Origin of the sequence: Pseudomonas subflava, from assembly GCF_023823685.1 — a bacterium.
Classification (GTDB): Bacteria; Pseudomonadota; Gammaproteobacteria; order Pseudomonadales; family Pseudomonadaceae; genus Aquipseudomonas; species Aquipseudomonas subflava.
Genome location: NZ_JAMXBF010000014.1, coordinates 107,408 through 220,344 on the forward strand (window position 1 = coordinate 107,408; position 112,937 = coordinate 220,344).

Genomic DNA, 112,937 nt, shown 5'->3' on the forward strand with positions numbered 1-112,937 from the left:
ATGAAGTCCGCGCTGACCAAGCGCGTGCTGGACATGCTGGAGAAGCTGGCGAAGAACGAGCCCGAGCAGTACAAGCAGTTCTGGAAGGCCTTCGGCCAGGTGCTCAAGGAAGGCCCGGCGGAAGACTTCGCCAACAAGGAGAAGATCGCCGGCCTGCTGCGCTTCGCCTCCACCCAGGGCGATGAAGGCGAGCAGAACGTGGGCCTGGCCGACTACATCGGCCGCATGAAGGAAGGTCAGGACAAGGTCTACTTCCTCACCGGCGAGACCTTCGCGCAGATCAAGAACAGCCCGCACCTGGAAGTCTTCCGCAAAAAGGGCATCGAAGTGCTGCTGCTCACCGACCGCATCGATGAGTGGCTGATGAGCTACCTGACCGAGTTCGACGGCAAGCAGTTCGTCGACGTCGCCCGCGGCGACCTGGACCTGGGCAAGCTGGACTCGGAAGAGGACAAGAAGGCCCAGGAAGAAGTCGCCAAGGCCAAGGAAGGGCTGCTGGAGCGCCTCAAGGGTGCGCTGGGCGAGCAGGTCGCCGAGGTGCGTGTATCGCATCGCCTGACCGACTCGCCGGCGATCCTCGCCATCGGCGAGCAGGACCTGGGCCTGCAGATGCGCCAGATCCTCGAGGCCAGCGGGCAGAAGGTGCCGGATGCCAAGCCGATCTTCGAGATCAACCCGCAGCACCCGCTGATCGAGAAGCTGGATGCCGAGCCGGACGAAGACCGCTTCGCCGACCTGTCGCACATCCTCTTCGACCAGGCCGCGCTGGCCGCCGGCGACAGCCTGAAGGACCCGGCCAGCTACGTTCGTCGCCTCAACAAGCTGCTGGTCGAGCTGTCCGCCTGACCATCGCGCTGGGAAAGAGCCCGCTTCGGCGGGCTTTTTCATACCTGCGGTTCGGTGTCCCGGCGAATGGTGCTGGAGTTTCCCAGGTGATGGCTATTTAATGTCAGCCTAAAGCGCGGAGACGGACCTGCCGATAGCTTCCTGCACCCCCAGTGTCCCGTGTCTTCCAGCAGTAGACGCCCGCCATGTCGTACCTGACCAGCCTGTTTCTCGACAACGATCCCAGCCTCCTGCTGCAGGGCACCTATAGCCCCTGGCTGGTGCTGCTGTCCCTGGCGATCGCCATGTTCACCTCGGGCATGGCCCTGCAGGTGGCCGGCATGGCCCGCCTCAGCCGCAACACCTTTCACCGGCAAACGGCGCTGCTCACCGGCTCCCTGGCCCTGGGCGGCGGCGTCTGGGCCATGCATTTCATCGGCATGCTGGCGTTCCAGCTGTGCGCGCCGGTCAGCTACTCGCCCGGCCTGACCCTGCTGTCGCTGCTGCCCAGCCTGGCGGCGTCCTGGGTGGCCCTGCAGCTGCTGGCGCGGCGCCAGGTGACGCGCATGCAGCTGATCGGCAGCGGCGTGCTGGTGGGCGCCGGCATCGGCGCCATGCATTACAGCGGCATGGCGGCAATGCGCATGGCGCCGCTGCTGCGTTACGACCCCTGGTGGTTCGCACTGTCGATCCTGGTGGCGGTGGCGCTGGCCATCCTCGCCTTGTGGGTGCGCTTCGGCCTGCGCGGCAAGCTGTCGTCGGGCAAGGCGATCATGGTCAGCGGCGTGGTCATGGGCCTGGCCATCAGTGGCATGCACTACACCGGCATGGCCGCCGCGCGTTTCGTCGGCGCGGCCGATCCGGTCGGTGCGCAAAGCGACTTCAGCCTGTTCCTCGCGCTGGCGGTGGCCTTGATCACCGTCTCGCTGACCATCTTCGTCGCCGGGGTCAACGGCCTGCTGCGTTATCGCCAGCTGTTCCAGCAGGTTCAGGCCAGCGAGGCGCGGGTACGCGCGATCCTGGATACCGCGGTGGATGGCGTGGTGACCATCGACGACCGCGGCATCATCGAGGGCATGAACGCCGCGGCCGCCAAACTCTACGGCTGGAATCGCGAGGAGCTGATCGGCAAGTCCATCGATACGGTGATTCCCGAGAGCTACCGCAACGGCATGGCCGACTACCTGCCGCAGCTGCTGAACGCCGGGGAGACGCAGATCATCGGCGGCAGCCGCGAGGTGGAAGTGCTGCGCAAGGACGGCAGCGAGTTGCCGATCCGCCTGGCCATCGGCCGCGCCACCTTGCCTGACCGCACTTTGTACGTCGGCTTCATCAGCGATATCAGCGAGCGCAAGGCGATGGAGAAGGCCCTGCGCGAGAGCGAGCAGCAGTACCGCTCGCTGATCGGCAACATCCCCGGCGTGGCGTTCCGCTGCCTGCTCGACGAGAGCTGGAGCATGCTGTTCATCAGCGACGCGGTGGAGACGCTGACCGGCTGGACGGCGGAAGACTTCACCAGCCGGCGCAAGTCGATCAGCGAGCTGTATCACCCGGACGATTTCCAGCGGGTGGCCGAAGAGGTGCTCATGGATATCGCCCTGAAGCGCAGCTACACCACGGAATACCGCATCTTCGATCGCGAGGGCCGGGAGCACTGGATCTGGGAGAGCGGCAGCGCGGTGCTCGGTGACAACGGCGCGCCCAACTGGATCGACGGGGTGCTGCTGGACATCACCGAGAGCAAGCTGCGCAACGCCGAGTTCGAGGGCACGGTCAAGGCCATCAGCCGCGCCCTGTCGGTGATCGAGTTCGATCTGCAGGGCCGGGTCCTCAGCGCCAACTACAACTTCCTCGAGCTCATGGGTTACGAGGAGGACGAGATCATCGGCCAGCACCACCGCATGTTCTGCGAGCAGGGCTGGGTGGACAGCGGCGCCTACGACGAATTCTGGACGAGCCTGGCGAGCGGCGAGCTGCACGCCGGCGAATACATGCGCCTGGGCAAGTGCGGTCGCGAGGTGTGGATCCAGGCCTCCTACAACCCGATCTTCGATGCCGACGGCAAGCCGTTCAAGGTGATCAAGTTCGCCACCGACCTCAGCCAGCGGCGTGAGATGGAGGAGGCGCTGCGTCACGCCAAGGAACATGCCGAGATGGCCGCCGCGGCCAAGACCACCTTTCTGGCCAACATGAGCCACGAGATCCGCACGCCGATGAACGCCATCATCGGCTTCACCGAGCTGCTGCTCGACGGCGTGCTCAGCGAGCAGCAGCGCCGCCACCTGTGCACCGTGCGCCAGGCCGCGCGCTCGCTGCTCGGCCTGCTCAACGACATCCTCGACACCGCCAAGCTGGAGCGCGGCGCGGTGGAGCTCGAGGACATGGACTTCTCCCTGCGCGAACTCTGCGGGCAGGTCTGCGATGCCCTGCGCCTGGGCGCCGAGGGCAAGGGGCTGAGCCTGTGCCTGGACTATCAGGAAGGGCTGGGCGACTTCTTCAAGGGCGATCCGCTGCGCATCCAGCAGGTGCTCACCAACCTGGTGGGCAACGCGGTGAAGTTCACCGAGAGCGGCTGGGTGCGGCTCGAGGTGAGTGGCGAGCCGGGCAGGGTGCAGCTGGCGGTGCGCGACAGCGGCATCGGTATCGCCGAGGATCGCCTGCAGCACATCTTCGATCCCTTCGCCCAGGCGGATGCCTCCATGAGCCGGCGCTTCGGCGGCACCGGCCTCGGCACCACCATCGCCCGCCAGCTCACCGAGCTGATGGGCGGCAGCATTCGCGTGGAGAGCCGCCTGGGCGCCGGCAGCCTGTTCCTGGTGGAACTGCCGCTGCGGGCCGGCGAGGCGAGTGGCATCGACCGTGGCGTGGTGGTGCAGCAGCTGCCGGAGCTGAACATCCTGGCCGCCGACGACGTGGCGCAGAACATCGAGCTGCTCGGCCTGACGCTGGGCGCCATGGGCCACCGGGTGACCACCGCCAGCGACGGCGAGCAGGCCCTGGCGGCGTTCGTCGGCGGGCGCTACGACGTGTTGCTGATGGATGTGCAGATGCCGCGCATGGACGGCCTCGAGGCGACCCGGCGCATCCGTACCCACGAGGAGGCCCACGGCCTGCAGCGCACGCCGGTGATCGCCCTGACCGCCAGCGTGCTGGAGCAGGACCGCCGCGCCGCGCGCGAGGCCGGCATGGATGGTTTCGCTTCCAAGCCGCTGGAGATGAACAAGCTGCTGGCCGAAATCGCGCGGGTGATCGGCCTGACACCGACGCCGGCGGATCAACCGGCGGCGACCGGCGAGGCGGCGGAGGACCTGTCCATCGACTGGCCGCGCGGCATCCAGCTGTGGGGCAGCGAGCAGACGATGGCCGCGGCGATCCGGCGCTTCCTCGCCGAACATGCCGACAGTTGCGCCGAGATCGAGGCGCTGTTGCAGGAAGGCTGGCGCATCGAGGCCATCGAGCTGGTCCATCGCCTGCGGGGCGCCGCCGCCAACCTGGCGCTGGTGCGCGCCAGCCGCCTCGCCGGGCAGCTGGAGCATGCGCTGAAAGGCGCTATACCGGCCTCGGTGGACGAGCTGCTGGCCAGCCTGGTCGAGGTTCTGGCCTCGCTGCCGGAGGAATTGCCGCCACCAGTGGCTACAGTGGAAGAGGGCGTGACGCTGTTGAGCCCCTCCGAACTGGCCGAGCTGATCGAACAGGCGCGCGGAGCCCTGCAGCACGGCGAGCTGCCGGAGGACGCGTTGCGCCGTCTGAACGCCGCATTGCCGGCACGCCAGGCTCAGGCGCTGGAAAGCGCCATCAACGATTTCGACTTCGAGCGCGCCGACGCGCTGCTGGCCGAGCTGCTTGGCACAGGAGACATGCCGCAATGATCAGACCCGCCGATGCCCGCCCCAAGCTGCTGCTGGTGGACGACGAGCCGACCAACCTGCAGGTGCTGCGGCAGATCCTGCAGGACGACTACCGCCTGCTCTTCGCCAAGGACGGCGACAAGGCCCTGGAACTGGCCGAGCGCGAGAGCCCGGCGCTGATCCTGCTCGACGTGATGATGCCGGGCATGACCGGCTACGAGGTGTGCGCGCGGCTCAAGGCGCAGCCGGCCACGGCGGCCATCCCGGTGATCTTCGTCACCGCGCTGGCCGACGTGGAGGACGAGGCGCAGGGGTTCGAGGCGGGCGCGGTGGACTACATCACCAAGCCGGTCAGCGCGCCCATCGTGCGTGCGCGCGTGCGCACCCATCTGTCGCTGGTGCGCGCCGACGAGCTGCGTCAGACCCGCCTGCAGATCGTCCAGCGTCTGGGCCTGGCCTCGGAATACAAGGACAACGAGACCGGTCTGCACGTGATCCGCATGAGCCACTACACCTACATCCTGGCCAAGGCCGCCGGATACAGCGAGCTGGAGGCGGACGACCTGCTGAACGCCGCCCCCATGCACGATGTCGGCAAGATCGGCATACCCGACGCCATCCTGCAGAAGAACGGCAAGCTCGACGAGGCCGAGTGGGCGGTGATGCGTCAGCATGCGCAGATCGGCGCGGAGATCATCGGCGAGCATGATTCGGGGCTGCTGAAGACGGCGCGGATCATCGCCCTGACCCATCACGAGAAATGGGACGGCAGCGGTTATCCCAACGGTCTAAAGGGCGAGGAGATACCGCTGGCCGGGCGTATCGTCGCGATCGCCGACGTGTTCGACGCTCTCACCAGCGTGCGCCCGTACAAGCCGGCCTGGTCGCTGGACGACGCGCTCGATCTGCTCCGCCGCGAGAGCGGTCGCCACTTCGATCCGGAGCTGGTGGAGCTGTTCATCGGCCAGTTGCCTGCGATTCTCGAGGTCAAGGAGCGCTGGGCGGAAGCGGGCTAGCGCCTCGCCCCGGCCCGATGCCCTCAGGCGCGGCGGCGGGCGCCGGGATGACGAACCGGCAGAATTGGCTAGTCTTCTGCGTTCGATGTCCCGACCGGAAAGGAGAAAACATGAGCCAGATCGTCAACCGTACCGTGCGATACGAGATCGGTGGCCAGCTGTTCGAGGGCCAACTGCTGTACGACGATTCCCGCTCTGCGCTGCGCCCCGGGCTGCTGCTGACCCCCAACTGGATGGGGGTGGCCGCAGGCGTGATCGAGATGGCCGCACGGGTGGCTCAGCGCGGTTACGTGGTGTTCGTTGCCGATGTCTATGGCGTGGGCGTGCGCCCGCAGAACCACGATGAAGCCGCCGCGGCGATGATGTCGGTGAAGGGCACACCGGCCCTGCGCCAGCGCCTGCAGGCATCGCTCGACACCCTCAAGGCCCAGCCCGGCGTGCCGCTGGACACCAGCCGCATGGCCGTCTTCGGCTTCTGCTTCGGCGGCCATTGCGCCCTCGAGCTGGCCCGCCACGGTGCGCCACTCCAGGCCGTGATTTCCTTCCACGGCACCCTGGATACCGCCGACCCGGCGGACGCCAAGAACATCCGTGGCGCGGTGCTGGTGCTGGACGGCGCCGAGGACCCGCTGGTGCCCCGCGAGCAGTTGGTGGGCTTCGCCGCGGAGATGAGTGCCGCCGGGGTCGACTGGCAGCTGACCAGCTACGGCGGCGCCGCGCATTCCTTCACCGATCCGCAGGCCAACGTGCCGGGCAAGATGCAGTACGACGCCAAGGTGTCGCAACGCGCTTTTGCCGCGATGTACGCGCTGCTCGACGAGGTCTTCGCCTAGTCGGCATCAGGGCGTGTCGGTGTTCTCGGCGATCGCGGGCGGATAGTCCAGCGTCACTTCCTCGGCCGTGTACAGCGGCGCCGCCAGGGCCGGATCGGTGAGCGCCACGCGCACCCGGTAGCGGCCTGGCGTCAGCTCGGGGAAGAAGGGCACGTACGCGTCCTGCTGCTGTTCGTCCGGGTGGTAGATGACCAGGCGGCCGTCGCGCCGCTCGATGTAGTTGTCATCCAGCAGATGACTGCCGCCGGCTGCCAGTTCGATGCGGTGGTTGGCTGCGTACAAGCGGTGGCTGCGCCGAGTGCCGTCCGCGGTGGCGAACAGCAGGTGCACTTCGGCGTGCTCCAGGGCCAGCGGCCGTTCCGCGCTCAGGCCAAGGCTGAACAGCGGCGAGGCCGGGTCGGAAAAGTCGCTGACGCTCAGGCTCAGCCCGTCCGGATGCGGCCCCGCGCGGTAGCGCTCATGCAGGTCGTATGCGCGGTCCAGGGAGATCCAGCGCTCCAGCGGGCCCTTGCGCGAGGCGTAGCGAATCTGCAGCCATTGCCCCTGGCGTGCCAGCACCTCGCAGACATCGCCCTCGATCAGGTACGCCTTGCTGCGGCTGGCCTCGTTGGGTTCGTGGTGCAGATACAGGCGGGGCGCCGGCACCGTCCAGGTCTGTGACTCGCCGTCATCGTCGATGGCGCGGCTGGCCACCACCTCGCCCTGCGGGTCGAAGGTCTTTTCGAACAGCGGGAAGAACAGGTAGGGATAATCCGGGCTGTAGTCATCCTGCACCTGCAGGGTCTTGTACAGCCAGGGCCGGCCGTGGTCGAAGCGGAAGGCGTCGTGATACCAGCGCGGGCCGCTGCGGCAGCTGCTGTACAGGGCACGCTCCTCGACCTTGCGCTCCAGACCCCAGAAGCCCGAGCAGCTGAGACGGTCGATCAGCGTCTCCGGGATCTTCAGGAACTCGAAGCGGCGCTGGGCGGGACGGTAGAGGTACAGGTGATAGACCTGGTTGACCATGCCGGCGGACATGCTCACACCCAGGTCGTCGTAGCCATCGAAGTCGTAGTCCGCGACCTCGAAGCGCGGCTCCGCCTCGTTCGCCTCGGGAATCTCCAGCTCGATCCGGCTGCCGTCCGGCTGCAGCAGCAGGTATAGCTCGCCGTCCCGTTCCACCCGGGCCGTTGTGCCGGGCTCGGGTTCGAGTGTCGGCAGGTTCGCGTAGGCGACCAGCGGCGTGAGTAACAGCGAGGCGGCGAGCAGGCGACGAATGAGGGACACGGCGGCAATCCTTTGCAAACGGAGGTCGGCAGTTTACTGCCTGATGGGCAGACCAACCCGTGACCGAGCTGGCAATCAGCTGCCGGGCAGGCGGATGCGCTCGCTTTCGCCGGGCACCCGTGGCCAGTTCCAGGCCGTCCAGTTCTGTTTGGCCTGCTCCAGCAGCGCCGCGTCGCTGGCCACGAAGTTCCAGTACATGCGCCGCGGCCCCAGCGGCTCGCCGCCGATCAACGCCAGGTGGCATTCGCCGCAGGCGCTGAGCAGCAGTTCCTCGCCCTCCGGCAGCACGGCCAGGCTACGCAGCGGCAGTTCGGCGCCGTCCAGCTGCGCTTCGCCCTCGATCAGATACAGGGCGCGCTCGCGGTGTTCTGCGGGAATCAGCAGGCTGGCACCAGCGGCCAATTTCAGCTCCGCGTAGAGGGTGGGCGAGGGTACCGGCACCGGCGACTCCAGGCAGAAGCCGGAGCCGGCGATCAGGGTGATCCGTACGCCCATGGCCTCGCTGCGCGGCAGGCTGGCGGCGGGATGGTGGCTGTAGCTCGGCTCGCCTTGCTCCAGGTGTTGCGGCAGGGCCAGCCATACCTGCAGACCGTGCAGGCGCGAGCCGCTCTGCCACAGGGATTCCGGAGTGCGCTCGACATGCGCGACGGCGCGCCCGGCGGTCATCCAGCTGACGTCGCCGGGCTGTACCCGTTGGTCCGAGCCGAGGCTGTCCTTGTGCTGCAGCTCGCCCTCGAACAGGTAGGTGAGGGTCGACAGGCCGATGTGCGGGTGCTGGTCGATGTTCATGCCGCTGCCGGCCGGGTAGACCTTCTCCAGCATGTGATCGAAGAACACAAAAGGCCCGACGCTGCGGCACTTGGCCGAGGGCAGCGGGCGCAGGATCGGCTGGCCGGCGATGTCCTCGGCCTTGGGCGTGATCAGCAGCGGCTCGCTCATGCGCCGTCGCCCAGGCGGGTTTCCACCTGCACCTCGATGCTGGTCATCAGTTTGTGGATCGGGCACTTGTCGGCGATGCGCAGCAGTTGCTGGCGCTGCTCGTCATCCAGGGCGCCGCGCAGGCCCAGCTCCACGGCCAGGCGGTAGGTGCCCTGGCGTTCCTGGCTGTCATCGCGGGCCACACGTACGTCCAGGCTCTCCAGCGGCAGGCCGCGCTGCTTGGCATAGAGCATCAGGGTCAGGGCCTTGCAGGCGCCCAGGGCGGCATCGAACAGGTCGTGCGGCTCGGGGCCGGAGGCCGTGCCGCCGAATGATGCGGGCACATCGGTGTGCAGCAGGTGTTCGCCGATCTCGATGCTGTGGCGCAGGCCGGACTCGGTGCTGATACGGATCATGATGGTTCCCTGGCTAGGTTGGATGCGCCAGCCTAGCCCAGGCGGCGATCTTCAGACCAGCACGGAAAGGCGCACGTCGGCGCCAAGCACGCGCAGCAGACGGCCATCGGTACCGAGGATGGGCACCGATACGGTGAAACAGAAATCGTCGGTGGCCGAGGAGCGATAGACCGGCGTGATGTGGCTGCGCAGGTCGTCCGCCACGCTGCGGAACCAGGGGCGAGTGCTCCAGTCGCGACCACGGCAGCTCGGCGCGGACTGATGTGGCACACCTTCGGCGAAGATGTTCTCCGAGACCTGCACGCCACGGGCATCGACCAGGTAGAACAGCTCGAAGCGGCCGTCGCGCTGCAGCGTTTCGGCCAGCAGGCGCTCGGCACCGACGGCGTCGCCAGCCAGGCGTGCGTCGGCCGCGAGCGCCTCGACGCCGCTCTGCACCGAGCGGTGCAGCTCCAGGCGAAAATCACCCAGGCCTTGCAGCAGACGGTCGCCATCCTCGCGCACGGCCTGGCTGTGGCGCAGTACCTGGCCGGCCTTGCCGAGCAGATCGCCAGCGACCTGGGCGATCTGCTGCACGTCGCCATTGATCGAGCGCACCGCCTGGCCGATCTGCTCGGTGCCGGTGGCGATATGGCCGACGCGTTCGTCCAGGCGGTCCATGGCCTGGCGCGTGCTATCCAGGCCGTTGCCGACCTGCAGCATGCCGATGCGGCCATCCTCGACGGCCTGGTGCATGCGCTCGCCGGCCGCGCCGAGCTGACCCATGCCGTCGCGAAAGCGCTCGATGATCTGCCCGACCTGGCCGGTGGCCTCCGTGGTATGGCCGGCCAGACGACGCACTTCCTCGGCGACCACGGCAAAGCCGCGGCCATGCTCGCCGGCCCGGGCGGCCTCGATGGCGGCGTTCAGAGCCAGCAGATTGGTCTGCTGGGAGATGCTGGCGATCACGCCGATGACCTTGCTGACTTCTTCCAGCTGCGCCGTGAGGTTGCCGATCACCTCGCCCAGCTGCGTCTCGCAGGCGCCGATGGCGTCCACCTGGCCGAGCACGGCCAGGCCGCTTTGCTGGCATTGCCGCAGGGTCGCGGCGACTTCGCCGGACAGCCGCGCCACCTCGGCGGCGCCGGGCACCAGTTCGGCGTCCAGGGTGGTGGTGACCTGCTCGCTGGCGCTGGCGATCAGCTCCGAGGACTGCGCCAGGCTCTGTCCGCTGGCCTGGTTGGCGCTGGCGATGCTGGCCAGCTGCGGCGCGTGTGCGGCAATGCCGACAGCGGCGCCGAGGCTGGTGCGGATGCGCTGGTGCAGGCCGTCGCTGAAACGGTTGAGCCGGCCCATCCACGGCTGCTGCTCGGGCAGGCGGGTGGTCAGGTCGTGGCGGGTGAAGAGGGCGGCGAAGGCTTCTTCGTCCAGCTCGCGTCGCGAGGGTTTGCGCAGCAACTGCAGCATGGTGCATCTCCCTGAGAGTCCTGACGGGAGCGGTGCAAGCACAGTGCCATTATGCGTTGCAGGCGATATCGATGGGCATATGTCGATCACGCGTGCTCAATGCTGCGCCAACAGAGTTCGTCCGGCGCTATTGCGGTGCGCCCGGCCGGTACCAGAACTCCTGGCGCTTGAAGGGCGTCTGCGCCGGCAGATCGAGGTTCTCCAGCTCGATGATCTGGCGTTTGCCGAGCCCGGCGCGCTTCAGGGTCTCGCCGTGGTACTGCTGGAACAGGGCCTCGAAACTGCCATCGGCGATCATCGCTTCCAGACCATGCTCGATGGCCGCGGCCAGGTCGGCGCGGGCGCGCGAGGTGAAGAAGTAGAAGGCGCTCGGGTAGTGCAGGGCGATGTGCTCGTCGACCTCCAGGGCCAGGCCCTCCTGGGCGACACGGGCCTGCTCGTTCCAGGCCACCACGACCTCGCGAGGAAAGAGGTCGAAGCGGCCGGCGTCGAGCATGCGGAACAGGCTGACGTAGCTCTGGCTGGTGATCACCTGCAGGCCGTTATCGCGCAGGATGCGGGTGTCGGGCCAGTCGGCGCGCTGGCCGAAGCGCATCGGTTTGAGGTCTTTCAGCGTCTTCACCTTGGCCAGCCAGCGGTTGTCCTCACGTCGTATCAACGGCACGCGCCAGCCGATCAGGCCCTTGTAAATGGGGATGCGGACCGGCAGCAGGCTCTCTTCGCGGGCGCGGGTGGTCATGGTCCACATCAGCTGCACGGCGCCGTCGTTGCGCTCCAGGGAATGCTCTGCGCGGCTTTGGGTCATGGCGCGGTGCGAAGGGCGCGGCTGGTAGTCGCCGCCGCTTTTGGCCAGGGCCTGGCGCAGCAGCTCGACGACATAGGCCTCCGGATCGGGCCCCTCGGAGTGCAGCGGATAGACCACCGGCTCGGCGTTCAGCGAAGCCGAACAGAGCAGGGCGAGCAGGGCGGTGAAGCGCAGCTTGGACATACGTGGAAGTTCGCGGCGGCAGATGATGGATGATGGCCCCTGGTCGGGCCACTTGCCAGTGAACGCCAGCGAGGCGGTAGCGGTCTACCCTTGCTCGAAAGCCAGGGAGTGACTCCATTGTCGATCCGCCGCTCATTGTTTGCCGCTTTGCTCGGCCTGTTGGTCGTGCAGGCCGAGGCCCGCGACTACCGCTTCAGCGATGCCCATCTGCATTACGTGGACTTCTTCCAGGAGAGCGAGGGCATGAAGCCGCTGCTGGACGCCATGGCCGCGGGGAACATCGACCACGTGATGATCAGCGGCATCCCGGTGGCCAAGAAATGGCATGAGGACGAGCCCAAGCGGCCGCGCTACTACGCAGGCGACGATGCCGGTGCCTACTGGTACAGCGCCACCGACGTGCTGGTGGCCGCGGCGGTGAAACGCGTGCCGGCCGAGCAGCGCAAGCGCTTCCATCCGTTTCTCAGCGGCTTCAACCCCGCCGACAAGAATTCCGACGCGCACATCCGCCGCATGCTCGAACTCGACCCGGGGCTATGGCAGGGCATCGGCGAGGTCTTCACTCGCCACGATGACCTCACCGCGCTGACCTACGGTGACACCCCGCGCGCCAACAACGAGGCGATGACGCGCATCTATCACCTGGCGGCGGAATACGACCTGCCGGTGCTGGTGCACAGCAACATCACCTCCAAGCGCGAGCGCAACCCACTGTACCTGGAGGAGATCGAGGAGCCGCTGCGCAACCACCCGCACGTGCGCTTCATCTGGGCCCATGCCGGCACCAGCATGGAAATCCACCGCCATCAGGAGAAGCTGGATTTCCTGCTCTCGACGCTGGAGCGGATGCTGGGCGACTACCCCAACCTGTACATCGACCTGTCGTGGACGGTACTGCAACCCTACCTGCTAGATGCCGAGGGCCGACCCGACCCGCGCTGGGTGAAGCTGGTCAGCCAGCATCCGGAGCGCTTCATGCTCGGCTCAGACGTGGTCGGCCGCTTCGAAGGTTTGGGCGACTACCTGCTGGCATTCCGCCCGTTCCTCGACGCATTGCCCGAGGACGTGGCGCACAAGGTGGCGCGCGACAACTTCCTCGCCGTGTTGCCGCGCAAACGCCAGGCGGAGCTACGCGACTGATTGTCATCAGCCTGTAACCGCGGCGTCATAGCCTCGCGCCAACTTTCCTCAAGGAGCGCGAGATGAAGCACCTGTTCAGCCTGTCCGTCCTGGCCCTGGGCCTGTCCACCAACCTGGCCCTGGCCGAAGTGCGTGTCGACGGGCCCATCGAGTACGGCGTGTTCGCCAGCGCACCGATCAAGGACCCGCAGCCGGGCGAACGCATCCTCAGCCGCGCGAATCAGCCGATGGAGCAGACCGAGGTGGTCCCGGCGCGCCTGGGCACCAAGTTCGGTGTGCGCTACCGCCTTCTCGGCAAGAGCGAGGGCGAGCAACCGCTGACGTTGCTGTATTTCACCCCTGGCCTGGTGGGCCCCGATGGCAAGCGCCAGGACAAGATCGAGCTGCAGCAGAAGCTGGTGGTCGGCGCTCCGACGGACGTGATGGCCTTCGAGTTCACCGAACACTATGAGGTGGTGCCGGGCGAATGGCAGTTCATGGTCTTCCAGGGCGACCGCAAGCTGCTGGAGCAGCGCTTCACCGTGCAGTAAGCCGGTGCGGAAAAGAAAACGGCGCCCGAAGGCGCCGTTTTTCATGGAGCGGGCGATCAGGCCTGGTAGCGCTGCAGCACCAGGGTGGCGTTGGTGCCACCGAAGCCGAAGCTGTTGCTCATCACGGTGTTCAGCTGCACGTCGCGGGTCTCGCGCTGGATCGGCAGGTCCGCCACTTCAGGGTCGATTTCCTCGATGTTGGCCGAACCGGCAACGAAGCCGCCCTGCATCATCAGCAGGCAGTAGATCGCCTCGTGCACGCCGGCGGCGCCCAGCGAGTGGCCGGACAGGCTCTTGGTGGAGCTGATGACCGGAGCCTTGGCGCCGAACACTTCGCGCACCGCGCGGGCCTCGGCAGTATCGCCGACCGGGGTGGAGGTGCCGTGGGTGTTGAGGTAGTCGATCGGCGCGCTGACGGTGGCCAGCGCCTGCTGCATGCAGCGCACGGCGCCTTCGCCGCTCGGGGCGACCATGTCGTAGCCGTCGCTGGTGGCTCCATAGCCGACGATCTCGGCGTAGATCTTGGCGCCGCGCTTGAGCGCGTGCTCCAGTTCCTCGACCACCACCATGCCGCCGCCGCCGGCGATGACGAAGCCGTCACGCTTGGCGTCGTAGGCGCGGGAGGCCTTCTCCGGGGTTTCGTTGTACTGGGTGGAGAGGGCGCCCATGGCGTCGAACAGGCAGCTCTGGCTCCAGTGCTCTTCTTCGCCGCCGCCGGCGAACACCACGTCCTGCTTGCCCATCTGGATCTGCTCCATGGCGTGGCCGATGCAGTGAGCACTGGTGGCGCAGGCGGAGGAGATGGAGTAGTTCACGCCCTTGATCTGGAACGGCGTGGCCAGGCAGGCCGACACGGTGCTGCCCATGGTACGCGGCACACGGTATGGGCCGATGCGCTTGACGCCCTTTTCGCGCAGTGTGTCGATGGCTTCCATCTGGTTCAGGGTGGAGGCACCGCCGGAGCCGGCGATCAGGCCGACGCGCGGGTTGGAAATGTCCTCCAGGCTCAGGCCCGAGTCCTTGATCGCCTGCTCCATGGCCAGGTAGGCGTAGGCGGCGGCGTCACCCATGAAGCGCAGCACCTTGCGGTCGATCAGCTCTTCCAGGTTCAGGTCGACAGAGCCGGATACCTGGCTGCGCAGGCCCTTCTCGGCGTATTCCGGGTTGAAGCGGATACCCGCCTTGCCGGCGCGCAGGTTGGCGGAAACGGTGTCCTTGTCATTGCCCAGGCAGGAAACGATGCCCAGGCCAGTGATCACGACGCGACGCATGCGGAAATGTCCTTCAGAAGCTGTCGGTAGAGGTGAACAGGCCGACGCGGAGGCCTTCGGCGCTGTAGATTTCGCGACCGTCGACGGCCACGTTGCCGTCGGCGATGCCGAGGATCAACGAGCGGTTGATGGTACGTTTGATATGGATGTTGTAGGTGAGTTTCTTCGCAGTCGGCAGCACCTGACCGAAGAATTTCACCTCGCCCGAGCCCAGGGCGCGGCCGCGGCCCGGGTTGCCCTGCCAGCCGAGGTAGAAGCCGACCAGCTGCCACATGGCGTCGAGGCCCAGGCAGCCTGGCATTACCGGATCACCCTCGAAGTGGCAGGCGAAGAACCAGAGGTCCGGGTTGATGTCGAGTTCGGCGACGATCTCGCCCTTGCCGTATTTACCGCCGGTTTCGCTGATGTGCACGATGCGGTCGATCATCAGCATGTTGGGGGCGGGCAATTGCGCATTACCAGGGCCAAACAGTTCGCCGCGGCTGCAGGCGAGCAAGTCTTCCCGGGTATAGGCGTTTTGCTTGGTCATGCGAACTCCTCAATGGTCCCCGCTCGACGGGGCTAAGCTGTGCCGCTGATGTTCTTGTGTAGCGGCAGACTAGTCATAGACTGTTGCGTCATGGTGAAAGTCACAGCCCAGTGTGAACATCTGTATACCGGAAGTTGTTGCCGCAGATCATCGCCGGGCCTCGCCATCATCCGGTGATGATGGCTCCGCCGCGTTGCGCTTGGCCACCCAGCGCAGCAGCACACGCTCCAGATCGGCACGTTTGAACGGCTTGGCCAGGTAATCGTTCATCCCCGCCTGCAGGCAGGCCTCGCGATCGCCCTGCAGGGCATTGGCGGTCAGGGCGATGATCGGTGTGCCGCTTTCCGGAGCGATGCGACGGATCTGCCGGGTCGCCTCGTAGCCGTCCATGACCGGCAGGCGGCAGTCCATCAGCACGGCGACGAAGCGGCGCGCGTCGAAGGCCTGCACCGCCTGCGCGCCGTCGCCCACCAGCGCTACCTGATAGCCAAGGCTGCGCAGCATCGCCTCGATCACCGTCTGGTTGACTGGGTTGTCCTCCACCAGCATTACTTCCTGGCCCTCGCCGGCAGGCGTCTCGTCTCGTGCGGTGGCCGGGCTGGTGAGAGTGCGCGGGCTGAAGGGCAGCGGGATCTCCAGGGTGAACACCGAGCCGCTGCCTTCCGTGCTGGCGGCGTGCAGGGTGCCGCCCATGCGCTCGGCCAGGGTGCGGGCGATGGACAGGCCCAGGCCGGTGCCGCCGTAGCGCCGGGAAATCGAGGTGTCCGCCTGCTGGAACGCATCGAACATGTGCTCCAGGCGCTGCGGGGCGATGCCGATGCCGCTGTCGTGCACCGCGCAGGTGAACCACAGCACCTCGTTGTCCAGCGGCTGCCAGCGGGTCTCGATGCGGATGCCGCCTTCCTCGGTGAATTTCAGCGCGTTGCCCAGCAGGTTGACCAGGATCTGGCGGATGCGGGTCGGGTCGCCCTGCACCTCGAAATCCTCGAGCCCCGCCTGGTTGTCCAGGCGCAGGTACAGGCCGCGCTGCTGGGCGCTGTGCTGGAACACCTGGATGGAGCCGAGCAGCAGGTCCAGCAAACTGAAGGGGATGCGCTCCAGCTCCAGGGCGCCGCGCTCGATACGCGAGAAGTCGAGGATGTCGTTGATCACCTTGAGCAGGTGTTCGGTCGACTCGGTGGCCAGGGCCGCGTATTCCGCCTGCTCCTGGGTCATCTCGGTGGTTTCCAGCAGCTGCAGCATGCCCAGCACGCCGTTCATGGGCGTGCGCAGCTCGTGGCTCATCATCGCCAGGAAATCGGATTTGGCGCGACTGGCCTGCTCGGCCTCCTCGCGGGTCTGGATTAGCTGCTGCATAGCCTCGCGCTGCTCGCGGCCGGCGCGTTCCAGTTCGGCGGCCAGGGCGTTGATGTGGCGTGCCAGATCGCCCAGCTCGCCGCTGTCGGTTTCCGCTAGGCTGGTGCGGTAATCGCCGGCCTTGATCGACTCGAGCGCCTGGCCCATGGCGCTCAGCGGCTGCGCCAGACGCCGCGCCAGCTGGCGTGCGAGGAAGAAGGTCAGCACCAGGGCGATTAGCGCCAGCAGCGTGGCCTTGAGCAGGATGCCCTGCTGGCGGCTGGTGAAGGCCTCGTCGGACATGCCCACCACGACGCGCCCCAGATAGTCGTCGGTAGTGCCATGCTCGCGGCGGATCGGCGCATGGAAGATGTCCACCCGGGATGCGGGCTGGTCGACCCTACGCTCGACGTAGACCAGGATGTTCTCGGCCCGGTCGCGCACTTCCAGGAAGCGCACGTTGGGCGTCTGCAGGGTGGCGCGCAGGAGCGTCTCCAGCACCTGGACATCGCCGATGGCCACGCCGTGGGCCGTGGCCGGCGCCAGCTGGTTGGCCATCAGTTGGCCGGCCTGGTTGATCTCGTAGCGCAGGTCCTGCAGCCGCGTATGGGTGAAAAAACCGGTCAGCAGCAGGGTCAGCAGCAGGGCTGGGCCGACGCTGATCAGCTGGGTGCGGGTGTGGATGTCCCACTTGCGGCCGAACATCAAACGCCGCCCCAAACGCTGCGGAGAGGGTGGACGGGGACGGGCGGGGAGGAGGGATGAACGCGCACGGAACGGCCTTGTTCTCTCTGGCATGACAGGCGCATGTTAACCGAGAAGCCCGGCTTTGCCAGTGCGCGGGTCACGCGCAGGACTGGCCGGTCGGCCGAGCCTTCGTGATAATGCGGCATCCGCCTTCGATGGCCCGTTTGGATTTCCTATGACCGAGCAACTACCCGTTGCAGTACTGGGCGGCGGCAGCTTCGGCACCGCTCTTGCCAATCTCCTGGCCGCCAACGGCCAGCGTGTCCTGCAATGGATGCGTGATCCCGAGCAGGCCGAGGCCATGCGCACGCGGCGCGAGAACCCGCGCTACCTCAAGGGCATCAAGCTGCTGCCCGGCATCGAACCGGTCACCGACCTGCCGGCCACGCTGGCCGCCTGTGAGCTGGTGTTTGTCGCGCTGCCGTCGTCGGCGCTGCGCCAGGCGCTGCAACCGGTGGCCGCAGGTCTCGCCGGCAAGCTGGTGGTGAGCACCACCAAGGGCATCGAGGCCGAGAGCTTCAAGCTGATGAGCCAGATCCTCGCCGAGGTGGCGCCGCAGGCGCGCATCGGTGTGCTGTCCGGACCCAACCTGGCGCGCGAGATCGCCGAACACGCGCTGACCGCCACGGTCATCGCCAGCGAGGACGAAGCGCTCTGCGAGCGGGTGCAGTCCGCGCTGCACGGCCGCACCTTCCGCGTCTACGCCAGCCGCGACAGCTTCGGCGTCGAGCTGGGCGGCGCGCTGAAGAACGTCTACGCCATCATCGCCGGTATGGCCGCCGCACTGGGCATGGGCGAGAACACCAAGAGCATGCTGATTACCCGTGCCCTGGCCGAGATGACCCGCTTCGCCGTCACGCTCGGCGCCAATCCCATGACCTTCCTCGGCCTGGCCGGGGTGGGCGACCTGATCGTCACCTGTTCGTCGCCGAAGAGCCGCAACTACCAGGTCGGCTACGCCCTGGGCGAAGGCCTGTCGCTGGAGGACGCGGTGGCGCGCCTGGGCGAGGTGGCGGAAGGCGTCAACACCCTCAAGGTGCTGAAGAACAAGGCCGAGGAGCTGCAGGTCTACATGCCCCTGGTGGCCGGCCTGCATGCCATCCTGTTCGAGGGGCGCACGCTGGATCAGGTGATCCAGGCGCTGATGCGTGGCGAGCCCAAGACCGACGTAGACTTCATTTCCCCTAGCGGCTTCTGAGAAGGAGAGCGGCATGAGCAACGAAACCAAGGAACTGGAACACGAATCCATCGCCCTGCGCATTCTGTGGATGGTGATCTTCGCCATCGTCTGGCAACTGGCCGAGATCGTCCTCGGCTGCGTGGTCCTGCTGCAGCTGGGCTACCGCCTGTTCTACGGTGCGCCCAGCGGCTCCCTGCAGGGCTTCGGCGACAGCCTCAGCCAGTACCTGCAGCAGATCGGCCGCTTCGGCACCTTCAATACCGAAGAGAAGCCCTGGCCGTTCGCCGACTGGCCGACCCCGCGCGCGCCGGAAGACAACGAGCCGCACGTCGTGCCGCCGGCGCCGCACCCGGTGCGCGACGAAGAACCCAAGCTGTGACCCTCTGGCTGCTCCGCCACGGCGAGGCCGAGCCGCGCGCGCGTAGCGATGCGGAGCGCGCCCTCACCGAGCGTGGCCGCAAGGAAGTGCGGTGCAGCGCCGAGCACCTGCGCGGCCGGCCGCTGACGCACATCCTGGTCAGCCCCTATCTGCGCGCCCAGCAGACCGCCGAGATCGTCCGCGAGGTGCTGGGCCTGAAACTGCCGCTGACCACGGTGAACTGGGCGACGCCGGACGATTCCGTGCGCGAGGCGGCCGGCCACCTGGACGGCTTTCCGGGGGAGTCCCTGCTGGTCAGCCACAACCCGCTGCTGGGCAATCTCTCCGGCCTGCTGATCGACGGTCATCTGCAGCAGCCGCTGGGTCTGCACACCGCCAGCCTGGTGGAACTGGACGGCGAGCCCGTGCCCGGCCTGATGCATCTCGTCGGCCTTCATCACCCGCAGTAGAGCGGCTCCGCGCTCTGTAACATTTCTTCACTTGCCGCACCTCCTGACGCATGGAATATTCAACCAAGCAAGTGCTTGGTTGCTCCCTGTGACAAAAACAATAAACAAGGAGGCCCCGTGGCCAGTGCAGTCCGTTTGCCGCTCGAAGCGTTCTTCGAACGCGAATCGCGTCACCCGAACAAGACCTACCTGATCCAGCCCTTGGCCGGCGGGCAGGTGGAGCAGCTGACCTGGGCCGAGGTCGGCGAGCAGGCGCGGCGTGCCGCGGCCTGGCTGCGCAGCCTGGAGTTGGAGCAGGGCAGCAAGATCGCGATCATTTCGAAGAACTGCGCCCACTGGATCGTCACCGACCTCGCCATCTGGATGGCCGGCTACGTCTCGGTGCCGCTGTATCCCAACCTCACCGCCGAATCGGTGCGTCAGGTACTGGAGCATGCCGAGGCGAAAGTGGCATTCATCGGCAAGCTGGACGACTGGCCGGCCATGGCGCCCGGCGTACCGGAGAGCGTGACCACCGTGGCCCTGCCGCTGCACGCTGAGGGGACCTTCGACCGCCTGTGGAGCGACCTGCAGGCCTGCGCGCCGATTCAGGACAAGCCGCGCAACCAGCCGGACCAGCTGGCCACCATCATCTACACCTCCGGCACCACCGGCATGCCCAAGGGCGTGATGCACAACTTCGGCAATTTCGGCTTCACCGCCAGCCAGGCCACCGAGCTGTTCGGCGTGAGCGAGCAGGACCGGGGGCTGTCCTACCTGCCGCTGTGTCACGTGGCCGAGCGCATGTTCATCGAACTCAACTCGCTGTACAGCGGCATGACCGTGTACTTCGCCGAGAGTCTCGACACCTTCCTCGAAGACCTGCGGCGTGCCCGGCCGACGATCTTCTTCGGCGTGCCGCGGATCTGGACCAAGTTCCAGATGGGTGTGTATTCGAAGATGCCGGCGCAGAAGCTCGACCGCCTGCTGTCGATCCCGCTGATCGGGCGGCTGGTCGGGCGCAAGGTGTTGCGCGGCCTGGGCCTCGACGCCGTGCGTTTCGCCCTGTCCGGCGCCGCTCCGGTGCCCGATGCTCTGCTGGCCTGGTATCGCCGCCTGGGCCTGGAGTTGCAGGAGGTCTATGGCATGACCGAGAACTGCGGCTATTCCCACGTGTGCCGCCCCGGCCGTTTCAAGAAGGGTTGGATCGGCCAGAACAACCCGGGTGTCGAGGTGCGCATCAGCGAAGTGGGCGAGGTGCTGGTGCGCAGCGGCTCGACCATGCAGGGCTATTACAAGGAGCCGGGCAAGACCGCCGAGGCGATGACCGAGGACGGCTTCCTGCGCACCGGCGACAAGGGCGAGCAGGACGCGGACGGCAACCTGCGCCTGACCGGGCGGATCAAGGAAATCTTCAAGACCAGCAAGGGCAAGTATGTGGCCCCGGCACCGATCGAGAACCGCCTGGCCGTGCACAGCCATATCGAGCAGGTCTGCGTGGTGGGCGACGGCCTGCCACAACCGCTGGCCCTGTGTGTGCTGTCCGAGGCGGGGCGCAAGGAGCCGCGTGAGCATCTGGAGGGCAGTCTCAGGCGTCTGCTGGATGAGACCAATCAGGTGCTGGACAAGCACGAGCAGCTCAACGGGCTGGTGCTGGTATCCGAGGTCTGGGCGGTGGACAACGGCTTCCTGACGCCGACGCTGAAGATCAAGCGCGCTTCGGTGGAGAGTGTCTACGGCGCGCACTTCGGGGCCTGGGGCGAGCGGCGTGAAGGGGTGGTTTGGCACCAGCAGGCCAGTTGAGCATCTTGGAATGGGGAGCTCTGATACCGCGCTGGCAAGATTGTGTGAGCTTGGAGGGGATTTGCTTTCAAGCCGATTATCGAGCCTACCGATACTTCCCGTTTCGCCCTTCCCGGGCGACCTACTTTTCCAGTCGCGGAAAAGTAGGCAAAACGCTTGCCCCTGCATACGGCCCTGCGCTTCGCTCCGGGTTCGTTCGCTCCATCGCCGCTCCAGGGGCACGTCGCGAAGGGCCATCCCTGGCCCATCGCGCCTCTCGCGGCTTCCATGCCGCTCAACCCCTTACGCAGCGATTCCACTCACCCTCCTGAAGGGGCGTTTGGTGCTGCCTGATGGTTCGCATGAGAAATCCAAGAGCGAAAGAAAACACCCAAGCAACTCGGAGTCCGAGTCCCCGTCAGGAGGCCGAGTGGAGGTGTTGCGTAGGGGAGCGAGCCGCAGGGACGCGGCGAGAGGCATAGCGGGACAGGGATGGCCCGTGTATGCCGGCCCCCGGAGCGGCACCGGAAGGAGGGACCCCCGCCGCAGGCGGGGCCGGATGTCGGGGGCGCTTTCTTTTGCTTACTTTTCTTTGCGCAAACAAAGAAAAGTGAGTCGCCCGAAAGGGGCGAAACAGGAAGTATCTACATGCTCGGCAATCGGCTTGAAATCAAATCCCCTCAGCCTCACACAGCCTTGCCAGTCCGGAGTCCAGGCCTCACTCCTTCTTGAACCAAAAAAAAGCCCGGCCAAACCGGCCGGGCTAAGCACTACTCCGCAGGAGCGAAGGGGATCAGGCAATTTCTGCCAAAGCTTGAATCTGTTGCTGCGACGCCACTTCGCCGATCACCAGGATCGCCGGACTCTTCAGCGCAAAATCGATGGCGGCCTGCTGCATGGCGGCCAGGGTGCTGCGGCACTCGCGCTGCTGCGGCAGCGAGGCGTTCTCGATCATCGCCACCGGCATGTCCGCGCGCATGCCGCCGGCCAGCAGGCTTTCACGGATTTCTGGAAGCTTGGCCACGCCCATGTACACCACCAGAGTGGTGCCGCCCTGGGCCAGGGCCTGCCAGTTGAGGCTGCTGTCGTCCTGGGTGTGGGCGGTGACCAGGGTCACGCCGCGGGCCACGCCGCGCAGGGTCAGGGGGATGCCGCAGTGGGTGGCACCGGCGAGACCTGCGGTGATGCCGTTGACCATCTCCACGTCCACGCCGTGTGTGGTGAGCCAGTCGGCTTCCTCGCTGCCGCGGCCGAAGATGCACGGGTCGCCGCCTTTCAGGCGCACCACGCACTTGCCCTGGCGCGCATAGCGCAGCATCAGGCGATGGATGAAGGCCTGCGGAGTGGAGCGGCAGCCGCCGCGCTTGCCCACCGGCACGACACGGGCATCCGGGCAGTGCTCCAGCACGGCGGAGTTGACCAGGTCGTCGATCATCACGATATCGGCCTGTTGCAGGGCCTTCACCGCCTTGAGGGTCAGCAATTCCGGATCGCCAGGGCCTGCGCCTACCAGCCAGACTTTTGCATTCATGGTTCTACTCCTCAGGCTTCCACGGCGACGGCGGCCACATGGGTGACCAGCAGTCGTTTGATTTCCGGCACGCACGAGCCGCAGCTGGTGCCGCACTTCAGCTCGCGCTTGAGCCCGTCCAGGTCCAGGCCGCGCTCGATACCGGCGCACACCGCGTCCTGGCTGACGTTCATGCAGTTGCACAGCACCTTGCTGGCCTTCATGCCGCCACCCGGCGGGGTGGCCAGCGGGGCGAGCAGCCAGCGGCGCAGGTCGGCATCGGTGCTGCCCTGTTCCCACAGGCCCTTGAGCCAGTCGCGGGCGGCGGTTTCGCCGGCCAGGCGCACGGCGACGATGCGCCCGCCCTCGATGCGCACGCGCTTGCCCACGCGGCGCTTGGCGTCGTCATAGGCCAGCACCGGGCCCTGGTCGACGCCGAGCAGGCTGTCGATCTCGGCCAGCAGGTCGGCGTCCGGCGCCGCCTCGGCAGCAGCCTTGATCAGCAGGGCCGGGCGCTGCTCGCGGCCGGTTGGCGTCAGGCTGGCGTAGGCGAAGCGTTCGAACAGTGGGCGCAGGGCCTCGAAGCGGCTCTGCACATCGCCTTCGATCAGGGCGAAGAACTGCCAGGGCAGCTCGGCGCGCTCCACCTGCACGGCGCTGATCTTCAGCTCCGGCTGCTTGGACAGCGGGTCGAACGCCGGCTGGGTCAGCACGTTGGTGCCCAGGCCCTTGAGGAAGCGGTCGCCCCAGTGCATCGGCAGGTAGGCCTGGCCCGACTGCAGGGCGTCGTCGGCCTGCACCGGCAGGATCAGGCCGCCACGGCGGCTGCGCAGGTGGATCAGCTCGCCGGGCTGCAGGCCGCGCTGGCGCAGCTCGTCCGGGTGCAGGCTCAGCACCGCCTCGGGGGCGTGGCCGAACAGCCGTGCCGCGGTGCCGGTGCGGCTCATGCCGTGCCATTGATCGCGCAGACGCCCGGTGTTGAGCAGCAGCGGGAAGTCGCTCTCCTGGCGTTCCCTGGCCGGTACGAACGGATCGGCGACGAAGCGCGCGCGGCCGCTGGCGGTGGGGAAGATGCCGTTCCCGTACAATCGTGCGGTGCCCTGCTGGGCGCCGGCCGGGAACGGCCATTGTTGCGGACCTTGGTCGTCCAGGATCGCGTAGCTGAGACCGGAGAGGTCCAGGTCGCGGCCCTGAGTCAGGTGCTTGTATTCCTCGAACAGCATTTCTGCGCGGTCGAAGTCGAACAGGCTGGGCAGGCCGGGGCGGAGCTGTTGTTCCAGGCGACGGGCGAAGTCGCAGACGATCGCCCAATCCGGCCGCGCCTCTGCGGGCGCTGGCACGGCGCGGCGCACGTGGGTCACGCGCCGCTCGGAGTTGGTCACGCTGCCTTCTTTTTCTCCCCAGCTGGCGGCTGGGAGCAGAAGGTCGGCGTAGTGGCAGGTTTCGGTGGTGAAGAAGGCTTCCTGCACCACCACGAAGGGGCAGGCGGCCAGGGCCTCGTGGACTTTCTGCTGGTCCGGCAGGGACTGGGCCGGGTTGGTGCAGGCGATCCACAGGGCCTTGATCTTGCCTTCGCGCACCGCCTCGAACAGTTCGATGGCGGACAGCCCGGTGCTCTCCGGCAGGCCGTCCACGCCCCAGTAGTGGGCGACTTCGGCGCGGTGCTCGGCATTGCTGGCCTCGCGGTGGCCGGGCAGCAGGTTGCTCAGGCTGCCGGTCTCGCGGCCGCCCATGGCGTTGGGCTGGCCGGTGAGGGAGAAGGGGCCGGCGCCGACCTTGCCGATCTGCCCGGTGGCCAGGTGCAGGTTGATCAGCGCGCTGTTCTTGGCACTGCCGGCGGTGGACTGGTTGAGGCCCATGCACCACAGCGACAAGAACGCAGCCGACTTGCCGATCATCTCGGCGGCGCGGCGCAGGTCGGCCTCGTCGATGCCGCACAGACGCGTCACTTCGCTCGGCGGGTAGTCGGCGGCCAGCTCGCGCAGGGCTTCGAAGCCCTCGGTGTGGGCGTCGATATAGGCCGGGTCGTAATCGCCGTTCGCCAGCAGCAGGTGCAGCAGGCCGTGGAACAGGGCGACGTCGGTGCCCGGGGCGATGGCCAGGTGCAGGTCGGCCAGCTCACAGGTGTCTGTGCGGCGCGGGTCGACCACGATGATCTGCATCTCCGGCCGCGCGGCCTTGGCCGCTTCCAGGCGACGGAACAGGATCGGGTGGGCGTAGGCCATGTTGCTGCCGGCGATCAGCAGGCAGTCGGCCTGTTCGATGTCCTCGTAGCTGCAGGGCGGAGCGTCGGCGCCCAAGCTGCGTTTGTAGCCGACCACCGCCGAGCTCATGCACAGGCGCGAGTTGCTGTCGATGTTGTTGGTGCCGACCAAGGCGCGCGCCAACTTGTTGAAGGCGTAATAGTCCTCGGTCAGCAACTGCCCGGAGATGTAGAAGGCCACGCTGTCCGGGCCATGCTCGCGGATGGTCTCGGCGAAGACATTGGCGGCGTGGTCGAGGGCGCTGTCCCAGTCGGCGCGGGTGCGTGCCAGGCCCTTGCCCAGGCGCAGCTCGGGATACAGGGCGCGGGCGTCCAGGTCGCCGGTCAGGTGCAGGGTCGAGCCCTTGCTGCACAGCTTTCCGTGATTCGCCGGATGGCGGGGATCACCCTGAACGCCGAGAATCTTCTCGCCGTCGTGCTCGATCAGCACGCCGCAGCCGACGCCGCAGTAGCAGCAGGTGGCGACGGTGATCCGGTTCGCCGGCAGCGCGACCTCAGGCATGGGCGGCTTCCCTGATCAGGCCGGCCGCATCGATGCTGGCCTGGCCGAACATCAAATGGTCACGCACGCCGCTGATGTCGGCGCCGCCGCAGATCTGCTGGAAGTACCAGGCGCCGTCCAGGGTGTCGCCGTACAGGCAGCCGCCGACCAGCACGTCATCCTTGATCACCAGCTTCTTGTACACGCTGCCGATGGGGTCGGAGAGGATGATGCTCTCGGTGCCGTCGCCGCCCATGAAGTCGCCGGCGGAGAACAGGTCGATACCGGTGACCTTGAGCTTGGTCGAGGTCACCGAGCCCTGGTAGCGGGCGGTACCGAGCATGGCCAGGTGGTTGGCGCAGACCTTGGCCTGTTCGTACAGCGGCGCGACCAGCCCATAGGCGATGCCGCGGTGGTTGGCGCATTCGCCGACCGCGTAGATGCGCGGGTCGTAGGTCTGCAGGCAGTCGTCGACCTGGATGCCGCGGTTGCAGGGCAAGCCGGCCTTCTCCGCCAGTTCGGTATTGGGGCGCACGCCGGCGGCCATCACCACCAGGTCGGCGGGAATGGTGTCGCCGCTCTTGAACTGTACGGCGCAGACGCGGCCGGTGCCGTAGTCGAGCAGCTCCTCGGTCTGTTCGCGCAGGCGGAAGCGGATGCCGCGGGCCTCCAGCGCCTGTTTCAGCAGTTCGCCCGCAGTACGGTCCAGCTGGCGCTCCAGCAGCCAATCGGCCAGGTGGACCACGGTCACGTCCATGCCGCGCTGGCGCAGGCCGTTGGCCGCCTCCAGGCCGAGCAGGCCGCCGCCGATCACCACGGCGTGGCTGTGGGTGCGGGCGGTCTGCATCATCGTCTCGGTGTCGGCGATGTCGCGGTAGGCGATCACGCCGTCCAGGCGGTTGCCCGGCACGGGCAGGATGAAGGGATTGGACCCGGTGGCCAGAATCAGCCGGTCGTACTGGGCGGTACTGCCGTCATCGGCGATCACCTGGCGCTTCTTGCGGTCGATGGCGACCACCTTGCGGCCCAGGCGCAGGTCGATGCCGTGGCGCTCGTACCAGTCGACGCCGTTGAGCACGATCTCGTCGAAGGTCTGTTCGCCGGCCAGCACGGGGGAGAGCAGGATGCGGTTGTAGTTGGGATGCGGCTCGGCGCCGAACACGGTGATCTCGTACAGATCGGGGGCGAGCCGGAGCAGCTCCTCCAGGGTCCTGACCCCGGCCATGCCGTTGCCTACCATCACCAGCTTGAGCTTGTTCATGCCGGCCATCTCCTGCGTAAAAATCGTGAGCAACAAAAAAGGCGTCCCGCTAGCTGCCTAGCGAGGACGCCTTTGTCCTGGTCCCGATCTGTCGGGAGGCAGCACCTTCAACGTTGAGGGCACTGCCGTTATGTAGTCTCGAGGTCTGTTTTGCAGGTGCCGTGCCAAGTCATTAAAGCCGCGGCTGACGGGGCCTGGGTCCATGTTTCTGGCGCTTTTCAGCCTCGAGAATCGCACCCGTTTAAGGCGGCTCGCGCCCTTGTGGTGCACCGCTGCGCTAGTTCAGCGACAGCACCAGCAACACCAGATTGGCGAGCAGCGAGGCAAGGGCCACGCCGCGCCAGACCTTCAGCGGCTCACGCTCGAGCAGCGGCCGCGGTCGTACGCTGAGCGCCTGGCGCTCGCCGTGCTCCAGGGCCAGCAGCCATTCCTCGGCGGTCTCGAAGCGCTCGTCGGGGCTGGCGGCGACGGCGTGCAGCAGACAGTCGTCGAGCCAGGCCGGCAGATCGGGGCGGTAACGGCTGGGCGCCGCCGGGCTGCCGAAGCGCGGATGCTGGAACGCCTCGATCTCGCCGTAGGGGTAGTGGCCGGTGAGCAGCCGGTAGAGCGTGACGCCGGCGGCGTAGAGGTCCTGCTGGCGGTCCGGGGCGGCGCCGGCGAAGGACTCCGGGGCGATGTAGCTGGGCGTGCCGGGCAGGGCGTGCTGCTCGTCGCGGGACAGGCCGGGGCAGTAGGCCAGGCCGAAGTCGAGCAGGCGCAGCTCGCCGTCGTCGCACCAGAGCAGGTTCTCCGGCTTGATGTCGCGGTGCAGGATGTTGCGCCGGTGCAGCAGGCCGAGGGCCTTGAGCAGGCGCGGCGCCAGGTCCAGCCACTCCGGCAGGCCCAGCGGGCCGCTCAGGCGCAGGTGCTCGGCCAGGGTCTGGCCGGCGTATTCGCGCTGCACGTAGTACAGGTGCTGGCGCTGCGGCAGCGGGTGTGCCTCGGGAAAGTGGCGCCCGGCGACGCGGCGCAGGAACCATTCCTCCAGCAGCAATGCCGGGCCGGCCTGGGCCTCGTCGTGGCGGCTGGCCGGCAGGGTCTTGAGCAGCCAGCGCCGTGCCTGGCCATCGCGCACCCGATAGACCATCGATTGCCGCGATTCCGCCAGTACGCGCTCGATCTGCCAGCCCTCGAACTCCTGGCCTTCGCGCAGCCGCGGCGGCAGCGGCCACTGTTGCAGCTGGGCGAGCGTATCGGCCAAGTCGTTGTCCGGCAGCTCGTCGACCTGCACCAGCACGGCGCTGGCATTGTCCTGGCTGCCGGCCAGGTGAGCGGCGGCGACCAGTGCGTTACAGGCCGCAGCCGGGTCGCTCTCGTCCTGCAGCAGGCTGCGGATGCCGGCGTCGCCCAGGGTCGACCAGACGCCATCACTGACCAGCAGATAGCGCTCGCCCTCGCGCAGCTCGCCCTCCAGGTAGTCGACCACCAGATGCTGGTCCAGGCCCAGGGCGCGTTTGAGCACGTGCTGCATGCCCGGCTGCTCCCACACATGGTCCTCGCTGAGGCGTTCCAGCTGGCCCTGGTGCAAGCGGTAGGCACGGCAATCGCCGACATGCGCCAGGGTGAAGCGGCGGCCGCGCAGGATCAGGGCGGAGAGGGTGGTCAGCAGCGGCTGGCCGCCGCCGTTGGCCTGCAGCCAGCGGTTGTGGGCGACCAGCAGGCGGTCCAGCGACTGGGCCACGGCCCAGGTCTCGGGCGTCGAGTAGTAGTCCAGCGCCAGGGCCTGCAAGGTGGCACGGGCGGCCAGGCCGCCGTCGGCGCACTGGCTGACGCCATCGGCCAGGGCGAACAGGAAGCCCTTGCTGGCCGCGAGGCTCGGCGCCGGGGTGACCACGCGGATGGCATCCTGGTTTTCCGCGCGCGGGCCGGTGGCGGTGGCTTCGCCGAAGCTCAGTTGCAAGGCCATGAGGGCTCTCTCGTGCGAAGGGCGCCACCGAGGCGCCCGAGGTATTCAAGTCGGTTGAGACAAAGGCCGAGCCGCCCGGCTCCCAGGAGTGTTGCCACTCCACCTTTCCTGACCAGTGCGAGGGAGTCCGTGACCGCCCCGCCTTTGTCGCAACCGTCCTGCGGCGAACGCCGGGCGCACGAGGCGCCCGGCGGGTGGATCAGACGCGGGCGGCAGTGACCGCGGCGCTGCCCCAGGTGGTGCGCCAGCGCAGCTTGACGCCGTGCAGGCCGAACCAGGCCAGCACGCCCAGGCTGGCGAACAGCCACAGGCCCAGCTGGTAATCGCCGGTGGACTGCTTGATGGCCCCCAGACCTGCGGTCAGACAGAAGCCACCGATGCCGCCGGCCATGCCGATCAGCCCGGTCATCACGCCGATCTCCTTGCGAAAACGCTGCGGCACCAGCTGGAACACCGCACCGTTGCCGGCGCCCAGGCTGAGCATGGCGACCACGAACAGGCCGAGCGCGGCGTAGGCGCTGGGCAGGTTGAAGCCCACCGCGGCGATGCAGATCGAGGCGCAGGTGTACATCATCAGCAGCGAACGGATGCCGCCGATGCGGTCGGCCAGGGCGCCGCCCAGCGGGCGCATCATGCTGCCGGCAAACACGCAGGCCGCGGTGTAGTAGCCGGCCTTGATCGGGTCGAAGCCGTACTGATCGTGGAAGTAGCCGGGCAGGGTGCTGGCCAGGCCGAGGAATCCGCCGAAGGTGATGCTGTAGAAGAACATGAACCACCAGCTGTCACGGTCACCGAGGGCCTTGAGGTAGTCGCCGAGGGACTTCGGCGCCGGGCGTTCGGGGGCGTTCCTGGCCACGCTGGCGAAGATGATCAGGGTCAGCACCAGCGGGATCAGCGCCAGGCCGAACACGTTGCCCCAGCCGAAGGCGGCGGCCAGCCCCGGGGCGAACAGGGCGGTCAGCACGGTGCCGGAGTTGCCGGCGCCGGCGATGCCCATGGCCTTGCCCTGGTGCTGCGGTGGGTACCACTGCGAGGCCAGCGGCAGGGCTACCGCGAACGAGGCGCCGGCGAAGCCGAGGAACAGGCCCAGCAGCAGCGCCTGCTCATAGTTGTGAATGCCGTGATGCCAGGCCACCGCCAGGGCGGAGATGACGATCACCTGGCCGATCAGCCCGGCGGTCTTGGGCGAAGTGCGGTCGGCCAGCAGGCCCATCACCAGGCGCAGCACGGCGCCGGCCAGGATCGGCGTGGCGACCATCATCGCGCGCTGCTGGGTGGTCAGGCCCAGGTCGGTGGCGATTTGCACGCCCAGCGGGCCGAGCACGTACCAGATCATGAAGCTCAGGTCGAAGTAGAGAAACGCGGCGAACAGCGTCGGTGCGTGGCCGGCTTTCCAGAAACTCGTATTCATCCAACACCTCGTCATTGAGAAGAGTCCCGCCAGCGGCGAGGTGACGCGATCGTGGGCACGTCGCCTCGCCGGGGCGGGAGAGCCCGGCGCTTGTGGCACCAGGCCCGTGGCCGAAGCCACAGCCAGGTTGCGAGCCGGCTCGCGAGATCGAGAGCCGGCTCTTCGAGAGTTACCGGCCGGGCCCGGATCACGGGCGCCGACCGCCCCAGTCACTGGGGCTGAAACGCAAAAGGCGCCGCACCACTGGCCGCCAGAGCGGAGTAGGTGCGACGCCTTTGTCGTTTCGGTGGCAACCGCCGTTGGATGCCCTGTCAGCGCTTGAGCAATAGTCGGGCCAAGGCAGGATTGATTGGCAAATCAGTGGCTTACAGCGAAGGGTGGCAATGTCGCTGGTTCAATACCGTGCGCACGGTGGGTGGTGCGCACTGAGTTGAGGCGGTGAGCGGCGGCAACGACCGATGCGACGCCGCTATTCGACGACGGTCAATTGCGTTGCCTGAGGCGACGGTCCAGCGCATATCCCGCCGCGCCGCCGGCGAGAATGGGCAACAGCGCGTAGATTGGGATGAAGATGATGCCGAGGGCGGCCTGGGCATCCGCGGCGAGATCGAGGGAGTAGTGCGCCCAGGCCAGGTAGCCGAAGCCGAGCACCGATGGCAGCAACAGGGGCTGCGGGCAGTGATACAGCAGGCTGATGCCGAGGATGCTGCCCCAGGCGATGGCGTTGAAGGCGCCGAGGAAGATCCAGCCACCGACGCTCGTGTCGGTGTACTGCCCGAGCCAGTCCGGGCCACCGGGAAGCCGCGCCAGATAGGGAAGGGCCACGCCCAGCAGAATCACCATCAGGCGTGCCTGGAACAGGGTCATCGATGTGCCTCGTTTGGGTCCGTCAACAGGGTGAGTGTCCCAGAACCAGATGATTGATCAAACTGACGCCATCGACCGCCTGGGCTGGCGGTTACGCGAGAGTGCCCGTGGCAGCTGAGTCCGCCAGGCTTCTTCTTTCAGTCCAGCCAGTTCACATCCGGAAAGGTCGCGCGAAACTCTTCCGGCATCGGCACCACCTTGTTCTGCACGTAGTCGAAGAACACGAAGCCGGACTTGGCCAGGGCGATGAGCGTGCCGTCCGCCGGGCGGGTGATGCGGAAGATGATGTCGCCGCCATAGCGGTTGAAGTCCATGACGCCGACCTCGAACAGCAACTGGTCACGCGAGTGCGACTCGGCGCGGTACATGGTGGCCAGGTCGGTGACGATGATGCCGTGCTGCTGGTCCGCCTCCTTGATGCCGAACTCGAAGAGGAAGCGCGCCCGGGCCTCGGAGATCATCGAGATCATGGCGTCGTTGCCCAGGTGGTTGCTGGCGTTGATGTCGGTGCTGCGCACGGTCATGTGGGTGCTGTAGCAGAATTGCTGGCGGGAGAAATCGAGCTGGAGACGGGCCATGACTGCTGCCTGGTCGGAAAGGGGGCGACAGTCTACCCTCGGCGCTCCGTTGCGAAAGCATTGTCATGGTGAATGGGGGAACGCATGACCTGGAACACGACCCTGCAGGTCGGCCTGTGGGGCTGGTTGGCGGCGAGCAGTCTGTTGCTGGGTGCGGCGATCGGGCTGCTGGTCAGGCTGCCGCGCAAGGCCGTGGCCTCGATCATGGCCTACGGCAGCGGCGTGCTGATCGCCGCCGTCTGCTTCGAGCAGTTGCCGGACGCCCTGCGCATGGGCGGGCACCTGGCGACGCTGGGCGGGATGTTCTGCGGCGGGCTGGTGTTCGTCCTCGCCAGTCGCGGGCTGGAGCACCTGCAGAGCGGCGGCCAGGGCGCCATGCTGGGCCTGCTGATCGCCGCCGGGGCCTTTCTGGACGGCATTCCCGAGTCCCTGGGCCTGGGGCTCGGCCTGCTCGACGGCGGCTCGGTCAGCCTGGTGATGCTGGTGGCGATCTTCCTTTCCAATCTGCCAGAGGGCCTGGCCAGCGCCGCCAGCCTGCGAGAAGAGGGCCGCAGCCGGGCCTGGGTGTTCGGCCTGTGGGGCGTGATCGTGTTGCTTTCGGGCCTGGCGGCCATGGCCGGACCGAGGCTGTTCGCCGGGCTGCCGGATGTCTGGCTGGCCTTCGTCCTCGGCTTCTCCGCCGGCGCCGTGCTGTGCATGCTGGTGGACAGCATGATTCCCGAGGCCTTCGCCGAGACCCATGCGCTGACCGGGCTGATCACCCTGAGCGGCTTCATGACCGCGCTGGCACTGGACAAGGTGTTCTGACCACGGCCGCGGCTTCCGCTACAATGCGCGGCGTTTTCAGCCCGCCGTGAGCCCCTCATGTCCTGCCAGACCCCGATCATCGTTGCCCTCGATTTCCCGTCCCGTGATGCCGCCCTGGCGCTGGCCGACCAGCTCGACCCGAAGCTGTGCCGGGTCAAGGTGGGCAAGGAGCTGTTCACCCGCAGCGGCCCGGCGGTGGTCGAGGCCCTGCAGGCCAGGGGCTTCGAGGTGTTCCTCGACCTGAAATTCCACGACATCCCCAACACCACCGCCATGGCGGTGAAGGCGGCCGCCGAGATGGGCGTATGGATGGTCAATGTGCATTGCTCCGGCGGCCTACGCATGATGGCGGCCTGCCGCGAGACGCTGGACCAGTTCAACGGCCCGAAGCCGCTGCTGATCGGCGTGACCGTGCTGACCAGCATGGAACAACCCGACCTAGCCGGCATCGGCCTGGACGTGGCGCCTCAGGAGCAGGTGCTGCGTCTGGCCGCGTTGGCCGCTGAAGCCAAGCTGGATGGCTTGGTCTGCTCCGCCCAGGAAGCCCCGGCGTTGAAGATCGCCCAGCCAGGGCTGCAGCTTGTCACCCCCGGCATCCGTCCGGCCGGCAGCGCCAGCGATGACCAGCGCCGCATTCTCACCCCGGCTCAGGCCTTGCAGGCCGGCTCCGACTACCTGGTGATCGGCCGTCCGATCAGCCAGGCCGCCGACCCGGCCAAGGCGCTGGACGATATCGTCGCGCAGCTGGGCTGACCCCGCCCGCATCCAGAAGAGTGATGAAGCGCCGGTAGGCTTCATCATTCCTTTGGATGATCCGGCACATCGCACTCTGATAGTGCTGCTTGCCCGCGGCCGCGCTGGCTAGACTTCCGCTCATTTCCACTCCTGCGAGGATGCAGACATGAGCATGACTTTCTCGGGCAAGGTCGCCCTGGTCACCGGCGGCGGCGCCGGCATCGGCCGTACCACCGCACTGGCATTCGCTGCCGAAGGCCTGCAGGTGGTGGTGTCGGACGTCGATGTGGCGGGCGGCGAAGGTACCGTCCAGGCGATTCGCGACGTCGGCGGCGAAGCGCTCTTCGTGCCATGCGACGTGACCCGCGACGCCGAGGTCAAGGCGCTGATGGAGCAGGTGGTGGCGGCCTTCGGGCGGCTGGACTACGCCTTCAACAACGCTGGCATCGAGATCGAGAAAGGCAAGCTGGCCGACGGCGACGAGGCCGTGTTCGACGCCATCATGGGCGTCAACGTCAAGGGCGTGTGGCTGTGCATGAAGCACCAGCTGCCGCTGCTGCTGGCCCAGGGCGGTGGCGCCATCGTCAACACCGCCTCCATCGCCGGCCTCGGCGCGGCGCCGAAGATGAGCATCTACGCCGCCTCCAAGCACGCGGTCATCGGCCTGACCAAGTCCGCCGCGGTCGAGTACGCGAAGAAGAAGATCCGCGTCAACGCCGTATGCCCGGCGGTGATCGACACCGACATGTTCCGCCGTGCCTACGAGGCCGACCCGAAGAAGGCCGAGTTCGTCGCCGCCATGCACCCGGTCGGCCGCATCGGCAAGCCGGAGGAAATCGCCGCCGCGGTGCTGTACCTCTGCAGCGATGCGGCCGCCTTCACCACCGGCCACAGCCTGGCCGTGGACGGCGGGGCCACTGCGATCTGAAGAGACAAGGGCGCCGCGAGGCGCTCTTTTTCGTTGGCGCCCAGGTAATCATTTGGCACACAAAGCCAGTTACATGGGCTAGCCGACTCGTCAAGAATCGCCGCTGGATCGTTCCGGAGAACAATAACAATGACCGCAAGTGCCTTGACCACCACGTTCCTTCCCATCGCCCTGGGCATCATCATGCTCGGCCTGGGCCTGTCGCTGACCCTGGCGGACTTCGCCCGGGTGGTGAAATTTCCCAAGCCGGTGCTGATCGGCCTGGGTTGCCAGCTGCTCCTGCTGCCGCTGGTGTGCTTCCTCATCGCCAAGGGCTTCGGCCTGGCGCCGGCCCTGGCGGTCGGTCTCATGCTGCTGGCCGCCTCGCCCGGCGGCACCTCGGCCAATCTCTACAGCCACCTGGCCCACGGCGACGTGGCGCTGAACGTGACCCTGACCGCGGTCAACTCGGTGGTGGCCATCCTCACCATGCCCTTCATCGTCAACCTGTCGCTGGCCCACTTCATGGAGGGCGACCAGGCCATTCCGTTGCAGTTCGCCAAGGTGGTGCAGGTGTTCGCCATCGTCCTCGGTCCGGTGGCCATCGGCATGATCATCCGCAAGCTGGCCCCGGGGTTCGCTCAGGCGATGGAGAAGCCGGTGAAGATCATCTCCGCGCTGTTCCTGGTGCTGGTCATCGTCCTGGCCTTCGTCAAGGATTGGCAGACCGTGCTGGATTACGCCCCGGTGGTGGGCCTGGCCGCGCTGCTGTTCAACCTGATCAGCCTCGCCGTCGGCTACGGCGTGCCGCGCCTGATGAAGCTGCCGCGGCGCCAGGCGATCGCCATCGGCATGGAGATCGGCATTCACAATGGCACCCTGGCCATCGCCCTGGCGCTCAGCCCGATGCTGCTGAACAACGCCACAATGGCGGTGCCGGCGGCGATCTACAGCTTCATCATGTTCTTCACCGCCGCGGCCTTCGGCTGGTGGGTCAACTTCGCTCACGGCAAGGAATTGGCGGCCGAGGAGACCCAGGCCGCCTGAACCCAGCCGCAAATAAGAAAGCCCGGGACCTGCCCGGGCTTTTCATTTGCGGCGGATCAGCGTCTGCGCCCGTTGAGGATCAGCAGAGTTACGGCACCGCCGATCAGGCCCCAGAAGGCCGAGCCGATGCCCAGCAGGGTCATGCCCGAGGCGGTGATCATGAAGGTGATCAGCGCCGCGTCGCGCTCGGCCGGCGCGCTCATCGCCTGGGCCAGGCCGTTGCCGATGGAGCCGAGCAGGGCGAGCGCCGCGATGGACAGGATCAGGGCGCTGGGCAGGGCGACGAACAGAGCAGCCAGGGTGGCGGCGAAGATCCCGGCTATGCCGCAGAACACGCCGTTCCACAGGGCTGCGGTGTAGCGCTTGCGTTTGTCCTCGTGGGCCTCGGCACCGGTACAGATGGCCGCGCTGATGGCCGCCAAGTTGATGCCGTGGGAGCCGAAGGGCGCCAGCAGCAGCGAGGCGATGCCGGTGGTGGCGATCATCGGCGAGGGCGGCACGTCGTAGCCATCCGCGCGCAGCACAGCGAGGCCGGGGATGTTCTGCGAGGCCATCGCCACCACGAACAGCGGGATGCCGATGCTGATCGCGGCGCTGAGGGAGAAGCTCGGCGTGGTCCACACCGGCACCGCCACCTCCAGTTCGAAACGGCTGAAGTCGAGCATGCCCTGCGCGCCGGCCACGGCTGCGCCGACGATCAGCGCGACCATCACCGCATAGCGCGGCACCAGGCGCTTGCACAGCAGGAAGCTGAAGAACATGGCCAGCACCAGCAGCGTGCTGGTCTGCGCAGCGACGAAGATCTCGCTGCCGATGCGGAACAGGATGCCGGCCAGCAGCGCCGCCGCCAGAGAGGCCGGCAGGTGGCGCATCACCCGCTCGAACGCACCGGAAAGGCCGAGGAGGGCGAGCAGCACCGCACAGAGCACGAAGGCACCGACCGCCTCCGGGTAGCTCACTCCCGGCATGCTGGTGATCAGCAGCGCCGCGCCGGGGGTCGACCAGGCCACCACGATGGGCGCGCGGTAGCGCAGCGACAGACCGATGGTGCAGATGGCCATGCCGATCGACAGCGCCCACAGCCAGGAGGCAATCTGCGCGGCGCTCAATCCCGCGGCCTGGCCGGCCTGGAACATCAGCACCAGCGAGCTGGTGTAGCCGGTGAGGGCGGAGACGAAACCGGCCACCACGGCCGAGGGCGAGGAGTCGGCGAGCGGGCGCAGGCGGCGGGAGTCGTCCATGGTCGAGTCGGTCATCAGAAGCTGTCCTTGAGAATAGGGTAGAGCGAGGCCACCAGCAGCAGGGCCATGCCGATGTTGAAGGCGCGCAGCACGCGCGGGCGGTTGAGCCAGCGGCGCAGCAGGCTGCCGGCCACCGTCCACAGGCCGACGCTGGGGCAGTTGACCAGGGCGAACAGCGCGGCGATCAGCAGCACGTTGACCAGGAAGCCGTCCTGCGGCGTGTAGGTGGTGATGGCGCCGATGGCCATGATCCAGGCCTTGGGATTGACCCACTGGAAGGCCGCCGCCTGCAGGAAGGTGAAGGGTTTGCCGGTGGCCTTGCCGTCGGCGTCCGGGGCGCCTGCGCCTGCGATCTTCCAGGCCAGGTACAGCAGGTACGCGGCGCCGCCGTAGCGCAGCGCCGTGTACAGCGGCGGGAACCGCTCGAACAGCTGGCCCAGGCCAAGGCCCACGGCGGCCACCAGCACCATGAAGCCCAGGCTGATGCCGAGCATGTGCGGCACGCTGCGGCGCACGCCGAAGTTCACTCCGGACGCCAGCAGCATCATGTTGTTCGGGCCGGGCGTCACCGAGGTGACGAAGGCGAAGAGGACGAAGGCGATCAGCAATTCCGAGGTCATGGCGGTTCTCCGTGGATGCTGGCAGCCTATGCGCAGCCTGCTCGGGCGTCGCGGTACAGCGATTCGGTCAAACGGCCGTACAGTTTCATAGCCTGACGGGGCCGGCGGCGACTGTTCCCATTACACAAGGAGAAATGCTCGATGGATCAGAACAATCCCTATGCCGCGCCGCGGGTGGAGTTGGTCGACGCCCAGGCACCGCGCCCGCTGTCCGGCTGGAATCCGGGGCAGCTCAGGGGGCTCGGCTGGCTCAACCTGGCCTATGTAGTGGTCACGCTGGCGGTGATCGGCCTGGCGTTCGCTCCCGAGCTGACCCTGGTCGGCGATTGGCTGAGCCTGGCGGGCACGCTGCTGGGCTGCTATCTGGCACTGCGCCTGAAGGCGTTCCTCGAGGCGCGCTTCGATGCCCGTGGCCTGACCTGGCCGGTGTGGCTGAGCGTGGCACTGAGCCTGCTGCTGGAGCTCGCCCAGCTGTATTGGGGCGAAGCGTCGCTGAGCAACCTCGGCGCGCCTTCGATCACCTATTTCGCGCTGCTCGCACTGCTTGGGCTGGTGATGTTGTGGACGGGCATCGTGCTGCTCAAGGTGGTAAACGCCTATCCCTCCGTGCGTGTCCTGGCCTGGCTGAATGTCGCCGCAGGCGTGCTGGTGGCCTCGGTGATCCTGATGATGATCGGCGTATTGCCGTTGCTCGCGGCCATGGTGGCCTCGGCGCTGGTGTTCTTCGGTGGCGCCAAGGAGCTCGAGGGCAGCCAGGCGGCCTGATCAGTCCTCGCCGGCGGCCTGGCGGGCCTTGCCCAGGGCCTGGTTGATCGCCAGCCAGGCGCGCACGGCCGGTTCGCCGGCGTCCTTGAAGACCTTCTCCAGCAGCCGCGCCTGCTCGCGGCGCAGCGCCTGTTCGAGCCTGGCGCCCTCGGTGGTGAGACCGAGCTGGCGTTTGCGCTTGTCGTCGCTGGCGGCGACGCTCTCGACCATGGACATTTCCTGCAGCTGGCGCAGCGGGATGTTCAGCGCCTGCTTGGTCACGCCGAGGTAGCCGAGCAGTTCCTTCACGCTCAGGCCTGGATAGCGGGCGATGAAGAACAGGATGCGATGGTGCACGCGGGACAGACCACGGCGTGCCAGCATCTCGTCGGGCTTGGCGGTGAAGGCCTGGTAGCCGAAGAAAAAGGCTTCCATGGCGGCCTGCTGCGAGCTCGGCTTTTTCAGGTCAAGCATATTGACGTATCCATTCCCGGCGTCGTAGTTTCGGTCAAACAGTTTGACCCAATTTATCCTGCCCGTGCTACCGGTGACTCTCCCATGGCCTTCTCCGAACGCGTTGCCCGCCTGAAAAGCTCCCTGATCCGCGAAATCCTCGCCGCGGCGCAACGTCCGGAGGTGATGTCCTTCGCCGGCGGCCTGCCGGCCGAACCGATGCTGCCGAAGGTGGACTGGAGCGAGATGCCGGCCTCCATCGGCCAGTACGGCATGAGCGAGGGCGAGCCAGCGCTGCGCGAGGCAGTGGCCGCCGAGGCGCGCAAGCTGGGCGTGCCCTGCGACGCGAGTCAGGTGCTGATCACCTGCGGTTCGCAGCAGACCCTGGACCTGGCCAGCAAGCTGTTTATCGATCCGGGTACGGAAATTCTCGTTGAGGCGCCGACCTACCTGGCCGCGCTGCAGTCGTTCCAGCTGTTCGGCGCCGACTGCATCACCGTGCCGCAGGAGGCCGACGGCCCCGAGCTGGAGGCCCTGCGCGAGCGCCTACAGAACCATAAGCCGGCCTTCGCCTACCTGATTCCGACCTTCCAGAACCCCTCCGCCGTGCGCTACAGCGAGGCCAAGCGCGACGCCGTGGCGGCGCTGCTCGACGAGTTCGACGTCACCCTGATCGAGGACGAACCGTACCGCGAGCTGGTGTTCGACGCCGGTAGCGCCACGCCGATCGTCAGCCGCCTCAAGCGCACCAGCTGGATCTACACCGGCACCGTGTCGAAGACCCTGCTGCCGGGCCTGCGCGTGGGCTTCCTGATCGCCAGCCCGGATCTGTTCCCGCACCTGCTGCGCCTGAAACAGGCCGCCGACCTGCACACCAACCGCATCGGTCAGTGGCAGGCGCTGCAGTGGTTCGGCACCGAGAAGTACAGCGCTCACCTGGCCGAGCTGCGCCACTTCTATCGCGTACGCCGCGACGCCATGCAGGTGGCCCTGGAGGAGCACTTCGGTGATCTGGCCAGTTGGCAGGTGCCGCAGGGTGGTCTGTTCTTCTGGCTGACCCTGAACGACAAGCTGGACACCCGCACCCTGCTGCAGCCGGCCATGGCGCAGAACGTGGCGTTCATGCCCGGCGAGCCGTTCTTCGTCGATCCGGATGCCAACCCCGGTCATCTGCGGTTGAATTTCAGCCATGTGCCGCCGGAGAAGCTGGGCGAAGGCCTGCGTCGCCTGGCGGCGGTCATCCGTGAAGCGCAAGGAGGGCAATAGCGATGTTCAAGGTCTACGGCGATTACCGTTCCGGCAACTGCTACAAGGTCAAGCTGATGCTTCATCTGCTGGGTCACGAGTACCAGTGGCTGCCGATCGACATCCTCAAGGGCGAGACGCAGACCGCCGAGTTTCTGGCGAAGAATCCCAACGGCAAGATTCCGGTGCTGGAGCTGGAAGATGGCACCTTCCTTTGGGAATCCAATGCCATCCTCAACTTCCTCGCCGATGGCAGCGAGTTCCTCCCGGCCGAGCCGCGCCTGCGCACGCAGATGCTGCAGTGGCAATTCTTCGAGCAGTACAGCCACGAACCCTACGTGGCGGTGGCGCGCTTCATCCAGCTGTACCAGGGCCTGCCGGAGGCGCGCCGTGCTGAGTACGAGAACTGCCATAAGGGCGGCCACAAGGCTTTCAAGGTGATGGAGCAGCAGCTCGAGCGCACGCCGTATCTGGTGGGCGACCAGTTCACCCTGGCCGACATCGCCCTGTACGCCTACACCCACGTGGCGGACGAAGGCGGCTTCGACCTCTCGGGTTATCCGGCGATCAACGCCTGGCTCGACCGGGTCGCCAGCCACCCGCGCCACGTGAGCATGTTTGGCTGAGGTCTGATGGAGCGGGCCCCGGCGGGCCCGCTTCAGCTGCTTACCGGGCGGCGAAACGCTCGTTCAGGTAGGCGCCGATGGCCTTGGACTTGTACAGCCAGCGCACTTCGCCGGACTCCTCGATGCGCAGGCAGGGCACCTGCACCTTGCCACCCTGTTCCAGCAGTTCCTGGCGGCGGGCTTCGTCGTTCTTCGCGTCACGCAGCGCCACCGGTACGTTCAGGCGGTGCAGGGCGCGGCGGGTTTTCACGCAGAACGGGCAGGCGTGGAACTGGTACAGCGAAAGATTCCTGGCGGCGCTCTCGACCCGGGCCTGATCCTGCGGGCTGCGCTTGAGCTTGCGCGGGCGGGTGATGAGGTCGAGAAAGATGATGATCTGGCCGAGGCCGATCCGCAGTGCCTTGATAAGCATCGCCGGTTCATTCCTGCTGAGTGATGAAAGGGGCGGCAGGGTACCCGAGTTGTCCCGTCTTGGCAGCGCCGGATGTCGATTCGCCTGGCGAGCCCGGTGCCGGCGAGCTAGCGTGCAGCCTGTCCCATCGCACAGGAGTGCCGGCCATGCGTTATCCAGGGAGTTGCCACTGCGGCAAGATCAGTTTCAGCGTGAGCGGCGAGATCGACAGCCTTACCGAGTGCAACTGCTCGCTGTGCAGCAAGCGCGGCGGGCTGCTGTGGTTCGTCGGCCGTGACCAGCTGCAGCTGCAAGCGCCGTCCGGCGAGCTGCCGACCTACCGCTTCAATACCCGCAAGATCGCCCATCACTTCTGCGACGTCTGTGGCTGCTCGCCCTTCAGCGAGGCCCAGGGCCCGGATGGCAGCCCGATGGCGGCGGTCAATGCGCGCTGCCTGGACGGGGTCGATCTGTCGCCGTTCAAGGTCGTGCCCTGGAATGGCCGCGACCACTGAGGCATGAAAAAGCCGGCGCAGGGCCGGCTTTCGGGTACCGCGCGGCGGCTCAGCCCTTGATCAGGCTGAGGAACTCGCTGCGGGTGGCGGCGTTGGCGCGGAATTCGCCGAGCATCACCGAGGTGACCATGGAGGAGTTCTGCTTCTCCACGCCGCGCATCATCATGCACATGTGCTGCGCCTCGATGACCACGGCGACGCCCAGGGCGCCGGTGACCTGCTGGATGGCCTCGGCGATCTGCCGGCTGAGGTTCTCCTGGATCTGCAGGCGACGGGCGTACATGTCGACGATGCGCGCCACCTTGGAAAGGCCCAGCACCTTGCCGTTGGGAATGTAGGCCACATGAGCCTTGCCGATGAAAGGCAGCAGGTGGTGTTCGCACAGCGAGTACAGCTCGATGTTCTTCACCAGCACCATCTCGCTGCTGTCGGAGCTGAACAGCGCGCCGTTGGTGACTTCTTCCAGGGTCTGCTGGTAGCCGCGGCAGAGGTACTGCATGGCCTTGGCCGCCCGCTTCGGGGTGTCGAGCAGACCTTCGCGGGAAACGTCCTCGCCAAGCTGGCCGAGAATCGCGGTGTATTGCTGTTCCAGGGACATGGATCTTCCTGTGGGGGTTGATGCTCAGGGGCGCAGGGTAGGGCGCGGCCGGAGAGCTGGCAAGAGCGTAATACGCCAGCGCGGTTTACTTTTCCGGCCGCTGCGGTAGCTGGGCGGCCCAGTCCTCGGCCCACAAGGCCAGCGGCAGACAGCGTTGTACCAGCTCCACGCCCAGCGCGGAAAGCTGGTAGCCACGCTCGCCGTTCTCCAGCAACCGTGCCTCGCGCAGCTCGCCCAGGCGTGTATTGAGCACCGAGGGTGAAACCCCTTCGCAGCGTGCCTGCAGCTCGCGGAAGCTGGCCGGCGCCTGGTGCAGCTCCCAGAGCACGCGCAGGCTCCAGCGGCGGCCGAGCAGGTCGAGCAGGGCCATGATCGGCCGGCCGCTGCTGGAGCCGCGTACCGGATCGCCGAGTTGGGGAAAGCTCATTCTCGCTCCTTGCTTCTTTTTTAGTAGCGGAGTAGCGTCTGCATGCTACTTATTTCGTAGCATGACAGGAGTCCTCGTGATGAACCAGCCTCGCGTACAACCGCTGAACCCGCCCTATGCCGCCGATATCCAGGCCGCGTTCGACCGCGTCATGCCTCCGGGTATGCCGCCGCTCAAGCTGTTCCGCAGCATGGCGCACAACCCGCGCGCATTGCAGCGCATGCTCGCTGGCGGCCTGCTGGACCGTGGCAGCATCGAGCTGCGCGAGCGCGAACTGCTGATCCTGCGGGCCACCGCGCTGTGCGGTGCGGAATACGAATGGGGCGTGCACGTGGCAGCGTTCGCCGGCAAGGCCGGTTTCAGCGCCGAGCAGATCGCCGATACCTGCAGTGGCCGTATTGATCCCAGCCTATGGAGTGAGGCCGAGCGGGCGCTGCTGGAACTGGCGGACAGCCTGCACGCCAGCGCCTCGGTCGATGAAGGGTTGTGGCGGCGCCTGGGCGTGCACTTCAGCGACGAGCAACTGATCGAGTGCCTGCTGCTGGTCGGCTTCTACCACGCGGTGTCGTTCGTGGTGAACGGCCTGCGGGTGGAACGGGAAGAGTACGCGCCGCGCTTTCCGGCGCAGTAGCTTGCGTACGAAGAGCGTCTGTGCAGCACGAAAAAGTGGCGCCTTTCCTCGTCGATGCTGAAAGCCAGCAAAACAGGGCATCTCAAGGCATCATTAAGCTCAAAAAATGTGGCAAGCTGGTGATTAGGGAGCTTTTTGGGACAGAGCGCAGGTAGGTATGGACGCAAAGGGTTTTGAGCTCTATCTGGCTGGCGCAACAGCTCTAATTTTGGCGGCCATCGGATTTGCCGCGCTACTTAGATTTGCTATCAGAAATGACCCTGATGCTAGCTCCGCTCTTCTACAGAAAGGTAATCCTGAGCTGGGCCTTAGCAGCACGGTAAGCACCCTGAATACCCGCTTTCTACTGCCATGTGTTTCGCTGCCTCCCCTCACTATAAGCCCCCTTGCCCTGTTCGCCTTCTGGGCCGCACGCGTCTCCTCTTGGAGCTCCATGGCAATGCTCGCTATGGGCCTAATCTGCATCTTTTTCCGCTGAGAGGGCCCAAATGTCGCGCACGAGTCGTCAGCCATACAGAATCAGAACTTGGCTTCGCGGATACCTACCATGGGTTCTGATCGACCTGGGGTTCGCGGCCAAGGGTGAAGACTGCGAAAAAGCTGGTGGTGAACATGAGTGGTACAACAAAGATGGCAAACAAAGTGCCTGCTATCACTGCCAGATCGTCCGCTCTGGGCAGTTGTGGAAGCGGGCCACAGAGCCGCTGTAGAGCTAGGCCTTATGAAAAATCAGCACTTCTGCTCCCAAAGCCTCAAAGACTATTAACCTAGCTCTCCAGCCAGATCGCAGTCCAATAAACAGTGGCAGAATGTAGAAATCTGCCCAATCTGGGAAAGTCCGGCAAGGAGCTCTGGATGCCCGTCGAACAGCTTGGTCCTACAACCCTATCTGTAAGCCCGCTCTACTGGGACGGCAAAGGTCTTGGCGATCCTATTGCCGACCAGATGTGGACTCAGTTTCCTCATGCACTCCAGCAGATTGCGTTGGCCGAGCTTGCTGCTGGAAATGTACCCCGCTACATCCTTCGCAATGACGACAGGGGTTCGTGGTACTCACCTTTGCATCATCCCCAAATACCCCAGCCCCTTTAGATAGAATGATCCTAGTGCATACAAGGTTTGCGCCAGGCAACTACTGCTACGACGACACCCTCTGCACGTTCGAATGCATCCAGCCTAGTGGTTTTTTGGCTTTCGATGACCCTGACTGGGTAGAGTGACTTCAAGATTGGTGTCAAGGACGACCAATGGCTCCCTATCCCCCGCAGCAGCTTGTAACTGACTGGATATCCTGGGCCGAGATAGCCTCATTTCAAGGCAAATATTCGGAGCCAGAGAATCCATACATCATCGCCTTCGATGAAATGCTGTGGCTGGTGGCTAACAGCCCAGATGCCGCTTGGAGTGCCATTCTCGACATCCTGCAGCTTGATCCACCAGCTCAGGTGCAAGCGCTGTTGGCGGCCGGCCCTATTGAGGATTTGTTGTTCCTTCATGGGGCCGAGTTCATCGAGCGTATAGAGCGGGAGGCCAGAGCCAATTCGAAGTTTTCCCTTTTACTAGAAGGTGTCTCCCAACTCGAAACCGCTCCTGACGTCTGGGAGCGATTTGTGAAGTTGAGGGGAGGCGGTGCGTAGTTTTATGAATGCGCGAACCGCCGCTTCACAACTCGCCCAGTACGGGTGTTCCTGCGAAACCTAGAACTCGTCACGGCCCTCGAGCATGGTGCGCTTGAGCAGCACGTACACCGCGCCGGCGCCACCGTGCTTGGCGATGCAGGAGGCGAAGCCCAGCACCTGCGGGTGCTGGCGCAGCCAGGTGTTGACGTGACTCTTGATCATCGGCCGCTTGCCGTCGGTGCGCACGGCCTTGCCGTGGGTCACCCGCACGCAGCGGACTTCCATGCGGGCGGCTTCGGCGAAGAATTCCCAGAGCGTCTCGCGGGCTTTCTCCACGGTCATGCCGTGCAGGTCCAGGCTGCCTTCGAAGGCCACCTGGCCGGCCTTGAGCTTGCGCATCTGGCCGTCCTGCACGCCGTCGCGGGCCCAGTAGAGTTCGTCCTCGGCGCCCACATCGATGACGAACTGGTCGGAGAGGCCATCGACCCGAACCTCATCGGTCTTCACCGTGGCGGCCTGACGCAGGGTGCTGATGCGCTGGCGGTCGGCCTTGGGCTTGCCGGTGTCGGCCCGATCGTGGCTGATCGGCTTGACCCCGCGCACGGCGGAATGGAACAGGGAAAAATCGTCGTCTTGCATGAAAGGCCTCCACGGATGAGGCCAGTGTACCGGCATCAGCCGCGCTTTTTCAGCAGCCCCGGCGACATGCTCAGCTCGCTGCCGTGCTGTCGGCGCATGCGCCGACGACAGCGGCGCCAGACGTTGACGCCGCCCCACAGCAGGAGCAGGCCGAACAGCAGCAGGACGATGGCGGCACCGATACTGTCGTTGAGCGGCCCCAGGGCCGGCGGACGGCCGAGCAGGGTGGCCGCGCCCGCCATGGTGAGCATCACGCCGAACGCGGCGAACAGCGCGGCGAGTGCGGCGAGAAAACGCCAGCGCCAGAACGCCGAGCCGCGCGGTCGGAGGCGGCGTGCATCGAATCCATCGTCGGACAACTTCATTCCGTTCTCCTTTGGGCTACCGGCGCTATGACCGGCCCCGTCGGCAGGGGTTCCGGGTCACTGCCCGCGGAGGCGAAGCCTCTCGCGGATAGCGGCCGCGAACGGCCTTCCTAGATCAGTGCGCGGGCCTGGGGCACTACCATCGCATAGTTGTCGGCGAGGGCCGCCAGGGCCATGCGGTGCAGGGCGCGGGCGGGAATCAGCTCGCCGTCATAGGGCAGGTCGCGGGTGGCGCAGGCGGCGTCGACCACGGTGCAGCGGTAGCCGTAATCCTTGGCGGCACGCACGGTGGTGCTGACGCTGGAGTGGGTCATGAAGCCGCAGATGATCAGGTCGAGATGGCCGAGCTGCTGCAGGCGCTCGTGCAGGTCGGTGCCGGCGAAGGCATTGGGCAGTCGCTTTTCGATGACCGGCTCGCCATTCAGCGGTGCCAGCCCGTCGATGAAATGCCCGCGCGGGCCCTGGGGATCGAGCAGCCCGCCGGGAATGCCGAGATGGCGCACATGCGCGACGGGCGCACCGATGTTGCGTGCGGCCAGCAGCAGGCTGCCGATTTCCTCGGTGGCGGACGCCACGTCCGGCAACTGCAGCACGCCGCTGCGGTATTCCTCCTGGGCATCGATGACCAGCAGAGTGGCCTTGCCGAGGGTGGCCGGGGCATAACCGCGTCCGAGCAGTTGGAACAGGGTTTTGGGGTCGGACATGGGTGGGCTCCTGTAACGGCGATGCGTCTATTCTCTGCTCGCCAGGCGCATATGTGAACCTCTTCCGCTGCTTCGGTCGCGTGCGTGCGACCGGCCGCGGCCTGCAGCAAGCGACACACCGGGGAGCACATGCGCTTCGGCCTGCTAGAATCGCGCACCGATTTTCGAGGTATCCACCGTGTCCCCATCCCGCCTGCGCACCGTGCGCGACCATATCCGCTGGGCCGTCAGCCGTTTTCACGAGGCCGGCCTGTTCTTCGGTCACGGCACCGACAACGCCTGGGACGACGCTCGCCAGCTGGTGCTGGGCGCGCTGCACCTGCCGTTCGAGATCGCCGAAGGCTACCTGGATTGCCGCCTGGAAGAAGACGAACAGCAGCACCTGCTGGCGCTGATTCGCCGCCGCGTCGAGGAGCGCGTACCGACCGCCTACCTGCTGGGCGAGGCCTGGTTCTGTGGCTTGCCGTTCCTGGTCGACGAGCGCGTGCTGGTGCCGCGCTCGCCCATCGCCGAGCTGATCGGCCAGCGCTTCGAGCCCTGGCTGCCGACCGAGCCCATGCGCATCCTCGACCTGTGCACTGGCTCCGGCTGCATCGGCATCGCCTGCGCATATGCCTTCCCCGAGGCCGAGGTGGTGCTGGGCGACCTGTCGTTCGATGCGCTGGAAGTGGCCAATCAGAACATCGAGCGGCACGAGCTGGATGAGCGGGTCTACACCGTTCAGGGCGACGGTTTCGACGGCCTGCCGGGGCAGCGTTTCGACCTGATCGTTTCCAACCCGCCCTACGTGGATGCCGAGGACTTTGCCGACATGCCGGCCGAGTACCATCACGAGCCGGAGCTGGGGCTGGCCTGCGGCGATGACGGCCTGGACCTGGTGCGGCGCATGCTGGCCGAGGCGGCGGATCATCTGAGCGAGAAGGGGTTGCTGATCGTCGAGGTGGGCAACAGCCAGGTCCACGTCGAGGCGTTGTACCCGGAAGTGGACTTCACCTGGCTGGAGTTCGAACAGGGCGGGCAGGGCGTGTTTCTGCTGGCGGCGGCGCAATGCCGCGAATACCAGAAGCTGTTCCGCTCGCGAGCCAAGGGCTGAGACTCGGACGGGCTGCCCGCTGGTAGCCCCGATACAATCCGGGAGCGGAGTTTCCTGCATTCCCCGGATTGCATCCGGGGTACAGAATGCGGGGCATCGAGTGGTCTTGGCGGGCTGCTCGCTTCGCGAGCGAGGCCGCCCTACGATGCGCCCGAATCTCCGCGGTTTAGCGAGTGGCGATCCAGATCAGCAGGCCGGCCTGGAACAGCGCCAGCGCCACCAGGCAGGCGATGGTGAAGCGCAGGCCGCTGTCTTCGCGCTTGAACAGGTCGATACGGCGCTCCAGCTTGGTGATCTTCACCTGCTGCTCGTGCAGGTTCTGGTCGGCCTGCTGCAGCATGGCGCCGCAGTCGAGCAGGTCGATGACCTGCACCTTGTCTTGATTCCACTCCGGATTGAGCACGCTGACCCGGCTGGCGCTGTAGCTGGCCTTGACCTGGGCTAGGTCCTGGTAGGCCACGTCGAAGCCCTGGATGCGCAGGAAGTGATCGCGGCGCAGGCGGGCGTCTTCGCTGAGCACGTCCTTCACCGCCAGGGCGCCGCCTTCGACCGTGTAGCTGCCCCAGCGCTGGCGTGCCCAGGCGATGCCCTGGGCCAGCAGGAAGCGCCCCAGGCCGCGGTCGAGCGGCTCGATCTGCAGGCCCTGGTCGGCGCCGAAGCGGACTTCGCGGTTGCGATGGTCGACCCACACCTCCAGCACGTTCTGCTCACGGCGCAGGCGCTGACCGGGCAGGTCGACCGTCAGGCGCAGCAGGCTCTGGGCGCTGCTGTGGCGCTCGGCCCGGCCGAGCCGGACGAAACGCAGCGGGCGCAGGCCGCTGCTGCGGTCCGCCGGCAGCGGTGCCAGGCGCAGCAGCTGGAAATGTTCGGCCTGCAGCCCCTCCCAGGGATGCGGCTGCGGGGCCTGTTCGGCCTGTTCTTCGGGTTGTGGGGCGTCGGTGTCGTTCATTCGCGGCGTCCTTGGGCGTGCGTACAGGCATTATCGGCAGCTTTCGGCGCAACTGCAGCCTGGCGATGCGCCTTCGCAGGTGAACTGACCCGGCACCGGCGCTATACTCGCCGACCTTTGTTCGAGGCAGATTTCGCGGAGCGCCCTGCATGTCCGGCAACACCTACGGCAAGCTGTTCACCGTCACCACCGCCGGCGAGAGCCATGGCCCGGCCCTGGTGGCCATCGTCGACGGTTGCCCGCCGGGCATCGAGTTGTCCCTGGAAGACCTACAGCGTGACCTTGACCGCCGCAAACCGGGCACCAGCCGCCACACCACCCAGCGCCAGGAAGACGACGAAGTCGAGATCCTCTCCGGGGTGTTCGAGGGCAAGACCACCGGTTGCCCGATCGGCCTGCTGATCCGCAATACCGACCAGAAGTCCAAGGACTACTCGGCGATCAAGGACCTGTTCCGCCCGGCCCACGCCGACTACACCTACCACCACAAATACGGCATCCGCGACTACCGTGGCGGTGGCCGCAGCTCGGCCCGCGAGACCGCCATGCGCGTCGCCGCCGGCGCCGTGGCCAAGAAGGTGCTGGCCGGCCTGGGCATCCAGGTGCGTGGCTACATGAGCCAGCTCGGCCCGATCGAGATTGCGTTCAAGACCTGGGACAGCGTCGAGCAGAACGCCTTCTTCAGCCCCGACCCGGACAAGGTGCCTGCGCTTGAGGCCTATATGGACCAGCTGCGCCGTGACCAGGATTCCGTGGGTGCCAAGATCACCGTGGTCGCCGAAGGCGTGATGCCGGGCCTGGGCGAGCCGATCTTCGACCGCCTGGACGCGGACCTGGCCCACGCGCTGATGAGCATCAACGCGGTCAAGGGCGTGGAGATCGGCGCCGGTTTCGCCTGCGTGGCCCAGCGCGGCACCGAACACCGCGACGAGCTGACGCCCGAAGGCTTCCTCAGCAACAACGCCGGCGGCATCCTCGGCGGCATTTCCAGCGGCCAGCCGATCGTCGCTCACCTGGCGCTGAAGCCGACCTCCAGCATCACCACTCCGGGCCGCTCCATCGATGTCGACGGCAACCCGGTAGACGTGATCACCAAGGGCCGCCATGACCCCTGCGTGGGCATCCGCGCCACGCCGATCGCCGAGGCGATGATGGCCATCGTGCTGCTCGACCACCTGCTGCGCCACCGCGCACAGAACGCCGACGTGCGAGTCAGCACTCCGGTACTGCCGCAGCTGTGACCGGTCAGCCGCTGCCGTACTGGCGGCTGTCCGCGTTCTACTTCTTCTACTTCGCGATGCTGGGCGCCACCGCGCCCTTCCTGCCGCTGTACTTCCAGCACCTGGGCTTCTCGCCGGCGCGCATCGGCGAGCTGGTAGCCATTCCCATGCTGATGCGCTGCCTGGCGCCCAACCTGTGGGGCTGGCTGGGCGACCGCAGCGGCCAGCGCCTGCGCATCGTGCGCTTCGGCGCGCTGTGCACGCTGCTCAGCTTCGCCCTGATCTTCGTCGACCAGAGCTACGCCTGGCTGGCCCTGGTGATGGCGCTGCACGCGTTCTTCTGGCACGCCGTGCTGCCGCAGTTCGAGGTGATTACCCTGGCCCACCTGCAGGAGCAGACCGCGCGCTATTCGCAGGTTCGCCTGTGGGGCTCGATCGGCTTCATCGTCGCGGTGATCGGCCTGGGCGAGCTCTTCGAGCGCTTCAGCCCGGGACTGTTTCCGGCCATGGTGGTGCTGATCCTCGCCGGCATCCTGGTCGGCACCTTGTGGGTGCCCAACGCGGTACCGCAGGCACGGGCCGGGCAGGGCGGCGAGGGCGGTTTCCTCGCCCAGCTGCTGCGTCCGGGCGTGCCGGCGTTCTTTCTCTGTGTCTGCCTGATGCAGCTGTCACACGGGCCGTACTACACCTTCCTCACCCTGCACCTGGAACAGCTCGGCTATGAGCGCGGCTTCATCGGCCAGATGTGGGCGCTGGGTGTGGTGGCGGAGATCGTGCTGTTCCTGTTCATGGCACGCATCCTCACGCGCTTCTCGGTGCGCTGGGTGCTGGCGGCCAGCTTCGCGCTGGCATCGCTGCGCTGGCTGCTGGTGGGCAACCTGGCCGATCAGCTGGGCGTGCTGCTGTTCGCCCAGCTGCTGCACGCCGCCACCTTCGGCAGCTTCCACGCCGCCGCCATCCATTTCGTCCAGCGCAGCTTCGGCCCCAATCAGCAGGGCCAGGGCCAGGCGCTGTATGCGGCACTGGCCGGCACCGGGGGCGCCTTGGGCGCGCTGTACGCCGGCTACAGCTGGGTCGGCCTCGGTCCGAGCCTGACCTTCGCCATCGCCAGCTTGGTCGCCCTGGCCGCGGCCTTTATCATTGCCATCCGTTTGCGCGAGGAGCGGGCATGAACCGTGAACAACTGACCCGGCAGATCATCGAGGCCGGGCGCTTCCTGTACGGCCGCGGCTGGTCGCCGGCCACCAGCAGCAACTATTCGGCGCGCCTGGCGGCCGACCAGGCGCTGCTGACCGTCTCCGGCAAGCACAAGGGCGAGCTGGGCGAGGGCGACGTGCTGGCCACCGACCTCGACGGCAACAGCCTGGAGCCGGGCAAGAAGCCCTCGGCCGAGACCCTGCTGCACACCCAGCTGTACCGCTGGAAACCGGAGATCGGCGCCGTGCTGCACACCCACTCGGTCAACGCCACCGTGCTGTCGCGCATGACGCTGGCCGATTCCCTGGTGTTCGCCGATTACGAGTTGCAGAAGGCCTTCGCCGGGATTTCCACCCATGAGAGTCAGGTGCTGGTGCCGATCTTCGACAACGACCAGGACATCGCCCGCCTGGCCTCCCGGGTACAACCCTGGCTCGACGAGCATGCCGACTGCGTCGGCTACCTGATTCGCGGCCACGGCCTGTACACCTGGGGCGCGACCATGGCCGACTGCCTGCGCCAGGTCGAGGCCTTCGAATTCCTCTTCGAGTGCGAGCTGAAGGTGCGCGCCCTGCAGCGCTGACGCCATCCTCCGGTGCGCACGAACGCACCGACAGAACATGAGCCCGATGGGCCGGAGACCGACCATGAGCAGCCTGACCGTCTACCACCAGTCCAGCCCCGACGTGCCGAACAAGGTGTTGACCCATGCCGAGGACATCGCCGCCACGCTGGCCGAGGTCGGCGTGCACTTCGAGCGCTGGCAGGCCAGTGCGCCGATCCAGCCCGGCGCCGGCCAGGACGAGGTGATCGCCGCCTACCGCCCGCAGATCGACAAACTGATGAGCGAGCGTGGCTACGTCACCGTCGATGTGGTCAGCCTGAACAAGGACCACCCGCAGAAGGACGAGCTGCGCGCCAAGTTCCTCGACGAGCATCGCCATGGCGAGGACGAGGTGCGTTTCTTCGTCGCCGGCCGCGGGCTGTTCACCCTGCATATCGACGACTACGTCTACGCCGTGCTGTGCGAGAAGAACGACCTGATCTCGGTGCCGGCCGGCACCCGCCACTGGTTCGACATGGGCGAATTCCCGCACTTCGTGGCGATCCGCCTGTTCAACAACCCCGAGGGCTGGGTCGCCAACTTCACCGGCGACGAGATCGCCGGCCGTTTTCCGCGTCTGGAGGACTGAGGCGCTCTATCCCTTCCCGCGTGTGAGGCCGGACTGTTTACCCTCTCCCAAGCCCTCTCCCACGCATGGGAGAGGGGGCGGTGTAACCGCATCGAGTCGCCCGTTTCTCTCCATTTACGAGAGAGTGCTAAGGGAAGGGGGCGGGAACCTGGTGTTCTTCCATGAACGGGGCGGCGCAGTTCAGCGCTGCACGAGTCGGTTGCTCCGCTCTCCGCTTGCGGGAGAGGGGCCAGGGGAGAGGGCCGTAGACATCGCCTCCCCGTTGTCATCTTTTTCAGGAGTCATCCATGCCCATCAAAGCCATCCTCACCGACATCGAAGGCACCACCAGCGCGGTGAGCTTCGTCTTCGACGTGCTGTTCCCCTATGCCGCCGAGCACCTGCCGCAATTCGTCATCGAGCACGCCGGCGAGCCGGCCGTGGCCGCGCAGCTGGACGCGGTGCGTGCCGAAAGCGGCGAGGGCGGGGCTGACCTGGGTCGGGTGATCGAGATCCTGTTGCAGTGGATCGCCGAGGACCGCAAGGCCACCCCGCTCAAGGCCCTGCAGGGCATGATCTGGCAGCAGGGCTATGCCGCCGGCCAGCTCAAGGGCCATGTCTACCCGGACGCGGTGGAGGCGCTCAGGCGCTGGCATCGGGACGGCTACGCACTGTACGTCTATTCCTCCGGCTCGGTGCAGGCGCAGAAGCTGATCTTCGGCTGTTCCGAGGCCGGCGACCTGAGCCCGCTGTTCTCCGGCTACTTCGACACCACCAGCGGTCCCAAGCGCGAGGCCGGTTCCTATCGCAGCATCGCCGAGGCCATCGGCCTGCCGGCCGAGCAGATCCTGTTCCTCTCCGATGTGGTGCAGGAGCTGGACGCCGCCCGGCTGGCCGGCCTGCAGACCGTCGGTGTGGCCCGCGAGGGCGGCAGCCTGGACGGACATGACACGGTGGCGAGCTTTGCGGTGATCGATCTGGATCGGCTGTAAACGCTCCGCGAGGTTGAACCCGGGCCCGACGGAGAAACCCTAAGGAAGGGAATCGTTGCCGGGAGAGATGCCGATGTTCGACCGCCTGATGCACCTGCCGGACTGGCTGTTCTACGGCGTGCCCGCGCTGCTCTATCTGCTGTTGACGCTCTGGGCCCTGTCCCACGTACTGGGCAGCGCCAGCCGGCGTCCGCAGAAAATCCTCTGGGTGGCGCTGCTGGTGCTGTTCCCGCTGCTCGGCCTGTTCAACTGGATGATCATGGGGCCGCGTCGGGCCGCGCAGTGATGCGTCCATAGCTGCCGGTGCGCACAGCGCACCCTACCCATACTCCGTAGGGTGTGCCGTGCGCACCGCTTGCGGCGGCGCGGTGGACGTCGCTGCGTCGGCGAGCTTCTCGAGCGATCACGCCTGTCCGGCCGACTCTGTGCGCACAGCACACCCTACGGCCGCGCGATCACACACCCTACCGGGATTGCGGCGCGGCGTTGCGCTGGTGGCGGTACACGCTGACGGCCTCGTACACCGCCTTGCGCAGGCGGTTGATGCCGCCGATCGGCCGGTGCTCCGGCAGCGCGTGCCAGGGGTTGAAGGAGAGGTTGTCGCAGAACAGGTTCTGCTCGCGGGTATCGAAGTCCTGCGCCGCTACGCGGATGGTCGCCACCGTCTCGAAGGGCGAGATGTCCTCGCTCCATTCCACACTGGTGTCCTCGATGGGCATGTAGTAGTTCGGATTCTGCCGCTGCACCTGCAGGGCGAAGCAGGCCGGCACGCGGTCCAGCGAGAGCTGCTGGTACAGCGCATTGCGCAGGAAGTTGGGCAGGGCGGTGTTCTGCTCCGGCAGCTCGTAGCGCGGGCAGCTCTGCGGGTCCGGTACCACGCGGTACTTGATGTTGTTCGGGCCGAGCTTGAACGGTGCGATGGAGCTGTAGGTGGCGTCCACCGGGCTGTCCGGCGCCGGGGCCAGGGTCTTCAGGGCGATGAACAGGTGGCGGACCTCCCAGGTGCGCGGGTCGAGGCTGGGGAAGAACGCCCGGATCTTTTGGCCGCTGGCCTGGGCGGCGAAGTTCTGCTTGTACTCGGCTACGTCGCGAACGAAGAACAGCGAGTTGTTGAACATCACGAAGTCCTGGTCGCCGGCGGTCGCCTTGCTGCTGAGCAGCTTCTCGCCGGGCACGTCGAGCAGCTTGATGGCCATGCCGCGGGCGTCGCGGGCGCTGTCGAACTGCGGGTAGGCGTTGCCGTTGGACAGGCGCATCCACGCCTGCCAGGTCTTGCCCGGCTCGACCAGTACGCCGTGGCGCAGCTCCGGCACCAGGTTCTGCAGCACGGTCATTTCGGCCTTCACGCAGCCGTGGGCCTTGGCATGGGCGTCGCGCAGCACGCGGGTGTTGTCGCGGTGCTGTTCGACGATGCGGATGGCGTCCTCGATGATCCCCTGGGTCATCGCCGCCTCGTCCTTGGGAATCTCCTCCTCGGTCGACACGGGGCCCGAGAATTTCCAGGCGTAGTAGGCCTCGCCGAGGCCCCAGCCGAGGGCGCCGACCACCACGAGAATCAACAGCAGACGGCCGACGAGGCGGCCGAGCCAGAGCCAGAAGCGTTTGAGCATGGCAGCGAATCCTTAATTGTTGTTCTGGCAGTTGGGGCCGGGCGTCCATGGGCGGCTTTCGGCGGGTTCGAGCCGGCTCTCCAGCCGGGCGTCGCCCATCACCTTGAGGTATTCGATCAGCGCGTAGCGCTCCTGGGGCTCCAGGAAGCGGCCGATCACCCCCTCGTTGCGGCAACCGTCGCGGAACTCGTGGCCGCGGTTGCCGTTGCCGGTCACGCCGGTGTCGAACAGGAAGCCGCCCTTGAACTCTCCGGTGAGGAAGCCCGCGCGCTTGGGGTCGTACTCGAAGTTGCCGACCCAGAACCGGGTGTCGCGCTCGACCACCGGCGACAGCAGCTGGAACAGGTTGGGCACCGAGCCGTTGTGCAGGAAGGGCGGGGTGGCCCAGATGCCGTGCAGCGGTCGCGCCTTGTAGCCGCGCTTCTCCTGTACGCCGATGGCCAGGCCGTAGCCGTCCATGTCCGCGCGCTCGGCGGGCTGGATGCCGGCGTCGTGGTACGCGCGGTTCTCCACGTACGCGGTGACGTAGGCCAGGCCCTTGGCGCTGGAAATGCTGGCGAAGTCGACTTCCTCGAGGTCCGCGCCGAACAGCTTCACGTCCAGCCTGGCCAGCTCCGCCTTCTTCCAGCCCAGCCGACGAATGTCGAAGCGGTGATCAGCGATGTTGTCGGCGGTGGTCGGGTCGGTGCCGATGATGCGGGTCGGCACGATGCGCATGCGCCACTCGGGATCGCGCGCCGGCGCCAGGCGACGATCCGGCGGCACCGGGTCGGGCGCGTGGCAGTAGGCGCAGTTCTCGGCGAACAGTGCGCGGCCCTGGCTGGCGAGATCGATATCGACCTTGCCGAGCACCTCTTCCGGCCAGGTCGGCGGCTTCAGCTGCTTGAGCGTCTCTTCCAGGGTGTAGAGGTCGTGCAGGCGCACGCTGGAGGGATAGCGCTCGTCTTCCGGCAGTCGCGCGCCGTTCTCGTCGAACAGGTGCAGGGTGGCGCCTACGCCGAGGGCCTCGCCGATGTTGCGCGCCATCGGCTGCATGGCCGAGCCGTTCCACTGTACCCAGTCGAACTTCCAGATGTCCCAGACCTGCGGGTAGCTGACCGGGGCGTTGGCGACGCGATAGTTGCTCTCGTCGATGGCGTCGCCGAACACGCTGTTGGCGATGCGGCCGAAGGCGTCGGTGCGGCCGAAGCCTTCCTCGGTCGGGTAGAGGCCCCGGTGCCAGTCGTTGAAGGCGGTGCCGAGCAGGCGGTCGAGCACCGTCTTGAAGTCTTCGCGCAGCTGGTCCTTGCCCTGCTCGTAGTTGTCGCCCAGCACGGTCCTGGCGAAGCGGTTGAACTTGATCGGGTTGTAGTAGGTGAAGGCCATGCTCATGCCCATCGCCTGCCCGAAGCCGCCACCCTTGAGGGTCGGCACCGTGGAGGCCAGGGAGTGCAGGGCGGCGCCGCCGTCGATTCGCACGGCCTGGCCCTGGTAGCGCAGCTCGCCGCTGTGGCAGGCGGCGCAGGTGATGTCGAGGTAGTGGATGCCGGCCTCGTCGTCCTGGTGGCGGGCGAAACCCACCGGCAGGTTGCCGGGGTTCAGCGCGCCGGGCTGCTGCCGCGGATCGGTGAGGAAGCCGAAACGGGCCAGGTAGTCGGGACGGGCGAACTTGTCCCTGGAGAAGGGCATTTCCAGGGCGGTGAACCAGTCGTAGCGCAGGCCCTTCACCGTGGTGCCCTGGGGGGTGTAGTAGTAGGTCTGCCGGGCCCGCTCGTCCCACTGGTCGAGGTAATGCACCTGCTGCGGTTTGTCGAAGACCGGCAGGTTGGGCCGTGCGATGTAGTAGAGGACGACCGCCAGGGCGCCGAGGGCAAGCAACAGGATCAGGCCAACTACGCGGCGCAGGACTCGCATGACATCAACATCCCTGTGGTTATTTCTTATGGGGAACGTTTATGCCAAGCCGCGCAGACGATGGCAAGCGGCCATGATGGCGAAAAATTGCGCAGTTCTCTGTCGAAACGGCGGCTCGCGGCCGCCCGCGCGGCCTGCGGCACAGACAGTGGGCGTCCACAGCGGCGTGAATATCAGGTTATTGACGCCAGCAATCGGTATGCGCGGATCAACAGCCCAGCGAATCGGCCTGGCGATAGAGCATCAGCAGCTTGCGCGTGATGGTCTGCTGGATGTCGTCGCGCTCGAACGAGGAGAGGCGGGTGAGGCGCTGCACCTGCAGGCGATGCAGGTGGATATAGGGCATCTTCTGGTCGAACTCGCGCAGGTCGCCCTTCATCAGGATCGGCAGGAACACGTCGCCGATTTTCTTCTGGTTGCTGATGATCTGCGCCAGCGCCGGCTTGAAGGCCATGGTCTTGGGCGCCGGGCTGCCTTCCTTCATCTGCGTGGTGAGCAGCAGCCCCGGCTTGCCCAGCACGACCCCGGGCAGCACGCACAGACCGGTCTTGCGCACCGCAGCCGGGTCGATGCCGTGCAGGGTGTCGTGGAAGGCGTAGGGATTGGGCAGCACCACCATCTTGCGCCCGTAGTCGCTGGGAAAGTGCAGGTTGTAGTTGGTGTACAGCTGGCGGGTGGACTCCGAATACACGCACAGGCGGTTCTCGAACAGCATGATGAAGCGCTCGGCCAGCTCGCGTCGGGCGATGCTGTCCAGGTCCCAGATCAGGTCCTGGTTCTGTTGCTGGCCGAGATCGACCTCCTGGTGCTCCATACTGCTCATCGACACCTCATACCCGGAATTGCCCCAATAGCCCGTTGAGCTGCCCGGCCAACTGGCCGAGGCGCTGGCTGGCCTCGCTGGAGCGATCCGCCGCCAGGGCGTTCTCGTGGGCCAGCGTGGCCGCCTGGGTGACATTGTGGTTGATATCGTCGACTACGTGCGACTGCTGCAGCGTGGCACTGGCGATGGAAGCGTTCAAACCCGTCAGGTTGCGCAGGGCGGCGGCGATATGGGCGAGACTCTCTCCGGCCTGGCGGGCCAGGTCAACGGTCTGCCGGGACGCCTGGCTGCTGGCGTTGATCACCTTGACCGCGGCCTCCGAGTTGCCCTGCAGGCGGTCGATCATGCCCTGGATTTCCTGGGTGCTCTGCTGGGTGCGGCTGGCCAGTGCGCGTACCTCGTCCGCCACCACGGCAAAGCCGCGACCCGCCTCGCCGGCGCGGGCCGCCTCGATGGCGGCGTTGAGCGCCAGCAGGTTGGTCTGCTCGGCGATGGAGCGAATCACCTCCAGCACGCTGCCGATCTGGGTGCTCTCCTGGGCCAGGTTCTCGATCACCTGCACCGCCTGGCCGATGGTCTCGGACAGATGATCGATCTGGCGCAGGCTGCTGTCGATGTTGTGCTGCCCCTGCTGGGCCTGCTGCTCGGCCTGGCGGACTTCGCTGGCGGCGTGCTCGGCGTTCTTCGCCACGTCCTGCACGGCGTAGGAGACCTCGTTGATGGCGGTGGCCACCAGTTCCATCTGCTGCGACTGCTGCTGGCTGTGGGTATGGGCGTCGCCGGCGATCTGGCCCAGGTCGCGCGCGGCCTGATCCAGGCTGCCGGAGGTCTGCAGCGACTGGCCGATCACCCCGCGCAGCTTGCCGGTGAAGGCATTGAAGTGGCCGCCCAGGGCGGTCAGCTCGTCGCGGCCGTGGTTATCCAGGCTGCGGGTCAGGTCGGCTTCGCCGCTGGCGATGTTGGCCATGGCGCCGACCGCCTCGTCCAGCGGCCGGGCGATGCTGCGGTTGATCAGCAGCACCAGGGCGCCCAGCAGCAGGGTGATGACGATCAGGATGCCGACGGCGCGCAGGGCCTGGTCGCGAAATTCCTGTTGTACATCGTCGACATAGATGCCCGAGCCGAGTATCCAGCCCCAGGGCTGGAACAGCTCGACGTAGGAAATCTTCGGCACCGGCTCGTCGGAGCCCGGCTTGGGCCAGCGGTAGTCGACCTGGCCAGAGCCCTGCTTCCTGGCGATGGCCACCATCTCGTTGAACAGGAATTTACCGTCCGGGTCCTTCAGCCCGGAGAGGTTCTGGCCCTCCAGCTTGGGATTGGTCGGGTGCATGACCATCACCGGGGTCATGTCGTTGATCCAGTAGTAGTCGTCCTGGTCGTAGCGCAGGCCGCGGATCACCTCCATGGCCTGCTTCTGCGCTTCCTCGCGGGCCAGGCCGCCGGCCTCCAGGCCCTGGTAGTGCTTGAGCACGCCGAGCGCGCTCTCCACCACGTGGCGAGTCTTGAGGGCCTTGGCTCGATAGAGATCGTCATGGATCTGCTGCAGCATCAGCCCGGTCAGGGCCAGGAGCATGAGGATGGACGACAGCAGGATCAGCCACAGACGCCGGCTGATGGGGAGGGTGCGCAGGCTGCTCATGTACGGTGCTCCGGTTCTTGTTCTTGGAATGCGTGCTAGCTAATCGTCAGTCTAGAAGCTGCGCCATTAACCGTTGGCCAGGCAGCGCGGCGGGGCGCCATCTGGTAGCATGCCCGCCGCTTTCTGCCTGTGTGCCAGGCGCCAACCTAGTTATCGGCCGTTTCGCGGAAAGGGCCAGCCCGAGGTCATTCATGGATTTGTGGACAGCCCTGCAGGTACTGATTCTTGGCATCGTGGAGGGGCTGACCGAGTTCCTGCCGATCTCCAGTACCGGCCACCAGATCATCGTCGCCGACCTGCTCGGTTTCGGCGGCGAGCGGGCGATGGCCTTCAACATCATCATCCAGCTGGGCGCCATCCTGGCGGTGATGTGGGAATACCGCCGCAAGATCCTCATCACCGTGTTCAACGTGCCGCGCCAGCGCCAGGCGCAGCGCTTCACCGCCAACCTGCTGATCGCCTTCCTGCCGGCGGTGGTCATCGGCGTCGCCTTCGCCGATCTGATCCACGACTACCTGTTCAACGCCGTCACCGTGGCGGCGGCTCTGGTGATCGGCGGCGTGGTGATGCTCTGGGCCGAGCGGCGCACCCACGAGGTGACGGTCGAGGAAGTGGACGACATGACCTGGAAGGAGGCGCTGAAGATCGGCTTCGCCCAGTGCCTGGCGATGATCCCCGGCACCTCGCGCTCGGCTTCCACCATCATCGGCGGGCTGCTGTTCGGTCTGTCGCGCCGCGCCGCCACCGAGTTCTCCTTCTTCCTGGCCATGCCGACCATGGTCGGCGCCGCGGTCTACTCCGGCTACAAGTACCGCGACCTGTTCCAGCCCGGCGATCTACCGGTGTTCGCCTTGGGCTTCGTGGTGTCGTTCGTGTTCGCCATGATCGCCGTGCGCGGCCTGCTCAAGTTCATCGCCAACCACAGCTATGCGGTATTCGCCTGGTACCGCATCGGCTTCGGCCTGCTGATCCTGGCCACCTGGCAGTTCCACCTGATCGACTGGAGCAACGCCCAGGGCTGACATGGAGAAGCGTGGCGTCCTGAAGAGCTGGAACGACGGCAAGGGGTTCGGCTTCATCCAGCCGGAGAGTGGCGGCGAGCCGCTGTTCGTGCATATCTCCGCTATGCGTGGCGATAGCCGGCCGCAGGTTGGCGACGCGGTGGTCTATGTCGCCGGTAGCGATGCCCAGGGTCGGCCGCGTGCCCAGCATATGCGCCACGCCGCGCTGAGCCTGGATCGACCGGCGATTCGCCGCAAGCCGACGGAGTCTGCCAAACCAGCCAGGGCTGCCGCTGCGAAGCGTGCCCGCCCGCCTCGCGGCGAGCGGCCGGTGCAGTCGAGCATTCAGCAACTGCCGCTCAAGCTGCTGGTGCTGGCGGCGCTGTGCGTGCTGCCGGTCTGGGGTGGTCTGGCGCTGCTGGAGCGAGGGCTAGTCTGGGTCCTGCTGGCTTATCCGCTGGTCAGCCTGTTCAGCTTCTGCCAGTACTGGCTGGACAAGCAGTCCGCGCAGAAGGGGCTCTGGCGCACGCCGGAAAACAGCCTGCACATCGCCGAGCTGCTCGGCGGCTGGCCCGGCGCCCTGGTGGCGCAGCAGGTGTTCCGCCACAAGACGCGCAAGGCGTCCTTCCAACTGGTGTTCTGGGCCATCGTCGCGCTGCACCAGGCCTTCTGGATCGACCAGCTGGCGCTGGGCGGCCGCTACCTCGGCCACCTGCTACCGCTCTAGTCGAGCAGCAAGCCCACCTGGCGGATCTTCGGCAGCCGGCGCACCACCAGCTGGTGGGAGCGCGCCAGCAGGTCGCGCAGCTCGGCGTCACCGAGGGGGAAGGGCGGTGCCATGCTGATCCAGTGCGCACGGGCCAGATACGGCGCGGGGCGGATGCCCGGCCGGTCGACGTAGCCGAGAAACAGCTCCGGCTCGACCTTGAACGCCAGCGCGTCGCCCATGAAATCGAGGATGGCGAACATTTTGTTGCCCGCTATTGAGAACACCCGGTTGCTGCCCCATTTTAGATCCTCGCGCGCACCCGGCAGCTGCAGGCAGTAAGCGGCGACCTGTTCCGCGTCCATCATGTCCAGCCTCCTGTCGCTGTGACGGCTAACCTAGCAAAGGAACCTTCCCCATGTCGCTGTCCCTCTACCAGGCCTCGGTGCCCGTATTCGTGCGCATGTTCGGCAACCTCTCGGCCATTCTCGACAAGGCCGTGGCCGATGCCGAGGCCAGAAAGATCGATCCTTCCGTATTGCTCAACGCACGTCTGGCGCCGGACATGCACCCGCTGACCCGTCAGGTGCAGATCGCCAGCGACGCGGCCAAGGGCTGCGCCGCGCGCCTGTCCGGTGTCGAGGTCCCCAGCTTCCCGGACACCGAAAGCAGCTTCGCCGAGCTGCAGGCGCGCATCGCCAAGACCCTGGACTTCCTCAAGAGCCTGAGCCCCGAGCAGATCGACAGCGGCGCGGGTCGCGAAGTCGTGATCAAGGTGCCGGGCAGCGAGCTGAAATTCAGCGGCGAGGACTACCTGCTGCATTTCGTGCTGCCGAACTTCTATTTCCACGTCACCACCGCCTACGCCATCCTGCGCCACAACGGCCTGGGCATCGGCAAGATGGACTACCTCGGGCGGCCCTGAGCCGGGGCGTCGCGGTAGTGCGCACGGCGCACCCTGCGATCGGCTCCGAATTGCGTCCATGAAAAAGCCCCGCACTGGCGGGGCTTCTTTTTGCTTCGCGAAACGGGCCTCAGACGATCACGCCCTGGCTGCGCAGGTAGTCGTCGTAGGTGCCGCTGAAGTCGGTCACGCCGTTCTCGGAGAGCTCGATGATTCGGGTGGCCAGGGAGCCGACGAACTCGCGGTCGTGGCTGACGAAGATCAGCGTGCCCGGGTAGTTCTCCAGCGCCAGGTTGAGCGCCTCGATGGATTCCATGTCGAGGTGGTTGGTCGGCTCGTCCATCACCAACACGTTGGGCTTCTGCAGGATCAGCTTGCCGAACAGCATGCGGCCCTGCTCACCACCGGAGATGACCTTGACCGACTTCTGGATCTCGTCGTTGCTGAACAGCATGCGGCCCAGAGTGCCGCGGATGGTCTGCTCGCCCTGGGTCCACTGGCCCATCCAGTCGAACAGGCTGACGTCGTCCTCGAAGTCATGGGCGTGGTCCTGGGCGTAGTAGCCGACCTCGGCGCTCTCGGTCCACTTCACCTCGCCGGCATCCGGCGCCATCTCGCCGACCAGAGTGCGCAGCAGGGTGGTCTTGCCGATGCCGTTGGGGCCGATGATGGCCACGCGCTCGCCGGCCTCGACCTGGAAGCTGAAGTTCTTGAACAGCACCTTGTCGTCGAAGGCCTTGGAGACTTTCTCCAGGGTCACGGCCTGGCGGTGCAGCTTCTTATTCTGGTCGAAGCGGATGAACGGGCTGACGCGGCTGGACGGCTTGACTTCGGCCAGCTGGATCTTGTCGATCTGCTTGGCGCGCGAAGTGGCCTGCTTGGCCTTGGAGGCGTTGGCCGAGAAGCGGCTGACGAAGGTCTGCAGCTCGGCGATCTGCGCCTTCTTCTTGGCATTGTCGGCCAGCAGCTGCTCGCGCGACTGGGTCGCGGCGGTCATGTACTCGTCGTAGTTGCCCGGGAACAGGCGCAGCTCGCCGTAGTCCAGGTCGGCCATGTGGGTGCAGACCGAGTTGAGGAAGTGACGGTCGTGGGAAATGATGATCATGGTGCTGTTACGCGCCGTGAGGATGTTTTCCAGCCAGCGGATGGTGTTGATGTCCAGGTGGTTGGTCGGCTCGTCCAGCAGCAGCACTTCCGGGTCGGAGAACAGCGCCTGGGCCAGCAGCACGCGCAGCTTCCAGCCCGGAGCCACTTCGCTCATCGGGCCGAAGTGCTGCTCCAGCGGGATGCCCAGGCCGAGCAGCAGCTCGCCGGCACGGGATTCGGCGGTGTAGCCGTCCATCTCGGCGAACTCGCCCTCCAGCTCGCCGACCTTCATGCCGTCTTCTTCGCTCATCTCCGGCAGCGAGTAGATGCGGTCGCGCTCGGCCTTGACCTTGTACAGCTCCTCGTGGCCCATGATCACGGTGTCGATCACGGTGAATTCTTCGTAGGCGAACTGGTCCTGGCGCAGCTTGCCCAGGCGCACGTTCGGCTCGAGCATCACCTGGCCGCCGGAAGGCTCCAGATCGCCGCCGAGGATCTTCATGAAGGTCGACTTGCCGCAACCGTTGGCGCCGATCAGGCCGTAGCGGTTGCCGTTGTTGAACTTGACGGAAACGTTCTCGAACAGCGGCTTGGCACCGAACTGCATGGTGATGTTGGCGGTGGAGATCACGGCAAAATCCTGTGGGCGAGGGCGCATGGCCCGAGAAAAAGGGGCGCATTGTAGAGTGATTGGCGCGGATTCGACAGGTTTGGCTGTCGGCCGGTCGGCGAACAGGCTATAACGCGGAGCGGTTTCTTCGGTGCTCGCGCGTGCTCGACCTCTCTCTCTACCTGGGCCTTTTCCTGTCGGCGTTCGGCGCCGCCAGTCTGCTGCCGCTGCAGTCGGAGGCGGTGCTGGTCGGGCTGTTGCTGGGCGGTGCGCAGCCAGTAGTCGTGCTACTCGTCGTGGCCAGCGTCGGCAATGTGCTCGGTTCGGTACTCAATGCGGCGATCGGCCGCGGCGTCGAACGCTTCCGCGAGCGACGCTGGTTTCCGGTCAGCGTGCAGCGCCTGGAGCAGGCCAAGGCGACCTACCGGCGCTACGGACGCTGGTCGCTGCTGCTGAGCTGGGTGCCGGTCATCGGTGATCCGCTGACGCTGGTGGCCGGTGTGATGCGCGAGCCATGGTGGAGCTTCCTGCTGCTGGTCGGCCTGGCCAAGATCGGCCGCTACCTGGCGCTGGCGGCCATTACCCTCGGTTGGGCCTGAACCCGGTCACTCGCGGTAGAAAACCTGGATCAGGTGATAGCCGAACTGGGTCTTCACCGGGCCGTGCACCTCGCGCAGCGCCTTCTTGAAGATCACCTGGTCCACCGCACGGACCATCTGCCCAGGGCGTACCTCGCCCAGATCGCCGCCTTTCTTGCCGGAGGGGCAGGTGGAGTGTTTCTTCGCCAGCACGTCGAAGGCTTCGCCGGCGGCGATGCGCTTCTTCAGGGCGGCTGCTTCCGCCTCGGTCTTCACCAGAATGTGGCGGGCCATGGCCTTGGGCATGATGCGGTCCTCATTTCGCGAGGGCGCTATTGTGCCAGCATTCGCTGCGCCATCAGAATGGCGCCATTTTTCAGCCTGCCTGGCCGGCGAAGCTGGCCTACCTTTTCAATCTGCCTAGGTGTTCGGGAGAGATAGGCGGATTCCACTCATCCAGACGGAAGCGTGCGCGATGGACCTCACCCAGATGCTGAAAATCCTGTCCAGCCAGGACGGGTCCGACCTCTATCTGTCCACCGGCGCGCCGCCCTGCGCCAAGTTCAACGGCGTGCTCAAGCCGCTCAGCCAGGAGCCGCTCAAACCGGGCGACGTGGCCGCCATCGCCGCCAGCGTGATGGACGCCGAGCAGCGCGCCGAGTTCGAAAAGGAGCTGGAGATGAACCTGGCCATCTCCGTGCCCGCCGTCGGTCGCTTCCGCATCAACATCTTCAAGCAGCGCAACGAGGTGTCCATCGTCGCGCGCAACATCAAGATGGAGATCCCCAAGTTCGAGGACCTCAAGCTGCCCGAGGTGCTGCTCAAGACGGTGATGGAGAAGCGCGGCCTGGTGCTGTTCGTCGGTGGCACCGGTTCGGGCAAGTCCACCTCGCTGGCAGCCCTGATCGACTACCGCAACCGCAACAGCGGCGGCCACATCATCACCATCGAGGACCCGGTGGAGTACGTGCACCGGCACAAGAAGTCGATCATCAACCAACGCGAGGTCGGCGTGGACACCCGCAGCTTCCACGCCGCGCTGAAGAACACCCTGCGCCAGGCGCCGGACGTGATCCTGATCGGCGAGATCCGCGACCGCGAGACCATGGAGCACGCCCTGGCCTTCGCCGACACCGGCCACCTGGCCATCTCCACGCTGCACGCCAACAACGCCAACCAGGCGCTGGACCGCATCATCAACTTCTTCCCTGAAGACCGCCGCCCGCAGTTGCTCAACGACCTGGGCAACAACCTGCGCGCCTTCATCTCTCAGCGCCTGGTCAAGACCACCGACGGCAAGCGCCGCGCCGCCGTGGAGGTGATGCTCGGCACGCCGACCGTGCGCGACCTGATCAAGCGCAACGAATTCTCCGAGCTGAAGGAGATTATGGAGAAGTCGAAGAACCTCGGCATGCAGACCTTCGACCAGGCGCTGATCGACCTGGTCAACGAAGGCGCCATCGAGGAGGAGGAGGCGCTGAAGAACGCCGACTCGGCCAACAACGTGCGTCTCAAGCTCAAGCTGTACAAGGACAACCCGGCCGCGCCCCAGGCCGCCGCACCGGCGCCTACCCCCGAGGCGGCGCCCGCCGCGGCCCCGGCCAACTGGGCGATGGAGCTCAAACTGGAAGACATCGAGGAAGAAACGCCGCCGGAAGACCCGGGGCGCCCGGGCATCTGACACGGACGCGACTTAAAGAAGGGCGGGCGGCCGCCCTTCGTTTGCCGGTCAGTACGGGCAGTTCTGCCGATAGTCGGAGATGGCGAAGTCGCCCTCGTGATTCGGACCGCAGAGGAACTGGCTGTAGCGGTTGTCGAAGTCGATGAATCGCTTCATCCAGGCGATGCCGTACAGGCCCAGCAGATCCTCGTTGGGATAGCCGGAGTTGGCGCAGAAGTGCGAGCCGCCGTAGATCTCCAGGAAGGCCTTGGGCGTGGAGCCAGGGATCCGGTTATAGAACGGCGAGGCGTGTACCGACACCGGGGCCACGGTGTCCGCGCTGCAAGCGAGGATGAGCGCCGGGGTCTTGATGGTGTTGAAACTGTTGCTGCCGGAGTACCAGGGAGCCTGGGGAATGATCGCATTGAGCGAACGCTGGGTGGACAGCTTGAGCGAGCCGCCGCCGCCCATGGACCAGCCGATGGCGCCCAGGCGGGTGCTGTCGATCTTGTTGTAGATCGGGCTACTGCTGGTGTTGCTCTGGGCGATCAGGTAGTCCAAGGCCTTGCTCAACTGAGTGGCGCGGCTATCCGGCTGGTCGTAGATGGTGCTGGTGTTCATGGTCATCACCACGAAGCCATGGGAGGCCAGACGCGGTCCCCACCATTCGATGCTGCTCTCGTAGGACAGATAGCCCGGGATGACGGCGATGGCGCCCATCCTGCCGGTGGTATTGGTCGGGTAGTACACCGTGCTGTCGCCGAATCCCTTGAGAAAGCCCGATACCGAGAAGCGCGCGGTAGTGAACGGTCCTCGGTCGCTCTTCAGCGAGGCTTCGGTGGGGTTGGGGCCGCGAGTGCAGTTGCTGCAGGGGGCGGAGGGGCCGGGCGCCGATAACACATGTGAACTGACCAGCAGTGAAGCGACAAACAGAGCAGCTGTAGCAAGGGATGCCTTCATAAGGTTGCCTCGTCGTTATTGTTCTCAGAAAGTCCTGCAGCTCGCCAGGGACAAGCGAACTGCGCTGAAAACTAGCAAGGGCCCCACCGACCAACAATTGCTACCCAGGCTCAGTTCATACAAGAAACTCCCCGAGTCGCAAGATACTTCCGAAGACTGATACGCGTATGGCTGTAGTGCATTCGTCGGCTGTTTGTTTCGAATCGTTTACGTCCTGCCTCAATCGTTTCCGTCGGTATCGCCGGGGTGTCATGGCTGCTTCTGGAAGAGCCTGTTTCAGCGGCTTATAGCGGACCCTTCCGATGGTCGCCGTGCTCGTTAATGCCTAAGTTCGACTCGGGTATGAGTTTGCAGTCGGCGCGTTGACATCAACTTCCCGAGCCAAGTAGTTGTTGAGGCTCGAGCTGTTTTCTGATGTCGAACGCATATCGGAATGGCCATGCCTAACAGACTGTGCCCAAATACTTGTCCGCCGGCGCTGATATATGTGTCCAGTCGGCGTTATATCTACCTCGGCCAGACCCAGCTGCCCATTCGGGATCTGCATTCGGCGGCGGCCTCGCTGGTGGTATGCCTGCAGGGCTCGGTGAGCTTCCGTGCGGCTGGTGCGCGGCGCTGGGTGTCGACGCGGAGCCTGCTGATACCGGCCGGCAGCCGCATCTGCATCGATAACCAGGGCGCCGTCTTCGCCGCCTGCTACCTGGACGCAGCCAGGGGCGATTGCTCCGTGCTGCGCCGCAGGATGAACGCGATGAGCGATGGCATCTGCCACGATATTTCCGACGAGAGCCTGTTGATCGCAGAGCTGATCCGCCTGCGTGGCGATGCCCCGGACTTCGCCGAGGCTCAGCGGCGCATGCAAGCCCTGATCCTACAGGGCGCAACGGATGCCGGCAGCGACCCGCGGATCGCCCACGTGATCGAAAGACTGCGTGATACCGCCTCGCTGAACATCCCGGTCGGGGCACTGGCCGAGGAGGTTGGCCTGTCCGAGTCAGGCCTGATCCGCCTGTTCGGCCTGCAGGTGGGCGTGCCGCTGCGCCGACACCGGCTGTGGTACCGGCTGATCGACTTTCTACTGCTAGTGCTGAAGGGCATGCCGACGCCCTTGGCCATCCGTCGCTCCGGCTTCACCGATGCAGCCCATTTGTCGCGCTGCTACAGCGGCTTTTTCGGCGTGAACCTTTCCTACGCGTTTTCGAAGAACACGCATGTGCGCTACATCGCCGCTCCGTCGGCCGCCAGCGCCTTGGCGGTGGGCCGCCCCGGCTAGGCCTGCAGGCCGGCGCGCCGAGCGGTTGCGCGAATAGCGTCCACCACGCACTGCGGCTCGGTGAACTGCGGAAAATGGCCGCTTCCGGCAGCGATGATCTGCTCTCCGAGCGGTGACAATCCGGCCAGTTCCCTTTGATGCTTGGCCCTCGCCGCCAGCGCCTGCTGCGCCGTGGCCCAGCGCATCGCCGGCTTGCCGCCGCTGACGACGGTCAGCGGAATGGGCGGAAAGGGTGGCGCCGACTCGAGTTCGACGACGGTGGCCGCAGCCTGCTCGGTTTCGGCGTTCGGGTTGGCTGGCGCGAGCCGGCGCAGCGCGCCTTGCAGCAGGCGCTGCAGTCCGGTCGCGTGGGTTTTCAGGACGGCCACATCTCGCGGCGCCGTCGCTTCGACCATCACCACCGCCGCTACCTCGTTCGGATGCAGGCGGGCAAACAGGTTGACGATCAGCCCGCCGAAGGAGTGACCGACCAGCACATAGGGTGGCTCGACGCCGGCGGCCTGCAGCGCACCTCGGAGGCTGCGTACCAGGTGCGTGCCGCGCTGCGGATAGGAGGGCTCGGTGCTGCCGCCGATTCCCGCCCTGTTGTAGGCGAACACCCTGGCGAAACCCGCAAGTGGCGCGAATACCTTGTGCCAGCCCTCGATCGGGCCTCCGGAGCCATTGACCAGCACCACCGTGAATGCGCCAGCCCCGGCGCTCAGGTATTCCAGTGTCTCGTCCAGCACCAGTGCGGTTCTTTTCGGTGGAAATCGGTACATGGCGCAGCCCCTCATCCGTGATCAGCGGGATTGTCCGAGTGCGGGCCGTTTGGGCTCAAGCCGAGGATCGTGGCAGGAGATTACCGCGTCTGTTTCCATTCGTACCGGCGGCGAAGCGGGGCGCCGCCGGTGGTTAGAGTGCCTGTCAGCTCTGCAGGTCCGGCAGGTCGCGGAACAGCTCCAGCGCCTGTGGATTGGCCAGGGCGTCGGTGTTCTTCACCGGCTTGCCATGCACCACGTTGCGCACGGCCAGTTCGACGATCTTGCCGCTGATGGTACGTGGGATGTCGGCCACGGCGATGACCTTGGCTGGCACATGGCGCGGCGTGGTGTTGGCGCGGATCACCTGGCAGATGCGCTGCTTGAGCTCGTCGCTCAGTGCTACGCCGTCGCGCAGGCGGACGAACAGCACCACGCGCACGTCGCCGTCCCAGTCCTGGCCGATGGCGATGGACTCCAGCACTTCCTCGATCTTTTCCACCTGGCGGTAGATCTCGGCGGTACCGATGCGCACGCCGCCGGGATTGAGCACGGCATCCGAGCGGCCGTGGATGACCAAGCCGCCGTGCGCGGTTTCCTCGGCGTAATCGCCGTGGGCCCAGACGCCGGGGAAGGTGTCGAAGTAGGCGCTGCGGAATTTCTCGCCATCGGCATCGTTCCAGAAGCCCACTGGCATGGAGGTGAAGTGCCGGGCGCAGACCAGCTCGCCCTTCTCGCCGATCACCGGTTTGCCATCGTCGTTCCAGACCTGCACGTCCATGCCCAGGCCCTTGCACTGCAACTCGCCGCGGCGCACCGGCAGCACCGGGTTGCCGAGGGCGAAGCAGGAGACGATGTCGGTGCCGCCGGAGATGGAGGACAGGCAGACATCGGCCTTGATGTCGCGGTAGACGTATTCGAAGCTCTCGTGGGCCAGCGGCGAGCCGGTCGAGAGGATGGCCTTCAGGCGGCTCAGCTTGTGCGTTTCGCGCGGCTTGGCGCCGGCCTTCTCGAGGGCGGCGATGAACTTGGCGCTGGTCCCGAAGATGCTGATGTTCTCGGCGTCGATCAGGTCGATCAGGCGCTCGGCGCCCGGGTGGAAGGGCGAGCCGTCGAACAGCATCAGGGTGGCGCCGAGGGCCAGGCCTGAGACCAGCCAGTTCCACATCATCCAGCCGCAGGTGGTGTAGTAGAACAGGGTGTCGTCGGCATGCAGGTCGGTGTGCAGGCCGAGTTCCTTGACGTGCTGCAGCAGGGTGCCGCCGGCGCCATGGACGATGCACTTGGGCACGCCAGTGGTGCCGCTGGAATAGAGGATGTACAGCGGCTGCTCGAAGGCGACCTGAGTGAACTGCGGCTCGCCGCCGGCCTGGTAGAAGTCGCCCCACAGCGCCACAGGGGCAGCCGTCTCGAAGTCGTCCGGCTGGGCGTTAGGGTTGGAGTAGGGCACTACCACCAGTTGCTGCAGGGTGGGCAGGCGCTCGAGGATCTCGTTGAGCTTGCCGGTCAGGTCGAGGTTCTTGCCGGCGTAGCGGTAGCCGGCCGCGGCGATCAGCACCTTGGGCTCGATCTGGCCGAAACGGTCGATCACGCCCTGGGTGCCGAAGTCCGGCGAGCAGCTCGACCAGGTGGCGCCGAGGCTGGCGGTGGCGAGCATGCCGACCAGGGTCTGCCAGGTATTGGGCATGAAGGCGGCGACTCGATCGCCAACGCCGACTCCGGCCGCCTGCAGGCTGCGTTGCAGGCCGGCGACATGGGCGGCCAGTTCGGCGTAGCTGAGCTGTTCACGCGAGCCGTCCTCGCCGATGGCGACCAGCGCCGGATGGTTGTCGCGACGACGCAGCAGATGTTCGGCGAAGTTCAGGGTGGCGCCGGGGAACCAGTCGGCACTGGGCATGGCGGCGCCTTCGCGCAGTACCGCCTCGGGTTGGGCGGTGAAGCGCACCTCGAAGAAGTCGACGATGGCCTGCCAGAAGGCTTCGCGCTCATCCACGCTCCAGGCATGCAGCGCCGGGTAGTCGGCCAGTTGCAGGCCGTGGCGCTGGTTGACGAAGCGGCGGAAGGCATCCATGCGGGTGGCGGCGATGCGTTCGGCGGAGGGGGTCCAGAGGGGAGCGTTCATCGATACATCCAATCAGGCGAGAAAGTAGAAGCAGCCGGAGATCACCAGGCCGGAGTAGAGCAGTGCGATCAGGCAGTAGCCCATGATGTCGCGGGCGCCGAGGCCGACGATGCCGAGCAGCGGCAGCGCCCAGAACGGCTGGATCATGTTGGTCCAGGCATCGCCCCAGGCGATGGCCATGGCGGTGACGGCCGGATCGACGCCGAGGGCTTGGCCGGCCGGCAGCATGATCGGCCCCTGCACGGCCCATTGGCCGCCGCCGGACGGCACGAACACGTTGACCACACCGGCGCTGAGGAAGGCCAGCAGCGGGAAGCTGTTGGCCGAGGAGCCCTCGATGAACAGCTGGCTGATCTGCCCGGCCAGCGACACGCCGTCGGCGTTGGTGCCGGTCATCATACCCATGATGCCGGCGTAGAACGGGAACAGCAGGACGATGCCGCCGATGCCGCGCACGCTGATGTCCACGGCGCGCATGTAGCGTTCCGGCGAGCCGTGCAGCAGCAGGCCGAGGAACAGGAAGATGCCGATCACCGTGTTGAGGTCGAGGGCGAAGCCCTTGGCCATGAAGTGGCCGACGTAATAGAGCGCGGCGATGGCCACCAGCGCCAGGCCCAGCAGGCGGCTGTCGTCCAGACGCTGGGCCGGCGTTTCGCGCGGCGGCGCCTCGGCCTGGGCTTCGGCCAGCAGATCGGGGTCGGCGACCTTGCTCAGCGACGGGGCCGGGTGCATGGCGCGGTTGAGCAGCGGCAGGCCGATCACCAGCAGGGCGATGATGGTCAGGTTGAGCGGGGTGAACAGGGTCAGTGCCACGCCGATCGGCGCTTCGATCACGCCGCCGCTGACCTTGGCCACGTCGGCGCCACCGCCGGCCAGCGCCAGCGGGATGGAGCCGGACAGGCCGCCGTGCCAGACGAGGAAGCCAGAATAGGCCGAGGCGACCAGCAGCGGGTAATCGACGCCCTTGACCTGGCGCGCCAGGGCGCGGGCCATGACGGCGCCGATCACCAGGCCGAAGCCCCAGTTGATCCAACTGCCGAGCAGCGCGATCAAAGTGATCATCAGAATCGCCTGGGTCGGGCTGCGCGGGATCGCCGCCAGCCGGTCGAGCAGGCGGCGCAGGGGCGGGGCGCTGGCCAGCGCGTGGCCGGTGACGAAGACCAGCGCCATCTGCATGGCGAAGGCCAGCAGCGCCCAGAAGCCGGTGTGCCAGTGGCGCACCATGGTCGGCAGGCCCTGCTGGGTGCTGAACATGGCCAGCAGCAGGACGAACAGGGTGAGCAGCGCGGAGAACACGAAGGGCGACGGCAGGTAGCGCTGGACCAGCTGCACGCTCCAGTGGGTGATGCGAGCAAACATGAGCAAACCTCTTTTGTTGTTGTTCAATGAGGTCTAGCGGGCCAGCCAGCCGCCGTCCATGTTCCAGGCGGCGCCACGCACCTGGATGGCGGCGTCGCTGCAGAGAAACAGGGCCAGTTCGCCGAGCTGTTCGGGGGTGACGAATTCCAGCGACGGCTGCTTCTCGGCCAGCAGGTCGTGGCGCGCCTGGTCGAGGCCGCCGGCCGCGGCGGCGCGGTCGTCGATCTGCTTCTGTACCAGTGGTGTCAGCACCCAGCCAGGGCAGATGGCGTTGCAGGTGACGCCCGTGGTGGCGGTTTCCAGCGCCACGCTCTTGGTCAGGCCGACCAGGCCGTGCTTGGCCGCCACGTAGGCGCTCTTGCCGGCCGAGGCCGCCAGGCCGTGGGCCGAGGCGATATTGATGATCCGCCCCCAGTCGCGCTGGCGCATGCCCGGCAGCGCCAGGCGCGTGGTGTGGAAGGTGGAGCTGAGGTTGATGGCGATGATCGCGTCCCAGCGCTCGACCGGGAATTCCTCCACCGGCGCCACGTGCTGGATGCCGGCGTTGTTGACCAGGATGTCGATGCCGCCGAACTCGGCCTTGGTGGCGTGGATCAGCGCCTCGATCTCCTCCGGCTTGCTCATGTCCGCCGGATGGTGAGCGACCTTGCCGCCGTGGGCGCGTACCGCCGCCAGCGCGGCCGCGCTGTCGCCGAAGCCGTTGAGCATCAGGTTGGCGCCGGCCTCGGCCAGCTTGAGGGCGATGCCCAGACCGATGCCGCTGGTGGAGCCGGTGACCAGGGCGGTCTTGCCTTGCAGGTTCATAACAGTCTCCTCAGACGATGCCGGTGGCGTAGAACACGCCGATCACGAAGAACACCGCCAGGGTCTTGATCAGGGTGATGCCGAAGATGTCCTTGTAGGCCTCGCGGTGGGTCAGGCCGGTGACTGCCAGCAGGGTGATCACCGCACCGTTGTGCGGCAGGGTGTCCATGCCGCCGGAGGCCATCGAGGCCACGCGGTGCAGCACTTCCAGCGGGATGTTGGCGGCGTTGGCGGCGGCGATGAAGGTGTCGGACATGGCCGCCAGGGCGATGCTCATGCCGCCCGAGGCCGAGCCGGTGATGCCGGCCAGTAGGGTGACGGTGACCGCCTCGTTGACCAGCGGGTTGGGGATGTTCTTCAGCGCATCGGCCAGCACCAGGAAGCCGGGCAGCGAGGCGATCACCGCGCCGAAGCCGTATTCCGAGGCGGTGTTCATCGACGCCAGCAGCGCGCCGCCGACGGCGGTCTTGGTGCCTTCGGCCAGCTTGGCCTTGATCGCACGGAAGCCGCACACCAGCACGAACAGGATGCCCAGCAGCAAGGCCGCCTGCACCGCCCAGATGCCGGTCAGCTTGGCCACCTCGCTGGTCACCGGCTGCGCCATGCCGGCCAGTTGCAGGCTGTGGGTCTTGCCGTAGAGCGCGGGAATCCAGTGGGTGAACAGCAGGTTGGCCACACCCACCAGTACCAGCGGTGACAGCGCCAGCCAGGGGTTGGGCAGGGCGATGTCCTCGGCGGTTTCCGGCTCGTTGCGCAGCTCGGTGCCGTAGCCCTCGCCATTGCGCTTGGCCTTCGTCAGCTGGCGGCGCAGATAGAGCATGCCGATGCTGAACACGAACAGGGTGCCGATCACGCCCAGCCACGGCGCCGCCCAGGAGGTAGTGCCGAAGAAGGTGGTGGGGATGATGTTCTGAATCTGCGGGGTGCCGGGCAGGGCGTCCATGGTGAAGCTGAACGCGCCGAGGGCGATGGTGGCCGGGATCAGACGCTTGGGGATGTCGCTCTGGCGGAACATCTCGGCGGCGAACGGGTACACGGCGAACACCACCACGAACAGCGACACGCCGCCGTAAGTGAGCAGGGCGCACACCAGCACGATCACCAGCATGGCCTGGCCGGTGCCGAGCAGGCGGATGGCGGCGGCGACGATGGAGCGCGAGAAGCCGGACAGCTCGATCAGCTTGCCGAACACGGCGCCGAGCAGGAACACCGGGAAATACAGCTTGATGAAGCCGACCATCTTCTCCATGAACACGCCGGTGAAGGCGGGCGCCACGGCGGAAGGATCGGTGAGCAGTACGGCGCCGAGGGCGGCGATGGGGGCGAAGAGAATGACGCTGTAGCCGCGGTAGGCGGCGAGCATCAGCAAGGCGAGTGCCGCGAGGGCGATGATCACGCTCATGGAGCTATCTCCTGGCGCCACGTCGAGGCGCGGCATTCATTGTTGTTGTCGGCGACCGGAGAGGGCGCGTGGCAGGAGATAGCGACTTCCGTGCCAGATGGCTAACTAGTTGAAATGAAAGGCTTATTTCGTTTGGTTGGTGTGTGGTTCAGTCGCGTTTGTCTCCATATGGAAACATGCTTGGAGCGGAGGCCGGAAATACGCGGGTCGGACTTCAGTCTCTATTTGGAGATACGTCTCCATTTCAGGACGCCAGTCCCAGTGCGAGCATCTTCTTGTACAGGGTCGAGCGGCCCAGCCCCAGGCGTTTGGCGGCCTCCGGCACGTTGCCGGCGTGCTCGGCCAGGGCCTGGCGGATCAGCTCGCGTTCGTACGCCTCGCGGGCGGCGTAGAAATCGGTGGCGAGCGGTGCGCCGGGTTCGACGGCGTTCGGGCGTGGCGCAGGCGGCGGTACGACACGGCCGATCGCCGCGCGCAGCGCATCTGCGCTCAGCCGCGGCTCGTCGCCGAGCAGGGCGGCACGCTCCAGCACGTTGCGCAGTTCGCGGATATTGCCCGGCCAGGCGTGGCTGGCGAGCAGGGTTTGAGCTTCGGCGTCCAGCTCATGGTGGCCGGGCAACTCATCAAGGATCGCCTCGCACAGCGCCGGTAGATCGTCCAGGCGCTCTCGCAGCGGCGGCAGCTGGATCGGCAGCACGTTGAGGCGGTAGTACAGGTCGGCGCGGAAACGCCCTTCTTGCACCGCAGCTTCCAGATCCAGCGAGGTGGCAGCGATCAGGCGCACGTCGCTGCGGCGCACCTCGTTGGAGCCGACCGGCTCGAACTCCTTCTCCTGCAGTACGCGCAGCAGCTTGCTCTGCAGGGCCAGCGGCATGTCGCCGATCTCGTCGAGGAACAGGGTACCGCCCTGGGCGATTTGCAGTTTGCCGGGGCGGCCCTTGCGGTCCGCGCCGGTGAAGGCCCCGGGCGCGGTGCCGAAGAACTCGGCCTCCAGCAATGTCTCCGGAATCGCCGCGCAGTTGACGCTGACGAAGGGCTTGTGTGCCCGCGGCGAGGCGCTGTGGATGGCGTGGGCCAGCAGCTCCTTGCCGGTACCTGTCTCGCCGAGCAGCAGCACCGGCGACTCGCTAGCCGCGCCACGCCGGGCACGGCGCTTGACCTCCAGGCTGGCGGCGCTGGTGCCGATGAAGTGGGCGAAACTGTACTTGGCCTGGCGCGCCTGCAGCAGCGAGCGGGTCGAGGCCAGCTCTTCCTGGATCTGCATGAAGCGGGTCACCAGCGGCGCCAGGTTGCGCAACTGGTCGAACAGGGCGAAGCCGATGGCGCCGATCACCGCGCCGGCATCGTCGTGCACCGGCAGGCGCATCACTACCAGCGGGCCGCCAGGGGTGTCGAGCATGTCCAGCAGGATCGGTTCGCCAGTCTCCACCACCTGGCGCAGCAGGCTGGCGGGGATGACCTTTTCCACCTCCTGGCCGACGGCCTGGCTGGCGTCGTCCAGGCCATAGCGGCGGGCGTAACGCTCGTTCATCCAGACGATGCGCGCGTCCTTGTCGACGATCACCGTGCCCTCGCTGGACTGCTCGACGATCTCGAACAGCGAGCGGATCGCCAGCAGGCGCACATGCTGGTAGTCGCGCAGGGTGGAGGCGTCTTTCATCGGCAGTCTCGCTAGGGGGAAGAGGCCGAGCTTAGCGGGGCTCGGCCATCGGGCAATCTGACCTTGGTCGCAGCGACGGCGTTCAGCGGGCGGCCAGACGGGCGCGGGCGACGCGCGAGCCGTTTGGCTTGTCGAGCACCTGGCAGATGCGCGCGCCGGCGTCGATCAGCTTGTCCATGTCGATGCCAGTATGGATGCCCAGGCCCTGCAGCAGGTACAGCACGTCCTCGGTGGCGACGTTGCCGGTGGCGCCCTTGGCGTAGGGGCAGCCGCCCAGGCCGGCGACCGAGCTGTCGAACACGGCGATGCCTTCCTGCAGGCTGGCGTAGATATTGGCCAGGGCCTGGCCGTAGGTGTCGTGGAAGTGCCCGGCCAGTTTGTCGCGCGGGATGTCGCGGCCGAGCACTTCGAACATGTGGCGGGTCTTGCCGGCGGTGCCGGTGCCGATGGTGTCGCCCAGCGAGACTTCGTAGCAGCCCATGGCGAACAGCTCGCGGGCCACGGCCGAGACCTGCTCGGGCGCGACTTCGCCCTCGTAGGGGCAGCCGAGCACGCAGGAGACATAGCCGCGCACGGTGATGCCGTGGGCCTTGGCCGCTTCCATCACCGGGATGAAGCGCTCCAGGCTCTCGGCGATGGAGCAGTTGATGTTCTTCTGCGAGAAGGCCTCCGAGGCGGCGGCGAATACCGCTACTTCCTTGACTCCGGCCTCGACAGCGGCCTCGAAGCCCTTGAGATTGGGGGTGAGGGCACCGTAGACCACGCCAGGTTTCTGCTGAATACCGGCGAAGACTTCGGCGCTGCCAGCCATCTGCGGCACCCACTTGGGCGAGACGAAGCTGCCCACCTCGATGTAGCCCAGGCCGGCGGCGCTCAGGTCGTCGGTCAGGCGCACCTTGTCGGCCACGCTGATCGGTTGTTTCTCGTTCTGCAGGCCGTCGCGCGGGCCGACTTCGACCAGGCGGACATGTTGCGGCAGGTTCATGCATGTTCTCCGTAGGGTGCGCCGTGCGCACCGTGCTGTTCGGTGGTGCGCACGGCGCACCCTACGCGATATCCATCCTACGCGGTGAGCGCTTCCTCCAGCTCCACCAGTGCGGCACCTTCGCCGACCATATCGCCTTCGCCACAGTACAGCGCCTTGACCGTGCCGGCCTGGGGCGCGCGGATGCTGTGCTCCATCTTCATGGCCTCCAGCACCACCAGGGCCTGGCCGGCTTCCACGGTCTGGCCGGCTTCGACCAGCACGCGGACGATACTGCCGTTCATCGGGGCTGTCAGCCCGCCGTGCTGGGCGTGGCTGGCTTCGGCCTCGGCGATCGGGTCGACGCGACGTACCTCGTGCAAGCGGCCCTGCCATTCCAGATAGAGCGCATCGCCACGGCGGATCGCCCGGTGCGCGCGGCGCAGGCCGTCCTGCTCGAGCCACAGCTGTTCGCCGAGCAGGCGCGATTGCGCCGGGCCGCGCAGGTGCACGGTATGGCGTTGCTCGCCGCTGCGCAGATGCACATCGGTTTCCGCGCCCAGGCCGGAGCGCCAGCCGCTGCTGGTAGCCCAGGGCGAGTGATAGTCCTCGTGGCTACGGCGCGGCGCCTCGCTCTGCAGCCACGCCTCGGCGGACAGCTGCCAGAACTCGGTCGGTAGCTCGGCCACGGCCGGCAGCAGTTGTTCCTGGTGCCGGGCGATAAAGCCGGTGTCCAGCTCCGCGTTGGCGAAGGCCGGATGGGCCAGCACGCGGCGCAGGAAGGGCAGGTTGCTGGCGAAGCCGCCGACCACCGTTTCTTCGAGCATGGCCAGTAGGCGCTGGCGAGCCTGCTCGCGGTCCTCGCCCCAGGCGACCAGCTTGGCCAGCATGGGGTCGTAGAACGGCGATACGGTATCGCCCTCGGCCACGCCGCTGTCCACGCGGCGGCCTTCGCCGGCGGCCGGCTCGCGATACAGCTTCAGGTCACCGGACGCGGGCAGGAAGTCGTGGTCGGTGTCCTCGGCGTACAAGCGCACCTCGATGGCATGGCCCATCAGCGGCACCTGTTCCTGGGTGATCGGCAGCGCCTCGCCACGGGCCACGCGAATCTGCCAGGCCACCAGGTCGAGGCCGGTGATGGCCTCGGTGACCGGGTGCTCCACCTGCAGGCGGGTGTTCATTTCCATAAAGAAGAACTGGCCGCGAGCATCCAGCAGGAATTCCACGGTGCCGGCGCCGACATAGCCGATGGCCTGAGCGGCCTTGACTGCCGCTTCGCCCATGGCGCGGCGCAGTTCGGGCGTCAGGCCCGGGGCCGGAGCTTCCTCGACCACCTTCTGGTGACGGCGCTGGATCGAGCAGTCGCGTTCGTTGAGGTACAGGCAGTTGCCGTGGCTGTCGGCGAATACCTGGATCTCCACGTGGCGTGGCTGCAGCACGTATTTCTCCACCAGCATGCGCGAGTCGCCGAAGGCGGACTGGGCCTCGCGCTGGGCGGATTCCAGGGTCTCGGCCAGCTCGGCTTCGCGCTCGACTACCTTCATGCCCTTGCCACCGCCACCGGCGGCAGCCTTGAGCAGCACCGGGTAGCCGATGCGTTCGGCGGCGACGCGGAAGGTTTCCACGTCCTGGGCTTCGCCGTGGTAGCCAGGCACCAGCGGCACGCCGGCATCGTCCATCAGCGCCTTGGCCGCGGATTTGCTGCCCATGGCGTCGATGGCGGACGCGGGTGGGCCGAGGAACACCAGGCCGGCGGCCTCGATGGCGCGGGCGAAGCCGGCGTTCTCGGAGAGGAAGCCGTAGCCCGGGTGGATGGCCTGGGCACCGCTGGCCTTGGCCGCGGCGATGATCTTGTCGATCAGCAGGTAGCTGTCGGCCGGCTTGGCGCCGCCGAGGTTCACCGCCATATCGGCCTCGCGAACATGGCGGGCGTTGGCGTCGATGGCGCTGTGCACGGCCACCGTCTTCAGGCCCTGGGCCTTGGCGGTGCGCATCACTCGGCAGGCGATCTCGCCGCGGTTGGCGACCAGCAGGGTGTCGATGTGCTTGTGGCTCATGCTTGCGGCTCCTGCCAGGCGGGCGTGCGTTTTTCCAGGAAGGCATTGAGCCCCTCCTGGCCTTCCGGGCTGACGCGGATGCGGGCGATGGCGTTCTCGGTGTAGCGGCGCAGGGCCGGGTTGAGCACACCGCTGGCCACTTCGCGCAACAAGTCCTTGCTGGCCTGCATGGCCTGCGGGCTATTGAGCAGCAGATTGTTCACCCAGCCTTCGACCTGGGCGTCCAGTTCGGCGGCTGGGTAGGCCTCGGCCAGCAGGCCCAGCTCGCGGGCGCGGTTGCCGGAGAAACGTTCGGCGGTCAGCGCATAGCGGCGCGCGGCGCGCTCGCCGAGGGCCTGGACCACGAAGGGGCTGATCACCGCCGGCGCCAGGCCGATGCGCACCTCGGACAGGCTGAACAGCGCGTCGTCCGCGCCGATGGCCATATCGCAGCAGCTGACCAGGCCCACCGCACCGCCGAAGGCCGCGCCCTGAACCACGGCCAGGGTTGGAATCTTCAGGCCATTGAGGTTGTACATCAGCTCGGCCAGCTCGCGGGCATCATTCAGGTTGGCGTTGTAGTCGAGCTTGGCCGAGGCCTGCATCCAGGCCAGGTCGGCGCCGGCGGAGAAATGCTTGCCACGGCCGCGCAGCAGCAGGAAGCGCAGGCTCTTGTCGGCGGCGATCGTGTCGATGGCGAGGATCAGCTCGCGGATCATCTCGGCGTTGAAGGCGTTGTTCTTTTCCGGGCGGTTCAGCCACAGGGTGGCGAAGCCGCGCGGGTCTTTTTCCAGCTGTACGGTAGTGAAGTCGGTCATGGCTTACATCCGGAACACGCCGAACTGGGTCGGCTCGATAGGCGCATTGAGGCTGGCGGACAGCGCCAGGCCGAGCACGTCGCGGGTCTGCGCCGGGTCGATCACGCCGTCGTCCCACAGGCGGGCGCTGGAGTAGTAGGCGTGGGCCTGCTGTTCGTACTGGGCGACGATGGGCTGCTTGATGCGCGCTTCTTCCTCGTCGCTGAACGGCTGGCCGGCACGGGCTGCCTGCTCGCGCTTGACCTGCACCAGCACGCCGGCGGCCTGCTCGGCACCCATCACGCCGATGCGCGCGTTGGGCCACATCCACAGGAAGCGCGGGTCGTAGGCGCGGCCGCACATGCCGTAGTTACCGGCGCCAAAGCTGCCGCCGATGATCACGGTGAATTTCGGTACCTTGGCACAGGCCACGGCGGTGACCAGCTTGGCGCCGTGCTTGGCGATGCCGCCTTCCTCGTACTTCTTGCCGACCATAAAGCCGGTGATGTTCTGCAGGAACAGCAGCGGGATGCCGCGCTGGCAGGCCAATTCGATGAAGTGCGCGCCTTTCTGCGCCGCTTCGGCGAAGAGGATGCCGTTGTTCGCCAGGATCGCCACTGGGTAGCCGTGGACATGGGCGAAGCCGCACACCAGGGTGGTGCCGAACAGCGCCTTGAATTCATCGAACTCGCTGCCGTCGACCACGCGGGAAATCACCTCGCGCACATCGAACGGCTGCTTGGCGTCGGCCGGGATCACCCCGTAGAGCTCATCCGCTGAGTGCAGCGGGGCGAGCGGGGCGCGGGTCTGCAGCTGGCCGAGCTTGCGCCAGTTGAGGTTGGCGATGCAGCGGCGGGCGATGGCCAGGGCATGCTCGTCGTCATCGGCGTAATGGTCAGCCACGCCGCTGGTCTTGCAGTGCACGTCGGCGCCGCCCAGCTCCTCAGCGGTCACCACTTCGCCGGTGGCGGCCTTCACCAGGGGCGGGCCGGCCAGGAAGATGGTGGCCTGGTTGCGCACCATGATGGTCTCGTCGCTCATCGCCGGCACATAGGCGCCGCCGGCGGTGCAGGAGCCCATCACCACGGCGATCTGCGGGATGCCCTGGGCGCTCATGTTGGCCTGGTTGAAGAAGATCCGACCGAAGTGCTCGCGGTCCGGGAACACTTCTTCCTGGCGCGGCAGGTTGGCGCCGCCCGAGTCAACCAGGTAGATGCACGGCAGGCGGTTCTGCTGGGCGATGGTCTGCGCGCGCAGGTGTTTCTTGACGGTCAGCGGATAGTAGCTGCCGCCTTTCACCGTGGCGTCGTTGGCGATGATCATGCATTCGACGCCTTCCACGCGGCCGATACCGGCGACCACGCCGGCGGCCGGCACGTCCTCGCCGTACACCTCGTGGGCGGCCAGCTGACCGACTTCGAGGAAGGGCGAGCCGATGTCGAGCAGGCGGTTGATGCGCTCGCGTGGCAGCAGCTTGCCGCGCGAGGTGTGGCGTTCCTGGGCCTTGGCGCCGCCACCTTCGTGGACGCGGGCGAGCAGGGCGCGCAGGTCGTTCACCTGGGTGAGCATGGCCGCCTGGTTGGCGGCGAACTCCGGCGAGCGGGTGTTGATCTGGGTATGCAGGATGGCCATATGTTGCTTCCTGTAGGGTGCGCCGTGCGCACCATGCGATGTTACTGGTGCGCACGGCGCACCCTACGGTTGCCCGCGTGTTACTTGGTCTCGTTGTACAGCTCGCGGCCGATCAGCATGCGGCGGATCTCGCTGGTGCCGGCGCCGATCTCGTACAGCTTGGCGTCACGCAGCAGGCGGCCGGCCGGGTACTCGTTGGTGTAGCCGTTGCCGCCGAGCAGCTGGATGGTGTCGAGGGCCATCTTGGTGGCCATCTCTGCGGTGTAGAGGATCACCGCGGCGGCGTCCTTGCGCGATTCCTCGCCGCGGTCGCAGGCCTTGGCCACGGTGTACAGGTAGGACTTGGAGGCGTTCATGCCGGCGTACATGTCGGCCAGCTTGCCCTGCACTAGCTGGAACTCGCCGATCGACTGCTTGAACTGCTGACGCTCGTGCACGTAGGGCAGTACCACGTCCATACAGGCGCTCATGATCCCGGTGGGGCCGCCGGAGAGCACGGTGCGCTCGTAGTCCAGGCCGCTCATCAGCACGGCTACGCCACGGCCTTCGCCGCCGAGGATGTTTTCCTCCGGTACTTCCACGTCCTCGAACACCAGCTCGCAAGTGTTGGAGCCGCGCATGCCCAGCTTGTCCAGCTTCTGGTGGCGGGAGAAGCCCTTGTAGTCGCGCTCGACGATGAACGCAGTCATGCCGCGCGAGCCGGCGTTGATGTCGGTCTTGGCGTAGATCACGTAGGTGTGGGCGTCGGGGCCGTTGGTGATCCACATCTTGTTGCCGTTGAGCACGTAGCGGTCGCCGCGCTTCTCGGCACGCAGCTTCATCGACACCACGTCGGAGCCGGCGTTGGGCTCGCTCATGGCCAGGGCGCCGATGTGTTCGCCGGAGCACAGCTTGGGCAGGTACTTGGCCTTCTGCTCGTGGGTGCCGTTTTTGCGGATCTGGTTCAGGCACAGGTTGGAGTGCGCGCCGTAGGACAGGCCGACCGAGGCGCTGGCGCGGCTGATCTCTTCCATCGCCACCACGTGGGCCAGGTAACCCATGTGGGTGCCGCCGTATTCCTCTTCCACGGTCATGCCGAGCAGGCCCATGTCGCCGAACTTGCGCCACATGTCCATGGGGAACTCGTTGTCGCGGTCGATCTGCGCCGCACGCGGGGCCAGCTCGGCCTGGGCAAACTGGTGCACCGAGTCGCGCAGCATGTCGATGGTCTCGCCGAGACCGAAGTTGAGGGTCGGGAAGTTCATGGGGGCACCTGCTGTAGTTGTCGTAGGGTGCGCCGTGCGCACCGGATCGGTTGGGGTAGTGCGCACGGCGCACCCTACATGGCAGTCTCTGCCAGCGCCGCCAGGCAGCGCTCTTCGGCTGTATCTAGTTCCAGCTGCATCTGTTCGATGTCCAGCAGCTGCTGCTCCAGCTGGGCGCGGCGGGCAGCGATCTTGGCCATGAAGGTCTCCAGCTGCTTGCGGTTGCCGCTGCTGGGGTCGTAGAGGTCGATCAGCTCCTTGCACTCGGCCAGCGAGAAGCCGATGCGCTTGCCGCGCAGGATCAGCTTGAGGGTCACCAGGTCCTTCGGCCGGTAGATGCGCTCCTGGCCGCGGCGCTCCGGCACCAGCATGCCTTGCTCCTCGTAGAAGCGGATGGCGCGGGTGGTGACGTCCAGCTCGCGGGCCAGATCGGAGATGGAATAGGTGATGGACATGGCCGGCTCTCGTTTACCTTTACGTTAACGTAAACCTGTGCAAATCTGCCTGTCAATGTCGGCAGGGTCCGACGCCTCATCGATTCGAGGACTGTTCATGCGTATCGAAGACTCCGTATTCCTGATCACCGGCGGCGGCTCCGGCCTCGGCCTGGCCACCGCGCGTGAGCTGGTAGGCCTGGGCGCCAGGGTGTTGTTGCTGGACATCAACGCCGAGGCCGGCGCCAAGGCGGCTGCCGAGCTGGGCGAGCGCGCGCGCTTCCTGCGCGCCGATATCATCAGCGAGGACGATGGCCGCGCCGCCGTGGAAGATGCCTTGCAGGCCTTCGGCGCCGTGCACGGGCTGGTCAACTGCGCGGGCGTGGCGCCGGCCGAGAAGGTCATCGGGCGCAATGGTGCTCACGGCCTGGACAGCTTCCGCCGCACCATCGAGATCAACCTGATCGGCAGCTTCAACATGCTGCGCCTGGCCGCCGAGGCCATGGCTAGGAATGAGCCGAACGAAGGCGGTGAGCGCGGCGTAGTCATCAACACCGCCTCGGTGGCAGCCTTCGACGGGCAGATGGGCCAAGCTGCCTATTCGGCTTCCAAGGGCGGCGTGGCCGCCATGACCCTGCCGGCGGCGCGCGACCTGGCGCGCTCGGGCATCCGCGTGATGTGCATCGCGCCCGGCATCTTCGAGACGCCGATGATGGCCGGCATGCCCCAGGAGGTGCAGGACTCCCTGGCCGCCAACGTGCCGTTCCCGCCGCGCCTGGGGCGCCCGGCCGAGTACGCCGCGCTGGTCCGCCACATCGTCGAGAACGCCATGCTCAACGGCGAGACCATCCGCCTGGATGGTGCGCTGCGCATGGCGGCCAAATGAGGACATGAGCATGCACAACGATCCGGTGGTGATAGTGGGCGCCGCACGCACGCCCATGGGCGGCTTTCTCGGCGACTTCAAGGACATGACGGCGGCCGAGCTGGGCGCCGCGGCGATTCGTGCCACGCTCGAGCGCGCCGGCGTTGCTGGCGACGCGGTGGACGAGGCGATCATGGGCTGCGTGCTGCAGGCCGGCCAGGGCCAGGCCCCGGCGCGCCAGGCGGTGCTCGGCGCCGGGCTGCCGCAGTCGGTGGTCTGCTCGACGGTGAACAAGATGTGCGGCTCGGGCATGAAGGCCGCCATGTTCGGCCATGACCTGCTGCTGGCCGGCGGCGCCCGGGTGGTGCTGGCCGGCGGCATGGAGAGCATGTCGGGCGCGCCCTATCTACTGGAGCGCGCCCGCGGCGGCTACCGCATGGGGCATGGCAAGGTGCTCGACCACATGTTTCTCGACGGCCTTGAAGACGCCTACGACAAGGGCCGGCTGATGGGCACCTTCGCCGAGGACTGCGCGCAGAGCTACGGCTTCAGCCGCGAAGAGCAGGACGCCTTCGCCATCGCCTCGCTGACCCGCGCCCAGCGCGCCATCGCCGAGGGCCGCTTCGCCGAGGAAATCGTGCAGGTAGAAGCCAGGGCCGGCCGCGAGCGGGTGATGGTGAGCCAGGACGAGCAGCCGCCCAAGGCGCGCCTGGACAAGATCGCCACTCTCAAGCCGGCCTTCCGCGAGGGCGGCACGGTGACCGCGGCCAATGCCAGCTCGATCTCCGACGGCGCCGCCGCACTGCTGCTGATGCGCCGCTCCGAGGCCGAGCGCCGTGGTCTGACGCCGCTGGCGCGGATCGTCGGGCATGCTTCGGCGGCCCAGGCGCCGAATCTGTTCACTACCGCGCCGGTCGGTGCAATCCAGCGCCTGCTGGCCAATACCGGCTGGTCGCTGGACGAGGTCGACCTGTTCGAGATCAACGAGGCGTTCGCCGTGGTGCCCATGGTGGCGATGCGCGACCTCGGCATTCCCCACGACAAACTCAACGTGCACGGCGGCGCCTGTGCCCTGGGCCACCCGATTGGCGCCTCCGGTGCGCGCATCCTGGTGACTCTGCTGTCCGCGCTGCGCCAATACGGCCTCAAACGCGGCCTGGCGGCCGTGTGCATCGGCGGTGGCGAGGCCACCGCAATGGCCATCGAATTGTATTGAGGCCACCGCCGCCGCCAGAGCGTAGGGTGCGCCGCGCGCACCGAAATCAGTCAATCAGAGGTGCGCATGCCGCACCCTACGGAGCCAGCCATGCTGCCCAACGAAGAAGAACTGCTGATCCGTGACACCGCCCGCCAGTTCGCCCAGGAACGGCTGAAACCCTTCGCCGCCGAGTGGGACCGCGAGCATCGCTTCCCGGCAGAAGCCTTGAAGGAAATGGCCGACCTCGGCTTCATGGGCATGCTGGTGCCGGAGGAGTGGGGCGGCGCGCAGACCGGCCACCTGGCCTACGCCATGGCCCTGGAGGAAATCGCCGCCGGCGACGGCGCCTGCTCCACCATCATGAGCGTGCACAACTCGGTGGGCTGCATGCCCATCCTCAAGTTCGGCAGCGACGAGCAGAAGCAGCGCTTCCTCCAGCCGCTGGCCAGCGGCGCCATGCTCGGCGCCTTCGCCCTCACCGAGCCGCAGGCCGGCTCGGACGCCAGCGATCTGCGCACCCGCGCCCGGCGCGACGGCGACCACTACGTGCTGAGCGGCGCCAAGCAGTTCATCACCTCCGGCAGCCACGCCGGGATGGTGATCGTGTTCGCCGTGACCGATCCGCAAGCCGGCAAGAAGGGCATCAGCGCCTTCATCGTGCCGACCGACACGCCCGGCTATTCGGTGGTACGGGTCGAGGAAAAGCTCGGCCAGCATGCCTCGGACACCTGCCAGATCCAGCTCGACGAGGTGCGCATCCCGGCGTCATTGCGCCTGGGCGAGGAGGGCGAGGGCTACCGCATCGCCCTGAGCAACCTGGAGGGCGGGCGCATCGGCATCGCCGCACAGTCGGTGGGCATGGCCCGCGCCGCATTCGAGGCGGCGCGCGATTACGCCCGCGAGCGGCAGACCTTCGGCAAGCCGATCATCGAACACCAGGCCGTAGCGTTCCGCCTGGCCGACATGGCCACGCAGATCGCCGTGGCGCGGCAGATGGTGCATCACGCCGCCAGCCTGCGCGAGGCCGGCCAGCCATGCCTGACCGAGGCCTCGATGGCCAAGCTGTTCGCCTCGGAGATGGCGGAAAAGGTCTGCTCGGCGGCCATCCAGACCCTGGGCGGCTACGGCTATCTCAAGGATTTCCCGGTGGAACGCATCTACCGCGATGTGCGCGTGTGCCAGATCTACGAGGGCACCAGCGACGTGCAGCGCATGGTGATCGCCCGCAGCCTCTGATCTGCTCTTGGGCGGGACGACATGGCCGGCCCGGGCGGGACGCGGTTGACGCTATGAAGAAGGGGCCTGTCGGCCCCTTTTTTTCACGCAGGCTCGGAGGCCTTGCGTTCCTGACTGAGGATCTGCTGCGACAGCTCGATCAGCTGCTCGCGCATCCAGCGGTTGGCCGGGTCCTGGTCGGTGCTTTCGTGCCAGTAGAGGTGGGTTTCCAGGGACGGCACGTCGCTCACCGGCAGGTCCACGTGATGCAGGCCGTGGCGGCGGGCGAAGCGCTCCGGCACGGTCACCACCATGTCGGTGGCGTGCAGCACGCTGGAGGCCATCAGGTAGTGCTGCGAGCGTAGGGTCACTTTGCGCTGCAGGCCCATCTTGCCCAGCGACAGGTCGACATAGCCCAGCCCGCTGCGGCGGCTGGAGATCTGGATATGCGCCAGCGACAGGTACTCGTCCAGGCTGATCTTGTCCTTGGCCAGCGGATGGCCGGGGCGCATGGCGCAGACGTAGCGGTCTTCCATCAGCTTGACGTGGCGCACCTGCGGGTCGGTGTTGAGCGGGGCGTCGACGGCGAAGTCCAGACGGCCTGCGGCGAGTTCCTTGGTGGTCTCGCGGCGCTTGGCCTGGAAACTCTCGATTTGCACCGCCGGCGCCAGGCGGCGCAGGCGCTGGAAAAGCGTCGGCAGGAGGATCTGCTCGGACAGGTCGGTCATGCTGATGCGGTAGGTCTTGTTCGCGCGCTGGGCGTCGAAGGTGCGGCTCTCCTGTACCGAAACGCGCAGCAGCTGCAGAGCGTTGCGCACCGGGCCGATGATGTTCTGCGCCATCGGCGTGGGCACCATGCCCTGGGCGGTGCGCACGAACAGCGGGTCGTTGAAGGTCTCGCGCAGGCGGGCCAGGGCATTGGAAACCGCCGGCTGGGTGATGCCGACGATCTGCCCAGCGCGGGTCAGATTGGCCTCGGTGTAGATGGCGTCGAAGACGATGAAGAGGTTGAGGTCTACCTTGTTCAAGTTCATGGTCGTCTCCGCGGCATCAAGCCTTATCGCATATCGCTTATGAATGTTGATAAGGCAGGAAAATAGCTTAGATAAATCGAGGGTGCTGTTCTAGCATCATTCCCCATCGAAGCCAACCATCAAGGTGTCCCCATGGATTTCGCCTACTCCCCCAAGGTTCAGGAACTGCGTGAACGCGTCACCGCCTTCATGGAAGCCCACGTCTACCCGGCCGAGGCCGTATTCGAGGAACAGGTCAACGAAGGCGACCGCTGGCAGCCGACCGCGATCATGGAGGAGCTCAAGGCCAAGGCGAAGGCCGAGGGGCTGTGGAACCTGTTCCTGCCGGAATCCGAGTACGGCGCCGGCCTGACCAACATGGAATACGCGCCGCTGGCCGAAATCATGGGCCGCTCGCTGATCGGCGCCGAGCCGTTCAACTGCTCCGCGCCGGACACCGGCAACATGGAGACCCTGGTGCGCTACGCCAGCGAGGCGCAGAAGAAACAGTGGCTAGAGCCGCTGCTGTCCGGTGAAATCCGCTCCGCCTTCGCCATGACCGAGCCGGGCGTGGCCTCCTCGGACGCCACCAACATGCAGGCCAATGCCGTACGCGACGGCGATGAGTGGGTGATCAACGGCCGCAAGTGGTGGACCTCCGGCGCCTGCGACCCGCGCTGCAAGATCATGATCTTCATGGGCCTGACCAACCCGGACGCGCCGCGCCACCAGCAGCACTCGATGATCCTGGTGCCGAGCGACACCCCCGGCGTGAAGATCGTCCGCCCGCTGCCGGTGTTCGGCTACGACGACGCACCGCACGGCCACGCCGAAGTGGTGTTCGAGAACGTCCGCGTGCCGTACGAGAACGTGCTGCTCGGCGAGGGTCGCGGCTTCGAAATCGCCCAGGGCCGCCTCGGCCCGGGCCGCATCCACCATTGCATGCGCTCCGTCGGCATGGCCGAGCGCGCGCTGGAACTGATGTGCAAGCGCTCCGTCAGCCGCACCGCCTTCGGCAAGCCGCTGGCCCGCCTGGGCGGCAACATCGACCACATCGCCAACTCGCGCATCGAGATCAACCAGGCCCGCCTGCTGACCCTCAACGCCGCGTACATGATGGACACCGTTGGCAACAAGATCGCCGCCAGCGAGATCGCCCAGATCAAGGTGGTGGCGCCGAACGTTGCGCTCAACGTGATCGACCGCGCCATCCAGATCCACGGCGGCGCCGGCGTCTCCAACGACTTCCCGCTGGCCTACTGGTACGCCATGCAGCGCACCCTGCGCCTGGCCGACGGTCCGGACGAAGTGCACCGCGCGGCCATCGGCAAGTTCGAGATCGGCAAGTACGTACCGCGCGAGGCGATGAAAGCCAGCCGCTGATCGCCAGCGCAACGCAAAAGGCCCGCAAATGCGGGCCTTTTCGTTTCCATCCGATTAATCCTGAACCCGACCGTAACGTGAACGGGGAAAGATCGGCGTGGCCTGCCTATGGTGGGCTGCCGCTGCGCGGCGAGACCACCCTACCGCACCGGGAGGCCTCATCCTCGTGGCGATGCGGCCACATGGCGCACTGCCTTCGGCGAGGGCGCCCTACGGGTTCATCCTACGACGGTGCGACGCCACGCCCGTAGGGTGGCCTCGCCGCGCAGCGGCAGCCCAACGGGCCGGCCGCACCGATCTTTCCCGCTTACGGTCATCCTCGTGGCCCGATGCGGCCACATGGCGCGCTGCCTTCGGCGAGGGCGCCCTACGATTTGCCCCTGCGTGGTCACCATGTACGAGCTAGGACTGCTCCTCGCTGCCCTCGTCCCGCAACTGCTGCCGCAGCCAGCCGAAGCGCAGGTGCAGCTGGGCGGCGAAGGTGCGGGCGGCGAGTTCCTCGTGGAAGGCCAATGCCCGTCGCCCCAGGCTCACCACCCACACGGGGCGCTCCGCGCTTTCGCGCCGTTCGATACGCACATCCGGCATCAGCTTTCATTCTCTCGGTCGCGGGTCTTCAGCAGCGACAGCAATACGCCGCCCGCCAGCAGGCCGAAGGTTACCCCGAGCGAGAGCAGGGCGGGAATCTTGCCGATGAAACCATGCAGGAAGATCTTGCCGCCGATGAAGATCAACACCAGCGCCAGCGCGTATTTCAGGTAGACGAAGCGGTGCATCAGCGCCGCCAGGGCGAAGTACAGCGAGCGCAGGCCGAGGATGGCGAAGATGTTCGAGGTGTAGACGATGAACGGGTCCTGGGTGATGGCGAACACCGCCGGCACGCTGTCCACGGCGAACACCAGGTCGGCCAGCTCGATCAGCACCAGAGCGAGGAACAACGGCGTGGCATACAGCAGCGCGCGCTCGGTACCCGGCGGACGGCGGCGGATGAAGAAGTGGCCCTCGTGCAGCTCATCGGTGACTCGCAGGTGCCGGCGCAGGAAGCGCAGCATGGGATTCTGCGACAGGTCGGGATGTTGCTCCTCGCGGCTGAACATCATCTTCACGCCGGTGAACAGCAGAAAGGCGCCGAAAATATAGAGAATCCACTCGAACTCCTGCACCAGCGCCGTGCCCAGGCCGATCATGATCGCGCGCAGCACGATCACCCCGATGATGCCCCAGAACAGCACCCGGTGCTGGTAGCGCCGGGGGATGCCGAAGAAGCCGAAGATCATCGCCATGACGAACACGTTGTCCATCGACAGCGACTGCTCGACCAGAAAGCCGGTGTAGAACTCCAGCGCGCTCTGCGCGCCCAGCTCGTACCAGACCCACAGGCCGAACAGCACGCCGACGCCGAAGTAGCCGCTGTACAGCAGCAGGCTCTCGCGCATTTCGATTTCATGCTGGTCGCGGTGCAGGATGCCTAGGTCGAACACCAGCAGGGCGATGACGATGGCGAGGAAGCTCAGCCACAGCCAGGTGGCGGTGCCGAGCAGGGGAGTGGTGAGGAATTCGAGCAACTGGCCCATCGGCCCCTCCGTCTCTGTCCGTTCAGACAGTGACTCCGACATCGCGGCGATGGCTCGCCGCCAGAGGGGCCCGGCGTCACTGGCGAGCGCATCGCGCGGTCGCTAGGGATAAGGCTAGAGCCAGTCGCCCGGCCCGGCAACTTCGTGCCGCTGCCGGCGCTCCACAGCGGGCGCGGAAGGGCGCCCGCAAGCTATCAGTAGACCCAGACCTCGACGCGGCGATTCTTGATGCGGCCCTCGTCGGCGCTGTTGGCTGCCACCGGCATCTGCTGGCCCATGCCGGTGATGTCGCGGAAGATCACGCCGCCCTTGGACAGGTCGCGGCGCACGGCCATGGCGCGCAGCTTGGACAGCAGGGCGGCGCGCGCCGGGTCGTTCTTCGGGTCGCCGAAGCCGACCAGCACGGCCTTCTGGCGCAGCTTGTCGTGGGTCTTCAGGTATTCCAGCACCCGCGTCAGGTCGCGCTGGGCCTTGTTGTCCAGCTCCGCGCTGCCTTCCTGGAAGCGGAAGTTCACCGACAGGCGCTGGGCCTCGCCGGCCAGCTTGCGGTATTCCTCGGGCATTGCCGCGTTCGGCTCGACCTTGACCGCCTGCACGGTCTGCGGAATGAAGCCGTTCTCGGCGACGATGGCCTGGCCGGCCGCGCTGTGGGCGAACTGCACCAGCGCCTGCACCCACTCGTTGGGCGTGTTCGGCGGGTTGTAGAGGAACAGGCGACGCGACAGCGGATAGTCCTCGGTGGCGATCAGCGTGGTGCTCGGCAGCATCGGCTGCGACTCGCCGTCGGCGACGGCCAGCGGCTTGCTCTTGCGCACGTAGGGCAGGCCGATGAAGCCGATGCCGCCGGCGTCCTGGCTGACGCCGTCGGACAGCTGGTTGCTCGACTCGAAGCGCTTGGCCGCGGGCGCCAGGCTCTTGCCATGGGCGGCCAGCACCAGTTCCTTGAAGGTGTCGTAGGTGCCGGAGTTGTTGTCGCGGGCATACACCGTGATGGCGCCGGGCTTGCCGCCCACGGCGGACCAGTCCTTGATCTCGCCAGCGAACACGGCGGCGAGCTGCTCGGTCGTCAACGCCCGCACCGGGTTATTCGGGTTGACGATGATGGCCAGGCCGTCGATGGCGATCACCTGCTCGGCCTTGGCGCTGCGCATGTCGCCCAGGCTACCCAGGCTGACCACTTCGGAATCCTTGATGGGGCGCGAGGCCGCGGCCAGTTCGGCGCCGCCGCTCTGGAGGCCGGCGAAGCCGGTGCTGGAGCCGTGGGCGGCGATGTCCACGCGCAGGCTGCGGCCCAGCTTGTCCTCGGCCAGCACGCGCTGCTCGTTTTCCGCGCCCGCTTCGGTACGCACGTTGCTGAAGCCCTGGCTCTCGAACAGGCCGCTCACCAGCGCCGGCGCCAGCTTGTCGCCGATGGTGTTGGAACCCTGGATGCGCAGCAGCGTCGTGGCTTCGGCGGCGAACACCGACCAGGGCAGGGCATAGCAGATGAAACCCAGGAACAACCACACGTAGGCATGGTTGAAGATGTGCCGATTGCTGACTGGCTGGGCTTGCGACATGGAGCGGACACCTTGTGCTAGAGGGGTTAAGGCGTCGCGGAGATTAAGTCGAAAAGATTGCGGAGATGTTACAGGCCGGCCGCGCCCCGTGATCCAGGCGCGGCTGGGCGGATCAGTTCAGCTCGAGCCAGATGGGCGCGTGGTCGGAGGGCTTCTCCATGCCGCGCAGCTCGTAGTCGATGCCGCCGTTCCTGAAGCGCGCCTGCAGGGCGGCGGTGGCGAGGATCACGTCGATGCGCAGGCCGCGCTTGGGTTCGTCCTCGAAGCCGCGGCTGCGGTAGTCGAACCAACTGAAGCGGTCGTTCACCGCCGGGTTGAGGTGACGGAAGCTGTCCACCAGGCCCCAGCTTTTGAGGGTCGCCAGCCATTCGCGTTCTTCCGGCAGGAAGCTGCATTTGCCGGTCTTCAGCCAGCGCAGGCGGTTGGCCTCGCCAATGCCGATGTCGATGTCTTCCGGCGAGATGTTGATGTCGCCCATCACCACCAGCGACTGGGCGGGGTCGAAGCGCTCCACCAGCAGCTGCTGCAGGTCGGAATAGAAGCGCTGCTTGCCGGGGAACTTGGTCGGGTGCTCGCGGCTTTCGCCCTGGGGGAAGTAGCCGTTCATCACGGTCACCGGGTTGCCATGGGCATCGGCGAAGGTGCCATAGATGAAGCGGCGCTGGGATTCCTCGCCATCGTTGGGAAAGCCCTTGTGCACCTCGAGCGGCGCCTGGCGCGAGAGCAACGCGACGCCGTAGTGGCCCTTCTGCCCGTGGTAATGGACGTGGTAGCCGAGCTGGCGGATCTCGTCCTCGGGGAACTGGTCATCGGCCACCTTGGTTTCCTGCAGGCCGATCACGTCCGGCTGGTGCTTCTCGATCAGCGCCTGCAGCTGATGGGGACGGGCACGCAGGCCATTGATATTGAAGGAAACGATCTTCATGAGGGTCACCGGCGGGAAAAATGCCGATGCTAGCCCAGCTCCCGGAGCACGGCCAGCGTCTGGCGAGGGCAGGGTGGCGGTGCTACCTTGGCCCTCGACCCGTTAGCGCCATAACAACAATAAAACCCGAACAACAGAGGTCAGCCCGATGCCCCACCGTACCGCCGAAGTCCGCATGCTCGACCATGGCTACGCCCGCGAGGCCCGCTCGCTGCTGTACCACGCCTACCGCCACGACCCGACCTTCTCCTACCTCTTCGAACGCGAGCGCCCCGGCTTCGACCAGCGTGTGCGCGCCACCGTGCGCGAACTGGTGCAGCAGCACTTCGCCGAGGAACTACCGGCCATCGGCCTGCTGATCGACGACCGCCTGGTCGGCATCGCCCTGATCGCCCCGCCGATCCGCCGCCTGGACATCACCGAGAGCTGGGGCTGGCGCCTGCGCATGTTGATGACCACGGGCTTTCGCTGCACCAAGCGTTACCTGGAATACCACGACGCGGTGCTGGCCTGCCTGCCGCCGGGTCCGTACCACGTACTGCCGCTGCTCGGCGTGCATCCGCAGTTTCAGGGCCAGCGCCTGGGTGAACAGCTGCTCGGCGCGCTGCACGACTGGTGCGCCGAGGACTCCGGCTCCCAGGGCGTGGTGCTGGACACCGGCAACCCGCATTATCTGGAGTTCTACAAACGCCAGGGCTACGAGGAAATCGGCGAGGTGGCGGTCGGGCCCATTCGCGAGCACGTCTTCTTCCACCCCAATCCCCAGCCCGCGCAGCAGGCCAGCGCCTGACGTCCGCGCGCCACAGAGCGGGGCGGAATGCCTGTACACTGCGTTCCCCGCTCGCGCTCGCCGGCGGCAACACCCCCATCGATATAAGGATTTGCACATGGCTCAAGTCACCCTCAAGGGCAACCCGATCCAGGTCGAAGGCCAGCTGCCGCAAGCCGGCCAGCAGGCCCCGGCATTCAGCCTGGTGGGCAAGGATCTCTCCGATGTGACCCTCGCCAGCCTGGCCGGCAAGCGCAAGGTGCTGAACATCTTCCCGAGCGTGGACACCCCGACCTGCGCCACGTCGGTACGCAAGTTCAACGCCGAGGCCAGCCAGCTGGCCAACACCGTGGTGCTGTGCATCTCCGCCGACCTGCCGTTCGCCCAGGCGCGCTTCTGCGGCGCCGAGGGTCTGGACAGCGTGGTCAACCTGTCCAGCATGCGCGGTGCCAGCTTCCTCAAGGACTACGGCGTGGCCATCGCCAACGGCCCGCTGGCCGGCGTCGCCGCGCGCGCCGTGGTGGTGCTGGACGAGCAGGACCGCGTGCTGCACAGCGAACTGGTCGGCGAGATCGCCGATGAGCCGAACTACGCCGCCGCGCTCGCCGCGCTGAAGTGATCGAAAGCGGCCACGGCGTCTCGCCGTGGTCACCGACGGCCTGCAACCTGCAGGCCGTTGTCATTTCTAAATTTCCAACTTCTTGTTACGTCAAAGAAGGGTAAAAAGGCGGTAAAGACCCTTTGCCTGGTTGCTGGGAGTACTTATCGTTCACCCTCCGAAGGATAGTGACCCCGCACCATGCCCGATTCCCGCAGTACTCCCCGATTCTCCCGTCGCTGGCTGATCGTCCTGGCCGTCCTGATCGTGCTGTTGGCCTGGTGGCTGATGCGCGGCGAGCCCGAAAAGAAGGCCCCCGAGTTCGGCCCCTGGCAGGGCCCGGTACCGGTGCGCCTGACCGAGGTGGAGCGGGGCGACTTCCCCATCGAGCTCAAGGCCCTGGGCACCGTCACCGCGCTGAACACGGTGAATGTGCGCTCGCGCGTGGACGGCGAGCTGGTCAAGGTGCTGTTCGAGGAAGGCCAGCGGGTCAAGGCCGGCGAGCTGCTGGCGCAGATCGACCCGCGCCCCTATCAGGTGGCGCTGCAGCAGGCCGAGGGCGTGCTGGCGCAGAACATGGCGCAGCTGAAGAATGCCGAGATCGATCTGGACCGCTACCAGGGCCTGTACGCCGAGGACAGCATCGCCAAGCAGACCCTGGACACCCAGCAGGCGCTGGTCGGCCAGTACCGCGGCACGGTGAAAAGCAACCAGGCGGCGGTCGCCGAGGCGCGGCTGAACCTGGGCTTCACCGAGATCCGCGCACCCATCGCCGGGCGCCTCGGCCTGCGCCAGGTGGACCTCGGCAATCTGGTGAGCAGCGCCGACACCACGCCGCTGGTGGTGATCACCCAGGTCGAGCCCATCGCCGTCAGCTTCACCCTGCCGGAAAAGGACCTGCCGCCGGTGCTGTCGCGGGTCCGCGACGAGCAGCGCCTGATGGTGCAGGCCTGGGACCGCGGCGAGCAGCAACTGCTGGCCGAGGGCGAGCTGCACAGCCTGGACAACCAGATCGACGTCGCCACCGGCACCGTCAAGCTCAAGGCGCGCTTCGCCAACACCGGCGAGCGGCTGTTCCCCAATCAGTTCGTCAACGTGCGCCTGCGCGTGGAAACCCGCGAGCAGGCCATTCTCGTGCCGTCCGCCGCGGTACAGTTCGGCGCCCGCGGCACCTTCGTCTTCGTCGTGGGCGACGATGGCAAGGTTAAGCTGCGCGACATCAAGGTCGCCGCCAGCGATGGCGCCATCAGCCTGATCGAGTCGGGTGTCGAGGTCGGCGAACGCCTGGTGCTCGAGGGCACCGACAAGCTCAAGGACGGCAGCGAGGTCCAGGTGATCGACACCCCGCCGGGCGAGCTGGCCCGGCCCGACGCCAAGGCCGAGCAGAAGCAGGACGCATGAACACCTCGCGCCTGTTCATCCTGCGGCCGGTCGCCACCACGCTGCTGATGGTGGCAATCTTCCTCACCGGTCTGATCGCCTACCGCCTGCTGCCGGTCTCCGCATTGCCGGAGGTCGACTATCCGACCATCCGCGTGCTCACCCTGTACCCGGGCGCCAGCCCGCAGGTGATGACCAGCGCCGTGACCGCGCCGCTGGAGCGCCAGTTCGGCCAGATGCCGGGGCTGAAGCAGATGTCCTCGACCAGCTCCGGCGGCGCCTCGGTGATCACCCTGCGTTTCTCGCTGGAGGTTAACCTGGACGTGGCCGAGCAGGAGGTGCAGGCGTCCATCAATGCCGCCACCAACCTGCTGCCGGATGATCTGCCGGCGCCGCCGGTGTACAGCAAGGTCAACCCGGCCGACACCCCGGTGCTGACCCTGGCGATCCGCTCCAGCACCCTGCCGCTGACCCAGGTGCACGACCTGATCGACACGCGCATGGCGCAGAAGATCGCGCAGATCAGCGGCGTAGGCCTGGTCAGCCTGGCCGGCGGCCAGCGCCCGGCCGTGCGCATCAAGGTCGACCCGCAGGCCCTGGCCAGCCACGGTTTGAACCTGGCCGACGTGCGCGAGCTGATCGCCGCGCAGAACGTCAACCAGCCCAAGGGCAACTTCGACGGCCCGACCCGCGTGTCGCAGCTGGATGCCAACGACCAGCTGAAGTCCGCCGAGGAATACCAGGACCTGATCCTCAAGTACGAGAACGGCGCGGCCCTGCGCCTGCGCGATGTCGCCACCACCGAGGACGGCGCCGAGAACGAACGCCTGGCCGCCTGGGCCAACCGCAACGAGACGGTGCTGCTGACCATTCAGCGCCAGCCCGGCGCCAACGTCATCGAGGTGGTCGACCGCATCCAGAGCCTGCTGCCGCAGATCACCGCGTCGCTGCCGTCCACCCTTGAGGTGCAGGTGCTCACCGACCGTACCCAGACCATTCGCGCGGCGGTCAAGGACGTGCAGTTCGAGCTGGTCCTGGCCATCGGCCTGGTGGTGCTGGTGACCTTCCTGTTCCTGCGCAAGTTCTCCGCCACCGTGATCCCGTCCATCGCCGTGCCGCTGTCGCTGATCGGCACCTTCGGCGTGATGTACCTGGCCGGCTTCTCGATCAACAACCTGACGCTGATGGCCCTGACCATCGCCACCGGCTTCGTGGTGGACGACGCCATCGTCATGCTGGAGAACATCGCCCGCCACCTGGAGGAGGGCGAGACGCCGTTCAACGCCGCGCTCAAGGGCGCCAAGCAGATCGGTTTCACCCTGATCTCGCTGACCTTCTCGCTGATCGCGGTGCTGATTCCCTTGTTATTTATGGCCGACGTGGTCGGGCGGCTGTTCCGCGAGTTCGCCATCACCCTGGCGGTGGCCATCCTGATTTCCCTGGTGGTGTCGCTGACCCTCACGCCTATGATGTGCGCGCGCCTGCTCAAAGCCGAGAAGGAAGAGGAACAGGGGCGCTTCTACAAGAGCGCCGGCGCGGTCATCGACCGCCTGATCGAGCGCTACGCCGTGGGCCTGAACTGGACCCTGCGCCACCAGGGCCTGACCCTGCTGGTGGCCGTCGGCACCCTGGCGCTCACCGTGGTGTTGTACCTGGTCGTGCCCAAGGGCTTCTTCCCGGTGCAGGACACGGGCGTGATCCAGGGCATTTCCGAGGCGCCGCAGTCGATCTCGTTCCAGGCCATGAGCGAGCGCCAGCAGCGCCTCACCGACGTCATCCTGCGCGACCCGGACGTGGCCAGCCTGTCGTCCTACATCGGCGTGGACGGCGACAACCCGACGCTGAACAGCGGCCGCCTGCTGATCAACCTCAAACCCCACGCCGAGCGCGACGTCACCGCCAGCGAGGTGATCGAGCGCCTGCGCCCCGAGCTGGCCGAGGTGCCGGGCATCGCCCTGTACCTGCAGCCGGTACAGGACCTGACCATCGAGGACCGGGTCAGCCGTACCCAGTTCCAGTTCAGCCTGGAGTCGCCGGACAGCGACCTGCTGGACGAATGGACGCCGAAGCTGGTGAGCGCTTTGAGCGAACGCCCGGAGCTGCGCGACATCGCCAGCGACCTGCAGAACCGCGGCCTGCAGGTGTTCCTCGAGATCGACCGGGACGCCGCGGCGCGCCTGGGCGTCAGCGTCGGCGACATCGACGATGCGCTGTACGACGCCTTCGGCCAGCGGCAGATCTCCACCATCTTCACCCAGACCAGCCAGTACCGCGTGGTGCTGGAGAGCCTCGGCGCCGGCACCCTGGGGCCGCAGGCGCTGGGGCGCATCCATGTGGCCACGACAGACGGCGCGCAGGTGCCGCTGGACTCGCTGGCGCGGGTGGTGGAGCGGCCTGCCAGCCTGCTGGTCAACCATATCGGCCAGTTCCCGGCGGTCACGGTGTCCTTCAACCTGGCGCCGGGCGTGTCGCTGGGCGAGGCGGTGGCGGTGATCGAAGGCGTGGAGCGGCAGATCGGCATGCCGCCGGGTATCCAGACCCAGTTCCAGGGCGCGGCCGAGGCCTTCCGCGCGTCGCTGTCGTCGACCCTGCTGCTGATCCTGGCGGCCATCGTCACCATGTACATCGTTCTGGGCGTGCTCTACGAGAGCTACATCCACCCGATCACCATCCTCTCGACGCTGCCCTCGGCCGGGGTCGGCGCGCTGCTGGCGCTGCTGCTGACCGGCAACGACCTGGGCCTGATCGCCATCATCGGCATCATCCTGCTGATCGGCATCGTCAAGAAGAACGCGATCATGATGATCGACTTCGCCCTGGAGGCCGAACGCAACCAGGGCATGGCGCCCACCGAGGCCATCTACCAGGCCGCGCTGCTGCGCTTCCGGCCGATCCTGATGACCACCCTGGCCGCGCTGTTCGGCGCCATTCCGCTGATGCTGGCCTCGGGCTCCGGCGCCGAGCTTCGCCAGCCGCTGGGCCTGGTGATGGTCGGCGGCCTGCTGCTCAGCCAGGTGCTGACGCTGTTCACCACGCCGGTGATCTACCTGGCCTTCGATCGCATGTCGCGTCGGCTGCTCGGCCGTAGCGCCTCGGGAGTGGCGCTGGCGCCATGAACCTCTCGGCCCCCTTCATCCGTCGGCCGGTGGCGACCCTGCTGCTGAGCCTGGCGATCATCCTCGCCGGCCTGGTGAGCTTCCGCCTGCTGTCGGTGGCGCCGCTGCCGAACATGGATTTCCCGGCCATCGTCGTCTCCGCCAACCTGCCGGGCGCCAGCCCGCAGACCATGGCCTCCAGCGTCGCCACGCCGCTGGAGCGGGCGCTGGGCAGCATCGCCGGCATCAGCGAGATGACCAGCCGCAGCGCCCAGGGCAACACGCGCATCATCATCCTGTTCGACATCGGCCGGAACGTGGACGCCGCGGCCCGCGAGGTGCAGGCGGCGATCAACGCCTCGCGCAACCTGCTGCCCAGCGGCATGCGCACCATGCCGACCTACGAGAAGTTCAACCCCTCGCAGGCGCCGATCATGGTGCTGTCGCTGACCTCGCCGCAGCTGGACAAGAGCCAGCTGTACGACCTGGCGTCCACGGTCATCGCGCAGAAGCTGTCGCAGGTACCGGGCGTCGGCAAGATCGAGATCGGCGGCAGCTCGCTGCCGGCCGTGCGCGTGCAGCTCGAGCCGCGCCTGCTCGACCAGTACGGCGTGGCCCTGGACGAGGTGCGCAACGCCATCGACGAGGCCAACCGCGACCGGCCCAAGGGCCACGTCGCCGACGCCGACCGCCAGTGGCAGATCCAGGCCAACGACCAGCTGCACGAGGCCGCCGAGTACCGCGACCTGATCATCCGCTACCAGAACAACGCCCCGGTGCGCCTGAGCGACGTGGCCACGGTCGTCGATTCGGTGGAGAACCGCTACAACTCCGGTTTCTACAATGACGAGAAGGCCGTGCTGCTGGTGGTCAACCGCCAGCCGGGGGCCAATATCATCGAGACCATCGAGCAGATCCGCGCCGAGCTGCCGGCGCTGGAGGCGGTGATGCCGGCCAGCGCCACGCTGGAGGTGGCGATGGACCGCTCGCCGGTGATCCGCGCCAGCCTGCACGAGGCGGAGCGCACCCTGCTGATCGCCGTGGCGCTGGTGATCATGGTGGTGTTCATGTTCCTCGGCCGCTGGCGCGCCTCGCTGATTCCGGCGCTGGCGGTGCCGGTGTCGCTGGTCGGCACCTTCGTGGTGATGTACCTGCTGGACTTCTCGCTGAACAACCTGTCGCTGATGGCGCTGATCATCTCCACCGGCCTGGTGGTGGACGACGCCATCGTCGTGCTGGAGAACATCTCGCGGCACATCGAGGCCGGCGAGAAGCCCATGGCGGCGGCCTACAAGGGCGCCCAGGAAGTAGGCTTCACGCTGCTGTCGATGAACCTCTCGCTGGTGGCGGTGTTCCTCTCCATCCTGTTCATGGGCGGCATCGTCGGCAGCCTGTTCGGCGAGTTCTCGGTGACTTTGGCGGCGGCGATCCTGATCTCCATGGCCGTGTCGCTGACCCTCACGCCGATGCTCTGCGCCCGCTGGCTCAAGGCCGAGGAGGAGGAGCGCGAGCCTGGGCGCCTGCAGCGCTTCGGCGCGCGGGTTCAGGAACGTGTGCTGGGCTTCTACGGCCGCAGCCTGGACTGGGCCCTGGCCCATTCGAAGCTGACCCTGTTCACCCTGCTGCTGACCATCGTCGGCAACGTCTACCTGTTCGTCGTGGTGCCCAAGACGCTGATGCCCGAGCAGGACACCGGCCAGCTGATCGGCTTCGTCCGCGGCGACGACGGCCTATCGTTCCAGGTCATGCAGCCGAAGATGGAGGCATTCCGCCGCGGCCTGCTGGAAGACCCGGCGATCCACAGCGTGGCCGGCTTCATCGGCGGCGAGAGCGGCATCAACAACGCCTTCCTGGTGGTGCGGCTGAAGCCCATCGCCGAGCGCGACGCCTCTTCTCGGCAAGTGATGGATCGCCTGCGCCAGAACCTGCCCAAGGTACCCGGCGCGCGGCTGATGCTGATGGCCGACCAGGACCTGCAGTTCGGCGGCCGCCAGGGGCGCAGCTCGGAAAACGAGTACGTGTTGATGGCCAGCGAGCTCGGGCTGCTCAAGGAGTGGCTGCCCAAGGTGCGCGACCGCCTCGCCGCGCTGCCCGAGCTGACCGACATCGACGCCAACGAGGGCGAGGGCGCCCAGCAGATCAACCTGGTGGTCGACCGCACCACCGCCCAGCGCCTGGGCGTGGACATGGCGATGATCACCAGCGTGCTGAACAACGCCTTCAGCCAGCGGCAGATCTCCACCATCTACGAGGCCCTGAACCAGTACAGCGTTGTGATGGAGGTCGACCCCAGGTTTGCCCAGTACCCGGAGGCACTGGACCAGATCCAGGTGATCGGCGCCGATGGCCAGCGCGTGCCGCTGTCCGGCTTCGCCCGTTGGGAACGCAGCCTCGAGGAAGACCGGGTCAACCACCAGGGCCAGTTCGCCGCCGAGAGCATCGGCTACACCCTGGCACCGGACGTTACCCAGGACCAGGCCAACGCGGCGATCCGCCAGGCCGTGGCCGAAGTCAACCTCCCCACCGAGGTGCAGGGCATGCTCGGAGGCACCGGCGGCCAGTTCGAGAAGGAGGCCCAGGGGCAGCCGGTGATGATCCTGATCGCCCTGCTGGTGGTGTACATCGTGCTGGGCATTCTCTACGAGAGCTACATCCACCCGCTGACCATCCTCTCCACACTGCCCTCGGCCGGTGTCGGCGCGCTGCTGGCGATCCTGCTGACCGGCAGCGAGTTCAGCCTGGTCTCGCTGCTCGGGCTGTTCCTGCTGATCGGCGTGGTGAAGAAAAACGCCATCCTGATGATCGACCTGGCCCTGGAGCTGGAGCGCGACCAGAAGCTGTCGCCGCAGGAGTCGATCCGCCGCGCCTGCCTGCTGCGCTTCCGCCCGATCATGATGACCACCCTGGCCGCCATGCTCGGCGCGCTGCCGCTGCTGCTGGGCCAGGCGGAGGGCGCGGAAATGCGTCAGCCGCTGGGCCTGGCCATCGTCGGCGGCCTGGTGCTCAGCCAGTTGCTCACCCTTTACACCACCCCGGTGGTCTATCTGTATCTCGACCGCCTGCGCCATCGGGTCAACCGCTGGCGCGGCGTGCGCAGCGACGCCGCTCTGGAAACCCCGCTATGAAGCCCGCATTGCCCCGTATCTCGCTCCTGTTCGTCGCCGTGCTGATGGCCGGCTGCGCCGTCGGCCCCGACTACCTGCGCCCGCAGAGCGCGCCCTCGGCCGAGTTCAAGCAGGCCGCCGGCTGGAAGGCCGCCGTTCCGGCCGATACCGCGTTGCGCGGCGACTGGTGGAAGCTCTACGGCGACACCGAGCTGGACGCGCTGATCGAGCGCCTCAACGCCAACAACCAGAACCTGGCCAGCGCCGAGGCCCAGTACCGCCAGGCCAGGGCCCTGGTACGCGGGGCGCGGGCGGCGTTCTTTCCGACTCTCGGCTTCAACACCGGCGTAACACGCGCGGGGCAGGGCGGTGGCGACAGCACCATCAGCACCAGCGATGGGGTGAGCGTCAGCGGCGCCAACGCCTCGAACGTGTCGAAGAGCTACGAGGCCAGCCTGGGCGTGAGCTGGGAGCTGGACCTGTGGGGCAAGCTGCGCCGCCAGCTGGAGTCGGAAAACGCCGGCCTCGACGCCAGCGCGGCCGACCTGGCCGCCGTGCGCCTCAGCCAGCAGTCGGAACTGGTGCAGAACTACCTGCAATTGCGGGTGATGGACCAGCAGAAGCGTCTGCTCGACGAGACGGTAGCTGCCTACAAACAGGCCTATCGCATCGCCGAGAACCAGTACCGTGCCGGCATCGTGCCCAAGTCCGACGTCACCCAGGCACTGACCCAGCTCAAGGGCACCGAGGCCGAGGCGGTGGACCTGGAATACCAGCGTGCCCAGCTCGAGCATGCCATCGCCGTGCTGGTCGGCGTGGCGCCGTCCGAGTTCGAGCTGGCGGTGCGCGACGCGGTGCCGGCGCTGCCCAGCGTGCCGGTCAGCCTGCCGTCGACCCTGCTCGAAAGGCGCCCGGACGTGGCCGCCGCCGAGCGCCGGGTGATCTCCGCCAACGCCGAGATCGGCGTGGCCAAGGCCGCCTACTACCCGGAGCTGAGCCTGTCGGCCACCGGCGGCTACCGCAGCGGCGGCCTGGACAACTGGATCAGCTCGCCCAACCGCTTCTGGTCGATCGGCCCGTCCTTCGCCATGACCCTGTTCGACGGCGGCCTGATCCGCTCTCAGGTCGAGCAGGTCGAGGCCAGCTACGACCAGACCGTCGCCGACTACCGGCAGACGGTGCTGACCAGCTTCCGCGAAGTGGAGGACTACTTGGTGCAGCTGTCCGTGCTGGAGCGCGAGGCGGTGGTGCAGCAGGAGGCGCTGGACGCCGCCCGCGAATCGCTGCGGCTGATGCTCAACCAGTACCGCGCCGGCACCGTGGAATTCACCGACGTGGTCAGCGTGCAGACCACTGCGCTGTCCAACGAGCGCACCCGCCTGACGCTGCAGGGCAGCCGCCTGACCGCCAGCGTGCAGCTGATCGCCGCCCTCGGCGGTGGCTGGCAGGGGCTGCCCGAGGAGTAGGGTGCGTCGCGCGCACTGACTTCGTGTAATGGCGCACCCCAGGGTTGATCGGACGCCGCGCTTCAGCGCCGCCGGCGCACCGGACGATTACGGCTGGATGATCGCCTCGATGCGCACGATCTTCGGCTCGCCGTCGATCAGGCGCAGGCTGGCGGTCTCCTGCATGCCGGCGCTCATCTCGTGGCCCTGCAGGCTCAGGGTTTCGTGCGTGGTGTCCTTGACCGTGGCGCTCTGGCCGTCTTCGGCGATGTTGATCGACTCGATGTCGACCTCCATGCGGTAGCTGTCCAGCCCACTCCAGCCCTGTTTGAGCAACTGCCGGTACTTGTCCGCATCCAGTTCTATGCTGCCCTTGGCGGCGGTGATGTGAATGCGCACGTCCTCGCTCATGTGCGCCAGGGTGCCGTCGATATCGCGTTCGGAGGCGGCCGCGGCGACCCGGTCGTACAGCGCGCGGATATTGGCCTCGGTCAGCGCCGCGTCGGCGTGGGCGAGCGGGGCGAGCAGGCAGAGCAGGGACAGCGCGAGCTTCTTCATCGAGGTTCCTCGGGCAGGGACAGGGATCGCCGATGCTAGCGGCATCGCACCGATAAGCGAAAGGACCAGGAACACAGGGTGCGCCACGCGCATCATTCCAGGCCTCCCCGACGATCAGTCCCGATCCGGCGCCCCCAGCGGGAAGAACGCCCGATACGGCCGCGCCTCGTCCACCGCGCGGGCGAAGGAAGGCCGCTGCAGCAGACGCTGGCGGTAGGCGCGTACGGTCGGGAAGGACTCGCCGATCGGCTGGGTCCAGTCCGCATAGAACAGGAAGGGCGCCGCCGCGCAGTCGGCCAGGCTGAACTGCTCGCCGGCGGCCCAGGTGCGGCCCTGCAGGCGCAGCTCCAGCCAGGCGTAGGCGGTGTCCAGCAGGCGCCGCGCCTCGGTGACGCCGTAGGCATCGCGCTCATCCGGCGCGCGCAGCGCATCGAACACGCACTTCTGCTGCGGAGTGGAGACATAGTTGTCGAACACCCGGTCCATGAACCGCGCCTCCAGGGCCAGCGCGGGATCGTCCGGAATCAGCCGCGCCGGCCTCGGATAGCGCAGCTGCAGGTGCTCGATGATGATGCTGGCCTCCATCACCGCCCGGCCGTCGTCGACCAGCAGCGGGAAGCGTCGCATGGGCCACAGCTCGGCCAGTCGCTCCATGTGTTGCGGCTGCTCCGGCGCCAGTCGGCGGTACTCGAAGGGGGTGGCGTTCTCGTAGAGTGCGATCAGCACCTTCTGGCAGTAGGAGGAGAAGGGGTGAGCGTAGAGTTCCAGGGCCATGTGGCGAGTCTCCATTGGTGGGAATTGCTACTGGTCGAACGGCGCAGGACCCGATCGACAATCCCCGTAACATTCGACGCCCGTCACAGACGGTGCGCGCCGCAGCGCCGGTAACCTGACCAGGAGGTCCGGTTCGCTGGACGTCCCGGCACGCTGGGCTAGGGTAAAGAGAAGATGCTAGCGGCAACTGGATGCCTCTATGGACAGATTATCCGTGCTGCCCTTTCGGCTAGCGGGGCAGCATCTCGCGGTACCTCTCGAGAACGTCATCCGGGTGATTCCGGCTTTGCAATGCCTGCCTCTACCCGGCGCGCCGCCGACCGTGCTCGGCCTGGCTAACTTGCGTGGGCAGGTCGTGCCCGTGGTGGACCTCGCGCGCCGCTTCGCCTGGCCGGCGACTTCGCTCGGCCTGTGGCAGCCATTCATATGGCTGCGCAGCCGCACCCGTGAACTGCTGATACCGGTGGAACGGGTGGACACCGCGACCGAGTGCGAGCCCGCAGACGTGATACCTGCCGACCAGCCACAAGTGCCCAGCGAACTGGTGCGCGGCGTGCTGCGTACCGCGACGGGCATGTTGCTGATCCAGGACGTCGAGCAGGTGCTGTCCGACGCCGACGAGGCCGAGCTGCAACGCGCCCTGGATATCCGAGGAGCGAACCATGCGCCAGGCTGAGCCACTCTGCTCGCCGCGCCTGCTGGAGTTGCTGGCGAGCAAGGTGCACCGGCACCTGGGCATGGATTTCTCCGGTGCGCGCCAACCCGAGCTGCAGCGGCGCCTGCGTCTGCTCGCCGAAGACCAGACCGAGGACACGACGGCCTGGCTGGAAAGCCTGGCCTTCGCCGAGTGGGACGATGCGCGCATCGAGCGGCTGATCCCCGCGTTCACCGTCGGCGAGACCTACTTCCGCCGCGACCCCGAGGCGCTCGACTGGCTGGCCCGCCAGCACCTGGCGCCGCTGCTGCAGCGCCGGCGCGCGGCGGGGCAGCGCCACCTGCGCGTATGGAGCGCGGCCTGCTGCACCGGCGAGGAGGCCTACAGCCTGCTGTTCCTGCTCGACGACCTGCTCGGTGCCGAGCGCGGCCAGTGGTCACTGGAAGTGCTGGCCAGCGACATCAATGCGGGTTTTCTGGCTCGGGCCGAACAGGGCCGCTACGGGCAGAACGCCTTCCGCCGCAACGAGGAGGCCTTCCGCCAGCGCCATTTCCAGGCCGAGGCTCGGGCCTGGCGGGTACGGCCGCAATGGCGCGAGCGCATCCGCTTCCAGCGCCACAACCTCGCCACCGGCAGTCTGCCGGATCGGCGCCGCGGCCTGGCGGAGGTGGACCTGATCCTCTGTCGCAACGTGCTGATGTACTTCTCCGCCGAACATGCCAGCGCGACGCTTCGGCGCCTGCTGGCCTGCCTGAGCGCGGACGGCATGCTGGTGCTCAGCGCTGTGGAGGCGGGTCTCGCCACCCAGGCCGGGCTCTCGGGATTCTGGGCCGGCAGCAACTATGCGCTGGCGGCTGACGCACGCCAACCGCCATCGCCGCCCGCCGCCGTCTTGCCTGCAGTGGCGGCGCAGGCGCCGCGGCCACGCCGCGAGCCCGCCCGGCACGAGCCACCCGCCGAACCGGCCGAGCCGCTGCGCGAACGCCTGTGGCAGCAGGCGCAGGAAGCCCTGCAGCGCGGCGATCACGCCCAGGCGCGGCAGGCGCTGCAGGATTACCTGTCGCAACCCGGCCTGACGATCGTCCAGCGCTACCAGAGCTGCCTGGCTCTGGCGCGCAGCTGGGCCGAGCAGCAGCGCGGCGACGAAGCTCGCGAGTGGCTGCAGAACGCCCTAGAGATCGACCCGGCGGCGCTGCCCGCCTACTGGCTGTCGGCCCTGCTGGAACGCCAGGAGGGTGACCTGCCGGCGGCACTGCAGGCGTTGCACAAGCTGCTCTACCTGGCCCCGGAATGCAGCATGGGGCACTTCCAGCAGGGGCTGTTGCTGCGTGAAACGGGGAAACGCCAGGCTGGGGACCGCGCGCTGCGCACGTGCCAGCGGCAACTGCTGGAAAGCGAGAACGACGCGCCGCTGCAGTTCGCCGAGGGCCTCGGCCGCGTCCAGCTACTGGCGCTGTGTGAACAATTGTTGGGGGATCGACCGTGCCCGCCTTCCTGAACGACGAACAGCATTGGCAACGTCTGCGCGAGCACCTGGAGGCCTTCGAGCGGCGCATCGAGGACGGCTTCGCCGTGGATGCCCAGACGCGCGAAGAGCGCCTGCAGGCCCGCACCCGCGAATGGGCACAGGCGATCGAGGAGGAGCGGCCGGAAAGCCTGATCGAGGTGCTGTGCTTCACCCTCGGCGAAGAGCTGTATGCCATCGAGACCCGTCACGTGGCCGCCGCGCTGCCGCTGCCGCAGTTCACGCCGTTGCCGGGCACGCCACCGTTCGTGCTGGGCATCGTCGGGGTGCGTGGGCACATCGTCTCGGTGCTGGACCTGCGGGTGTTCTTTCAGTTGCCCATCGAGGGGCTGTCCGACAAGAACTATCTGGTGGTGCTGCGCAGCGCGGACATGGAATTCGGCCTGCTGGCCGATCGCATCCGCGGCATCGAGCAGCTACGGCGCGACAGCTTGCAGAGCGAACTGGCCAATCTGACCGGCATCCGCGCCCGTTACCTGCTGGGCGTCACACTGGACCAGAAGACCGTACTGGACGGTGCGCGCCTGCTCGGCGATCCCGATCTTCTGGTTCGCGACGAGGAATGAGCGTGCGCCGCATCTGCCCAATATCCGCACGGGCCGCCGCCCGTCCCGCCGAGAGAGCCTGAACACACCATGCCCCTGGATCGCGACGCGCTCAGACAACGCCTGCTGGCCAGCTTTCGCGCCGAGGCTGCGGAGCGCCTCGCCACCCTGGCCGATGTGCTGGCCAACTGGCGCGAGAGCAGCGCCAGCCAGGACGACATCGAATCGCTGTTTCGCGAGGTGCACAGCATCAAGGGCGCCTCGCGCGCCGCCGGCGTGGGCCAGATCGAGCAACTCTGCCACGCCTGGGAAAACCTGCTTAGCGCGGTGCGGCATGGCGATCTGCCGCTGGATGGCGAGCGGGTCGAACTGTGCCGGCTGACGCTCAAGGTGGTGCAGCGCCTGCACGCCGAACAGGCGGTGGATGACCACGAACTGGCGCAGCTGATCGACAGCCTCAACGACAGCGCCCAGGGTCGCGCGGTCGCCTTGCCCGAGATGGCCGCCGGAGCGCCGGAGACGCCGCGGGACCCGGCCACGGTGCGGGTGACGACCCAGCGCCTGGATGCGTTGCTGTTCCACAGCGAGGTGCTGTTGCAGCACAAGCTGGAGGCCCAGGCCCATGCGCGGGCGCTGAAGGAGCATGCCGCGGCGTTCGAGCCACAGCGCGTCAAGCGCACGCTCGGCGCCGGCGCGCTGCGCCAGTTGCGGGACAACATCGAGGGGGTTCCCGCTGAGCTGCGCGAGGCGTTGGGCGATGCCCTCGACCATCTCGACTGGAGCATGGCCCAGTTCGACCGCCTGCACTTCAGTGCGAGCCGCATGGCCAAGGAAGCCGGGCTTCTGGCCGTCGGCATGACCCGGCTGTCCGAGTCGCTGGTGGCGGAGGTGCAGGAGGCGCTGCTGCTGTCCGGGGCCAGTCTTTTCGAGGGTGTGCCGGCCATGGTCCAGGACATCGCCAGCCAGGCCGGCAAGCGTGTCGAACTGGAGGTGGACGGGGCGAACCTGCAGATCGACAAACGCATTCTCGACGAGCTTCGCAGCGTGCTAACCCATTTGTTGCGCAACGCCGTCGACCATGGCTTGGAGACGCCGGAGCAACGCGGCCTTCGCGGCAAGCGTGCGGTCGGCCGGCTGCAGGTGGAACTGATTCAGGAGGCCGCCGACCGCTTCGAGCTGCGGGTCAGCGATGATGGCCAGGGCATCGACATCGGCCGGCTCAAGGCCAAGGCCGTGGCCGCCGGGCGTCTGACTCCGGAACAGGCCGAGGCCATGGGCACGCGCGAGGCGCAGGCGCTGATCTTCGTCTCCGGCCTGTCGACCAGCGCGATGCTCACCGACATTTCCGGCCGCGGCCTGGGCATGGCGATCATCCAGGACACGGTGGAGCGCCTCGGCGGGCGTATCGAGATCGACAGCGCGATGGGGCAGGGCACCTGCTTTCACCTGCACCTGCCGCTCAGCCTGTCGACCTTCCGCGCGGTGATCGTGCGCAACGCCGAGCGGGTCTTCGCCGTGCCGGCGCTGGCTGTGGAGCGCTGTCTGCGCCTGCCGACGAGCGCCATTCGCACCCTAGAGAACCGCCCTTCGGTCAGCTTCGAGGGGCGGGTGCTGCCACTCTGGCCGCTGGGCGACGTGCTCGGCCTGGCGCAACCGCCGCTCGGCGAGGGCGACCTGACCCTGCTTCTGCTGCGGGTGCGCGGCGAACGCTTCGTGTTGCTGGTGGAGGAGCTGCTCGGCGATCAGGAGATCATCGTCAAGAGCCTCGGCAAGCAACTGGTGCGGGTGCGCAATTTGATGGGCGCCACCTTGCTGGGCGATGGCCGGCTGGTGCCGATCCTGCATCCCGCCGACCTCTATCGCAGCGCCCTGGCCAGCGAGGCCTCGAGCCTCAGCCAGCAGGCGCGCCCGCGCGATTCGGCGGTCGCCAGGCGCCTGCTGGTCGCCGAGGACTCCTTCACCTCGCGTGGCCTGCTCAAGGCCATTCTCGAGGCCGCCGGTTACCGCGTGGTCACCGCCAACGACGGGCTCGAGGCCTGGAACGCATTGAAACAGAGCCATTTCGACCTGCTGGTGTCCGATGTCGAGATGCCGCGCCTGGACGGCTTCACCCTGACCAGTCGCATCCGTGCCGACCGCGAGTTGGCCGAGCTGCCGGTGGTGCTGGTGACCGCGCTGCACTCCGCCGAGGACCGCGCACGCGGTCTGGAGGCCGGCGCCAATGCCTATCTCGCCAAGGGCGGCTTCGAGCAGGAGAACCTGCTGGAAGCCATCCGCCGGCTGCTCTGAGGACGACTCAATGCGTGTGCTGATAGTGGACGACTCGCCGGTGACCCGCATGCTGCTGCGCGCCGTGCTCGAAGGCGAGGGCTTCGAGGTGCATGAAGCCGGCGGCGGCGACGAGGCGTTGCAGCTGCTCACCCAGCTCACGCCGGACATCATCACCATGGACGTGCACATGCCCGGCATGAACGGCTACGAGGCCACCGAACGCATTCTCGAGCTTCACGGCCTGCCGGTGGTCATCCTCTCCGCCAGTGTCGACCACCAGGCCTCGGCCACCGCCATGCGCGCGCTGGAGGCCGGCGCCCTGGCCGTGCTGGAGAAACCCTCGGCGCCGACCTCGGACGATTTTCCCGACCGCATCGAGGAGCTGCTGCGCACCCTGCGCACCATGTCCCAGGTGCGCATCGGCCGGCGCAAGCGGCGCACCGAGGCCACCGGACTCGCCAATGCCACGACCTTGGTGGAGCAGGCCGCGGCGCGTTCGCCACAGCTGGTGGCCATTGCCGCGTCGGCCGGCGGGCCGATGGCGGTCAAGGCACTGCTGCAGGCGCTGGCACCGCAGCCCTGGCCGGTGGTGCTGGTGCAGCACATCGCTCCCGGTTTCTTGCCCAGCTTCCGCGATTGGCTGGCCAGCCTCACGCCGATGCAGGTGCGCATCGCCGAGCACGGCCAGAGCCTGGTGCCCGACGTGCTTTACCTGGCGCCGGACGGCCACCACCTCGGCTTCGCCGCCAATCGCAGCGTGCTGCTCGACGACGGGCCGCCCGAGGAACACGTGCGCCCGGCGGCCAACCACCTGTTCCGCTCGGTGGCACGGCATTTCGGCCGGCGCGCGATCGCCGTGCAGATGTCCGGCATGGGCCGCGACGGCGTGCAGGGGCTGACTGAGCTGCACCGTGCCGGCGGCCTGACGCTGGTCCAGGAGCCGAGCTCCGCGGTGATCGACTCCATGCCCAAGGCCGCCATTGCCCAGGGCGTCGCCAATTGGGTGCTGCCGCCCGAGGGCATCGCCGAAACCCTCAACGAAATCGCCGCACAGATGGTCGCAGTGAATGGAATCCAAGGGAGGTAGACAGATGTACGCGGATGCCGAAATTCTGGTGGTTGAGGACAGTCCCACCCAGGCCACCGAGTTGCAGTACATGCTTGAGGCCGTCGGCTGCAAGGTACGCGTGGCGCGCAATGGACGCGAGGCGCTGGAGATGATCGCGGTGCGCAAGCCGACCATCGTCATCAGCGACATCGTGATGCCGGAAATGGACGGCTACGAGCTGTGTCGCCAGCTCAAGAACTCGGCACAGACCCAGAACATCCCGATCATCCTGGTCACCTCGCTGGCGGACGCCCGCGACGTGGTCCACGGCCTCGCCTCGGGCGCGGACAACTTTATCGTCAAGCCCTTCGACGAGAAGTACCTGATGTCGCGCATCCGCTATTTCCTGATCAACCTCGAGCTTCGCTCGCACGAGCGGGTGCAGATGGGCGTGGAGGTGGTGCTGGAGGGCGAGCGGCACTTCATCACCGCCGGCCGCCAGCAGATCCTCGACCTGCTGATCTCCACCTACGAGCAGGGCGTACGGCTGAACCAGGAGCTGCAGCACAAGCACGACGAGCTGACCCGCACCAACTCGTTGCTCAACTGCCTGTTCCACTTCACCAGCGGCCTGACCGATGCCAAGAGCGAGCACCATGTGATCAACGCGGCGCTGCGCCGCATTCTCGAGTTTCCCGATGCCGTGGGCGCCTGGCTGCTGCTGGGCAATGGCGGCGATGCCTCCCGGCCCGCCGTAGTGGCAGGCGCGTGCTCGCGGGGGCCGAGCTACTCGCCGGCCGACCTGGAGCGCTGCGCGCAGAACTGCCCATGCCGCCATGCCTGGGTCAGGGACCGCCTGAGCCAGCCGAGCAACATCAACCAATGCCCGGCGCTGAGCGACAAGCCCGGCGAAGGCATCCACGCCAGCATTCCGCTGCAGCTGAGCGGCGAAACCATCGGCATGCTCAACGTGGTGCAGCGCGATGCCCGGCCCTGGTCGGAAGAGTCGCTCAGCGCGCTGGCCTCGATCGGCCGGCAACTGGCCATGGCACTCGGCCGGGTGCGCCTGTTCGAGAGCATGGAGCAGCTGGTGGAGCAGCGCACCGATGCCCTGACCAAGAGCGAGCAGCTGCTGCGCAAGGTGCTCGACAACCTGCCGGTGGGGGTTTTCGTCACCGACCAGCAGGGCCGGCTGATCATGAGCAACCCGGAAAGCAGCCTGATCTGGGGCGGCTCGCATCCCGGCGGCAACGAGGGCTACGGCCACTACCGCGGCTGGTGGGCGGAGACCGGCGAGCGCATCACCGAGAGCGACTGGTCGATGATGCGGGCGGTCCGGGAAGGCAAGATCTCGCGCAACGAAGTGATCGACATCGAGACCTTCAAGGGCCAGCGCAAGACCATCCTCAATTCCGCGGTGCCGTTTCTCGATGCCAACCAGGTGATCCAGGGCGCCATCGTGGTGATCCAGGACATCACCGAGCAGCGCCGCCGCGACCTGGAAATCCGCACCCGCACCCGCGCCGTGGAGGCCAGCGTCAACGCGGTGATCATCACCGACGCCGAGCAGCCGGACCATCCCATCGTCTACGCCAACCCGGCCTTCGAGCGCATCACCGGCTACGCGGTGGACGAGGTGCTCGGCCGCAACTGCCGTTTCCTCCAGGGCCAGGCCCATGACCAGCCGGAACTGGACAACATCCGCCGCGCGCTGCGCGATCAGGAGGAGGGCGCGGCGCTGCTGCGCAACTTCCGCAAGGACGGCTCGGAATTCTGGAACGACCTGCGCGTGGCGCCAGTGATCAATGACCGCGGCAAGCTCAGCCACTTCGTCGGCATTCTCCACGACGTCACCGAGAGCAAGCGGTATCAGGAGGAGCTGGAGCACCAGGCCAACCACGACGGTCTCACCGGCCTACCCAACCGCAACCTGCTCAACGACCGCATCGGTCAGGCGATGGCCTTCGCCAGCCGCGACGGCAGCCAGTTCACCATCGCCTTCATGGACGTCGACAACTTCAAGGTGGTCAACGACAGCCTGGGCCATTCGGTCGGCGACCAGCTATTAATCGAAGTCGCCAACCGCCTGCGCGCCGGTGTGCGTGACATCGATACGGTGGCTCGCCTGGGCGGCGACGAGTTCGTCATCCTGTTGGTCGACGGCATGCAGCTCAGCGAGCAGATCAGCTGGCTGGAGAACCTGAAGAACAGTATCGCCACACCGGTGATGCTCGACGATCAGGAGGTGCTGGTCAGCTGCAGCATCGGCTTCTGCTGCTACCCGGCCGACGGCCGCGATGCCGAGACTTTGCTGCGCAACGCCGACACCGCCATGTACCAGGCCAAGCATCAGGGGCGTAACCGCCTGTGCGCCTTCATGCCGGAAATGAACGAGCAGGTGCAATCGCGCCTGGCCCTCGAACGGCAGATCCGCCATGCCCTGCAGAACCAGGAGTTCATCGTCTTCTATCAGCCGCAGCTGGACCTGCAGAGCGGTCGCCTGTGCGGCTTCGAGGCGCTGGTGCGCTGGAGCCGGGAGGGCAGCATCGTGTCGCCGGCGGAATTCATTCCGCTGGCCGAGGAAACCGGCTGGATCGTCTCCATCGACTTCTATGTGTTCGAGGTGGTGTGCAAGCAACTGGTGATCTGGCGTGAGTTCTTCGGCCAGGACCTCAGCGTGGCGGTGAACTTCTCGGCCATCAGCTTCGCCGAGGACGATTTCATCGAGCGCATTCTCGGCGTGCTCAAGGCCCAGGGCATTCCGCCACGCTGGGTCAAGGTCGAGCTGACCGAGACCATCCTGGCCAGCGACGCCGTGATGGTACAGCGCAAGATGCAGCGCCTGTGCGATTTGGGCGTGTGCTTCTCGATCGACGACTTCGGCACTGGCTACTCCTCGCTCGGCTACCTCAAGCGCTTCCCCTTCAGCCAGCTGAAGATCGACCGCAGCTTCATCACCGACATCCTCACCGAGCCGGACAGCGCGTCGCTGGCGCGATCGATGATCTCCATCGGCCACAACCTGGGCATCCGGGTCATCGCCGAGGGAGTGGAGCAGGCCGAGCAGATGAACTTCCTGCGCGCCGCGGGGTGCGACGAGATGCAGGGCTACTACTACTCGCCGCCGCTGCCGCCCCTGGCCTGCATGCAGTTTCTCCAGGGCAACGCGCCGCTCAGCCTGCCGACCAACATCCTCGACGGGGCGGAGCGCTATCTGCTGATCATCGAGCCCGGGCAAGACTCCCAGGAGGCCATACGCAAGGCGCTACGCCTGCAGAACTACCGGATCCTCGAGGCCACCAGCGGTGCCGAGGCCTTGAGCCTGATGGCTGCGTATCCGGTTGACGTGGTGCTCGCCGAATTGAGACTCG

Annotated in this window: 99 protein-coding genes and 4 pseudogenes (2 of these 103 running past the window's edge); 50 read left to right on the forward strand and 53 right to left on the reverse strand. The window is 66.8% G+C overall.

The genetic code is table 11. The features are described 5' to 3' along the window. From htpG to NF616_RS19170, 4 genes are all read left to right on the forward strand, one after another. A protein-coding gene (gene htpG / locus NF616_RS19155; RefSeq protein WP_252275283.1) for a molecular chaperone HtpG crosses the window boundary here: on the forward strand, window positions 1-846 show its 3' end. It extends 1,059 nt beyond the left edge of the window; only the last 846 of its 1,905 coding nucleotides appear in the window; the start codon falls outside the window, past its left edge; the stop codon is at window positions 844-846. Between the two features lie 185 nt (window positions 847-1,031). Further along, window positions 1,032-4,694, forward strand: a complete 3,663-nt coding sequence (locus NF616_RS19160) for a PAS domain S-box protein (RefSeq protein ID WP_252275285.1) — start codon at window positions 1,032-1,034, stop codon at window positions 4,692-4,694. Then, entirely contained in the window at window positions 4,691-5,689 is a 999-nt protein-coding gene (locus tag NF616_RS19165; protein WP_252275286.1) for a response regulator, read from the forward strand. The genes NF616_RS19160 and NF616_RS19165 overlap by 4 nt, the downstream gene beginning before the upstream one ends. A gap of 110 nt (window positions 5,690-5,799) precedes the next feature. Continuing rightward, window positions 5,800-6,522 carry a dienelactone hydrolase family protein gene (locus NF616_RS19170; protein ID WP_252275288.1) on the forward strand — a complete coding sequence of 241 codons (723 nt, stop codon included), beginning with the start codon at window positions 5,800-5,802 and terminating at the stop codon, window positions 6,520-6,522. 6 nt (window positions 6,523-6,528) lie between these two features. Here NF616_RS19170 and NF616_RS19175 read toward each other — a convergent pair whose 3' ends face one another. The 5 genes and pseudogenes from NF616_RS19175 to NF616_RS19195 all read right to left on the reverse strand — a co-directional run bounded on the left by NF616_RS19175 (window position 6,529) and on the right by NF616_RS19195 (window position 11,556). Beyond that, complete coding sequence (locus tag NF616_RS19175; RefSeq protein ID WP_252275290.1) at window positions 6,529-7,788, reverse strand: XAC2610-related protein; 1,260 nt, start codon at window positions 7,786-7,788, stop codon at window positions 6,529-6,531. A 75-nt stretch (window positions 7,789-7,863) separates the two neighbouring features. Beyond that, window positions 7,864-8,727 (reverse strand): pirin family protein, encoded by an 864-nt coding sequence (locus tag NF616_RS19180; protein ID WP_252275292.1) that lies wholly within the window; start codon window positions 8,725-8,727, stop codon window positions 7,864-7,866. After that, entirely contained in the window at window positions 8,724-9,122 is a 399-nt protein-coding gene (locus NF616_RS19185; protein WP_252275294.1) for an OsmC family protein, read from the reverse strand. Before NF616_RS19185 ends, NF616_RS19180 begins: the two co-directional genes overlap by 4 nt. A gap of 51 nt (window positions 9,123-9,173) precedes the next feature. Further along, window positions 9,174-10,079 (reverse strand): annotated as a pseudogene (locus NF616_RS21495) (methyl-accepting chemotaxis protein); the annotation flags it as partial. A gap of 616 nt (window positions 10,080-10,695) precedes the next feature. Then, the gene (locus NF616_RS19195; RefSeq protein ID WP_252275297.1) at window positions 10,696-11,556 is read right to left on the reverse strand and encodes a substrate-binding periplasmic protein; all 861 of its coding nucleotides are present in this window, start codon (window positions 11,554-11,556) and stop codon (window positions 10,696-10,698) included. 117 nt (window positions 11,557-11,673) lie between these two features. Here NF616_RS19195 and NF616_RS19200 point away from each other — a divergent pair, with 117 nt between their 5' ends. Both NF616_RS19200 and NF616_RS19205 read left to right on the forward strand, forming a co-directional pair. After that, window positions 11,674-12,696 (forward strand): amidohydrolase family protein, encoded by a 1,023-nt coding sequence (locus tag NF616_RS19200; protein WP_252275299.1) that lies wholly within the window; start codon window positions 11,674-11,676, stop codon window positions 12,694-12,696. A gap of 62 nt (window positions 12,697-12,758) precedes the next feature. Continuing rightward, the gene (locus tag NF616_RS19205) at window positions 12,759-13,226 is read left to right on the forward strand and encodes a DUF3859 domain-containing protein (RefSeq protein ID WP_252275301.1); all 468 of its coding nucleotides are present in this window, start codon (window positions 12,759-12,761) and stop codon (window positions 13,224-13,226) included. 56 nt (window positions 13,227-13,282) lie between these two features. Here the strand turns inward: NF616_RS19205 and fabB are convergent, their stop codons facing one another. From fabB to NF616_RS19220, 3 genes are all read right to left on the reverse strand, one after another. Then, a complete protein-coding gene (fabB, locus tag NF616_RS19210) occupies window positions 13,283-14,497 on the reverse strand; it encodes a beta-ketoacyl-ACP synthase I (protein ID WP_252275302.1) in 1,215 nt (404 codons plus the stop codon). 13 nt (window positions 14,498-14,510) lie between these two features. Then, window positions 14,511-15,026, reverse strand: coding sequence for a 3-hydroxyacyl-[acyl-carrier-protein] dehydratase FabA (gene fabA / locus NF616_RS19215; RefSeq protein WP_252275304.1), 516 nt, complete (start codon window positions 15,024-15,026; stop codon window positions 14,511-14,513). Window positions 15,027-15,173: 147 nt separating this feature from the next. Further along, a complete protein-coding gene (locus tag NF616_RS19220) occupies window positions 15,174-17,066 on the reverse strand; it encodes an ATP-binding protein (RefSeq protein WP_252275306.1) in 1,893 nt (630 codons plus the stop codon). Window positions 17,067-17,283: 217 nt separating this feature from the next. Between NF616_RS19220 and NF616_RS19225 the strand changes: the two genes are divergently transcribed. The 4 genes from NF616_RS19225 (at window position 17,284) to NF616_RS19240 (ending at window position 20,898) form a co-directional block, all read left to right on the forward strand. Next, window positions 17,284-18,306 (forward strand): NAD(P)H-dependent glycerol-3-phosphate dehydrogenase, encoded by a 1,023-nt coding sequence (locus NF616_RS19225; protein WP_252275307.1) that lies wholly within the window; start codon window positions 17,284-17,286, stop codon window positions 18,304-18,306. Between the two features lie 13 nt (window positions 18,307-18,319). Next, window positions 18,320-18,667, forward strand: a complete 348-nt coding sequence (locus NF616_RS19230; RefSeq protein WP_252275309.1) for a DUF4389 domain-containing protein — start codon at window positions 18,320-18,322, stop codon at window positions 18,665-18,667. Then, window positions 18,664-19,116 (forward strand): phosphohistidine phosphatase SixA, encoded by a 453-nt coding sequence (gene sixA / locus NF616_RS19235; RefSeq protein WP_252275311.1) that lies wholly within the window; start codon window positions 18,664-18,666, stop codon window positions 19,114-19,116. The genes NF616_RS19230 and sixA overlap by 4 nt, the downstream gene beginning before the upstream one ends. 117 nt (window positions 19,117-19,233) lie before the next feature. Then, window positions 19,234-20,898: an AMP-binding protein gene (locus NF616_RS19240; RefSeq protein WP_252275313.1), complete on the forward strand. Its 1,665-nt coding sequence runs from the start codon at window positions 19,234-19,236 to the stop codon at window positions 20,896-20,898. Between the two features lie 772 nt (window positions 20,899-21,670). Here NF616_RS19240 and cobA read toward each other — a convergent pair. The 7 genes and pseudogenes from cobA to NF616_RS19275 all read right to left on the reverse strand — a co-directional run bounded on the left by cobA (window position 21,671) and on the right by NF616_RS19275 (window position 31,193). Further along, a complete protein-coding gene (gene cobA, locus NF616_RS19245; protein WP_252275315.1) occupies window positions 21,671-22,408 on the reverse strand; it encodes a uroporphyrinogen-III C-methyltransferase in 738 nt (245 codons plus the stop codon). Window positions 22,409-22,419: 11 nt separating this feature from the next. Continuing rightward, window positions 22,420-25,152, reverse strand: a complete 2,733-nt coding sequence (locus tag NF616_RS19250; protein ID WP_252275316.1) for a nitrate reductase — start codon at window positions 25,150-25,152, stop codon at window positions 22,420-22,422. 19 nt (window positions 25,153-25,171) lie between these two features. Next, window positions 25,172-26,392 (reverse strand): annotated as a pseudogene (locus NF616_RS19255) (NAD(P)/FAD-dependent oxidoreductase); the annotation flags it as partial. Between the two features lie 277 nt (window positions 26,393-26,669). Then, window positions 26,670-28,337, reverse strand: coding sequence for a bifunctional protein-serine/threonine kinase/phosphatase (locus tag NF616_RS19260; RefSeq protein WP_252275318.1), 1,668 nt, complete (start codon window positions 28,335-28,337; stop codon window positions 26,670-26,672). A gap of 199 nt (window positions 28,338-28,536) precedes the next feature. Continuing rightward, a complete protein-coding gene (locus NF616_RS19265) occupies window positions 28,537-29,748 on the reverse strand; it encodes a NarK family nitrate/nitrite MFS transporter (RefSeq protein WP_252275319.1) in 1,212 nt (403 codons plus the stop codon). A 483-nt stretch (window positions 29,749-30,231) separates the two neighbouring features. After that, window positions 30,232-30,615: a hypothetical protein gene (locus tag NF616_RS19270; RefSeq protein ID WP_252275321.1), complete on the reverse strand. Its 384-nt coding sequence runs from the start codon at window positions 30,613-30,615 to the stop codon at window positions 30,232-30,234. Window positions 30,616-30,752: 137 nt separating this feature from the next. Continuing rightward, window positions 30,753-31,193, reverse strand: coding sequence for a thioesterase family protein (locus tag NF616_RS19275; RefSeq protein WP_252275323.1), 441 nt, complete (start codon window positions 31,191-31,193; stop codon window positions 30,753-30,755). An 84-nt stretch (window positions 31,194-31,277) separates the two neighbouring features. Between NF616_RS19275 and NF616_RS19280 the strand changes: the two genes are divergently transcribed. The 4 genes from NF616_RS19280 (at window position 31,278) to NF616_RS19295 (ending at window position 34,689) form a co-directional block, all read left to right on the forward strand. Next, window positions 31,278-32,000, forward strand: a complete 723-nt coding sequence (locus NF616_RS19280) for a ZIP family metal transporter (protein WP_252275325.1) — start codon at window positions 31,278-31,280, stop codon at window positions 31,998-32,000. A gap of 57 nt (window positions 32,001-32,057) precedes the next feature. Beyond that, window positions 32,058-32,753: an orotidine-5'-phosphate decarboxylase gene (pyrF, locus tag NF616_RS19285; protein ID WP_252275327.1), complete on the forward strand. Its 696-nt coding sequence runs from the start codon at window positions 32,058-32,060 to the stop codon at window positions 32,751-32,753. Between the two features lie 148 nt (window positions 32,754-32,901). Then, window positions 32,902-33,663 carry an SDR family oxidoreductase gene (locus NF616_RS19290; RefSeq protein WP_252275329.1) on the forward strand — a complete coding sequence of 254 codons (762 nt, stop codon included), beginning with the start codon at window positions 32,902-32,904 and terminating at the stop codon, window positions 33,661-33,663. Window positions 33,664-33,792: 129 nt separating this feature from the next. Then, window positions 33,793-34,689, forward strand: coding sequence for a bile acid:sodium symporter family protein (locus NF616_RS19295; protein ID WP_252275331.1), 897 nt, complete (start codon window positions 33,793-33,795; stop codon window positions 34,687-34,689). A 56-nt stretch (window positions 34,690-34,745) separates the two neighbouring features. Here the strand turns inward: NF616_RS19295 and NF616_RS19300 are convergent, their stop codons facing one another. Both NF616_RS19300 and NF616_RS19305 read right to left on the reverse strand, forming a co-directional pair. Further along, window positions 34,746-35,945, reverse strand: coding sequence for a benzoate/H(+) symporter BenE family transporter (locus tag NF616_RS19300; RefSeq protein ID WP_252275332.1), 1,200 nt, complete (start codon window positions 35,943-35,945; stop codon window positions 34,746-34,748). Then, complete coding sequence (locus tag NF616_RS19305; protein ID WP_252275334.1) at window positions 35,945-36,550, reverse strand: LysE family translocator; 606 nt, start codon at window positions 36,548-36,550, stop codon at window positions 35,945-35,947. Before NF616_RS19305 ends, NF616_RS19300 begins: the two co-directional genes overlap by 1 nt. Before the next feature lie 141 nt (window positions 36,551-36,691). On the opposite strand from NF616_RS19305, the gene NF616_RS19310 reads away from it, so the two are divergent. Then, window positions 36,692-37,315, forward strand: coding sequence for a hypothetical protein (locus NF616_RS19310; protein WP_252275336.1), 624 nt, complete (start codon window positions 36,692-36,694; stop codon window positions 37,313-37,315). On the opposite strand, the gene NF616_RS19315 is transcribed toward NF616_RS19310, so the two are convergent. Further along, complete coding sequence (locus NF616_RS19315) at window positions 37,316-37,768, reverse strand: MarR family winged helix-turn-helix transcriptional regulator (RefSeq protein WP_252275338.1); 453 nt, start codon at window positions 37,766-37,768, stop codon at window positions 37,316-37,318. An 84-nt stretch (window positions 37,769-37,852) separates the two neighbouring features. Here NF616_RS19315 and NF616_RS19320 point away from each other — a divergent pair, with 84 nt between their 5' ends. Further along, entirely contained in the window at window positions 37,853-39,013 is a 1,161-nt protein-coding gene (locus NF616_RS19320; protein ID WP_252275339.1) for an aminotransferase-like domain-containing protein, read from the forward strand. Between the two features lie 2 nt (window positions 39,014-39,015). Then, window positions 39,016-39,618, forward strand: coding sequence for a glutathione S-transferase family protein (locus tag NF616_RS19325; protein WP_252275341.1), 603 nt, complete (start codon window positions 39,016-39,018; stop codon window positions 39,616-39,618). A 40-nt stretch (window positions 39,619-39,658) separates the two neighbouring features. Here the strand turns inward: NF616_RS19325 and NF616_RS19330 are convergent, their stop codons facing one another. Further along, complete coding sequence (locus NF616_RS19330) at window positions 39,659-40,030, reverse strand: glutaredoxin (RefSeq protein ID WP_252275343.1); 372 nt, start codon at window positions 40,028-40,030, stop codon at window positions 39,659-39,661. 146 nt (window positions 40,031-40,176) lie between these two features. On the opposite strand from NF616_RS19330, the gene NF616_RS19335 reads away from it, so the two are divergent. After that, entirely contained in the window at window positions 40,177-40,524 is a 348-nt protein-coding gene (locus NF616_RS19335) for a GFA family protein (protein WP_252275345.1), read from the forward strand. 49 nt (window positions 40,525-40,573) lie between these two features. Here the strand turns inward: NF616_RS19335 and folE are convergent, their stop codons facing one another. Together folE and NF616_RS19345 are read right to left on the reverse strand one after the other, a co-directional pair. Next, on the reverse strand, window positions 40,574-41,122 hold the full coding sequence (folE, locus tag NF616_RS19340) for a GTP cyclohydrolase I FolE (protein ID WP_252275346.1): 549 nt from the start codon (window positions 41,120-41,122) through the stop codon (window positions 40,574-40,576). A gap of 85 nt (window positions 41,123-41,207) precedes the next feature. Next, window positions 41,208-41,549: a winged helix-turn-helix transcriptional regulator gene (locus tag NF616_RS19345; RefSeq protein ID WP_252275348.1), complete on the reverse strand. Its 342-nt coding sequence runs from the start codon at window positions 41,547-41,549 to the stop codon at window positions 41,208-41,210. Window positions 41,550-41,628: 79 nt separating this feature from the next. On the opposite strand from NF616_RS19345, the gene NF616_RS19350 reads away from it, so the two are divergent. From NF616_RS19350 to NF616_RS19360, 3 genes are all read left to right on the forward strand, one after another. Beyond that, the gene (locus NF616_RS19350; protein WP_252275349.1) at window positions 41,629-42,180 is read left to right on the forward strand and encodes a carboxymuconolactone decarboxylase family protein; all 552 of its coding nucleotides are present in this window, start codon (window positions 41,629-41,631) and stop codon (window positions 42,178-42,180) included. Window positions 42,181-43,035: 855 nt separating this feature from the next. Then, on the forward strand, window positions 43,036-43,272 hold the full coding sequence (locus NF616_RS19355; protein WP_252275351.1) for a hypothetical protein: 237 nt from the start codon (window positions 43,036-43,038) through the stop codon (window positions 43,270-43,272). 155 nt (window positions 43,273-43,427) lie between these two features. Next, the gene (locus tag NF616_RS19360; protein WP_252275353.1) at window positions 43,428-43,817 is read left to right on the forward strand and encodes a DUF6869 domain-containing protein; all 390 of its coding nucleotides are present in this window, start codon (window positions 43,428-43,430) and stop codon (window positions 43,815-43,817) included. A 60-nt stretch (window positions 43,818-43,877) separates the two neighbouring features. Here NF616_RS19360 and NF616_RS19365 read toward each other — a convergent pair whose 3' ends face one another. The 3 genes from NF616_RS19365 to NF616_RS19375 form a co-directional block, all read right to left on the reverse strand. Next, window positions 43,878-44,438 (reverse strand): Smr/MutS family protein, encoded by a 561-nt coding sequence (locus NF616_RS19365; RefSeq protein ID WP_252275355.1) that lies wholly within the window; start codon window positions 44,436-44,438, stop codon window positions 43,878-43,880. 35 nt (window positions 44,439-44,473) lie between these two features. Then, window positions 44,474-44,803, reverse strand: a complete 330-nt coding sequence (locus NF616_RS19370) for a hypothetical protein (protein ID WP_252275356.1) — start codon at window positions 44,801-44,803, stop codon at window positions 44,474-44,476. A 110-nt stretch (window positions 44,804-44,913) separates the two neighbouring features. Continuing rightward, window positions 44,914-45,507: a cysteine hydrolase family protein gene (locus NF616_RS19375; protein WP_252275358.1), complete on the reverse strand. Its 594-nt coding sequence runs from the start codon at window positions 45,505-45,507 to the stop codon at window positions 44,914-44,916. A 178-nt stretch (window positions 45,508-45,685) separates the two neighbouring features. Here NF616_RS19375 and prmB point away from each other — a divergent pair, with 178 nt between their 5' ends. Continuing rightward, window positions 45,686-46,600, forward strand: a complete 915-nt coding sequence (gene prmB, locus NF616_RS19380; RefSeq protein ID WP_252275360.1) for a 50S ribosomal protein L3 N(5)-glutamine methyltransferase — start codon at window positions 45,686-45,688, stop codon at window positions 46,598-46,600. A gap of 166 nt (window positions 46,601-46,766) precedes the next feature. On the opposite strand, the gene NF616_RS19385 is transcribed toward prmB, so the two are convergent. Next, on the reverse strand, window positions 46,767-47,549 hold the full coding sequence (locus tag NF616_RS19385) for a hypothetical protein (protein WP_252275362.1): 783 nt from the start codon (window positions 47,547-47,549) through the stop codon (window positions 46,767-46,769). A 149-nt stretch (window positions 47,550-47,698) separates the two neighbouring features. Here NF616_RS19385 and aroC point away from each other — a divergent pair, with 149 nt between their 5' ends. The 6 genes from aroC (at window position 47,699) to NF616_RS19415 (ending at window position 52,416) form a co-directional block, all read left to right on the forward strand. Next, entirely contained in the window at window positions 47,699-48,790 is a 1,092-nt protein-coding gene (aroC, locus tag NF616_RS19390) for a chorismate synthase (RefSeq protein ID WP_252275364.1), read from the forward strand. Continuing rightward, entirely contained in the window at window positions 48,787-49,941 is a 1,155-nt protein-coding gene (locus NF616_RS19395) for an MFS transporter (RefSeq protein WP_350493501.1), read from the forward strand. The genes aroC and NF616_RS19395 overlap by 4 nt, the downstream gene beginning before the upstream one ends. Then, the gene (locus tag NF616_RS19400) at window positions 49,938-50,549 is read left to right on the forward strand and encodes a methylthioribulose 1-phosphate dehydratase (RefSeq protein ID WP_252275365.1); all 612 of its coding nucleotides are present in this window, start codon (window positions 49,938-49,940) and stop codon (window positions 50,547-50,549) included. The genes NF616_RS19395 and NF616_RS19400 overlap by 4 nt, the downstream gene beginning before the upstream one ends. A 64-nt stretch (window positions 50,550-50,613) precedes the next feature. Continuing rightward, window positions 50,614-51,159: a 1,2-dihydroxy-3-keto-5-methylthiopentene dioxygenase gene (locus tag NF616_RS19405; RefSeq protein ID WP_252275367.1), complete on the forward strand. Its 546-nt coding sequence runs from the start codon at window positions 50,614-50,616 to the stop codon at window positions 51,157-51,159. Between the two features lie 287 nt (window positions 51,160-51,446). Beyond that, the gene (mtnC, locus tag NF616_RS19410; RefSeq protein WP_252275369.1) at window positions 51,447-52,130 is read left to right on the forward strand and encodes an acireductone synthase; all 684 of its coding nucleotides are present in this window, start codon (window positions 51,447-51,449) and stop codon (window positions 52,128-52,130) included. A gap of 73 nt (window positions 52,131-52,203) precedes the next feature. Beyond that, window positions 52,204-52,416, forward strand: a complete 213-nt coding sequence (locus NF616_RS19415) for a PLDc N-terminal domain-containing protein (RefSeq protein ID WP_252275371.1) — start codon at window positions 52,204-52,206, stop codon at window positions 52,414-52,416. Window positions 52,417-52,594: 178 nt separating this feature from the next. Here the strand turns inward: NF616_RS19415 and NF616_RS19420 are convergent, their stop codons facing one another. The 5 genes and pseudogenes from NF616_RS19420 to NF616_RS21505 form a co-directional block, all read right to left on the reverse strand. Next, window positions 52,595-53,740 (reverse strand): catalase family protein, encoded by a 1,146-nt coding sequence (locus NF616_RS19420; protein WP_252275372.1) that lies wholly within the window; start codon window positions 53,738-53,740, stop codon window positions 52,595-52,597. Window positions 53,741-53,752: 12 nt separating this feature from the next. Further along, window positions 53,753-55,633 (reverse strand): di-heme-cytochrome C peroxidase, encoded by a 1,881-nt coding sequence (locus tag NF616_RS19425; RefSeq protein WP_252275374.1) that lies wholly within the window; start codon window positions 55,631-55,633, stop codon window positions 53,753-53,755. 208 nt (window positions 55,634-55,841) lie between these two features. Next, window positions 55,842-56,456: a hypothetical protein gene (locus NF616_RS19430; RefSeq protein ID WP_252275376.1), complete on the reverse strand. Its 615-nt coding sequence runs from the start codon at window positions 56,454-56,456 to the stop codon at window positions 55,842-55,844. Window positions 56,457-56,463: 7 nt separating this feature from the next. Continuing rightward, entirely contained in the window at window positions 56,464-57,198 is a 735-nt protein-coding gene (locus NF616_RS21500; RefSeq protein WP_434091913.1) for a methyl-accepting chemotaxis protein, read from the reverse strand. A 123-nt stretch (window positions 57,199-57,321) separates the two neighbouring features. Beyond that, window positions 57,322-58,095 (reverse strand): annotated as a pseudogene (locus tag NF616_RS21505) (cache domain-containing protein); the annotation flags it as partial. A 191-nt stretch (window positions 58,096-58,286) separates the two neighbouring features. On the opposite strand from NF616_RS21505, the gene NF616_RS19440 reads away from it, so the two are divergent. Together NF616_RS19440 and NF616_RS19445 are read left to right on the forward strand one after the other, a co-directional pair. Then, the gene (locus tag NF616_RS19440) at window positions 58,287-59,117 is read left to right on the forward strand and encodes an undecaprenyl-diphosphate phosphatase (protein WP_252275379.1); all 831 of its coding nucleotides are present in this window, start codon (window positions 58,287-58,289) and stop codon (window positions 59,115-59,117) included. 1 nt (window position 59,118) lies between these two features. Further along, window positions 59,119-59,823, forward strand: coding sequence for a DUF1294 domain-containing protein (locus NF616_RS19445; protein WP_252275381.1), 705 nt, complete (start codon window positions 59,119-59,121; stop codon window positions 59,821-59,823). Here the strand turns inward: NF616_RS19445 and NF616_RS19450 are convergent. Then, entirely contained in the window at window positions 59,820-60,167 is a 348-nt protein-coding gene (locus NF616_RS19450; protein WP_252275482.1) for an MmcQ/YjbR family DNA-binding protein, read from the reverse strand. The two genes, NF616_RS19445 and NF616_RS19450, sit on opposite strands and share 4 nt — an antisense overlap. A 53-nt stretch (window positions 60,168-60,220) precedes the next feature. On the opposite strand from NF616_RS19450, the gene NF616_RS19455 reads away from it, so the two are divergent. After that, a complete protein-coding gene (locus tag NF616_RS19455) occupies window positions 60,221-60,727 on the forward strand; it encodes a DUF1993 domain-containing protein (RefSeq protein WP_252275382.1) in 507 nt (168 codons plus the stop codon). 109 nt (window positions 60,728-60,836) lie between these two features. Here NF616_RS19455 and NF616_RS19460 read toward each other — a convergent pair whose 3' ends face one another. After that, window positions 60,837-62,423 carry an ABC-F family ATPase gene (locus tag NF616_RS19460; protein WP_252275384.1) on the reverse strand — a complete coding sequence of 529 codons (1,587 nt, stop codon included), beginning with the start codon at window positions 62,421-62,423 and terminating at the stop codon, window positions 60,837-60,839. Window positions 62,424-62,563: 140 nt separating this feature from the next. Here NF616_RS19460 and NF616_RS19465 point away from each other — a divergent pair, with 140 nt between their 5' ends. After that, a complete protein-coding gene (locus tag NF616_RS19465) occupies window positions 62,564-63,001 on the forward strand; it encodes a YqaA family protein (RefSeq protein WP_252275386.1) in 438 nt (145 codons plus the stop codon). Window positions 63,002-63,007: 6 nt separating this feature from the next. On the opposite strand, the gene NF616_RS19470 is transcribed toward NF616_RS19465, so the two are convergent. Beyond that, window positions 63,008-63,286 carry a peptidylprolyl isomerase gene (locus NF616_RS19470; protein WP_043307263.1) on the reverse strand — a complete coding sequence of 93 codons (279 nt, stop codon included), beginning with the start codon at window positions 63,284-63,286 and terminating at the stop codon, window positions 63,008-63,010. Window positions 63,287-63,455: 169 nt separating this feature from the next. On the opposite strand from NF616_RS19470, the gene NF616_RS19475 reads away from it, so the two are divergent. Continuing rightward, window positions 63,456-64,661: a PilT/PilU family type 4a pilus ATPase gene (locus NF616_RS19475; protein WP_252275388.1), complete on the forward strand. Its 1,206-nt coding sequence runs from the start codon at window positions 63,456-63,458 to the stop codon at window positions 64,659-64,661. A gap of 48 nt (window positions 64,662-64,709) precedes the next feature. Here NF616_RS19475 and NF616_RS19480 read toward each other — a convergent pair whose 3' ends face one another. Then, window positions 64,710-65,600 carry an alpha/beta hydrolase family protein gene (locus tag NF616_RS19480; RefSeq protein WP_252275389.1) on the reverse strand — a complete coding sequence of 297 codons (891 nt, stop codon included), beginning with the start codon at window positions 65,598-65,600 and terminating at the stop codon, window positions 64,710-64,712. 487 nt (window positions 65,601-66,087) lie between these two features. Here NF616_RS19480 and NF616_RS19485 point away from each other — a divergent pair, with 487 nt between their 5' ends. Then, window positions 66,088-66,873, forward strand: a complete 786-nt coding sequence (locus NF616_RS19485; RefSeq protein ID WP_252275391.1) for a helix-turn-helix domain-containing protein — start codon at window positions 66,088-66,090, stop codon at window positions 66,871-66,873. Here NF616_RS19485 and NF616_RS19490 read toward each other — a convergent pair. The 12 genes and pseudogenes from NF616_RS19490 to NF616_RS19545 form a co-directional block, all read right to left on the reverse strand. Further along, window positions 66,870-67,601 carry an alpha/beta fold hydrolase gene (locus NF616_RS19490; protein WP_252275392.1) on the reverse strand — a complete coding sequence of 244 codons (732 nt, stop codon included), beginning with the start codon at window positions 67,599-67,601 and terminating at the stop codon, window positions 66,870-66,872. The two genes, NF616_RS19485 and NF616_RS19490, sit on opposite strands and share 4 nt — an antisense overlap. 178 nt (window positions 67,602-67,779) lie before the next feature. Then, window positions 67,780-69,735 carry an acetoacetate--CoA ligase gene (locus NF616_RS19495; RefSeq protein ID WP_252275395.1) on the reverse strand — a complete coding sequence of 652 codons (1,956 nt, stop codon included), beginning with the start codon at window positions 69,733-69,735 and terminating at the stop codon, window positions 67,780-67,782. A gap of 12 nt (window positions 69,736-69,747) precedes the next feature. Continuing rightward, a complete protein-coding gene (locus tag NF616_RS19500; protein WP_252275397.1) occupies window positions 69,748-71,094 on the reverse strand; it encodes a short-chain fatty acid transporter in 1,347 nt (448 codons plus the stop codon). A 33-nt stretch (window positions 71,095-71,127) separates the two neighbouring features. Further along, a complete protein-coding gene (locus NF616_RS19505) occupies window positions 71,128-71,898 on the reverse strand; it encodes a 3-hydroxybutyrate dehydrogenase (protein WP_252275399.1) in 771 nt (256 codons plus the stop codon). A gap of 10 nt (window positions 71,899-71,908) precedes the next feature. Beyond that, window positions 71,909-73,300, reverse strand: coding sequence for a GntP family permease (locus NF616_RS19510; protein ID WP_252275401.1), 1,392 nt, complete (start codon window positions 73,298-73,300; stop codon window positions 71,909-71,911). A 216-nt stretch (window positions 73,301-73,516) separates the two neighbouring features. Further along, window positions 73,517-74,960 (reverse strand): annotated as a pseudogene (locus tag NF616_RS19515) (sigma-54 interaction domain-containing protein); the annotation flags it as partial. 82 nt (window positions 74,961-75,042) lie between these two features. After that, a complete protein-coding gene (locus NF616_RS19520) occupies window positions 75,043-75,945 on the reverse strand; it encodes a hydroxymethylglutaryl-CoA lyase (RefSeq protein ID WP_252275404.1) in 903 nt (300 codons plus the stop codon). A gap of 77 nt (window positions 75,946-76,022) precedes the next feature. Further along, window positions 76,023-77,981: an acetyl/propionyl/methylcrotonyl-CoA carboxylase subunit alpha gene (locus NF616_RS19525; protein ID WP_252275406.1), complete on the reverse strand. Its 1,959-nt coding sequence runs from the start codon at window positions 77,979-77,981 to the stop codon at window positions 76,023-76,025. Beyond that, window positions 77,978-78,778: a gamma-carboxygeranoyl-CoA hydratase gene (locus NF616_RS19530; protein WP_252275408.1), complete on the reverse strand. Its 801-nt coding sequence runs from the start codon at window positions 78,776-78,778 to the stop codon at window positions 77,978-77,980. Before NF616_RS19530 ends, NF616_RS19525 begins: the two co-directional genes overlap by 4 nt. Before the next feature lie 3 nt (window positions 78,779-78,781). Further along, entirely contained in the window at window positions 78,782-80,389 is a 1,608-nt protein-coding gene (locus NF616_RS19535; RefSeq protein ID WP_252275410.1) for a carboxyl transferase domain-containing protein, read from the reverse strand. Between the two features lie 80 nt (window positions 80,390-80,469). Then, window positions 80,470-81,633 carry an isovaleryl-CoA dehydrogenase gene (locus NF616_RS19540; protein WP_252275412.1) on the reverse strand — a complete coding sequence of 388 codons (1,164 nt, stop codon included), beginning with the start codon at window positions 81,631-81,633 and terminating at the stop codon, window positions 80,470-80,472. Window positions 81,634-81,707: 74 nt separating this feature from the next. Then, window positions 81,708-82,088 carry a MerR family transcriptional regulator gene (locus tag NF616_RS19545; protein ID WP_252275414.1) on the reverse strand — a complete coding sequence of 127 codons (381 nt, stop codon included), beginning with the start codon at window positions 82,086-82,088 and terminating at the stop codon, window positions 81,708-81,710. Between the two features lie 97 nt (window positions 82,089-82,185). Between NF616_RS19545 and NF616_RS19550 the strand changes: the two genes are divergently transcribed. The 3 genes from NF616_RS19550 to NF616_RS19560 all read left to right on the forward strand — a co-directional run bounded on the left by NF616_RS19550 (window position 82,186) and on the right by NF616_RS19560 (window position 85,366). Further along, the gene (locus NF616_RS19550) at window positions 82,186-82,953 is read left to right on the forward strand and encodes a 3-hydroxyacyl-CoA dehydrogenase (RefSeq protein ID WP_252275416.1); all 768 of its coding nucleotides are present in this window, start codon (window positions 82,186-82,188) and stop codon (window positions 82,951-82,953) included. Window positions 82,954-82,963: 10 nt separating this feature from the next. After that, complete coding sequence (locus NF616_RS19555) at window positions 82,964-84,148, forward strand: acetyl-CoA C-acyltransferase (RefSeq protein WP_252275418.1); 1,185 nt, start codon at window positions 82,964-82,966, stop codon at window positions 84,146-84,148. Window positions 84,149-84,238: 90 nt separating this feature from the next. Next, window positions 84,239-85,366, forward strand: coding sequence for an acyl-CoA dehydrogenase family protein (locus tag NF616_RS19560; protein ID WP_252275420.1), 1,128 nt, complete (start codon window positions 84,239-84,241; stop codon window positions 85,364-85,366). Window positions 85,367-85,449: 83 nt separating this feature from the next. Here the strand turns inward: NF616_RS19560 and NF616_RS19565 are convergent, their stop codons facing one another. Further along, the gene (locus NF616_RS19565; RefSeq protein ID WP_252275422.1) at window positions 85,450-86,379 is read right to left on the reverse strand and encodes a LysR family transcriptional regulator; all 930 of its coding nucleotides are present in this window, start codon (window positions 86,377-86,379) and stop codon (window positions 85,450-85,452) included. 132 nt (window positions 86,380-86,511) lie between these two features. Here NF616_RS19565 and NF616_RS19570 point away from each other — a divergent pair, with 132 nt between their 5' ends. Continuing rightward, the gene (locus tag NF616_RS19570; protein ID WP_252275424.1) at window positions 86,512-87,741 is read left to right on the forward strand and encodes an acyl-CoA dehydrogenase; all 1,230 of its coding nucleotides are present in this window, start codon (window positions 86,512-86,514) and stop codon (window positions 87,739-87,741) included. A gap of 402 nt (window positions 87,742-88,143) precedes the next feature. Here the strand turns inward: NF616_RS19570 and NF616_RS19575 are convergent, their stop codons facing one another. The 4 genes from NF616_RS19575 to xthA all read right to left on the reverse strand — a co-directional run bounded on the left by NF616_RS19575 (window position 88,144) and on the right by xthA (window position 91,799). After that, window positions 88,144-88,329 carry a hypothetical protein gene (locus NF616_RS19575; protein ID WP_252275425.1) on the reverse strand — a complete coding sequence of 62 codons (186 nt, stop codon included), beginning with the start codon at window positions 88,327-88,329 and terminating at the stop codon, window positions 88,144-88,146. Further along, window positions 88,329-89,315 (reverse strand): TerC family protein, encoded by a 987-nt coding sequence (locus NF616_RS19580; protein ID WP_252275427.1) that lies wholly within the window; start codon window positions 89,313-89,315, stop codon window positions 88,329-88,331. Before NF616_RS19580 ends, NF616_RS19575 begins: the two co-directional genes overlap by 1 nt. A 194-nt stretch (window positions 89,316-89,509) precedes the next feature. After that, window positions 89,510-90,874, reverse strand: a complete 1,365-nt coding sequence (locus tag NF616_RS19585; protein WP_252275429.1) for a substrate-binding domain-containing protein — start codon at window positions 90,872-90,874, stop codon at window positions 89,510-89,512. Between the two features lie 112 nt (window positions 90,875-90,986). Continuing rightward, entirely contained in the window at window positions 90,987-91,799 is an 813-nt protein-coding gene (gene xthA / locus NF616_RS19590) for an exodeoxyribonuclease III (RefSeq protein WP_252275431.1), read from the reverse strand. A 148-nt stretch (window positions 91,800-91,947) separates the two neighbouring features. Between xthA and NF616_RS19595 the strand changes: the two genes are divergently transcribed. The 6 genes from NF616_RS19595 to NF616_RS19620 all read left to right on the forward strand — a co-directional run bounded on the left by NF616_RS19595 (window position 91,948) and on the right by NF616_RS19620 (window position 102,211). Continuing rightward, complete coding sequence (locus NF616_RS19595; RefSeq protein ID WP_252275432.1) at window positions 91,948-92,589, forward strand: GNAT family N-acetyltransferase; 642 nt, start codon at window positions 91,948-91,950, stop codon at window positions 92,587-92,589. A gap of 97 nt (window positions 92,590-92,686) precedes the next feature. Then, window positions 92,687-93,187 (forward strand): thiol peroxidase, encoded by a 501-nt coding sequence (tpx, locus tag NF616_RS19600; RefSeq protein ID WP_252275434.1) that lies wholly within the window; start codon window positions 92,687-92,689, stop codon window positions 93,185-93,187. A gap of 180 nt (window positions 93,188-93,367) precedes the next feature. Beyond that, entirely contained in the window at window positions 93,368-94,567 is a 1,200-nt protein-coding gene (locus tag NF616_RS19605; RefSeq protein ID WP_252275436.1) for an MdtA/MuxA family multidrug efflux RND transporter periplasmic adaptor subunit, read from the forward strand. Continuing rightward, window positions 94,564-97,662: an MdtB/MuxB family multidrug efflux RND transporter permease subunit gene (locus NF616_RS19610; protein WP_252275438.1), complete on the forward strand. Its 3,099-nt coding sequence runs from the start codon at window positions 94,564-94,566 to the stop codon at window positions 97,660-97,662. Before NF616_RS19605 ends, NF616_RS19610 begins: the two co-directional genes overlap by 4 nt. Continuing rightward, entirely contained in the window at window positions 97,659-100,766 is a 3,108-nt protein-coding gene (locus NF616_RS19615; RefSeq protein ID WP_252275440.1) for an efflux RND transporter permease subunit, read from the forward strand. The genes NF616_RS19610 and NF616_RS19615 overlap by 4 nt, the downstream gene beginning before the upstream one ends. Then, complete coding sequence (locus NF616_RS19620; RefSeq protein WP_252275442.1) at window positions 100,763-102,211, forward strand: efflux transporter outer membrane subunit; 1,449 nt, start codon at window positions 100,763-100,765, stop codon at window positions 102,209-102,211. Before NF616_RS19615 ends, NF616_RS19620 begins: the two co-directional genes overlap by 4 nt. An 87-nt stretch (window positions 102,212-102,298) precedes the next feature. Here the strand turns inward: NF616_RS19620 and NF616_RS19625 are convergent, their stop codons facing one another. Then, window positions 102,299-102,748: a nuclear transport factor 2 family protein gene (locus NF616_RS19625; protein ID WP_252275444.1), complete on the reverse strand. Its 450-nt coding sequence runs from the start codon at window positions 102,746-102,748 to the stop codon at window positions 102,299-102,301. A 114-nt stretch (window positions 102,749-102,862) separates the two neighbouring features. After that, the gene (locus tag NF616_RS19630; protein WP_252275445.1) at window positions 102,863-103,522 is read right to left on the reverse strand and encodes a glutathione S-transferase family protein; all 660 of its coding nucleotides are present in this window, start codon (window positions 103,520-103,522) and stop codon (window positions 102,863-102,865) included. A gap of 199 nt (window positions 103,523-103,721) precedes the next feature. Here NF616_RS19630 and NF616_RS19635 point away from each other — a divergent pair, with 199 nt between their 5' ends. From NF616_RS19635 to NF616_RS19660, 6 genes are all read left to right on the forward strand, one after another. Continuing rightward, window positions 103,722-104,198 carry a chemotaxis protein CheW gene (locus NF616_RS19635; protein ID WP_252275447.1) on the forward strand — a complete coding sequence of 159 codons (477 nt, stop codon included), beginning with the start codon at window positions 103,722-103,724 and terminating at the stop codon, window positions 104,196-104,198. Beyond that, a complete protein-coding gene (locus NF616_RS19640; RefSeq protein ID WP_252275449.1) occupies window positions 104,185-105,675 on the forward strand; it encodes a CheR family methyltransferase in 1,491 nt (496 codons plus the stop codon). Before NF616_RS19635 ends, NF616_RS19640 begins: the two co-directional genes overlap by 14 nt. After that, window positions 105,660-106,268, forward strand: a complete 609-nt coding sequence (locus NF616_RS19645) for a chemotaxis protein CheW (protein ID WP_252275451.1) — start codon at window positions 105,660-105,662, stop codon at window positions 106,266-106,268. Before NF616_RS19640 ends, NF616_RS19645 begins: the two co-directional genes overlap by 16 nt. Window positions 106,269-106,337: 69 nt before the next feature. Beyond that, complete coding sequence (locus NF616_RS19650; RefSeq protein ID WP_252275453.1) at window positions 106,338-108,536, forward strand: hybrid sensor histidine kinase/response regulator; 2,199 nt, start codon at window positions 106,338-106,340, stop codon at window positions 108,534-108,536. A 10-nt stretch (window positions 108,537-108,546) separates the two neighbouring features. Beyond that, entirely contained in the window at window positions 108,547-109,605 is a 1,059-nt protein-coding gene (locus tag NF616_RS19655; RefSeq protein WP_252275455.1) for a chemotaxis protein CheB, read from the forward strand. A 4-nt stretch (window positions 109,606-109,609) separates the two neighbouring features. Beyond that, window positions 109,610-112,937: the 5' portion of an EAL domain-containing protein gene (locus NF616_RS19660; protein WP_252275457.1), read on the forward strand. Its footprint extends 251 nt past the window's final position; only the first 3,328 of its 3,579 coding nucleotides appear in the window; it begins with the start codon at window positions 109,610-109,612; its stop codon lies beyond the right edge, outside the window.

Excerpts from the sequence above, each read along its gene's own strand:
- NF616_RS19160 (WP_252275285.1), top strand. The coding sequence starts at position 1,032 with ATGTCGTACCTGACCAGCCTGTTTCTCGACAACGATCCCAGCCTCCTG.
- NF616_RS19165 (WP_252275286.1), top strand. The coding sequence starts at position 4,691 with ATGATCAGACCCGCCGATGCCCGCCCCAAGCTGCTGCTGGTGGACGAC.
- NF616_RS19170 (WP_252275288.1), top strand. The coding sequence starts at position 5,800 with ATGAGCCAGATCGTCAACCGTACCGTGCGATACGAGATCGGTGGCCAG.
- NF616_RS19180 (WP_252275292.1), bottom strand. The coding sequence starts at position 8,727 with ATGAGCGAGCCGCTGCTGATCACGCCCAAGGCCGAGGACATCGCCGGC.
- NF616_RS19185 (WP_252275294.1), bottom strand. The coding sequence starts at position 9,122 with ATGATCCGTATCAGCACCGAGTCCGGCCTGCGCCACAGCATCGAGATC.
- NF616_RS19195 (WP_252275297.1), bottom strand. The coding sequence starts at position 11,556 with ATGTCCAAGCTGCGCTTCACCGCCCTGCTCGCCCTGCTCTGTTCGGCT.
- NF616_RS19205 (WP_252275301.1), top strand. The coding sequence starts at position 12,759 with ATGAAGCACCTGTTCAGCCTGTCCGTCCTGGCCCTGGGCCTGTCCACC.
- fabB (WP_252275302.1), bottom strand. The coding sequence starts at position 14,497 with ATGCGTCGCGTCGTGATCACTGGCCTGGGCATCGTTTCCTGCCTGGGC.
- fabA (WP_252275304.1), bottom strand. The coding sequence starts at position 15,026 with ATGACCAAGCAAAACGCCTATACCCGGGAAGACTTGCTCGCCTGCAGC.
- NF616_RS19220 (WP_252275306.1), bottom strand. The coding sequence starts at position 17,066 with ATGTTCGGCCGCAAGTGGGACATCCACACCCGCACCCAGCTGATCAGC.
- NF616_RS19225 (WP_252275307.1), top strand. The coding sequence starts at position 17,284 with ATGACCGAGCAACTACCCGTTGCAGTACTGGGCGGCGGCAGCTTCGGC.
- NF616_RS19230 (WP_252275309.1), top strand. The coding sequence starts at position 18,320 with ATGAGCAACGAAACCAAGGAACTGGAACACGAATCCATCGCCCTGCGC.
- cobA (WP_252275315.1), bottom strand. The coding sequence starts at position 22,408 with ATGAATGCAAAAGTCTGGCTGGTAGGCGCAGGCCCTGGCGATCCGGAA.
- NF616_RS19250 (WP_252275316.1), bottom strand. The coding sequence starts at position 25,152 with ATGCCTGAGGTCGCGCTGCCGGCGAACCGGATCACCGTCGCCACCTGC.
- NF616_RS19260 (WP_252275318.1), bottom strand. The coding sequence starts at position 28,337 with ATGGCCTTGCAACTGAGCTTCGGCGAAGCCACCGCCACCGGCCCGCGC.
- NF616_RS19265 (WP_252275319.1), bottom strand. The coding sequence starts at position 29,748 with ATGAATACGAGTTTCTGGAAAGCCGGCCACGCACCGACGCTGTTCGCC.
- NF616_RS19270 (WP_252275321.1), bottom strand. The coding sequence starts at position 30,615 with ATGACCCTGTTCCAGGCACGCCTGATGGTGATTCTGCTGGGCGTGGCC.
- NF616_RS19275 (WP_252275323.1), bottom strand. The coding sequence starts at position 31,193 with ATGGCCCGTCTCCAGCTCGATTTCTCCCGCCAGCAATTCTGCTACAGC.
- NF616_RS19280 (WP_252275325.1), top strand. The coding sequence starts at position 31,278 with ATGACCTGGAACACGACCCTGCAGGTCGGCCTGTGGGGCTGGTTGGCG.
- pyrF (WP_252275327.1), top strand. The coding sequence starts at position 32,058 with ATGTCCTGCCAGACCCCGATCATCGTTGCCCTCGATTTCCCGTCCCGT.
- NF616_RS19290 (WP_252275329.1), top strand. The coding sequence starts at position 32,902 with ATGAGCATGACTTTCTCGGGCAAGGTCGCCCTGGTCACCGGCGGCGGC.
- NF616_RS19295 (WP_252275331.1), top strand. The coding sequence starts at position 33,793 with ATGACCGCAAGTGCCTTGACCACCACGTTCCTTCCCATCGCCCTGGGC.
- NF616_RS19300 (WP_252275332.1), bottom strand. The coding sequence starts at position 35,945 with ATGACCGACTCGACCATGGACGACTCCCGCCGCCTGCGCCCGCTCGCC.
- NF616_RS19305 (WP_252275334.1), bottom strand. The coding sequence starts at position 36,550 with ATGACCTCGGAATTGCTGATCGCCTTCGTCCTCTTCGCCTTCGTCACC.
- NF616_RS19310 (WP_252275336.1), top strand. The coding sequence starts at position 36,692 with ATGGATCAGAACAATCCCTATGCCGCGCCGCGGGTGGAGTTGGTCGAC.
- NF616_RS19315 (WP_252275338.1), bottom strand. The coding sequence starts at position 37,768 with ATGCTTGACCTGAAAAAGCCGAGCTCGCAGCAGGCCGCCATGGAAGCC.
- NF616_RS19320 (WP_252275339.1), top strand. The coding sequence starts at position 37,853 with ATGGCCTTCTCCGAACGCGTTGCCCGCCTGAAAAGCTCCCTGATCCGC.
- NF616_RS19325 (WP_252275341.1), top strand. The coding sequence starts at position 39,016 with ATGTTCAAGGTCTACGGCGATTACCGTTCCGGCAACTGCTACAAGGTC.
- NF616_RS19330 (WP_252275343.1), bottom strand. The coding sequence starts at position 40,030 with ATGCTTATCAAGGCACTGCGGATCGGCCTCGGCCAGATCATCATCTTT.
- NF616_RS19335 (WP_252275345.1), top strand. The coding sequence starts at position 40,177 with ATGCGTTATCCAGGGAGTTGCCACTGCGGCAAGATCAGTTTCAGCGTG.
- folE (WP_252275346.1), bottom strand. The coding sequence starts at position 41,122 with ATGTCCCTGGAACAGCAATACACCGCGATTCTCGGCCAGCTTGGCGAG.
- NF616_RS19345 (WP_252275348.1), bottom strand. The coding sequence starts at position 41,549 with ATGAGCTTTCCCCAACTCGGCGATCCGGTACGCGGCTCCAGCAGCGGC.
- NF616_RS19350 (WP_252275349.1), top strand. The coding sequence starts at position 41,629 with ATGAACCAGCCTCGCGTACAACCGCTGAACCCGCCCTATGCCGCCGAT.
- NF616_RS19355 (WP_252275351.1), top strand. The coding sequence starts at position 43,036 with ATGCCCGTCGAACAGCTTGGTCCTACAACCCTATCTGTAAGCCCGCTC.
- NF616_RS19360 (WP_252275353.1), top strand. The coding sequence starts at position 43,428 with ATGGCTCCCTATCCCCCGCAGCAGCTTGTAACTGACTGGATATCCTGG.
- NF616_RS19365 (WP_252275355.1), bottom strand. The coding sequence starts at position 44,438 with ATGCAAGACGACGATTTTTCCCTGTTCCATTCCGCCGTGCGCGGGGTC.
- NF616_RS19370 (WP_252275356.1), bottom strand. The coding sequence starts at position 44,803 with ATGAAGTTGTCCGACGATGGATTCGATGCACGCCGCCTCCGACCGCGC.
- NF616_RS19375 (WP_252275358.1), bottom strand. The coding sequence starts at position 45,507 with ATGTCCGACCCCAAAACCCTGTTCCAACTGCTCGGACGCGGTTATGCC.
- NF616_RS19385 (WP_252275362.1), bottom strand. The coding sequence starts at position 47,549 with ATGAACGACACCGACGCCCCACAACCCGAAGAACAGGCCGAACAGGCC.
- aroC (WP_252275364.1), top strand. The coding sequence starts at position 47,699 with ATGTCCGGCAACACCTACGGCAAGCTGTTCACCGTCACCACCGCCGGC.
- NF616_RS19400 (WP_252275365.1), top strand. The coding sequence starts at position 49,938 with ATGAACCGTGAACAACTGACCCGGCAGATCATCGAGGCCGGGCGCTTC.
- NF616_RS19405 (WP_252275367.1), top strand. The coding sequence starts at position 50,614 with ATGAGCAGCCTGACCGTCTACCACCAGTCCAGCCCCGACGTGCCGAAC.
- mtnC (WP_252275369.1), top strand. The coding sequence starts at position 51,447 with ATGCCCATCAAAGCCATCCTCACCGACATCGAAGGCACCACCAGCGCG.
- NF616_RS19415 (WP_252275371.1), top strand. The coding sequence starts at position 52,204 with ATGTTCGACCGCCTGATGCACCTGCCGGACTGGCTGTTCTACGGCGTG.
- NF616_RS19420 (WP_252275372.1), bottom strand. The coding sequence starts at position 53,740 with ATGCTCAAACGCTTCTGGCTCTGGCTCGGCCGCCTCGTCGGCCGTCTG.
- NF616_RS19425 (WP_252275374.1), bottom strand. The coding sequence starts at position 55,633 with ATGCGAGTCCTGCGCCGCGTAGTTGGCCTGATCCTGTTGCTTGCCCTC.
- NF616_RS19430 (WP_252275376.1), bottom strand. The coding sequence starts at position 56,456 with ATGAGCAGTATGGAGCACCAGGAGGTCGATCTCGGCCAGCAACAGAAC.
- NF616_RS21500 (WP_434091913.1), bottom strand. The coding sequence starts at position 57,198 with ATGGAACTGGTGGCCACCGCCATCAACGAGGTCTCCTACGCCGTGCAG.
- NF616_RS19440 (WP_252275379.1), top strand. The coding sequence starts at position 58,287 with ATGGATTTGTGGACAGCCCTGCAGGTACTGATTCTTGGCATCGTGGAG.
- NF616_RS19445 (WP_252275381.1), top strand. The coding sequence starts at position 59,119 with ATGGAGAAGCGTGGCGTCCTGAAGAGCTGGAACGACGGCAAGGGGTTC.
- NF616_RS19450 (WP_252275482.1), bottom strand. The coding sequence starts at position 60,167 with ATGGACGCGGAACAGGTCGCCGCTTACTGCCTGCAGCTGCCGGGTGCG.
- NF616_RS19455 (WP_252275382.1), top strand. The coding sequence starts at position 60,221 with ATGTCGCTGTCCCTCTACCAGGCCTCGGTGCCCGTATTCGTGCGCATG.
- NF616_RS19470 (WP_043307263.1), bottom strand. The coding sequence starts at position 63,286 with ATGCCCAAGGCCATGGCCCGCCACATTCTGGTGAAGACCGAGGCGGAA.
- NF616_RS19475 (WP_252275388.1), top strand. The coding sequence starts at position 63,456 with ATGGACCTCACCCAGATGCTGAAAATCCTGTCCAGCCAGGACGGGTCC.
- NF616_RS19480 (WP_252275389.1), bottom strand. The coding sequence starts at position 65,600 with ATGAAGGCATCCCTTGCTACAGCTGCTCTGTTTGTCGCTTCACTGCTG.
- NF616_RS19495 (WP_252275395.1), bottom strand. The coding sequence starts at position 69,735 with ATGAACGCTCCCCTCTGGACCCCCTCCGCCGAACGCATCGCCGCCACC.
- NF616_RS19500 (WP_252275397.1), bottom strand. The coding sequence starts at position 71,094 with ATGTTTGCTCGCATCACCCACTGGAGCGTGCAGCTGGTCCAGCGCTAC.
- NF616_RS19505 (WP_252275399.1), bottom strand. The coding sequence starts at position 71,898 with ATGAACCTGCAAGGCAAGACCGCCCTGGTCACCGGCTCCACCAGCGGC.
- NF616_RS19510 (WP_252275401.1), bottom strand. The coding sequence starts at position 73,300 with ATGAGCGTGATCATCGCCCTCGCGGCACTCGCCTTGCTGATGCTCGCC.
- NF616_RS19520 (WP_252275404.1), bottom strand. The coding sequence starts at position 75,945 with ATGAACCTGCCGCAACATGTCCGCCTGGTCGAAGTCGGCCCGCGCGAC.
- NF616_RS19525 (WP_252275406.1), bottom strand. The coding sequence starts at position 77,981 with ATGAGCCACAAGCACATCGACACCCTGCTGGTCGCCAACCGCGGCGAG.
- NF616_RS19530 (WP_252275408.1), bottom strand. The coding sequence starts at position 78,778 with ATGACCGACTTCACTACCGTACAGCTGGAAAAAGACCCGCGCGGCTTC.
- NF616_RS19535 (WP_252275410.1), bottom strand. The coding sequence starts at position 80,389 with ATGGCCATCCTGCATACCCAGATCAACACCCGCTCGCCGGAGTTCGCC.
- NF616_RS19540 (WP_252275412.1), bottom strand. The coding sequence starts at position 81,633 with ATGAACTTCCCGACCCTCAACTTCGGTCTCGGCGAGACCATCGACATG.
- NF616_RS19545 (WP_252275414.1), bottom strand. The coding sequence starts at position 82,088 with ATGTCCATCACCTATTCCATCTCCGATCTGGCCCGCGAGCTGGACGTC.
- NF616_RS19550 (WP_252275416.1), top strand. The coding sequence starts at position 82,186 with ATGCGTATCGAAGACTCCGTATTCCTGATCACCGGCGGCGGCTCCGGC.
- NF616_RS19555 (WP_252275418.1), top strand. The coding sequence starts at position 82,964 with ATGCACAACGATCCGGTGGTGATAGTGGGCGCCGCACGCACGCCCATG.
- NF616_RS19560 (WP_252275420.1), top strand. The coding sequence starts at position 84,239 with ATGCTGCCCAACGAAGAAGAACTGCTGATCCGTGACACCGCCCGCCAG.
- NF616_RS19565 (WP_252275422.1), bottom strand. The coding sequence starts at position 86,379 with ATGAACTTGAACAAGGTAGACCTCAACCTCTTCATCGTCTTCGACGCC.
- NF616_RS19570 (WP_252275424.1), top strand. The coding sequence starts at position 86,512 with ATGGATTTCGCCTACTCCCCCAAGGTTCAGGAACTGCGTGAACGCGTC.
- NF616_RS19575 (WP_252275425.1), bottom strand. The coding sequence starts at position 88,329 with ATGCCGGATGTGCGTATCGAACGGCGCGAAAGCGCGGAGCGCCCCGTG.
- NF616_RS19580 (WP_252275427.1), bottom strand. The coding sequence starts at position 89,315 with ATGGGCCAGTTGCTCGAATTCCTCACCACTCCCCTGCTCGGCACCGCC.
- NF616_RS19585 (WP_252275429.1), bottom strand. The coding sequence starts at position 90,874 with ATGTCGCAAGCCCAGCCAGTCAGCAATCGGCACATCTTCAACCATGCC.
- xthA (WP_252275431.1), bottom strand. The coding sequence starts at position 91,799 with ATGAAGATCGTTTCCTTCAATATCAATGGCCTGCGTGCCCGTCCCCAT.
- NF616_RS19595 (WP_252275432.1), top strand. The coding sequence starts at position 91,948 with ATGCCCCACCGTACCGCCGAAGTCCGCATGCTCGACCATGGCTACGCC.
- tpx (WP_252275434.1), top strand. The coding sequence starts at position 92,687 with ATGGCTCAAGTCACCCTCAAGGGCAACCCGATCCAGGTCGAAGGCCAG.
- NF616_RS19605 (WP_252275436.1), top strand. The coding sequence starts at position 93,368 with ATGCCCGATTCCCGCAGTACTCCCCGATTCTCCCGTCGCTGGCTGATC.
- NF616_RS19610 (WP_252275438.1), top strand. The coding sequence starts at position 94,564 with ATGAACACCTCGCGCCTGTTCATCCTGCGGCCGGTCGCCACCACGCTG.
- NF616_RS19615 (WP_252275440.1), top strand. The coding sequence starts at position 97,659 with ATGAACCTCTCGGCCCCCTTCATCCGTCGGCCGGTGGCGACCCTGCTG.
- NF616_RS19620 (WP_252275442.1), top strand. The coding sequence starts at position 100,763 with ATGAAGCCCGCATTGCCCCGTATCTCGCTCCTGTTCGTCGCCGTGCTG.
- NF616_RS19625 (WP_252275444.1), bottom strand. The coding sequence starts at position 102,748 with ATGAAGAAGCTCGCGCTGTCCCTGCTCTGCCTGCTCGCCCCGCTCGCC.
- NF616_RS19630 (WP_252275445.1), bottom strand. The coding sequence starts at position 103,522 with ATGGCCCTGGAACTCTACGCTCACCCCTTCTCCTCCTACTGCCAGAAG.
- NF616_RS19635 (WP_252275447.1), top strand. The coding sequence starts at position 103,722 with ATGGACAGATTATCCGTGCTGCCCTTTCGGCTAGCGGGGCAGCATCTC.
- NF616_RS19640 (WP_252275449.1), top strand. The coding sequence starts at position 104,185 with ATGCGCCAGGCTGAGCCACTCTGCTCGCCGCGCCTGCTGGAGTTGCTG.
- NF616_RS19650 (WP_252275453.1), top strand. The coding sequence starts at position 106,338 with ATGCCCCTGGATCGCGACGCGCTCAGACAACGCCTGCTGGCCAGCTTT.
- NF616_RS19655 (WP_252275455.1), top strand. The coding sequence starts at position 108,547 with ATGCGTGTGCTGATAGTGGACGACTCGCCGGTGACCCGCATGCTGCTG.